Here is a 113,396-nt window from a genome sequence, read left to right as displayed (position 1 = left end):
TCTATGCGCTGCTTCGGCGCTTTCGCCCAGCGCCCGAGAGCATTGCGCTGCCGCACCAGCAACTGCACCAGGGCAAGCGTCAGGGCGTTGGAAACGGAGCAGACGCCGCATCAGGCCATTTGATCATTCCCGCCGTCATGGTGCGGATGCTGTTGCCGGTCATTGCCCTGTTGGCGCTGTATTTCTTCAATCGAGGCCATAACCTGCCTGGTGGCGGCTTCGTCGCCGGCCTTGTCATGTCCGTCGGCCTGATCCTCCAGTACATGGTGGGCGGCACGATGTGGGTCGAGGCCCACCTGAAACTCAACCCTCGCCGATGGATAGGCATGGGTTTGCTGTTCGCTGTCTTGACGGGAGCAGGTTCCTGGTTGTTCGGCTACCCGTTCCTGACGTCTCACTCGGCACATCCTGTGCTGCCATGGATCGGTGAAGTGCCACTGCCGAGTGCATTTCTGTTCGATCTGGGTGTGTTCACACTGGTTGTCGGGGCAACGCTGCTGATCCTGACGGCGCTGGCCCACCAATCCATCCGCAGTCACCGCGCCATCCAGCATTCGGCCGCAACCGAAGGGAGTCGATGATGGAACTGATCATCAGCATCGCCATTGGTGTCCTGACCGCCTCGGGGGTATGGCTGCTTCTGCGGCCTCGAACATTCCAGGTCATCATGGGCCTGTCTCTCATTTCTTACGCTGTCAACCTGTTCATCTTTTCGATGGGCCGGTTGTCCGTCAATCAACTGCCTATCATCGGAGGCGATCGTCCGGTGAGCCTGAGCCATTACGCCGACCCCCTGCCCCAGGCGCTCGTCCTCACGGCCATCGTGATCGGCTTTGCCATGACTGCGCTGTTTCTGGTCGTACTCCTTGCATCACGTGGGCTCACCGGTACCGACCACGTCGACGGCAGAGAGGTCGATTGATGCGCTCCTTGATGGATCACCTTATTGTTTTGCCGATTGTGTTGCCAATGGCGGTCGGTGCATCGATGTTGTTGCTGGGCGAGCGGCGCACGTGGATCAAGGCCGCCATGAACGGCGTCTCCACGCTGTCCCTGCTCGTTATCGCAATCCTGTTGCTGCGCCAGGCAGACGGCGATGTGTTGTCGGTCGCTGTGTACCTGCCGGCTGACTGGCAGGCCCCATTCGGCATCGCGCTTGCCGTGGACCGCCTGTCGGCCCTGATGCTGCTGATCACGGCGGTGCTGGGACTGGCTTCCCTGATGTTCTCCGTCGCAGCCTGGCAGCGCGCGGGCGTGCATTTTCACGCTCTTTTCCAGTTCCAACTGATGGGGCTGAACGGCGCCTTCCTGACCGCCGACCTGTTCAATCTCTTCGTGTTCTTCGAGGTTCTGCTCGCTGCCTCGTATGGTCTGCTCCTGCACGGATCGGGACCTGATCGGGTCAAGGCTGGACTTCACTATGTTGCCGTCAACCTGACCGGGTCGATGCTGTTCCTGATTGGCGTAAGCATCATTTACGGCATTACCGGTTCGTTGAACATGGCGGATGTGGCGCTGCGCATCGGGCAGATCGCAGCAAACGACCGCGCACTGCTGGAAGCCGGGGCTGCGATTCTTGGCGTGGCCTTCCTGATCAAGGGGGGCGCCTGGCCCATGAACTTCTGGCTGCCCCCATCCTATGCGGCGGCAAGCCCTCCGGTAGCGGCGATCTTTTCGATCATGACCAAGGTAGGCATCTACGTCCTGCTTCGATTGTCACTGCTGCTTTTCGGCGATCACGCGGGGGACTCCGCAGGCTTCGGACACGATTGGCTGCTGTATACCGGACTGGTGACGCTGGCGTTTGGCGGGGTCGGCATGCTTGCCGCGCAGAATCTGGCGCGCGTTGCCGGATACAGCGTGATCATCTCGTCAGGAACGTTATTGTCGGCTATCGGTTTTGGCGGCGTGGGCGTCATCGGCAGTGCTTTGTTCTACATGCTCAGTTCGACACTCGCACTGGCCGCTTTCTTCCTGTTGCTCGAACTCGTGGAGCGCAGCCGGACCTTCAGTTCGGATCTGCTGGCGATCACGCGTGAAGCTTTCGGACTGGACCTGCCGACCGATCACGACGACAACGACCACACCAATGTGGGCGTTGCGATCCCGGCCGCGATGGCGTTTCTCGGGCTCAGCTTCATCGCCTGCACCCTGCTGTTGACGGGGATGCCTCCACTGTCGGGCTTCATCGCCAAGTTCTCGCTGCTGACCGATGTATTGAACCCGACCGGCCTGACGCCAGACGCCAGCGTTCAAATCACACCGTCCGCATGGGTGATGCTGGGCTTGCTGATTGGAACGGGCCTGACGGGCGTCATTGCATTGACGCGTACCGGTATCAGGGTGTTCTGGGCGCCATCAGGCCGTGCCGTTCCACGCCTTCGCGTGATCGAGACATTCCCGATCGCTGCGCTGTTGATCCTGTGCGTCGTCATCACCCTGCGAGCTGAACCCGTCATGCGCTACATGGATGCCACCGCGGCAGCGCTGAATGCGCCCGACCATTACATCCGCAGCGTGCTCTCGTCGCGGCTGGTCCAACCTGCCCGCACGGAGGTCACCCCATGAGAGTGCGCTGGCTTCCCTCGCCCTTGATGTCGGCTTTCCTTCTGGCCACCTGGTTGCTGCTGAATCAGACGGTTGCGCTCGGGCATGTCCTGCTCGGCGGGGTGCTGGCGATTGCCCTGCCCGTGGTGACCGCAGGTTTGCGCCCGGAGCGGGCCCGAGTCCGACGTCCGGGCGTGATCATCCGGCTGTGCGTGACGATTCTGATCGACAGCGTCAAGTCAAACATCGCCGTAGGACGAATCATCCTTGCCAGCAAAGCCAGGCGCGGCAATGCGGGCTTCATCAAGGTGCCTCTGGACCTGCATGACGCGCACGGACTGGCGGCCCTGGCGGTCATCCTGACCGCAGTTCCCGGGACGGTATTTTCCGAGCTTTCCGAGGATCGCAAGATCCTCATCGTGCACGTCCTGGACCTGACCGACGAAGCCACGTCGATCAGCACCATCAAGGACCACTACGAAAAACCGCTCATGGAGATCTTTCAATGAACTCGATTCTAGGCGCGGCCACGCTATTCGCGGCGGTGTGTTTCTCGCTTGCCATGGCGTTTGCCACTTTGCGGGTCCTTCGTGGACCAGCGGCGCAGGACCGCGTCCTGGCGCTGGACACGCTGTATATCAACGCGATGTTGCTGCTGCTGGTGCTCGGCATCCGCTTCGCGGACACGCTCTACTTTGAAGCAGCACTGTTCATTGCTTTGCTCGGCTTCGTCAGTTCGGTGGCCATGGCGAAGTTTCTGTTGCGCGGGGAGGTGGTGGAATGACGGCCGGAATGACCCTCCCCTTCTGGGCCGAGTGGACAGTGGCGGCCTTGCTGGTCGTAGCCGGCCTGGTGACTTTGATCGGGACCATAGGTCTTTGGCGTTTTGATAATTTCTACTCGCGCATGCACGGCCCGACCATGGGCAGTTCGCTGGGCCTGGGACTCGTGATGCTGGCCTCTATCCTGGCGTTTTCACTGTCGGAACATCGCCTGGTCTTGCATGCCGTCCTGGCCGCGGTGTTCCTGACGCTGACCATTCCGATCACGACCATGATGCTGGCGCGCGCCGCCCTGTACCGGCATCGCCGCGAAGGCAAGCACGTTCCTGCGCAACACCGTCCGTTTGATGACGATGCCAACGAGATCTGCCCGACTCACGATGAAGCGAGCTGACCCGAAGAGCGCAGAACAAAATGCTTACAACCCTGTTGAGCCACGGATAACCGCAGGTTAAGGACCGCGGCGACAATAGCCACGCCTCAGATGGCTGATAGGTTTGGGTGATAATCGGCCTGTCGCCATCTACAACAACAACAGTCTGGCCACATGATCTCCATCTATCAGCTCAAGCCGCGCTTCCAGGCCCTGCTCCGGCCGCGGGTCGTCCAGTTGCACGCCCGGGGTGTCACCGCCAACCAGGTCACCGTGTTCGCCGCGGTGGTGTCCGTCCTGCTGGGAGTGTTCCTGGCGTTCCAGGCCAGCCACCCCTGGTTGTTCATCCTGGTACCGATATGGATGTTCGCCCGCATGGCGCTCAACGCCATCGACGGCATGCTGGCGCGTGAATTCGGCCAGCAGTCGCGTCTGGGCGCCTACCTGAACGAGCTGTGCGACGTCATCGCCGATGCCGCCCTGTACCTGCCGTTCGCGGCACTGTTTGGCGTCACGCCCGGCTGGGTGATCCTGGTCGTGCTGCTGGCCGGCATCAGCGAATATGCCGGCGTGCTGGGGCTGATGGTCGGCGCGACGCGGCGCTACGACGGCCCCATGGGCAAGAGTGACCGTGCCTTCTGCTTTGGGGTGCTGGGCCTGGCGGCGGCGATCGGCGTGCCGGCCGTTCTGCTCAATCTGCTGTTGATCGTCGTGGCCGTCCTGCTGGTGGTCACGATCTACAACCGTGTGCACCGCGGGCTTGTCGAAGCCGAACACCTTACCCCCTCCGAATAGGAACGTCGCATGCGTGCCGGCCAGTCCCATACCTTCACGACCCACGACCAGCAGACCCTGTTCTATCGCCACTGGCCTGCCCAGGTCGAAACCGCCGGCGTGCCGCGCCGCGCGTTGCTGCTGTTCCATCGCGGCCACGAGCATTCGGGCCGCATTGGCCATATTGCCGACGAGATCGACCTGCCCGGCTTCGACGTGTTTGCGTGGGACGCGCGCGGTCACGGCGAATCGCCCGGCGAGCGCGGTGACAGCCCCAGCGTGGGCACCAGCGTGCGCGACATCAACACGTTCGTGCAGCACCTGTGCCGCACGCATGACATTGCGATCGGCAACATGGCCGTGATCGCCCAAAGCGTGGGCGCCGTGCTGGCCGCCGCCTGGGTGCACGACTACGCCCCCAAGATCCGGGCGCTGGTGCTGGCGTCGCCGGCCTTCAAGGTCAAGTTGTACGTGCCGTTTGCGCTGCCCGGCCTGCGGCTGATGCGCCGCTTTCGCGGCAATTTCTTCGTGAACAGCTACGTCAAGGCCAGGTTCCTGACCCACGATCCGGCCCGCGTTGCGTCGTACGACAGCGACCCGCTGATCACCAAGGCGATCTCGGTCAACGTGCTGCTGGGACTGTATGAAACGGCAGAACGTATCGTGGCCGATGCGCAGGCGATCCAGGTGCCGACCCAGGTGCTGGTGTCGGGGTCGGACTTCGTGGTGCATCGCGGACCGCAGCAACGCTTTTTTGATCGACTGAGCCATCCGCGCAAGGAACTGCATATCCTGCCGGGGTTCTTCCACGACACGCTGGGCGAGAAGGACCGGGCGATTCCGATTGCCCGCGCGAAACGTTTCATTCAGCAGCAGTTCGATCAGCCCCTGCAGCGCCTGAGTCTGCTCAATGCCGACCGCGTGGGTCCGTCGTGCGCAGAGGCCGAGGCGCTGGCTACACCGCTTCCGCCCAATTCCCTGCGCGGCCTGTACTGGCGTTTTACCCGGGCCAGCCTGGGCTTTGGGCGGCATTGGGCCGCCGGCATCAAGCTGGGATTCGATACCGGCTTCGATTCGGGCAGCACACTGGATTATGTCTACCGCAACCAGCCCACCGGCAAGACGCCGATTGGCCGGATGATGGACAAGAACTACCTGGAGTCGATCGGCTGGCGTGGTATCCGCCAGCGCAAGCTGCATGTAGAAGAATTGCTGCGGCTGGCCATGGCGCGGCTGCGTGCGCAGGACCGGCCGGTACGGATCGTGGACATCGCGGCGGGACACGGCCGGTATGTGCTCGACGCGTTGACGAGCCGCGGCCCGCTCCCGGAATCGATCCTGCTGCGCGACTACAGCGACATCAACGTGCGCGATGGCCGTGCGCTGATCGACGAGCGCGACCTGGCCGACATTGCACGCTTTGAACGTGCCGATGCCTTCGACCGGCCGAGTCTGGCCGCCATCGATCCCCGGCCCACGGTCGGCATCGTGTCCGGCCTGTACGAGCTGTTCGGCGACAACCGCATGGTGTCCCGATCGCTGGCGGGCCTGGCCGACGCCATCGAACCCGGAGGCTACCTGGTCTATACGGGGCAGCCGTGGCATCCGCAGCTGGAGCTGATCGCGCGGGCGCTGACCAGCCATCGCGACGGGACGGCGTGGGTCATGCGCCGGCGCAGCCAGGACGAAATGGACCAGCTGGTCGAGGCGGCAGGCTTCCGGAAGGTCGAGCAGCGCATCGACGAATGGGGCATCTTTACCGTTTGCCTGGCGCAGCGCGTCAGCGGATGACGCCGGCCCTGCCTGGGGGCGTCGTGGGGCCCGACGACCTGTCGGTGCGCCCGCCTGGGCTCTGGAAGCGAGCGGTGCTGTGGCTGTTGCTGCTCGCACCGCTTTTTTTTGGCACCTACGGTTTTGCGACGTGGGCGACGGCCCGGCGCGCGGAAGTCGGCAGCGCGGTGTTCGGGTGGGAACATCTGATCCCCTTGTGGCCCTGGACCATCGTGCCCTACTGGTCGATCGACCTGCTGTATGGATTCTCCTTGCTGGTCTGCGCCACGCGGCGCGAGCTGGATACCCATGGCCGACGCCTGTTGACTGCCCAGGCGATCGCGGTGTCGTGCTTTCTGTTGTTCCCGCTGCGCTTCAGTGTGGAACGGCCGGCGCAAGACGGCGTTTTTGGCTGGATGTTCGACGTGCTCATGGGCTTTGACAAGCCCTTCAACCAGGCGCCGTCCCTGCACATCACGTTGCTGGTGGTGCTGTGGGTGTGCTTTGCGGCGCACTCGCGCGGCATCGGGAAGCTGCTGGTGCATGGCTGGTTCGCCCTGATCGGGCTGTCGGTGCTGACGACGTGGCAGCATCACTTTGTTGATCTGCCGACGGGCGTGCTGGCCGGATGGCTGTGCGTGTGGCTGTGGCCGGATCAGGGACCCAACCCGCTTCGGCAGGCGGCGTGGACCCAGGACCCGGCGCGCCGCAGGCTGGCGTGGCGCTACCTGGCGGGCGCCGCCCTGTGTGCGCTGCTGGCCTGCCTGGGCGGCGCCGCATTGTGGCTGGCGTGGCCGGCGCTGTCGCTGGCGGGGGTGGCGCTGAACTACGCGTGGCTGGGGCCGGCGGGATTCCAGAAACGGGCCGATGGAACCCTGAGTCCGGCTGCGCGGTGGTTGTTCGCGCCGTATCTGTTGGCGGCGCGGATCAACGCGGCGTGGTGGACGCGGCGGCATCCACAGGCCGATGCGGTGATCGATGGCGTGTGGCTGGGACCGCTGCGGGCATGGAAGGCGCGGGAGGCGTGGCAGGGGGACCTGGCACGCACCGGACCGGCGGCGGAAGCCGGCCTGGTCGACATGACGGCCGAAATGGGTGCCCATCCGGCGGGCCGGGTCTATGCGACCTTTCCCGTTCTTGACCTGACCGTACCCGATCCCGCCACCTGCCAGCAGGCTGCCCAGGCCATCGAGCAGATGCGCCTGCGCGGACCGGTGCTGGTGGCGTGCGCGCTGGGGTATTCACGCAGCGCGACTGCAGTGGCGGCGTGGCTGCTGTGCACCGGCCGCGCCACGTCGGTGGACGGCGCCATTGCCCAACTGCATCGCGCCCGGCCGCAGGTTGTGCTGACCGCGGCCCATCGCGCGGTGCTTGAAGCGGTGGGTGAATCGGTGCTGCGCGATGCGGAAGTGCGCGACGCGGCGGGGCGCGATGCGGTGGGGCGCGATGCGGTGAGGCGCGATGCGGCGGTTCACGATGGGGTGGGTCACGACGGGGTGCTGGACGATGCGGTGCTGCACGATGCGGTGCTCCGCCATGCCCGGCTGCCGATGTCGACGGGTCATCCGCGCACGACCCCAGCTACGCCAACGACCTCGGCTACGCCAACAACCCCAACGACGACGGACACGACGTCGCCCGACACCTCAACGCTTCTTCCGGAATCCCGCCATGCCCTTTGACCTGGGTCTGCTTACGCTGGCCAGTGTGCTGCGCCGCGGCCGGCACCTGGACCATCTGTCTTCGTCGATCACCCTGATTGCCCTGGCCTGGGGGCTCTTGCAGTGGCCCATGGGCTTTGGCACGCAGATCGGCAGCGCATTGGCGACGCTGCTGGTGCTGGTGGGCGTGCTTCAAAAAATATGGGCGATGCGGGTGGCGCTGGATGCGGACCTGTTCGATGCCCTGGGCCGCGCGGAGGGTGAACATGCCTCGGCCAGGAACGACCCGGCCAGCCACGCTCCGGCCAGCCACGATCCCGCCAGCCACGATCCGGCCAGCCACGATCCGGCCAGTCAGCAACCAGCCAGTCACAACCCGCCAGGCCCGGCCCCGGACATCACCGCGCGCCTGGCCGCCATGGACGCCATGCTGGTTGGCACCGGGCTGATGCCTGCGCGCCTGGCTGGCCGTCCGTTGCCGCCCCGCACCCAGGGCGCCTTGCGTCTGCTGGTGATCCAGGCGGCGCTGGTCGGCTTCCAGGTGGCGCTGACGCTCAGCAGCCTGCTGGCCATGCCCTGGCTGTTTCCTGGCTACTGAACATGACCTTGGGACCCTGCACTTCGGGCCCTGCACTTCCGACCCTGCACTTCGGACCTGATACCTCGGACCACACCCCCCGGACCATGAACCCTGCCCCTGGCCTCCCGAAGGACTCCAGCATGTTTGCGCCCGTTGCCGCTCTTGCCATTACCGCCGGCGCTCGCGCCCTGACCGGTGCGCGCGCCTTGTGGCTGGGCTGCGCGCCGCAGCCCGTGCAGCGCATCTACTTTGCCAATCACAGCAGCCACGCCGACTTCGTATTGCTGTGGTCGTCTCTGCCGCCCGCGTTGCGCGCACGGACGCGGCCAGTCGCAGGAGCGGACTACTGGCACACCAGCGCCACGCGCCGCTACTTGATCCACAAGGTGTTCAACGGGGTGCTGGTGGAACGCGAGCGCCGCGACCCGTCGTCCAACCCGCTGCAACCGATGCTGGATGCGCTGGACGCCGGCGATTCCTTGATCCTGTTTCCGGAAGGCACGCGCAATATGGAAGAAGGCCTGCTGCCCTTCAAAAGCGGCATCTACCGTCTGGGGCTGGAGCGACCTGCCGTGGAACTGATCCCGGTGTGGATCTCGAACCTGAAGCGGGTCATGCCCAAAGGCAGCGTGATTCCGCTGCCCCTGCTGTGCACGCTGAGCTTCGGCGCGCCACTGCACGTGGCCGAGGGCGAGGCGAAAGAAGCATTCCTGGAGCGGGCCCGCAGCGCCCTGTTCGCACTGTCGACGGAGCAGGTGTGATGAGCAGGCTGCATTGCACCACGACCCCGCTCGCTCCCTGCTTTCGCGCGACGACTTCATGAGCGATCTGATGCACGACCATACCTTCCTGCTGTTCGCCGGCATTGGCGCCGTGCTGGCTTTTGCGTCGCTGGTCGGCTTCCTGCTCAAGTGGCGGGCCGGCCCGGGATCGCATTCCGTTATCGACAATCTGAACTCGCGCATCAACGCGTGGTGGGTGATGGTGCTGGTGATCGGCGTGGCCTTCCTGCTTGGACGCTGGGCCGTCATCCTGCTGTTCTATGCGGTGTCGTTCTACGCGCTACGCGAATTCATTACGCTGGCGCCCACGCGGCGGGGGGATTATCCGGCGCTGGTGGCGGCGTTCTACCTTGCCCTGCCCCTGCAGTACATCCTGATCGGCATGAACTGGTATGGCATGTTCGCCATCTTCATCCCGGTCTATACCTTCCTGTTGCTGCCCATCCTGTCGACCCTGCATGGTGACGCCACGCGTTTCCTTGAACGTGCGTCGACGGTGCAATGGGGATTGATGATCGCCGTGTTCTGCATTTCGCACGTGCCCGCGCTGTTGACGCTGGACATCCCGGGCTATGCCGATCGCAATCTGTTGCTGATCGCCTATCTGGTGATCGTGGTGCAGTCGTCGGACGTGCTGCAGTACGTGTGCGGAAAGCTGTTCGGCAAACGCAAGATCGCGCCGCATCTGTCGCCATCCAAAACGCTGGAAGGGTTTCTGGGTGGGCTGGCGCTGGCGTCCTTGCTGGGCGCGGCGCTGTACTGGATCACGCCCTTCAATCCCTGGCAGTCGGGACTGATTGCGCTGATGCTCAACCTGCTCGGGTTCTTTGGCGGGTTGGTGATGTCGGCGATCAAACGCGATCGCGGCGTAAAGGACTGGGGCCACATGATCGAAGGCCACGGCGGCATGCTGGACCGCCTGGACTCGGTGTGCTTTGCGGCCCCCATCTTCTTTAACGTGGTGCGCTACTGGTGGACGTGATGCCGGTCAGGGGTGATCGTGGCCATGATCGTGATCGTGGTCATGCCCCGCATGGTTGCGCTCATGCGCCTCGAACACCAGATGCGCCATGCCGTCTTCGGTCGCGATACCGACCCGTTCTCCCACCGGCAGCGTCGCCTTCGTCTTGACGTGCCCGAAAGGCAGTTCCGTCACGACCGGCACCTTGACTTCACGGCGCAGCCACGCGTGCACGGACGCCATGTCGTAGCCGCCGTCGAGCGGCGACAGTTTGTAGTCGGTAAAGCTGCCCAGCACGACGGCTTTCTGTCTGGCGAGGACGCCGGCCTGATGCAACTGCAGCAGCATGCGTTCGACCCGGTAGGGGTGCTCGTTGACGTCTTCCAGGAACAGGATGCCGCCCTTGATCCTGGGCAGGTAGGGGGTGCCGATCAATGAGACCAACATGGCCAGGTTGCCGCCCCACAGCACACCGCGCGCATCGACCGGATCCGAGTCGGGGCTGTCGAAGCTGAGCACTTCCAGTTCCCCGCGCAGGGTTTCGCCGAACAGCGCCGCGGTCAGGTCGTCGACGCGCTTGCCGCCAAAATCAAAGACGGCCATCGGGCCGGCATAACTGACGGCGCCGGTCTTGGCGAGCAAGGCGAGCTGAAAGGCAGTGAAGTCACTGTGGCCGATAAAGAGCTTGCCGCTGTCGGCCATCGCCTTCCAGTCAATGCGATCGAGCAGCCGCGACATGCCATAGCCCCCGCGTGTCGCCATGACAAATCGGGACTTTTGCGTGGCGGCGCGCTGCAGGGCGGCCAGGCGCTGGGCGTCGGTGCCCGCGAATCGCTCGTTTCGCAAGGACGCCCCCCGATCCATGGACACTTTGAAGCCTTCGGCAGTCAAGTTGGCCTTGGCCCGCACAAGGGTGTCAGCATCCAGCACCGCACCGGATGGCGACACCAGGTAGATGCCGGGCCGGGCGGCTGCGCGGCTGCGCGGGACAGGCGCGGCGGCGGCGTTGGCATCGGGGGCATCGCAAATGGGGCAGGCAGGCATGGGGTCGTGGGTCCAGTGGCGGAAAAAGGCAGCCGCATTGTCGCCCGGAACGGCGGCGCGGCCAAACGCGGGGCCTGGCTTGGACGGGCCCGCCGCGCGCCAAGTCACGCAGGCGGATCGGTCGCCTCACCGTCGGTCAGCGCATCGGGCACGTCCTGCCGGGCGGCGGCCCCGCCAGAAAGCGCCGCGGTGGCGTGCCGTGCCGGAGCGCCCCCCTCCCGCTCCGCCAACCGCCTTGCCTTGACCGCATCGCGCCGCGCGCGAAAAAACGCACGCAGCAAGGCCGCGCATTCCGCCGCCAGCACGCCGCCTTCCACCACCGTCTGATGATTGAGCTGCGCAACTGCCGGCAGGTCGATCGTGCCACCACATACGCCCGTCTTGGGGTCGGGCGCGCCGAACACCACGCGGGCCAGCCGTGTGTGCAGCATCGCGCCCATGCACATCGCGCAGGGTTCCAGCGTTACATACAGGGTCGCGCCGGGAAGCCGGTAATTGCCTGCCGCGGCGCACGCGGCGCGCAAGGCAACGATCTCGGCATGGGCTGTCGGGTCGCTGTTGCCGATCGGCCGGTTGGACCCTTCACCCAGTACCTGGCCGTCCATGCCCACCAGCACGGCGCCCACCGGCACTTCGCCCCGGTCCCACGCCTGCCGGGCGAGCACCAGCGCCCGCGCCATGTGGTGGCGATCCACGGCGGCCACATCAGCAGCCGCATCGACGGGACGGTCTTGCCCCGCCACCCTACTTCTCCACGCGATGCCCGGCGGCGATCCACGCATCGATGCCGCCGGTCAGCGGCCGCACGCGCTGGAAGCCCTGCCGACGCAGTTGCGACGCCAGTTGCGCCGCCGAAATTTCATTCGGGCAGGCGCAGTACACGATCACTTCGTCATCCGGCCGGCCTTCCAGCACGAAGCCTTTCATGCCTTCAATGGGCACCGCGATCGCGCCTGGAATGCGGCCTTGCTGCTGCAGCAGCGGCGTACGCACGTCCAGCACGGTGGGCGTCAGGCCCTGGTCATGCAGTTCTTTCAGTTCCGCGACCGTGACGCGCGCCATGTGCAAGGACCGCAGCAAGGTGTGCCGCTGCCAGAGCTTCTTGGCGATGAACACGGCAAACGCCACCGCCACCAGCAGCAGTCCCCATTTGCCCAGTTCGCCCAGGGCAACCAGCAGCTCGTCGATGCCACTGCTGAAGAGGGAGCCCAACCCGATGGCCGACCCCGCCCACAAGGCGGCGCCCAGGCCGTCGAACAGGATGAACGTGCGCCGCGGGGTGCCGACCATGCCGGCCAGCGCGCTGGCCAGGGAGGCAAAGCCCGGAATGAACTTGGCGACCAGCAAAGACCACGCGCCCCACCGCGCATACACGGAGGCCGTCTGGCGCACACAGGTGTCGGGCGAGATCGAAATGCGGCACAAGGTCGACATGACCCGTCCGCCATACCGCTTGCCGGCTTCATACCAGATGGTGTCCGCCAGCAGTGCCGACCCGATCGCCACCGCCAGCAGCAGCGGCGCGGACAGCTCGCCGCGGCCCAGCATGGCGCCGGTGATGACCAGGGTGGGATAGGCGGGAATCGGCGCGCCGAGCTGTTCGACGAACACGTTCGCGAATACGATCAGCAAGCCATATTGCTCGATGAGATCAAAAAGGAAGGACATGACGCGGGGATTCCTTGCGCGCGTGCTGGCGCGGTCGGAACCGGGCGGCAGCAGCCGAGGGGCATTCTACTCCTGCCCCCCGGCTGCCCGAACCCGCGCGATCAGCTTATGACACTCATGCCGCCAGATCGAAATACAGCACTTCGGCGTTCTGGCCCCCTTCGAACACGACTTCGCGTTCGTCGGACACCTTCAGCGCATCGCCGGCCTTGAGCGCCTGCCCATTCACCGTCAGTGCGCCGCGTGCCACGTGCACATAGCCCTTGCGGCTCGGGTCGATGGCTTGCACGACACGTTCGCTGCCGTCCAGCAGGCCGGCATACAGCGTCGCGTCCTGGTTCACCGTCAGCGATCCGTCCCGGCCATCGGGCGAGACCACCACACGCAGGCGGCCGCGCTTTTCGGTCGCGTCGAACTGGCGCTCCTGGTAGCTGGGACGCACGCCCTTGAACTTGGGCAAGATCCAGATCTGCAGGAAATTGACCGTGTCGGTAGGCGAATGGTTGAACTCGCTGTGCCGCACGCCAGTGCCCGCGCTCATGAGCTGCACATCCCCCGGGCGGATCACCGAACCGGTGCCCATCGAATCCTTGTGCTCCAGCGCGCCGTCCAGGACATACGAAATGATCTCCATGTCGCGGTGGCCGTGTTCGCCAAAGCCCTGGCCCGGGGCCACCGTGTCGTCGTTGATCACCCGCAGGTCGCTCCAGCCCATTTCCTTGGGGTTGTGGTACTCGGCGAACGAGAAGGTGTGATGGCTGTTCAACCAGCCGTGCGAGGCGTGACCGCGATCTTCCGCTTTGCGTACGATGTTCATGGTGTGGCTCCTGTCAGGACCGTGTCGGTCGTTGTTGGCATGGAGTGAACTTTACGCCTCGATTATCCGATCGATAAGCGCAAAGATCTGGCCTTTTTGATCGGATTATCCGATACATTATCGGCTGACCTTTTGTAAGCCGGATCCCGCCATGCGTATGCCCCGAACGACCCTGGAACAGTGGGCGGTCTTGCAAGCCATCGTCGACCAGGGCGGTTTTGCCCAGGCGGCCGAGCATCTGCACCGCAGCCAGTCGTCCGTCAGCTATATGGTGTCGCGCCTGCAGGAACAATTGGGCGTGGAACTGCTGGTGATGGTCGGGCGCAAGGCGCAACTGACCGATCATGGCAAAGCCTTGCTGCGCGGCGCGGCCGAACTGCTGGCGGGCGCCCATCGGCTGGAACACACGGCAGCCAGCCTGCGGCAAGGGTGGGAATCGGAAATCGGACTGGCGGTCGATGTCGCCTTTCCGAAGCCCCTGTTGCTGCGCGCCCTGGCCCGCTTCACCCAGTCGGTCACGCAGACCCGTGTGCAGTTGCGCGAAGTGGTGCTGTCCGGCGCAGACGAGGCCCTGTTGGATCAAGGCACCGATATCGTGATCGGCACGCGCGTGCCGTCGCAATTCCTGGGCAAGCTGTTGATCGACGTCGACTTCATTGCCGTCGCCCATCCGGACCATGCCTTGTTCCAGCTGGGGCGGGCGCTGACGATGGACGACCTGCGCAGGGAACTGCAAATCGTTGCCCGCGATTCGGGCACCAGCAAACCGCGGGATGACGGGTGGCTGGGGGCGGCGCAGCGCTGGACGGTCACCAGCATGGAAACGTCGGCCGACATGGTGGCAAGCGGCCTGGGATTTGCGTGGCTGCCCCGGCATGTGATCCAGCCCATGCTGGACGCCGGCCGCGTTGCGCCGCTGCCGCTTATCGAAGGCGGCGCCCGACGCGTGCCGCTGTACCTGGTGGCAGGCAAGCCGGGCCAGATCGGGCCGGCCGCCAGGGAATTGTCCGAGATCCTGCAGGACTGCGTGTTGGGCGGATAAGGACAGCGGGCCCTACCGCTCACGATCCCGCCGGAGCAGCGGCGTCCTGATCGCCTGCGCCACGACCACGCCCAGCAAGGTCACCACCCCGCCGATCACGTCGTACGCATGCAGTGTTTCACCCAGGAACGCCATGGCGATCGCCACGGTAAAGACCGGCAGCAGATTCATCAGCGCCGTGGTGCGCATGGGCCCCAGGCGGGCAATGCCCAACATCCACAGGAAAGGCGCCAGCACCGATGCCGGAATGCCGGCGTACAGCACCAGCGGCAAGCCGGCCTGGGTAATGGGCGGCGCGCCGTTGGCCAGGTAGTAAACGAACAGCACGGGCACGGCACACCACGTCTGCACGGTCAGGGATTGCCAGTTGCCCAGCGGCAGCTTCCATTTCTTGAGCAGGACGGCGTAGCCTGCATAGGCAAGGCTGGCCAGCAGCATCAGCCCGTCGCCCAGGCGCACGCCGGCAGTCAGCAGCGCCGCCGGCTCGCCATGACTGAGCAGATACGCCAGGCCGGCAATGGACAGCAAGCCGCCCAGCACCGCCCCCACGGTGATCACTTCGCGCAGGATCAGCACGCTCAGCACCACGGCCAGCAAGGGCATGAGCGAGATCACGATGCCCATATTGGTGGCGGTCGTCGTGCTGGCGGCCACGTAGGCCAGGCACTGATACAGCACCATGCCCAGCAGGCTCAGCACGAACAGCTTGGGCAGCAGGCGCAGGACCAGATCACGCGCGCGCCAGACCGACCGGCCGAACACCATCCCCAGCAAGGCCCCGGCCAACACCCAACGGAATAATGAAATGGCGGCCGGATCGATCACGCCTGCCGCCAGTTTGCTGACGATGGTGTTGACCGCCCAGATCATCACGGCCAGCAGCGGCGCGAGCAGATGCGCCGCGGTCATGGCCGGCGGCCCCCGGTGGCGGCCGTGCGGGCGTCAGGCAGGTGGGGCGCCGCCATGGGGGCGGCGCACCGGCAGGCGTGACGGAACAATGTATTGGGCAAAGGGACTAGACCTTGCAAAGTGGGCGGCGGGAGAATGCGCGCGTCGGTTCCAGGCCCGGCGCGGCGGTCGCTAGCCTAGCACTGCGGCGCGCTTGTGGCATCATGCCGGCCCGCCGCGTCGCTCTGCCGGCGATCCGGTCAAAAACTGCCGCGCTCGGGACGAATCCGGATTGACAACTTGAAATACTGTGAAGCGGCCGAATGGCTGAGTTGCGGTTAAGTTATCGACACTTCATCTGTAAGGAAGAGGCCTACATGGTCGATATCATCATCACTGAGAGTCACCCTGTGCTCCAGCGTGGGTTGCAGCAGATTCTCACCGAAGTCGATCCAACGTGGGTGCCTATTCCCCGCTCAACGACCGACCTGCGTCATGCTCAAGCCTACGCAGGCGCCGACATGATCCTGTTCTCGCTGCCGAACGAGCCGGACGCGCTCGCCCGCGATGTCGCCATTGCGGCGTCGATACCGCAGCCCAACATCCTGTTCCTGTCGCCCGACCCCATCCTGGTGACCCCCATGCTGCCCGCAGCGTCCAACGTGCGGGGCTGTGTGGACAGTGGCGCCTCGGTAGAGGTGCTGGTGGCTTCGATCCGGTTGGTGCGCGTCGGCGGCCGCTGCTTCCCGGCCGTCCAGCAGCCCGTGCCGCCGGGGTTGACCTCACGCCTGGTCAAGCCGCTGGATCCGCCTGGTCAGCAGCAGAATGCAGACATGGAATTGCTTGGCATTACCGCCAGACAGTACGAAGTACTGGTCGCCCTGGCCCGAGGGCACTCGATCCAGGCAGTCGGCGAACTTCTCAACATCTCGATTTCCACGGCCAAATCTCACGCTTACGCGCTCTACCGCAGGCTCGGCGTGAACAGCAAATCCGAAGCGGTCTATGAAGCATCGCGCCGCGGCGCCAGCTTCGATTGGGACACGCCGACTGTCGCAGCGACGCCCGACGTGTTTCGGTATGTATCCCCCGGCTCAGGTTCCGACACACCTTGCAACGCTGTCACGCAAGACGAAGACTTCGAATTCGATTCCGCCCCACCCGACCTGGTCCGGTGGTGGCCGACAGGGAAGTAAGCCTTCTCTGCCCCGTCGGGAAACTGATCTTCCCGACCGCTCGCCAGCAAGCGATCCTTGCCTGGCAGCTCAGGAAGCCGCCTCCCGCTCCGCGGCTTCCTTGTCCGACAAAGCCTGCGCCGCCTCGGGATTGAGCGCACGACCCGGCCCCTTGGGCTCGGTCAGTGGCGCAGGCATCGGGAAGCGTCCACGATCCACACTGCGGCCAGCCAAAAGCCCGCCCGCAATCTGCAGTTCAAGACGCTCTTCATCCCGCCGGCGCACCTCGGTCATGAGCGTCACGACATCGTCGTCCGTGACGCCCAGGCCGCGCAGCGCGGCTTCCCCCATCGCCATGGCCGACTCAAAGGTCTCGCGGACCTGATACTCCACACCCTTGCCAATCAGGGCCAAGGCGTGCCGGCGATCATAAGAACGCACATACAGCTGCGAACGCGGAAAGTTGTGCTGCACCAGTTCGACAATGCGATCGGTGGTCTTTTCGTCATCGACACACACCAGGATCGCGCGGGCACTGGCCGCGCCCGACGTGCGCAGGTCTTCGAGCCGCGACCCATCGCCATAGAACACCTGGAAGCCGAAGTTGCCGGCCGACCGGATCATGTCGGGATCATTTTCGATGATGGTGATATTGATGCCGCGCGCCAGCAGCGCCTGGCTGGCCACTTGCGAAAAGCGGCCGAACCCGATGATCAGGACTTCGCCTTCGGCGCTGGACGCCCGCTCGACGCCTTCCATCGACACTTCCTTGCGGTTCGGGAAGAGCGTGCGTGACGCAATCAGCGCAAGGGGCGTCAACGCCATCGACAGGATCACGATGGCTGTGAGGATCGCGCTGGTGTTGACATCGAGAATGCCTGCGGCGCCAGCCGCCGAATACAGCACGAATGCAAATTCGCCGCCCTGGGCCAGCACGGCCGCCCGGCGGATCGCTTCGATATGCGACCCCTTGAAAGCGCGCGCGACCGCGTAGATCCCGACGGCTTTCAAGGACATGTAGCCGGCCACGCCGGCCACGATCACCTGCCATTCACGGGCAAAGATCGACAGGTCCAGGGACATGCCGACACCCATGAAGAACAAGCCGAGCAGAATGCCGCGGAACGGTTCTATGTCGGCTTCGAGCTGATGCCGGAAACTGGATTCGGACAGCAGCACGCCGGCCACGAAGGCGCCGAGCGCCATCGACAGTCCGCCCAGTTCCATGGCAAGCGCCGCGCCCAGGACCACCAGCAGTGCCGCCGCGGTCATGACTTCGCGCGCGCGGGCGCCGGCCAGGATCCGGAACATGGGATTGAGCAACCACCGCCCTGCCGCCAGCAAGGCCGCAAGCGAGCCGATGGCGACACCCACGGTCACCCAGCGCGAGGCGTCGTCACTGTCAGACGTGGCAGGACCGACAAAGGCGACCAGGGCCAGCAAAGGCACGATCGCCAGGTCTTCAAGCAACAGGATGGAAACGATGCGCTGGCCATAGGGCGTTGACGTCTTGCCCTGTTCGTCCAGCACCTGCACCGCGATCGCGGTGGAGGACAGCACGAAACCCATGGCGCCGACAAAGGCGACGGCATGCGGCAGGCCGGCCAGAATGCCAATGCCGGTCAGAATGGCACCGCAGACGACGACCTGGGCGACACCCAGGCCAAAGATTTCCTTGCGCAGGCTCCATAGATGCGACGGCTGCATCTCCAGCCCGATCACAAAGAGGAACATGACGACGCCCAGTTCGGCGATATGCAGCACCGATTCGGGATCGCCGAACAAGTCGAAGCCGAACGGGCCCATCACAAGGCCGGCCGCCAGGTACCCGAGCACCGACCCGAGCCCCAGCCGTTTGAACAAGGGCACCGCCACGACCCCCGCTGCGAGCAGCGCCACGATCGGCACCAGCTCTTTTGCGTATCCTTCCACCGCCATCCGAAATCACCCGTCTTGTAAGTTGGGCATCATTCTGCATGGCGGCGGTCGTGGTGGACAGCTTTTTATGCCACCCCGGGGGTCGTTCGCGCTCCTGTCCGCTTAGCGCGTTGCGGGCACCACGGTGCGGTGCTCGCGGATCACGCCGCCACCTTCGACGCTGCCGCTGGTGGTGCCCTGCTTCATGCGGGCCACGCACTCCGCGCGATCGCTGGCAGGCAGCGATTCGCAGCGTGCCAGCGCGTTCTTCTGGTACTGGTCGCCGGCGCCGTCGGCCAGGCGGTTGCGGCGCGCTTCGTCGCGCGCGGCGCCGGCTTCACGGATGCAGGTCGCACGGTCCTGATGGGACGAACCACTGGTGCAAGCGGCCATTTCCTTCTTGTATTGCGCGTCGATGTCGGCCGACGCGCTGGCGGCCAGGGCTGCCGACGAGAAGGCCAGCGCACCAAGGACGCCAGCGGCCAGATGACGCAGGCGCATTGCCGACACGTGCTTGGGTGAAGAGGACAGGTTCATGGTCAAACTCCCTTTTTATCGTTGTGGGGAACATCGGAAACTGGGTTGAAGGATTGGGGGCTGCCTGGGTCACGGCTGCCTGGGTCGTTGCTGCCGCGGGGCTGGCGCATCGGCATCTGGTCGATGGTGCCGAACAGGGTTCTTGCATCGATCACACCCTCCTCGCGCATCTTGACGCCGCCATCCATGCCGACCAGCAGCACGGTGGCCGGCGCATTGGCGGACACGTCCATCGCGCTGCGGATCGCCCGGGCCTGTTCTGCGGACAGCCAGGCATCGTCGCGGCGGGCGCGATCGCCGACCACCACGTACAGCACCATCTCACGTTCCTTGAAGGCGGCCTGGTTCGCGGGGGTCTGCAGAATGTCCTGCATCCGGACGAGCGTCGGATCGGTCGCCGACGGCGCGACGATGACAAGCGGCCGGGTCTTCCAGCGCTCGGCCAGCAACGGGTTGGCGTCCTGACTCGGGGACCTTGCAGACGTGGACGATGCCGCCGCCGCGTCCGGCACGGCCAACGAGGCCGCGCAGGCAAGGCCGGCGCCCATCAACAGACCCAGCAGTCCACGCCGCGACGCGTTACGGTTCAGAGGCCATCCGGTCATCATCATGTCATCCTTGAGTGCAAGCCAATCGCAAGTGTTCGGCGCCGCATCAGGTCTGCGGCGGTTGCCCGTTCGACGCCGACAGTCCGCCGTCCACCGGCAGGTTTACGCCGGTAACGAAGCGCGCATCGTCGCTGCCCAGGAAGGCGATCACATCGGCAATGTCTTCGGCTTCGGCGGCGCGGCCAAGCGGAATACGCTCCATGAACTTGTCCATCAATTCCTGGTTCTCGAACATGTCGTCGGTCATTTCGCTGCGCGTCAGGCTGGGGCAGACGGCATTGACCCGCACGCCGTCCCGGCCATGGTCCATCGCCAGCGCGCGGGTGAAGTTGGTGACCGCGCCCTTGGCCGCGTTGTACACGCTCATGCCCCAGTCGCCCCCGAGCCCCGACACCGACGACGTATTGACGATGGACCCCTTCGTCTTGATCAATTCCGGCAACGCGGCGCGGCACCCGTAAAAGACGCCGTCCAGGTCGGTCGCCATGACCTTGCGCCAGTCTTCGGCCGACACGTCGGTGATCTTGCCCTCGACGACCGTGCCGGCGTTGTTGACCAGCACATCCAGGCGGCCAAATCGCGCGACCGCGTCGCGCACCAGGCCCTCGACATCGGACAGGTCGGCCACGTCCGTCGGGCGCACCAACACCTTGTCGTCCTTGCCTATCGTCTGGGCAACCTCGTCCAGCTTGTCGCGAGTGCGGCCGGCCAGTACCACGGCGGCGCCCTCTTTCGCAAAACGGCGCGCCGTCGCGGCGCCAATGCCTGATCCTGCACCCGTGACGATCACTACCTTGTTCGTATACCGTTCCATGTCAGCTCCTCGCATGACGCCGTGCCCGACACCGCCGCTACTTGGCTGCGCTCGTAATGGCACCTGCATCGTTTCATTAGTGCTATAGTCGTTCGCCACCCGCGGGGCCTGCCCGGCGGATCGCTGCAACCTCCAGCTAATCAAAGACGGGTGACCCGGGCAATGAGAGATGCGCAACCAAGCATGACGGATGCGGCGCCAATGCCTCGCCCCGCGCATGCGGCAGGACGGCCCACCCGCGATCAAGCCAGTGCGCTCGCCGATCACATCGTCGATGCCGCCACCCGCCTCATCACCAAAAACGGTTACCAAGCCACCAGCATCGACGCCATTGCGCGCGAGGCCGGTGTGGCCAAACGTACCTTGTACAGTCGCTTTGCCGGCAAAGAAGACCTGCTGGTGGCCGTGCTGCGGCGACTGGTGCACGATGTCGTGCCTGCGTTGCGGGTCGACGAACAGCGCGCGCCCCTGAAAGAACGGCTCGAAGCGTTCGGCGCGGACCTGCTTGATTGCTCGTCGGGGCCGACCGCGACGGCGTGGCGACGGCTGATCATGGCCGAATTGGTGCACGTGCCTGACCTGGCAGCGCTGGTCCGGCGCGAGACCGTCGACATCATTGACGGCTTTGTCGGCGCCTTGCTGCAAGACGCCGTCGACCGCGCCGAACTGCCAGCCATCGACATCCCGTTCGCCGCGCGCAGCTATCGCGCCCTGTTGTGCGCGCCCGTGCAGGATCCCACCGTGTGTGCGGGCGATGTGCCATCCGGCCACGTGCAGGACGCCGTCGCGTTCTTTCTGCGGGGATGCGGCTGCGGGCAGGACGACGCATTGCCATGCCGACCCACCGACGCGGCGGTGTGCAGGTCTGCAGAAGGAATGGCCGTCATGTCATCACGAGGACGCACGCCATGAACGCGCAGCCCTTGTCGGTGCCTGCTGCGCACGTCCCGCCAGCCGCCAACCCGACCTTCCTGGCGGTCGACAACGCGGTGTCGCCGCCCCGCGTCCGCCTGTCTGGCGACTGGACGCTCGCCCACTACCAGGACCTGCTGGTACTGGCCCGCAAGCATGCCTTCGCGGGTCAGGCGGCGCCGCAGGTGGACCTGAGCGGCATTGGCTCGCTGGATACCGCCGGCGCGTCGGCCATCGTGGAACTGCTGGGACCGCATCTGCTGGACCTGGTGTCCCAGCCCGACGCACTGGCTTCCCAGGGCCTGGCCCCCAATCGACAGGCCCTGCTCCGCACGGTGGCCGAAGCCATGTGCACCCGTTGCCGCGCGGCGCCGGTGCCGCGCACGTCGGCGCTGATGGACGTGATCGAACACATCGGCCGCGCCATGGTTCGCTGCTGGCAACTGGCGGCCTACCTGCTCGGCTTTATCGGGCTGACGCTGGAAGCCCTGGCGCGCAACCTGTTTCGCCCGCGCCGCTGGCGCGTCACGGCGGTGGTTGCGCAGATCGAACAGACTGGCCTCGATGCCGTGCCCATCGTGGCGCTGCTGACCTTTATGGTCGGCGCGGTGATCGCCTTTCTGGGGGCCACCGTGCTGGAGGCTTTTGGCGCCAGCATCTATACCGTGGACCTGGTGGCCTTTGCGTTCCTGCGTGAATTTGCCGTGTTGCTGACGGCCATCCTGATGGCCGGGCGCACGGCGAGCGCCTTTACCGCCCAGATCGGATCCATGAAGGCGAACGAAGAAATCGATGCGATCCGCGCCTTGGGCCTGAACCCGGTCGACCTGCTGGTCCTGCCGCGCGTGCTGGCCCTGCTGATCTCTCTGCCGGCACTGACGTTCATTGCAATGATCGCGGGCATTACCGGCGGCGCGATCGTATGTGCGCTGAGCCTGGACATTTCGCCCAGCATGTTCCTGTCCATCCTGCACCAGAACCTGGAAGCGCGGCACTTTCTGCTGGGCATGGCCAAGGCGCCGATCTTTGCCTTCTTGATCGCCATCGTGGGCTGCCTGGAAGGCTTCAAGGTGAGCGGCAGTGCGCAGTCGGTGGGCGAGCACACCACGTCGGCCGTCGTGCAATGCATTTTCATCGTGATTCTGGTCGATGCCATCGCGGCGCTGTTCTACATGGAGATGGGATGGTGACGACGGCCGATACCATCATTGCCGTGCGCGGCGTGACCAACCGCTTCGGCACGCAGACCGTGCACCAGGACCTGGATCTGGACGTGCGGCGTGGCGAAGTGCTGGGCGTGGTCGGTGGCTCGGGCACGGGCAAGTCGGTGCTGCTGCGTACGATTATCGGATTGCAGCGGCCAGCATCGGGCAGCGTGCACGTCCTGGGCGGCGACCTGATGACGCTGGACGCCGACGCGCGGTCACGGATCGAACGGCGCTTTGGCGTGCTGTTCCAGCGCGGCGCCTTGTTCTCATCGTTGACGGTGGCCGAGAACGTGGCGCTGCCCTTGATCGAATACGCCGGGCTGTCGCGCGACGATGCCGAGCACCTGGCCGAGGTCAAGCTGGCCCTGGCCGGCCTGCCGCCCGAAGCGGGCGCCAAGATGCCCTCGGAACTTTCCGGCGGCATGGTCAAGCGCGCCGCATTGGCACGGGCCCTGGCGCTGGATCCCGAGATCCTGTTCCTGGACGAACCGACAGCCGGCCTGGATCCGATCGGCGCCGCCGCGTTTGACCGGCTGATCGTCACCCTGCGCGACGCGCTGGGCCTGACGGTATTTCTGGTGACGCACGACCTGGATACCCTGTACGCCATCTGCGATCGGGTGGCCGTGCTGTCGAACAGGAAGGTGCTGGTGAACGACCACATCGACGCCGTCGCCGCCACCGACGACGCCTGGATCCAGGACTACTTTCATGGCCCGCGCGGCCGGGCGGCGCAGACGGCTGCGACCGACCCTTCCCCACCTGCTGACCCCTTGGAGCAACGCTGATGGAAACCCGAGCGCACCACGTGCTGATCGGCCTGTTTACCGTGGCCATCGCCGCAGCGGCACTGGCCTTCGGGCTGTGGCTGAGCAAGTCGCATCGCGACCGCGAAATCCACTACTACAACATTGTCTTCAATGAAGCGGTCAACGGCCTGACGCGCGGCAGTTCGGTGCTGTACAGCGGCATCACCATCGGCGACGTGGTGCGTCTGACCCTGGACCCCAAAGACCCACGCCGCGTGCTGGCCCGCGTGCGGATTGAAGGCGATGTCCCGATCAAGCAGGACACCCGCGCGCGGCTGGCGCTGACCGGCATCACGGGCACGTCGGTGATCCAGTTGAGCAACGGTTCCCCCGAAAGCCCGCGCCTGGAAAGCACAGACGGCGAGGACCCGATCATCATCGCGGTGCCGTCGCCGATCAACCAGTTCCTGACCAGTGGCGAAGACCTGTTGATCAACGTGAACGAGATCCTGGCGAGCGCCAAGACGCTGCTGTCCGAAGAGAACGGCAAGCGCGTCAGCCACATCCTGGAAAACATCGACAAGGCATCGAACACCATGACCGCCCAAGGCGACAGCCTGCGCGAACTGGTGCAGCAGATGACTTTGGCCAGCCGCCAGGCGACGGCATCTCTGGCGCAAGCCGGCACCCTGGTGAACAGCGCCGACACCCTGGTGAGGCAAGACGGCGCGCGCACGCTGGGCAGCGCCGAAAAAGCCATGCAGTCGCTGGAACGCACGGGCACCACGCTTGAACAATTGCTGACGGACAACCGCGACGCCCTGACCGGTGGCGCGCAGGGTCTGGCCGAGCTGGGGCCGGCGATCGCCGAGCTGCGCACGACGCTCGCATCCTTGCGGGGGATTTCCCGCCGGCTTGAGGACAACCCCGCCAACTATCTGCTGGGCCGCGAAAACATTCAGGAATTCCAACCATGATGACTGCGATGAAACCCCTGTCCCTCCAACGCGCCATTCACGCGGGAATCGCTGCCGTGACGATGGCGTCGGTGCTGGGCGCCTGCTCCGTGTTGCCCGATGCCGAGCCGGTCACGATCTATCAATTGCCGACGGCCCGCGCTGCGGCAACTGCGGCGTCAACGGCGGCGGCACGCGTCGGGCCTCCGGCGGCCACCACCGCCGGGCCTGCTTCGGCCACAAACGCCGGACTCCCCACCACCCCCACCACCCCCGTCAGCCGCGCCGACTGGGCCTTGCGCGTCGTCAAGCCATCCAGCAGCGCCGTGACGGACAGCCCGCGGATCCTGGTGCTGCGTGACGCCAACCAGGTCAACGCCTACCAGGCCGTGCGGTGGAGCGATCCCGCCCCGGCCCTGTGGCGTAATCGCCTGACCGCCGCCTTCATGGAAGATGGCCGCATCAGTGCCCTCAGCACCGATGACGCGCCCGCGCACGCCGACCTGGAACTGGCCGGCGACCTGCGATCGTTTCAGGTGGAATACCAGGGTGCGCAGCCCGTGGTGGCGCTGCGCCTGGATGCGCGGCTGGTGCGCACCGGCACGCGGCGCATCGTGGCGTCGCGCAGCTTTGTCGTCATGCAGCCGGTCAACGGCAGCAAGGTGCCGGAAGTGGTGACGGCATTCGGCCAGGCGGCCGATGCCCTGTCGTCGCAAGTGGTGGACTGGACACTGACCCAGTCGCCGGCGCGCTAGACCGGAGTCGGGTCGCGTCGCAGCGGAACCTAGTGGCGGAACGCCGCGGCAGAACGCCGCAGCGTGGCGCCCTGCGACCCGGGCCCGGCTTTCTCCTCGATCACGGTTTGAAAAATGGCGCCTGCGTCATCAGGCGGTTTTCCTGCGAGATCAGATAACCGGCTTCGCCACTTTTTTCCTGATAGGCATGCCAGGCCGGATCGGCCTGCATCGCGGCGCGGCGGGCAGCGCGGTCGGCGGCGTCCTGATAGACCCAGATGTGCAGGAAGCTGTTCACGTTGCCCGTCTCGGTCACCGCGTACAGCAGCGGCTGGCCCAGATGCTTGCTTTGAACAGGAAAGCCCAGGCTTTCGTACAGCGCCAGATGCTTCTTGATGGTGCCGGGTTTGCAGGTGTAGGTGCGAACGTCGTAGAGCATGAAGAGTCCTCGTGGGGGATGAACGGGTCGGGTGAAGGAGCGGGTCGGCCTTTACGGAGTCGGCCATTGCCACTGCGGCCATTGCGCAAGCAGACCACGTAAGCAGACCGCCAGCCGGAATGCTACAGCACGATCAAGAACACCAGCGCGCCCAAACCCAGCATCAGGAAGGGATTGACCTTGGTCAGCATCAGCGCCAGGGTCGATGCGCCCGCCACGGCCCATGCCCAGGCGCCGCCCTCGGCTGCGCGCAACACGGTGCACGACGCGGCCAGCACCATGCCGGCCGCGACCGGCACGAGCCCGGCTTCGATCGCACGGATCCAGGGCCGGCCGGCATGCCGCGTCCAGACATGGGCCAGACCGTAGACCAGGATGGACGACGGCACAAAGATCGCGAATGACGCCACCAGTGCGCCCACCAGCCCCGACACCTGCCACCCCACCAGGGTGACCAGCAGCGAGCCCGGCCCTGGCGCCAGGCGCGACAACGCAAACAGGTCCAGGAACTGCGCATTGCTCATCCAGCCGTACACGTCGACCGATTGGCGGTGAATGTCGGCAACGACGCTTTGCCCGCCGCCCACGGTCAGGAAAGACAGCGGCAGGAACACGCGCAAGAGTTCAACGATCGCGCGGCCCATCAGCCCGCCGCCTTGCCGTGCAGGCGCAGGTACGCCGTTGCGATCGATACCGGCGCCAGGGCGCCCACCACCCACAACAACGGCAGGCGCAGCACAAAGATCGCAACAAAAGTCGCCACCATGAACAGCAGCGGCAACCAGTCGCGGGCCGCCCGCCGCGCCGCACGCAGGCCGGTCTGCAAGGACAGCCCTACCGCCGCGGCCGCGATGCCGGCCAGTCCGACATGCACCGCATGAATGTGCGCGACCTGGGCGAATGCGCCTGCGAGCACCAGCACCACCGCCATCGGCGGCAGCACCAGTCCGAGCGACGCGGCCAGCGCACCCTGCCCGCCCCTCAGACGAAAGCCGAGCCAGATCGCCAGGTTGACGACGTTCACACCTGGAAAAGCCTGCGCCAGCGCCAGGCCGCTAAGAAAGTCCGCCTCGGTCAGCCAGCCGCGGCGCTGCACGATTTCGCGCATCATCCAGCCGCTCAGGCCTCCGCCAAAGCTGGTCAATCCGATCATGGCAAAGACCTTGAACAGGTCGCGCGCGCTGGGCGACGCCCGGGGCGCCGGATCGGGGGGGAAGCAAGAGGTGGGGGTCGCCAGGGAAGCGTCAGGCAGCGGTGGCGCGGAACGGGTCGACATGGCGGTGGGCGGCGCGGGATCGGAAGCCGATCATCTTACGCCGGGCCAGATGTCGGGGACCTTGCCGGTTCGCCACGGCGATCAGGCCTTCTTGCATGAACGCGCTCGCGCCTTCGCACGGCCTGCGTCATGCAGCGACAAGACGCTTTGCCGCGTGCGTGCGCAGCCGTGGCGTCTTCGGTGACTCAGACAGCGGAATCGCTTTCAGTCGCCTTCAATTGCGCTTGCAGATAATTTTCGAGACCCACCATGGTGATCTGACGCAGTTGCTGCTCCAGCCAGTACGCGTGGTCTTCTTCGGTATCGCCCAGCTGCGCCAGCAGGATGTCGCGCGTGACGAAGTCGCGCACGCGTTCGCAGATGACGATGCCTTCGCGCAAGGCCGTCCGCACTTCCTCTTCGACGTCGAGGTCAAAGCGCAGCATTTCCGGCACCGTCTTGCCGACGCGCACCGCGGCCACCCGCATGTCCGGCGTGCCATCCAGCATCAGGATGCGGCGGATCAAGGCATCGGCATGCAACGTCTCGTCGGCCATCTCGTGATTGATACGCTCGTACAGCTTCTTGTACGACCATTCGTCATACATGCGCGAGTGGATGAAATATTGGTCCCGCGCGCCCAGCTCGCCCGCCAGCAGCGTATTGAGATAGTCGACGACTTCAGTATTGCCCAGCATGGCCTGCATCCTTCGAGAGCGCCGCGGATCAGTCCGCGAATCGGCCATTGTACGGGCAGCGGTCAGCTGCCCGTGCCTGTCGGGTCGTCCGGAGTTTCCACGACGCCTGACTGACGAATGGCGGTCAGTTGCTCGAGCAAGCCGGGCACCCAGTTCCGTAGCGTGTCCCACACAACGTTGGGGTCAATATCGAAATAGCCGTGTGCCATTCGGTTGCGCATATTGCGCATACTGCGCCAAGGTACTTCAGAGCGGGTCTGAGCAAATTCAGGATAGCCGTCCATCAACCTTGTGGCAGCCTCACCCATGATGATGAAGCTCATGACGACCGCCTGTTGCGTGCGTTTGTCCGTCAAGAAGCCGGCCTCGTCTATCCCTATGACAAAGCTTTGCGCATCGAGTGCTGCCTGCTCGATGTGGTCGAGGTAATCGCTCAGCCTACGGTGACTCATACCGGCTTGGCTTCAGCAAGCACATTGTCCCGGAACTTGCTGGGGAGGTCGCCAGGGGTGAGCAAATCGACGTCCACGCCGAGCAATACCGAAAGTTCCTCTTCGAGATCGCCAAGGTCCAGTAGCGTCGCGCCCGGCAGCGCATCTACCAGCAGGTCCAGGTCGCTGCCTTCGCGATCCGTGCCGTGCAGCACCGAACCGAACACGCGGGGGTTAGCGGTCCGAAAGCGAGCGACGGCTTCACGCACAGCGCTTCGTTTCATATCGAGCACAACGGACGGTCGCATAGGGATCCCTGGCAGGCTGACGTTGGCGAACGGGGGAGCAGGCGGCATAGGCGCCTCGATTACCCCGCCGGCACCACCACATTATTACCTACCCAAGCGCGCCTGCACCACCGCCGTCATCCACATGCCGGACGAAATCGTCTTAGCGCTTGAAGAACGGCGTGGGCGTCATCAGGCGGTTTTCTTGCGAGATCAGCCAGCCGGCTTCGGCACTCTTGGCCATGTAGACGTGCCAGGCCGGATCGGCTTGCAGCGCGGCGCGGCGGGTGGCGCGGTCGGCGGCGTCTTTGTAGAGCCAGATATGCAGATAGCTGTTCACGTTGCCCGTCTCAGTCTGCGCGTAGACGACCGGGTCGCCCAGATGCTTGCGCTGCGTATCGAAGCCGTGTTCGGCGTACATGGCCAGGTGCTTCTTGATCGTGCCCGGATGGCAGGTGTAGGTGCGGACGTCGTAGAACATGGGCAATCCTTGTCAGTCAAAGGGATACATCAAAAGCGATGAAGGCAAATGCGTGAAGCGGCGCGATCCCTGCGTCGGTCGGGCCTGCGCCAGGGGTCGGACCGCGCGGACCCGGCGGCGATCGCGCGTCGTCAATCCGCCGAGGCGCCGGAACGCTCGACCAGACCGCCCCAGCGCGTGACTTCCTGCGCCACGTACGCCTGGAACGCGTCGTGTTTGTCGCCGATCGGCTCGGCGCCCAGCTCTTTCAGGCGCGCCTGCACCGCAGGGTCACGTACGGCCGCGGCGATCTCGTTCGACAGGGTCGCGACAATGGCGGGCGGCGTGGCGGCCGGGGCGAACAGGCCGAACCAGGACTTGGCGTCCAGCCCCGGATACCCGGCCTGGGCAAAGGTAGGCACATCGGGCAGGCTGGCATGGCGCGTCGCGCCGGTCAGGGCAAGGGGACGCAGCCGGCCGGCCGACACTTGCGGCAGCACTTCGGGCAGGTTCGCGAACATGGCCTGCACCTGGCCGCCGATCAGGTCGTTTTGCGCCTGCGATCCGCCCTTGTAGGGCACGTGGGCCATCTTGACGCCGGCCAGGGTATTGAACTGTTCACCCGCCAGGTGCGCGGCGGTGCCCGTGCCGCCCGACGCAAAATTGACCTGCGCAGCCGGGCGCTGCGCATAGGCCGCCAGTTCCTTGGGCGTCTTGGCCGGCACGGTCGGGTTGACGACCAGCAGCAGCGGCACCGACGCCAGGTTGGACAGCGCGGCGAAATCGGTAATGCGGTAGTCGAGCTTGCGATACAGGGTCTGGTTGATGGCGTGGGCCGATGTCGCCATCAGCAGCGTATAGCCATCGGCTTCCGACCGCGCGACCTGCGCGGCGCCAATGTTGCCATTCGCGCCTGCCTTGTTTTCCACCACCACGGGCTGACCCATGCGCTCGGCCATCTTCTGGGCCACGGTGCGCGCGATGATGTCGGTCGCGCCGCCGGGCGCAAAGGGCACCACGATACGCAGCGGCCGATTCGGGAAATCGCCGCGGCCCTGTGCATGGCTGGCCGCAAACGGCACTGCAAAAAGCGACGACAGCAGCGCCGCGCACACGACCCGGCGAGTCATCGCGCCGCGGGCCGGCACCCGGTCGGTGGAGGAACGCGTGGCGAAAGAAGAAGGGGCGCGGGTGCGCAGGGTCTGGGGCATGTTTCGTCTCCGGTCTTGGAAATCCGTCGCTGCGGCAAGCCGCGCGTCGGTGTGTGTGTCCAGACTGTACGGAATCCCGGCGCGCACGCGTTAGGACGAAAACGAGAATGATCGGTACTTTTCCACGGACCCCGGTCCTAACACCCTGCCCCATCCGGCGGCCGAGCATGCCGCTTGCGAAAGTCCCCCGGCGTCGTCTGTGTGTGCCGTTTGAAGAAGCGGCAGAAGTACGCTAGGTCGTCATAGCCCAGTCGATACGCGACCTCGGCAATCCCCAGGTCTGTCAGCGACAGCAAACGCTTGGCCTCCAGCAGCACGCGCTGCTGGATCACCTGCCCCGCGGTCCGGCCGGTGGCGCGTTTGACGGCGTCATTCAATTGCCGTTCGGTCACGTGCAGTTGACTGGCATATGCCGTAACCGGCAGGCAGTCCAGAAAGTGCTGGTCGACCCGTTGCTGGAATCGCCTGGCCAGGTTGACCCCCTGCGCCGACACGCCCTCCTGGCTTGCAGGCGGTCGGGCCAGGCGGCGCAGCCGCGTCAGCAGGATCAGCAGATAGGATCGGACGATATCCAGGCGGCCATCGCCCTCCCCCAGGTACTCGGCCTCGATCGCCTCTACCAGCGGCAGCAGGTCGTCATGCTGGCTGGCAGACAGGTACAGCGCGGGCTGGCCGCTGGCGACGTCAAAAAAAGGAAACTGCGCGGCCAGGTCGGCACGCGGGAACATCTGCAGGAACAGGTCCGCGCTGATGTTCATCACGAAACCGCGCGGCGGCACGGACGACGTCCACGAATGGATCTGCGCCGGACTGACAAAAAACACCGTGCGCGGCTGTACGGGATGCGGCACGAAGTCGAGCAGATGCACGCCCTGCGCCTGCGTCATCCACAGCAAGTGATAGTAGTCATGCCGATGGGCGAACGTGCGCGGGATATCCGCACGGTCCTGCAGGCGGACCATGTCGAAATAGAACGATGCATCGTCGCCCCCGAATGCCGACGTATTGAAGGTCGGCAGATCCGGGACGGCCGCGGCCACCATGGCGCGCGCCTCGCCCGGGTCAGTCGATGCCGTGGAACGGGGCGTCGTCGACACCCACGTACGCGGGCGGACGCCAGCTGGCGTCGCGCATCGAGTGCTGCAGTTGATTTTCGACACCGAGCAGCACGGCAAAGATCGCCATGCGCACCGGAATGCCATTGTCGGTCTGACGGAAAATCGCCAGGCGAGAGTCCTGGTTCAGGTCGGTGCTCAGGTCGTTGGCGCCTTCACGGCTGTCGCGCGGCAAGGGGTGCATGACCAGGGTATCGGGTCCGCACACCGTTTCGACCAAGGCCTGGTTGATCTGGAAATCGGGCTTGTAGCCTTCGAACGACTCGTTCACGAAGCGCTCTTTCTGAATGCGTGTCGCGTAAACCACGTCTGCGCCCTTCAAGCCTTCGGTCAGCGATTCGGTCTGCTCGATCACATGACCGTTGCGCGAAATCTGCTCGATGATATAGCTGGGCATCTCCAGCGCGGTCGGCGCGATCAGCGTCAGTTTCAGGCCGCGGTACAGGGCCAGCAGCTTGACCAGCGAATGCACCGTACGGCCGTATTTCAGGTCGCCGACCAGTGCGATATGCGCCCCGTCCACGATCTTTCCCAGCCGCGCGAATTCCTTCTGGATGGTGTACAGGTCCAGCAGCGCCTGGCTTGGATGTTCGCCAGGGCCATCGCCGCCGTTGATCACCGGAATGTTGGTGGCGCGCGCGAACTCCGCGACCGAACCCTGCTCGGGATGCCGCACCACCATCGCGTCGACATAGCCTGCCATCACCCGGCTGGTGTCGTAGATCGACTCGCCCTTGGCCATGGACGAAAAGGTGAAGCCGGTGGTGTCGCACACCGATCCGCCCAGACGGCAGAACGCGGCGCCGAAGCTGACCCGGGTGCGCGTGCTGGCTTCAAAGAACAGGTTGCCGAGCACCGCGCCTTCGAGCACCCGCGAGACCTTCTGGCGACGCGCGATCGGCTGCACCACGTCGGCGACCCGGAACAGCCCTTCAACCGATTCGCGGGTGAACTGGTCCACAGACAGCAGCTGCGGCCGCCCTTCGAACAGCATGCGGTCACGCAATGCACCGGTATGTACGCTAGGCGTAGAGTCGGCCGACAGCTCGGCAGTGCTCAGGATTTCGGCCGTGAAGCGCTGCACGATCTCCGGCATCTGCCGGCTTTCCTGCGAGTCTTCCGGCAGCAGCCAGGTGTCGAGCGCCCGGCGGCTGACGCCAATCCGGGTAGCAAACGCATCGCGCGTCATATTGAGGCGACGCATCGCGTCACGCAGGAAAGTCTGCTGTTGGAGATCCATGGGGCACCCGGAAGAATATACGCAGTGCGCAGATTCTATAGGAAGCGTCCGGGCTTTGCACAACGGTTTGTGGCAGGGTCAGGCCAGCTTGCGCCGGTCGGCTTTGGTGTCGGATTGAGTGTCGGCATTCGTGTCATCGTGTGCGTCGTCATCCGTCGACGTCTGGCGCGTGGGCGCGACCGCTTTGCGGACCGCCGCGCGCCACTGATCGCAGCCACAGAACACACAGGCGCCCAGGCCTTTTTCGGTGGGCGCCTCGACATGCCCGCAACGCCAACAGGCGCGCAGATCCGGCAGCTGCAGGTGGTCATCGTTGGCGCCGCCGGTGTCAGGCGACAGCGATAGCCCCGGGCGCGGTTCGCGAAACTTGACCAAAGACAGACCGCCCGACGCTTCGACATAGACCCGCCGCAGTTCGCCCAGGTGTTGCACGTTCAAGGCGCGAAGCTCCGACGCCAGCATCTCGCGCGACAGGCGCAGGTCGTTCAGCTTGTCGAGCAGATAGCGGCCGTCCTGGACGAGCATCGACACATCGCCTTGCGCCAGGGCCTCGAGCTTGCGGTTCTTGAACGAAAGCCACGCCAGCCCACGTTGCAGTCCCGTCGTGATGGCCAGCACGATCACGGCAGGCAGAATGCCCTGCGTCACCACCTGGATCGGCACGCCGATGGCCGCGCCCAACATCAGGACGACTGCCAGTTCGTTGGTGGTCAGCTGCGCCGCAAACCGTTTGCCCATCAGCCGCATGAACACCAGCAACAGGACATACATGACCCCTGCGCGCCACAACACTTCGATCAGGAAGGGCCAGGGGGCATCCCCGATCAACATCTGCTGCCAGTTCAGCATCGGGCTTCCTATGCTTTCAGTTCAAGGACGGCGGGCGTCCAGGTGTGCTGATGGCAGCTGGCGCAATCGGACACCGGCGCAGGGTCCGACTCGACAAGCCGTCCGCAACAGCCGCAAGCCCAGTGCACGTCGACGCGGGCTTCCTGCTGCAGCGTGTCGTCAAATTCGGGCAGGACCGACAGCCCCGGACGGCAGGCTTCCGCGGGCACGACGGACAGGCTGCCCGATGGTTCCAGGAACGCGCGGCTGATCTGGCCCAGATGCTGAAAGCCCTGCAGCCGCAACAACTCGAACAGCTTGTTGCGACCGACAACCGTCCTGGCCATGCCGTCGATCAGCAGTTCGCCTTGGCGTATCAGCGGCGCGACGTCGGTGGAGATGGCGGTTTCGATACGCCGGTGGCGCATCCCGATCCGCATGACCAGCCGCTGCAGCACGATGACCACCACCGCAATGATCAGCGGCGGCAGCAGGCCCCGATCGCCCGACTGCAGGGGCACGCCAATGGCGGCTGCCAGGGTCACCACGATGGAGATTTCGAACAAGGTGAATTGCGCGGCCACCCGACGCCCCAGCAGACGCATGACGACCACCAGCAGCACATAAGTCAGTGACGTGCGGATCGCCGCTTCAATCAAAAAGGTCGGGGGCGCATTACCGAACAGGATTCGGTGTATGTCGGTAAGCTGAAAATCGGGCATGGCAACGCTGCGGCACGCGGACACGAAAACGTGAGCGTGTACGCATGCGGTGTGCCCGACGGCGTCGGGGCAGGTGCCAATGCACGGTGCGGGTGCCGACCCCGCGGGCTCCTACCCCGATGCCGATGGCGGCCGGACAGCTTGGCCCGGACAGCGCGGGCGTTTCCCGCTCATCGGGTGCGAGAGCGCACTCTTCCATGCGCGCAGCCGGGCCATGCGGTGAGGTCCGGCACGGTCAGATGCATCGCCGCCAGATGCATCGTTATGAAATGCGGCGCCGGCCTCGCACGAACAGAAAGAGACCGATTACGAACGCGATGACGCCATAGATCGCCCACTGCATCTGCCCGGTCATGAAACTGCCGGGCAGCACGTTGATGCCCTGCAGGAACCAGATCAACCCCAGCGCCATCAGCACGACACCGGCCACCACCATCACGATACGCATCGTCTCGACTCCAGAACACACAAAGGACCGGCGCAGCCGGTGCATGTCAACGACAAGCTAGGCAGCCGCAGGCATGTCCTGCCGACCGCGACGCCGCCACAACTGCCACGCAAGGAACACCACCACCACGACGTTGATCGCCAGGATCACGAAATTGATCACCGTCGGGTGCGCAATGAAATGCTTGAGTTCGAACGGCACGTAGATGCCGCCCGATACCGCGCCCAGCCATTCCGCCCAGGCCCGATCCCGCCACAGTCCGAAGGCTTCGACAAAGCGGATCAGGATGTACGCCGCAACGATCGCCATGATCGTCCGCAGGTTGGCGTCTTCGAGCACATCGGCATAGTGCAGGAAGATGGCTGGATATCCCGATGTCGGATTCCAGCCGAAGTGGCCCACCAATTCGTTCGCAAGGTGGCGCACGTCGTAATGCACCAGGCTGAGCAGTCCCACGCCGCCAGCAAACGCCGCAGCACCCTTGGCTGCTTCGAACAGCGCAATGGCGCGGCGCGCACGGCGCTCGGCCGAGCGTGGGTCGTCGTGATGGCCACCCTGCAGGCCACCCTGCAGGATGTCGGGCCGCCGCACGCCCGGCTCGCCTGCTACCGAGACCGCATCAGCGCGCGGCGTCGCCGTACCGGTATTCATGGGTGATGTCATCGAGCTGCGCCTTCAGCGCCGGGTCCAGCGTCATGTCGGCAGCAGCCAGCGTCGCGTCCAGCTGCTCGGGCCGGCTCGCGCCGATGATCGCCGAACTGATGGTCGGGTTGGCCAGCACCCAGGCGATCGATGCGGTTGTCAACGACACGCCCGCGCCGGCCACGGCGTCACTCAGCTTGGCCACGGTTCCGAACTGCTTTTGATGCCAGTAGCGTTCCTGGTAGCGCTCGGCCGCGGTGCCCAGGGTAAAACGGCTGCCTTCGGTCGGCCCCGTATCGAAGCGGTGCTTGCCCGTCAGCAATCCGCCTGCCAGCGGGTTGTACGACAGCACCCCCAGCTTTTCCTCGGCGCACAGCGGCAGCAGTTCCCGTTCGATTTCGCGGAACAGCAGGCTGTAGCGCGGCTGCACCGAGACAAAGCGCGTCAGCCATTTCGCATCCGAGCGGCCCAGCGCCAGCGCCAGCCGGTAGGCCAGGAAATTCGACACGCCAATGTAGCGAGCCTTGCCGTGCTTGACGATGATATCGAGCGCTTCCAGCGTCTCGTCCAGCGGCGTGTCGACATCGTCGGAATGCAGTTGATAGAGATCGACGTAATCGGTGTTCAGGCGGCGCAGCGAATCGTTGATGGCGTCAAGCAAATGCTTGCGGGACGCACCTTGTTGCCAGGGCGCGCTGCCCATCTTGCCGACCGCCTTGGTTGCGACGATGAACTGGTCGCGGCGCCCTTCCAGCCACTGGCCCACGATCTCTTCGGTCGTGCCCACGGTGCGCAGGCCGCCGCCCAAGGGGTAAACGTCGGCGGTATCAATGAAGTTGACCCCCGCCCCGGCGGCCTTGTCGAGTATGGAATGGGCAACAGCGGCTTCGGTCTGCAGGCCGAAGGTCATGGTGCCCAGGCACAGGCGCGAGACGGTCAGCCCGGTCGCGCCGAGTCGGGTGGTTTGCATGGTGGAGCGCTCCGAGTGGCATGGAAGGACAAGCCACGTACGTTAATTCAGCGCGCCGCGTGTTGGGAAGAGCGGCCATGCGTGCTTACACCTGACCGCCCGTGGCGGCGATGCCGTTCAGCTCGTTGACAGCATCTGCCGGCAACACCAGCTTTCCTGCCGCCATGTTCTCGTGCAGATGCGCGACCGACGACGTCCCCGGAATCAGCAAAATGTTGGGCGAACGCTGCAGCAGCCATGCCAGCGCCACCTGCAAGGGCGAGGCGCCCAGACGGTCCGCCACCGCGCTCAAGGTGCCCGACTGCAGAGGCGAGAAGCCACCCAGCGGAAAGAACGGCACATAGGCAATGCCACCGGCGGCCAGCGTGTCGATCATGGCGTCGTCATTGCGATGCGCCAGGTTGTAGTGGTTCTGCACGCACGCGATATCGCAAATTGTGCGGCCTTCGGTCAGCTGCGTCGGCGTGATGTTGCTCAGGCCAATGTGCTTGACCAAGCCCTGGCGTTGCAGTTCGGCCAGCGCGGTCAACGGCGCTTCGATCGACCCTTCGGCCGGGCCATGCACATCGAACATGATGCGCAGGTTCACGACTTCCATCGTGTCCCGTCCAAGATTGCGCAGGTTGTCATGCACGGCGGCTGTCAGCGCTTCGGGCGAATACGCCGGCAGCCAGGCGCCCGTCTCGTCACGCCGGGCGCCGATCTTGGTCACGATCACCAGATCATGCGGATACGGGCGCAGCGCCTCGCGGATCAGCTGGTTGGTGATATGCGGGCCGTAGAAATCACTGGTGTCGATGTGGTTGACGCCCTGGTTCAGCGCCTCACGCAGCACGGCAAGGGCGGCGTCGCGGTCGCGGGGCGGGCCGAACACGCCGGGGCCGGCGAGCTGCATGGCGCCATAACCCAGACGGCCGACCTGACGGCCGCCCAAGGAAAACTGCGACGCGTTCGACACGGAAGACGAAGAAGAAAAGGACATGATGCACTCCACCAGAAGGAAGCCGGATCGGTTGAAAGCCAGGCAGGACCTCACGATAGCGGCGCCAGTGCCGTTTGATAATCCAACACAATCCGCACGGGCTGTGCGATATTCCGGACAATGAAAATCGACCTCAATGATCTGGCTGCCCTGGCGGCCGTCGCCCGCGCGGGCGGCTTCCGGGAAGCGGCCCGCACGCTCAACACCAGCGCGTCGGCGCTGAGCGAGGCCGTACGCCGGCTCGAAGACCGGCTGGGAGTGCGCCTGCTGAACCGGACCACACGCAGCGTCGCGCCGACCGAAAGCGGCGCGGCGCTGATCGTGCGGTTGGGACCCGCGCTGTCGGAACTGGAAGCCGCCGTCGACGCCGTCAAGGAACTGGAAGGCCGTCCGGCCGGCACCTTGCGGCTCAATGTGCCGATCAGTGCGGCGCGCCTCGTGCTGCCCGCGATCGTCCCGCGCTTTCTTGCGGCCTACCCGGCGATCAAGCTCGATATCGTCGTTGACGACAGCTTTGTCGACCTGCTGCAGGAAGGCTGCGATGCCGGCATCCGCTACGACGAAAGCCTGGCTCAGGACATGATCGCCGTGCCCATCGGACCGCGCGTGCAACGGCTGGCCACGGCCGCCTCCACCACGTATCTGGAGCGCCGCGGCCGGCCCGCGCATCCGCATGACCTCATGCAGCACGACTGCCTGCTCGGCCGCTTTCCCAGCGGGTCCATGCCGGCCTGGCAATTCGAGAAAGACGGCAAGGTGGTACGCGTCGAACCGACAGGCCCCATGACGGTGCGGATCGGCGCGGCCGTGGACCTTGCGGTCGATGTCGCGATCGCGGGCAGCGGCATCATCTACCTGTTCGAAGACTGGTTGCGACCTTACTTTGCGAGCGGCGCGCTCGAGCCCGTGCTTGAGCCATGGTGGCAACCCTTTTCCGGCCCCTTTCTGTACTACCCTGGACGCCGGCTGGTGCCCGCGCCGCTGCGTGCCTTCATCGATTTCATCAAGGCCGAGTCAGACCTTGGGGCAGCGTTCGGGGCATCTGCCACGTCCGCTACGGCTCTGTCAACATCGCCTCGGCGGCAGCCGCGGCGGCAATGTTCTTAACAAAATAAACCTTTTGAGGTGCACGCGATTTGGGTGCAGGATTTCATAGTCAGTCTGCCTTCCCTATTCCCTTTAAAAGGTCATGGTCATGTGGATACTGCTTCTCCTTCCCTTCATCGGGCTGCTCTGGGTACCGTTTTACAACCACGAGCTGCCGTCACTGTTCGGCTTCCCCTTCTTCTACTGGTATCAACTGGCGTGGGTGCCCGTCACGGCGTTCATTACCTGGCTGCTGTATCGCCGTCATATCCAGAAGGAAGGTGAATGATGGACGCCCAGATCAACTGGACTGCGCTGTGGGTCTTCCTGTTTTTCTTCGTGCTGGTCACGGTGCTGGGCTTTGGCGCATCGCGATGGCAACGGGGCACCAACTCCCACGAGCATCTTGACGAATGGGGCCTGGGTGGTCGGCGCTTTGGCACCTGGATCACCTGGTTCCTGGTCGGTGGCGACTTCTACACGGCCTATACCGTCATCGCCGTGCCGGCCCTGGTGTATGCGGTGGGCGCCTATGGTTTCTTTGCCCTGCCCTATACGATTCTTGTCTATCCCATCGTCTTTCTGATCATGCCGCGGCTCTGGACCGTGGCGCAAAAAGCCGGGCACGTGACGGCTGCCGACGTCGTGTATGGCAAGTTCAAATCGCGGCCCCTGGAACTGGCGATTGCGGTCACGGGTGTCGTGGCGACCATGCCCTACATCGCGCTGCAGCTGGTCGGGATGGAAGTCGTGATCAAGGCGCTCGGCCTGACCGGTGAATTGCCGCTGGCGGCAGCCTTCATCATTCTGGCGCTGTACACCTACTCGGCCGGCCTGCGCGCCCCTGCCCTGATTGCGTTCGTCAAGGACCTGATGATCTACATCGTGGTGCTGGTGGCGATCGTGCTGGTGCCTGCCAGGCTGGGCGGCTATGGCGCGGTGTTCACGTCGGCCAGCGATGCGTTTGCCGCCAAGGGTGGTGCGACCGGGCTCTTCTTGCAGCCGCAACAGTTCCTGCCCTACGCCACCTTGGCGCTTGGTTCGGCCCTGGCCGCGTTCATGTACCCGCACACCCTGACGGGCATCTTTGCCGCCAAGAGTGCGAACACCATCCGCAAGAACGCCGTGTTTTTGCCGGCGTACACCTTGCTGCTGGGCTTGATCGCGTTGCTGGGCTACATGGCGCATGCCGCGAACCTGAAGGTCCAGACCAACAACGACGTGGTGCCGGCGCTGTTCAACGCCCTGTTCCCGCCCTGGTTCGCGGGCTTTGCGTTTGCCGCAATTGCCATCGGCGCCCTGGTGCCCGCCGCCGTCATGTCGATCGGCGCCGCCAACCTGTTCACGCGCAACTTCTGGAAGGCCTACGTCAACCCGCAGGTCACGCCCGCGGGCGAAGCCAAGGTGGCCAAACTGGTGTCGCTGGTCGTCAAGGTCGGTGCGCTGGTGTTCATCCTGTTCCTGCCCACGCAGTTCGCGCTGGACCTGCAGTTGCTGGGTGGCTTGTGGATCCTGCAGACCTTCCCGTCCGTGGTGCTGGGTCTGTTCATGAACCGCTTCCGCAGCACCGCGCTGCTGTGCGGCTGGATCGTCGGCCTGCTCGGCGGAAGCTGGCTGGTGTTCAAGGATGGCATCAAACCCGTTCACACCTTTGTGATCGGGGGCGATCCGTACTCCATGTACACGGGCCTGCTCGCGTTGATCGTCAACCTGATCGTCGCGGTGATCGTGCAGTTCATTCACGATCGGGTGTCGCCGGTGAAAGTGACGGCGCCTGTGGGGGCCTGATGCGATCCGTGGCGGCATAAAAAAACGGGGACAGCCGTCGTGGCTGTCCCCGTTTTCCGCAAGCCTTACGCCTTGGCCAGCTTGATCGCCGATGGCGCTGCCGTCAAATAGCCCACCGCACTGCCGAAGCGGTCCTTGTAGTTGGCGCGGACCAGCGGATCCAGCGTCGGCTTGACCTTGTCGTGCAGGCCCGCTTCCCAATCACCCACGTGCTGGAAGTTGCTCATGATGTACGTGAAACCGTAGATCGAATCCACCGCATGCAGGCCGGTCGACTCGGCGCCCGCCGGGCACGACAGCACCCGCGCCAGCACCTTGGTGTCGACGTTATAGGCCCACAGGAAGTTGTTCACGTGCATGCTGCTGTCTTCACCGATGAACAGCGTGCGCAGCGTTTCCGAGAACTTCAGGTTGTCCGGATTGCCCAGCTTGTCGGGGTTGGCCAGGTTGCCCAGGGCATCTGCCGCGGCCAGGTCTTCGCCGACCAATGCAGCCGGCGCGGCCATGTCGACCGGCACCCAGGCGCTGTCGATCGCGGCGCCTGCCGTGTCCTTCTGGTTTGAGGTCATGTTCAGCGCGTACACCGCACCAGCGCTGATCGCCTTGTCCACCGCCACATCGGTCGACGCGGCATTGCCCTTCACCATGGACTTTTCCACGCGCGACATGGCCGAGTACAGCACCTTGTCCTTGATGTTGACGGTCGTGCCTTCGAGCTTCGTGAAGCCCATGCTGCCACCGACCAGCGCGGCATAACGATGCGTTTCCAGGTAAGCCGCGGCCTTCGTCATGCCAGGCTTGATGCGGATCCAGTTGAACGTACCGTTGAAGTGGATTCTGGTGAACGTGGTGTCTGCCGGATCGGCCGTGCGGATGTCCATGATGTCCGTCGACTTCAGGCTCTTGGCCATCGCTTCGATCTCGGCACTGGTGGCATTGCCCAGCTTGATCCAGGTCAGCTTGGCCGCGCCCGCGCCCGCCGACGACGTCTGCGACCACTTGGCCACGTACAGCGCGCCCGACGACAGGTCGGCCGCCTTGTCGGCGAAGAACATGAACAGGCCGCCGTTGGTTGCGTCGTCGCCCATCAGCACCGTGCGCTGGTCAGGCATGACCTGCACCAGTTCATGCGAGATACGACCCAGGCAATAGTGCTTCTTGATCGTGCCCGTGCCGTCCGGGTTGACCGTCACTTCCGGCAGGTGGCCATAGTTGTACGGGTTGGCGGTGGTCTCATTGCCGTACAGGCTCTTGCTGAACGCCTTGAACTGCGCGTTGGTCGCGATGGTGCTCGCATCGGGCTCGTACTCTTCGCTGGACAGGTGCGTGTTCCACGGCGACAGGCTTGCACCGCAGGTGATCCACAGGCCGTTGGCTTTGGACGTATCCACGTTGTGATACTTGACCAGCGTCAGTGCGCCGGTGGTCTTGTCCTGGTCCAGCGTCAGCACGGCAATCGGCGACGGCAACTGACCATAGGTCGATGCCAGCGACTGGTCGCGCGTCGTGTACTCGAACTGCACGACTGCGAACACCGTGTTGCCCTTCACGCCCGGCACTGCCGGGTTGGGCAGGGTCAGCAGCGAACTGCCATCGGGGCAATCGGAAAAGAACTGACGCTCCTTGCCCGGCACCGACCGGTCGATGATCGGCTGGTTGTTGATGTCCACATATCCACCGCTCAGGATCGTGCCGCCTGCGCCGTTCGGCACCAGGTCACCGGTCATGAAGAACGGCTGATAGGACAGCGCGTAGGTCTGCGTCGTGCCATCGCTGTAGGTGACGTTGAGGCTCGAGCCGACCGTGGTGGTCGCCATCTGCGCGGCATTGGCCAGCGACGGCGCCGCCATGGGCGTGAACGTGGCCGACTGGAAAGTCACGCCCGGGGCAGGCGTAAAGTCATTGTCATCGCCGCCGCCACAGGCAGCCAGCAGCGACGCTGCCGACACGGAGCCGGCGAGCGGCAGGAGCGGTGCACCGGCCAGGGCCTTGAGCAGATTGCGGCGGGAAAGATTCAGGGTATCGACCATCGTTACGTTCCTTGGTGAAAGCGGAAAGGCTTTGAACGGAACGAAGTCTATGGAGGGCGTATGACAGTTTGGGGAATATGAGACGTCGCAGAAAATTCACTTGAAATTTGCTGAAAACCTACATTCAGGTGCGCGTCAGATTATGTTCAGGACGGTGTCAGTGGGGTGGCGCTAGGACACCTCCGCCTCAGACTTCGAGGGCGTTTCGCCAGATCCCGAGCAGTTCGATGAACATAGAGCCGGTGATGGTCACCGGCGGCGCGGACGGTGTCTATTCGGAAAGGCCAATATCCGTGATTGCTCACTATTGCCTCAAGCTCAGATCCTGCAGGATGAGAACATTGCCATTTGTCAGAAATTCGATCATACTTCTGACACAAGGAGTCTTGCCATGATTACGCTTGCCGAACAGGTTCTGTCACACGCTACCCAGCAACCGGAAGGCACACCGGTGTCAGCGAAGGAACTGCTGCACCTGGGAAAGCGCGCCGCCGTCGACCAGGCGCTGTCGCGACTTGCGCGCCGCGGCGCCCTGCTTCGTGCCGGCCGTGGTATTTACGTGCTGCCGGTTGAAGGCCGTTTCGGCATTCGCGCGCCGTCGCCTGCCAAAATCGTCGAAGGTTTGGCAAATCAGCGCGGGGAAACGATCGTGTCTCATGGTGCAGCGGCGGCCAACGCACTGGGTCTCACCACACAAGTGCCGGTGCGATCGGTTTACCTGACATCAGGAAGAAGCCGACGCCTGAAGCTCGGTGCGCAAACGGTCGAATTACGGCATGCGCCGATGTGGCAGCTTCTGTTGCCGGGCACGTTTCCAGGCGATGTGGTACGGGCACTGGCCTGGCTTGGGCCCAAGAAAGCGGCAAACGCTCTGCAGGTCCTACGCGCAAAGCTTTCTGCGTCCGCCATCACGGAAATGGCCAACTCCCGTGCGCGGCTTCCTACATGGTTGGCTCAGCAGGTCAGTACCTTGGTAACTCATGGCTGATTTTTTCTCGCTGACTGCAAGCGATAGGGCAGACGCGCTGGCGCAAGCGGCTGACGCTTCGGGTCGCCCACAACACCTGCTTGAAAAAGACGTTTGGGTTGTCTGGACGTTAAGGCATCTGTTCGCTTCGCCGTATGCCCCGCATCTGATTTTCAAGGGCGGCACATCCCTATCAAAAGCCTACGGCGTCATTCGAAGATTTTCGGAAGATGTCGATCTGACCTACGACATCAGGGCCATCGCCGGCGACCTCCTTCCTGCAGACGGATCTCCAATTCCGGCCACAAAGAGCCAGGAAAAGAAGTGGAGCAAAGCGATACGCGGGCGCTTGGCCGAGTGGGTGACCAAAGAGGTCGTGCCTTCGCTCAGAACGGACCTTGACCAACAGGGGCTGCTCGCCACGGTGCGAGCCGAAGAAGACAAAGTCTTCATCGACTATGTTGCGTCAGCTGCAGGCACAGGATACGTGTCGTCGGCAGTCATGTTGGAGTTTGGAGCCCGCTCGACTGGCGAACCTTTCGAACAACGCAGCATTGTCTGCGACACGGCGCCGTACCTGTCTGGAGTGACGTTTCCAGAAGCACGGCCACAGGTGATGCGTGCCGAACGGACTTTTTGGGAAAAGGCCACTGCCATGCACGTCTTTTGCGCGCAAGGCGCCTTTCGCGGTGGAGATCGGTTCGCACGCCATTGGCATGACGTGACGCGGCTTGACGTTGCTGGCTTTGCAGATGCTGCTATTGGCAACGCCGAACTCGCACGATCCGTCGCCCTTCACAAAAGCAGCTTCTTTCCTGAGAAGGACGCTATGGGTGAGCCGATCGACTATCACATAGCTGTGTCGGGCGGAATGTGCCTGGTTCCAACCGGAGAAGCTTTGAAGACCTTGTCGATCGACTACCAAAACATGGTCGACGATGGCCTGTTCCTCGACGAAGTCGAGTCATTCACCGACTTGCTTGCGCGGTGCCAGGCCATTCAAGACAAGATGAACGCCGGGCCGCACCCGAATGTGAAGTGATCAAGGACGGCTTCACCATCAAGCCGCTCCAACCCGTCACCCCTCAGGCAACGACCACCCTCCCCCCAACGCGCGAATCAGATCCACGGCCGACCGGGCCCGTTCGCCATCCAGCTGGGCCGACGTCCTGCGTTGCAGCAGCACGGTCCGGTCGGCATCGATCACGTCCAGGTAGCTGACCGACCCTTCGCGGTACTGCAGCTGCGCGATGCGCGCGGCCCGGGTGGACCCTTCCACTGCCGCATCTTGCTCACGCGTCTGCTGCGCCAGCAGGCGCAGATTCGCCAGGTTGTCTTCGACTTCGCGAAAAGCGTTGAGGACGGTCTGGCGGTACTTCGCGACATCTTCTTCGTACACCGCGCGGGCGTTGGCCAGGCCGGCTTCGCGGCGGCCGCCGTCGAAGATGGGGATGGACAAGGCGGTGCCGACCAGCGGGCCGAGCAGGAAGGCGCGGCTGGACCACTGGAACAGGTCGCCCAGTTGCGACGACTCGTAGCCCAGGGCGCCGGTCAGGTTCAGGCGCGGAAAGAACGCGGCGCGGGCCGCGCCGATGCGGGCGTTGGCGGCGGCCATGGCGCGCTCGGCGGCGGCGATGTCGGGCCGGCGTTCCAGCAAGGACGACGGCAGGCCGGCGGGCACGCCGACCGAGATGCGCGTGAGCGGTTGCGGCGCCAGCGTGAATTCCGCGGGGGTCTTGCCGAGCAGGATGGCCAGCGCGTGTTCTGACGATGTGCGCAGGCGTTCGATGCCCAGGGCGTCGGCGCGGGCCGATGCCAGTTCGCTGCGGGAGCGAGCCAGGTCCAGTTCGCTGATGTCGCCTTCGTCGTACCGGCGCTGGATCAGTTTCAGGGTCTGTTCACGCAGCGCAACCGTGCCGGCATACAACGCCTGTTCGGCGTCGCGTTCGCGGATCTGGAAGTAGGCCTGGGCCACGTCGGCCTGCAGCACCAGCCGCACCGATTGGAACAGGGCTTCGCTCTGTTGCGCGTCGGCGATGGCTGCGTTCACGTTCGATGCCACGCGGCCGAACAGGTCGGCTTCGTACGCGATGCTTGCCTGCGCGCGCCACAAGGTGGTGGCGCTGGTGTCGGCGTCGGCGCCCAGGCCGCGAGAAGCGGGCGACGGGCGTTGACGGGTCGGGCCGATGCCGGCATCGACCGTTGGCAGGCGGTCTGCCTGGGCGTTGCGTTGCAGCGCCCTTGCCTGTTCGAGCCGCGCGGCGGCGGCCTGCAGGTCCTGGTTGGCGGCCAGCGCGTCGGCTTCAAGGGCGTTCAGGACAGGGTCGTTGAACACCGTCCACCATTCGCCGCGCGCTACGGCTTCCGAAGGCTCGGCGGGCTTCCATTGGTCGCCGATGGGTGGCGCGGCTTCCTTGAAGGCGGCCGGGGTCGAGACCTCGGGTCGTTCGTACACGGGTGCCACACTGCACCCGGCCAGGATCAGCAGCGACGCCAGCAGCGCCGAACCGGTCTTGAGAGTCGAAATCATGATGCTTCTATCCTTGGGTTCAATGGGCGGGGGCGACGACCGGGGCGCTACCGTGCGCGGCACCATGGGCAGCCACGCGAGGCGCTTCGTGCGGGGATGCCGTGGTCAGCGCACGGCCGCTCATCTTGCGCAGCAGCACATAGAACACTGGCGTCAGGAACAGGCCGAACAGGGTCACGCCGAGCATGCCGAAGAACACCGCAATGCCCATGGCATGACGCATTTCGGAACCGGCGCCGCTCGACAGCACCAGCGGCACGACACCCATGATGAACGCGATGGACGTCATCAGGATCGGACGCAGACGCAGACGGCTGGCTTCGATCGCCGCGTCAACGGTCTTGGCGCCCTGCAGTTCCAGTTCGCGGGCAAATTCCACGATCAGGATCGCGTTTTTGCACGCCAGTCCCACCAGCACCATCAGCCCGATCTGCGTGAAGATGTTGTTGTCGCCATCGGTCAGCCACACGCCGGTCAGCGCGGCCAGCAGTCCCATCGGCACGATCAGGATCACGGCCAGTGGCAAGGTCAGGCTTTCATACAGGGCAGCCAGCACCAGGAACACCAGCAGCACGCTGATCGGGAACACCCACATGCCCGCATTGCCTGCCAGGATCTGCTGATAGGTCAGGTCGGTCCATTCGAACTTCACGCCGGCGGGCAAGGTTTCTGCCGCAATCCGTTCGATCGCAGCCTGGGCCTGGTTGGTCGAATACCCAGGCGCCGGGCCGCCGTTGATGTCGGCCGAGGTATAGCCGTTGTAGCGAACCACCATTTCCGGTCCGAAGGTGTCCGTGACCTTGACCAGAGACGACAGCGGCACCATGTCCCCCGACCGGTTGCGGGTCTTGAGCTGCAGGATATCGTCGGCAGTGGCACGGAACGGCGCATCGGCCTGGGCGCGCACCTGGTACACGCGACCAAAGCGGTTGAAGTCGTTGACGTACAGCGATCCCAGATAGATCTGCATGGTGTCGAACACGTCGGTGACCGGCACGCCTTGCTGCTTGGCCTTGACGCGGTCCAGGTCCACGTCCAGTTGCGGAACGTTGATCTGGTAGCTGGAAAACCCGGGCCCCAGTTCAGGCGCCTTGGCGGCCGCCTTCAGGAAGTCCTGCGCGGCGGCGTCGAGCTTGGCATAGCCCACCGCGCCCCGGTCTTCCAGTTGCAGCTTGAAGCCCCCCATCGTGCCCAGGCCCATGACAGGCGGTGGCGGAAACACGGCGATGAAGGAATCACTGATCGCGCCGTACTGCTTGTTCAAGGACGCGGTGATGGAGTCGGCGGTCAGGCCGGCCTTGTGGCGTTCATCAAAGTCCGTCAGGGTCACGAAGACGATGCCTGCGCTGGAACTGTTGGTAAAGCCGTTGATCGACAGGCCCGGGAAGGCGATGGCGTTGGCCACGCCCGGCTCTTTCAGGGCGATGTCGGTCATGCGGCGGATCACTGCATCGGTCCGGTCCAGCGACGCGCCGTTGGGCAACTGCGCAAAGCTGATCAGGTACTGCTTGTCTTGCGCCGGCACGAAGCCGCCGGGCACGATGTAGGAGATGCCCACCGTTGCTGCAAGCAGCACGGCGTACACAACCATCGATGCGCCCTTGCGTGAGATGGCACTCTTTACGCCCGTGGCATAACGATCCGATGCGCGGCCAAAAAAGCGGTTGAACCCTGCAAAGAACCGGCCCAGCACCTTGTTGATGCCACGGGTCAGCCAGTCGGGCTTGTCATGATGACTGCGCAGCAGCAAGGCGGCCAACGCGGGCGACAGGGTCAGCGAGTTGAAGGCCGAGATCACGGTCGAAATCGCGATCGTCATGGCGAACTGCTTGTAGAACTGTCCGGTCAGGCCCGTCATGAAGGCCAGCGGCACGAACACGGCCACCAGCGTCAACGAAATCGCGACGATCGGCCCGCTGACTTCGCGCATGGCCTGATAGGTGGCTTCCCTTGGCGTAAGCCCGTCGGCAATGTTCCGCTCGACGTTCTCGACCACCACGATGGCGTCATCGACCACGATCCCGATCGCCAGCACCATGCCGAACAAGGACAGCGCGTTGATCGAATAGCCGAACGCCAGCATCAGCGCAAACGTGCCGACGATCGATACCGGCACGGCCACCAGCGGAATGATGGACGCGCGCCAGGTCTGCAGGAACAGGATCACGACCAGCACCACGAGCAGGATCGCTTCGATCAGCGTATGGACCACCGCCTTGATACTGGCGCGCACGAATTGCGTCGGGTCATACATGATGCTGTATTCGACCGAGTCGGGAAACTCGGCCGACAGTTCCTTCATCGTCTCGCGCACCTGGTCGGACACGGCCAGCGCGTTGGCGCCGGGCGCCTGCATGATGGCGATGGCCACCGCGCTCTTGTTGTCGAGCAAGGCGCGCAGGCCATATTCGGATGCTGCAAGTTCCACACGCGCCACATCGGCCAGGCGGGTCACGCTGCCATTGTCCGAGGTCTTCAAGACGATGTCGGAAAACTCTTCTTCGGTCGTCAGACGGCCCTGCGTGTTCACGGACAGCTGCAAGGGCTGGCCCGGCAGGCTGGGTGACGAGCCGATCACGCCGGCGGCCACCTGCACGTTCTGCTCGCGGATGGCGGCAATGACTTCAGGGGCCGTCAGGCCGCGCTGGGCGACCTTTTGCGGATCGAGCCACACACGCATGGCGTAGTTGCCTGATCCCCACAGCGCCACCTCGCCCACGCCCTGGATCCGGGCAAGCCGGTCCTTGACGTTGATGACGGCGTAGTTGCGCAGGTAGGTGTTGTCGTAGCGGTCATCGGGCGAGATCAGGTGCACCACCATCGTCAGCGTGGGCGAACTCTTGACAGTCGTGACGCCCAGGCGCTGCACATCTTCGGGCAGACGCGGCAAGGCCTGCGACACGCGGTTTTGCACCAGTTGCTGCGCCTTGTCGGGGTCGATACCCAGCTTGAAGTTGATGGTGATCGTCAGGTTGCCGTCGCTGTTCGCCTGCGACTGCATGTACAGCATGTCTTCGACGCCGTTGATGGATTCCTCCAGCGGCGACGCGACGGTTTCTGCAATGACCTTGGGGTTGGCGCCCGGATACTGCGCGCGCACCACGACGGAAGGCGGCACGACCTCGGGATATTCCGAGATCGGCAACTGGAACACGGACAGCAGGCCTGCCAGCAGGATCAGCACGGACAACACGCCCGCGAAGATCGGCCGGTCGATAAAGAATCGGGAGATGTTCATGATGACTTCTTATTGAGGTTCACACGCGCTTGCGGGCGACGTCGCCAGCGACCGGTGCACTGGGGTTGCCGGCCATGGGCACGACACGCGGGGTGATGGCATCGCCGGGGCGCACACGCTGCAGGCCGTTGACGACGATGCGGTCACCGGCCTTCAGTCCGGATTCAACGATGCGCAGGCCCGACTGATTGGCGCCGACCTTGATCTCGCGATAGGCGGTGTGGTTCTTGTCGTCGACCACCAGCACGAAGCGTTTGTCCTGATCGGTCCCGATGGCTTTTTCGTCGATCAGCAAACCATCACGCGGGGTGCTGCCACCCAGCTGGATCCGGGCATACAGACCAGGGAGCAGGCTGCCGTCGGCGTTGTCGAACACGGCCCGCACGCGGATTGTGCCCGACGAGGTATCCAGGCGGTTGTCCACCGAGGCCACGCGGCCTTCGCGCGAGTAGCCCGATTCGTTGGCCAGGCCCAGGTGGACCGGGATCACGCTCTTGGACGTGCTGCGCGACGGGTTGATGTACTTCAGGAAGCTTTGCTCGTCCACGTCGAACGACGCGTACAGCTTGGACACCGACATGAGCGTGGTGAGCGGCTGCGATGCAGCGCCCGCGGCCACGACGTTGCCCAGCGTGACTTCGGCGCGCGACACGCGGCCGGCCACGGGGGCGGTGATGCGGGTGTATTCCAGGTTCAGGCGAGCGGCTTCCAATGCAGCCTGCGCGCCCTGCAGATTGGCGGCGGCTTCGCGCGATGCGTTCTGCTTTTCTTCGTAGTCGCGGCGGGCCACGGCGTTGTCGGCCAGCAGGCGTTCGGCACGCGCCATGTCATTGCCGGTCCACGATGCGCGCGCCTGCGCGGCGGCGACCTGGGCCTGGGCGCGCGCCACTTCGGCGGCGTACGGTCGGGGGTCGATCGTGAACAGCGGATCGCCCTTCTTGACCAGGCTGCCGTCTTCGAAATGGACCTGCACGATGCGGCCGGACACCAGGGGCCGGATGTCGACCCGGTCGATGGCTTCCAGGCGGCCCGAATAGTTCTGCCAGTCCACGATGCGGCGGGCGACCACTTCGGCGACGTCGACCTGCGGCGCAGCCGGGGCGGTCACGGGCGCTGGACTGTCCTCGGCCACGGCGTAGACACAAAAGGCGGTCAGCCCGCCGGCGGCGATGAGCGCTGCGACGGCACTGGCCGTGGCGCGTTGCTTGAACTTGATCATAAGGATTCCTTGGGTGGGGGTTCGGGAAGGAAAAAGGGAATACGGGGGCCGATCAACCTGCCGGCAGCGGCGCGGTCGAAGGCAGGGGCAGCGCAAGCTGCCGCCGCAGAAAATGAACGATGTCTTCCAGCGCCGGCAGGTGGCTGCGCAGCGCGGCATGGGTCACATCGGCAAAACGGGCGACCTGCGTGCGCACGCCAACGGCAATGAGTTCGGCGGCATAGCGCTCGGCTTCCACATGCAGCACGTCGCATTCGGCCGTGGCGATACAGGCCGGCGGCAGGCCGCGCAGGCGGCGCGATTCCAACGGGGCGGCGTAAGGGTGGATCCGCTGCATCAACTGCGGCAGATATTGGCGATAGCAATCGGCGCAATCGGCGGCGGTCAGGTCGGACTTGAGCCGGGTCGCGTCGCCCAGCCGGGTCATGCTCGGGTCCAGCATGGGGCCGATCAACGCCTGGGCCGACACGGCCACCACGCCGCGGTCCCGTGCAATCAGGGCCAGGCACGCGGCGATGTTGCCGCCCGCGTCGTCACCGGCCACGGCCAGGCGCAGCGGGTCGGCCCCAAAATCCGGCGCATGGGCCACGGCCCACAAGGCCGCGGCATAGGCGTCTTCGGGCGCGGCCGGAAACGGGCGCTTCGGCGCCAGGGCGTAGCCCACCGTCAGCACCGCCGCCGGGCAGGCCTGCGCAATGAAGCGCGCCGGCACGTCGGCATCGTCCAGACCACCGCCCACAAAACCGCCGCCGTGGAAATACAGCACGGTCGGCAGCAGGCCCACGCCTGCCGGCCGGTACAGGCGCATCGGGATGATGCCGGCCGGACCGGGAATGGCGAAGGCGTGGACCGTCACGGTGCCGGTCGGGGTCGAATCGCGGGCGGGAAACGCCGGAAGGCTGTTCATTGCAATTGGCGAAATCGCCGGCAAGTTGGGATGGACGGATTCTGGGTGTTTCGCCTTGCCGGATAAACTCCTATAATTCGGCAACACTATTCGTCCTGAGCAAACAATCTTTTCGATTGTGCGGATGACCCAGCAAAGCGCGCCCACTTTGCTGCCTTATCCGCCGGCCACATGCGCCCGGGACCTCCTCTGCTACGGAGTCCGCCATGGATCGCTTCCAGGCAATGCAGGTATTCACGCGCGTCGTGGATGCCAACAGCTTTACCCAGGCCGCCGAATCGCTCGGCCTGCCCCGCACCACGGTCACCACCACCATCCAGAACCTGGAAAAGCTGCTGCAGGTGCGCCTGCTGAACCGCACGACCCGGCGGCTCAGCCTGACGCCCGATGGCGCCGCCTACTACGAGCGGTGCGCGCGAATTCTGGCCGACGTTGAAGACACCGAAGCGTCGTTCCGCGACGTGGCGCGCGGGCCGAAAGGGCGATTGCGGGTGGATGTCCCGAGTTCCATCGGGCGCAAGATCCTGATCCCGGCACTGTCGGAATTCCGCTCGCGCTATCCCGATCTGGAACTGGTGATCGGCATGACCGACCGGCCGGTGGACCTGGTGCAGGAGGCCGTCGACTGCGCCGTGCGCGGCGGCAATCTGGCCGATTCGACGATGGTGGCGCGGCGCATCGGCAACTTCCATGGCGTGACCTGCGCGTCGCCCGACTATCTGGAACGCTACGGCACGCCAACGACCCTGGAGGACCTGGCCCACCACCAGGCGGTGCACTATTTTTCAAGTCGCACGGGCCGGACAATCGACTGGGACTTCATCGTCGACGGTGAAGTCCGCGAAATGAAGGTGGAAGGCGGCGTGTCGGTCAACGACAGCGATGCGTATGTCGATTGCGCCTTGCAGGGCCTGGGCATGATCCAGTCACCGCGCTTTCTGGTCCTGCCCTATCTGCAGTCGGGCGAACTGCGCGAAGTGCTGTCGCAATGGCAGCCTGCGCCCCTGCCGATCTCGGTCGTGTATCTGCACAACCGGCATCTGTCGCCCAAGGTGCGGGCCTTTGTCGATTGGGTGGCGGACCTGTTTGGGGGATGCCCGTTGCTCAGTGGCGAACCGTTCGACGCGAACCAGGAATGCACGTTCGGGAAGATCGAACCGGCGACGACACTGCGGGCCGTGATCGAGCAGAACAGCGTGGTGGACAGCGTGTTCTGACATCCCTGGACGCGGCAGGCCCTCTGCAAGGCGCCGAACCGCGCAGGGGCTGGCCCTCCTGCTCATCCTTGAGAACGACGGTCAGCGCGGCGGCAGCGTCGTATGCTCGGTGCCGGCGCGGGGCGGCGGGATTTGCGCCACAGGCAACGATGGCCTTGGTTGCAACGCGCCATGCGGTCGGCGATACTCACCCGCGCCGTGTCGCTTACACGTTTTCCCGTAAGCTACAGCGCCTGCGCCGAGCCCCTCCGACTCTCAGAACCCACTCCATGCCTCATTGCGGTGCTCCCATCCCCGAGGGAGACCAGGCGCGCGTCGATGCCCTGCATCGGCTCGACGTGCTGGATACCCTGCCCGAACCCGCCTACGACGACATCGTGGCGCTTGCCAGCCACATCTGCGGCACGCCGATCGCACTGGTGTCGCTGGTCGATACCGAGCGGCAATGGTTCAAGGCCAAGGTCGGCCTGGGGGCGCAAGAGACCCATCGCGACCTCGCGTTTTGCGGGCATGCCCTGCTTGCTCCCACCGACGTCATGGTCGTGGAAGATGCGACCGTGGATCCGCGCTTTCGCGAAAGCCAGCTTGTCCTTGGCCCGCCCTATATCCGCTTCTATGCCGGCGCGCCTATCGTGACCAGCGAAGGCCATGTACTGGGCACGGTGTGTGTCATCGATACGGTGCCGCGATTGTTGAAAGCCGAACAGCTGGCGGCGTTGCGGTCCCTGGCGCGGCAGGCCGCCCTGTTCCTGCAAACCCGCGAAGCAGCCAAGGTCAGCCAGCAGATGGCGATCGATCTGGCGGCAACGGTGCGGGAGCGCGACGCGGCCCTGGATCACGCCGCCATCATGGCGCGCGAGATCGACCACCGGGTGATGAACAGCCTGCAAATGATTTCGTCGCTGCTGGAAATGCAAAGCCAGCAGCAGAAAGCCACCGATGCGGGCGCCGCGCTTCGGCGCGCGGTGGGCAGCGTGCAGGCCATTGCGCGGGTCCACCAGCACATTCATTTGGCGGATTCGGCGGAACCCGCGGACGCAACGGCCTACCTGGCCCGCCTGTGCGAGGAATGTTCGCGGGTGTTCGATCACGGCGCGCCGGTCATTGTCGAGGGCCCTGTCGTGCACGTGGGCACCGACGACCTGGTATCGCTGGGCCTGATCGTGAATGAACTGGTCACCAACTCGTTCAAGCATGGCGCAGGGCATGTCGGGGTGAGCGTGAGCGCGCATGACGGACGCATCGACCGCCTGACCGTCAGCGACGATGGCCCCGGTCCGCCAGACGGCTTTACCTTGCAGAGCGGCCGCGGCCTGGGCATGCGGGTGGTGCGATCACTCGCGCGCAAGCTGGACGCCGACGTGACCCTGTGCTGCGGACCTAGCGGACGCGGCGCGGTGGCGACATTGCAGATGCGTCCTGTGCCGACGTAAGCGCCAGCCTGCGCCGGCGCCGCCACGCGGCCGCTTCGAATCCCAACTCGCTGGCCAGGGCCAATGCCGCCGCAGGCAAGGCTCCCGCCATCAGCAAACCGTGATCGTTCAGGGCAAGCCCCGTCACGATCCGTTCGCCATACCCGCCCGCACCGATAAACGCCGCGATGGTCGCCGTGCCGATCGCGATCGACGTGGCCGTGCGGATGCCGCTCAGAATCGTCGGACGCGCCAGCGGCAGGTCGATCAGCCGCAGGCTTTGCCCGGTTGTCAGTCCCAGGCCCAACGCGGCCGACCGCAGGCCTGGCGGGACCTCGGCGAGTCCCGTGCAGGTATTGCGCAGAATCGGTAGCAAGGCATACAGCGTCAACGCGACCAGCGCCGGCAGCACGCCGATCCGGCCGGTCATGGAAATCAGGACCGCCAGCATCGCCAGCGACGGCACGGTCTGCAGCAGGCTGGCCACACCCAGCACCAGGGTGCGCGCGCGCGGATTGGCGGCCACGGCCACGCCCGTAGGAATCGCCACTGCGCATGCCACCAGCACCGACACCCCCACCAGCAGCAGATGCTGCAGCGTCAAGCGCAACAGGTCCGGTCCGAACAATTTGGCCAGGAAGCCCGAAGCGCCCGACGCCGCGTCCACCGGCTGACCGCCCAGGTGATCGCGAGCGATCCGGTCGAACGGCACGCCATGCAATTCGGCGCGGGCATTCATGCGGATCATCTCGGTTTCATCGATCGAACCGGCCAGCTTGCCAATGGCGGCCCAGGCCCCGGGAAACCGCTGCGGCACATCCAGACGGTGCAGCAACACGGCGTCATAGCGCGGAAAATAGTTGCGATCATCCACCAGGACCAGCAGGTCCAGGGCTTCGATCTTCGCATCAGTCGTGTAGATGTCGATCACATCGGTTCGGCCCTGCGCCAGGGCGTCGTAGGCCAGCCCGTGATCGAGACCGGTCGGAGACTGCGGCAGGCCGTAGCTGGCCGCCAGACCCCGCCAGCCATCGGCCCGTCCGATGAATTCGTTGGACAGCCCGAAGCGCAGTTGCGGGTGCACCGCAAGGTCGCTGAGTTTCCGGATGCCCAGGCGGGCCGCGTCGGCCTTGCGCATGGTCAGGGCGTAGCCATCGTTGAAGCCCAAAGGCACGTCCACGCCCAGCCCCAGGGGCGCCAATCGTTCGCGCATCTGGGGCAGCGTCAGGGTCTGCTGCGACTTCAGGATTTCCTGCGCGATGGTCCCGACGTACTCGGCATAGACGTCGATGCTGCCCGCCCGCAGCGCCTCGAACACGATGGCCGTATTGCCCAGCCCCTGCAGCACGCGCGGCGCCTCGCGCGTCGCCGGCGCGGCCGTCTGCGCAAGGATTTCGGCAAGGATGTAGGACTCGGTGAAACGTTTGGAACCGATGTGCAAGGTGCCGGCGTCGCGCGCGTCCGCGGCGGCCTGCGCCGCACCTGCCGCCATGATCAGGATCGGCATCAGCAATAGCATCAGCAACATCGGCAGCCAGGAGGCGAGCCGCCCTGCGCGCGGTCCACGTCTGCCCTCGGGCGCCGCGTTACGCGCCAGCATGCGCCGGTCCCTGCGGAGACCTATGCGCCGGTCCCTGCGCCGACCCATGCGCCCACCCCTCCGCCACGTGATCCACGCCGCGCTTACGCGTCCGCATCGCTCACCCCGTGCGCCCGGCCACCGCGGCCGGTCTGACCCCGATGCAGGTTCAATGCGGTGTTGATGATGCCAATGTGGCTGAATGCCTGCGGAAAGTTGCCGAGCATGCGGCCGGCCTTGGGTTCCCACTGTTCCGCCAGAAGGCCGACGTCGTTGCACAAACCGACCAAGCGTTCGAACAGCGCCAGCGCGTCATCACGCCGTCCCATCATCACGTAGACATCGGCCAGCCAGAACGAGCAGACCAGAAAGGTGCCTTCGCCCGGCGGCAGGCCGTCGGCGCCGCTGTCAGACGCGTAGCGCTGCACGAAGCCGTCGCACATCAAGGTGGATTCGATCGCGTCCACGGTCCGCACGATGCGCGGGTCGTCGGCAGGCAGAAAGCCGGTCAACACCAGTTGCAGCAAGCTGGCATCCAGTTCGCGCGACCCGTAGGACTGGACGAAGCAACCCAGTTCGATGTTGTAGCCTTCACGGCAAACGTCGGCATGGATCTGGTCGGCCGTGGCGCGGCAGCGCGCGCGCCACAAGGCATCGTCTTTGCCCGAGTCCTTGCCTGCGCCCTTGGCTGCATCTTTGCCTGCGCCCTTGCCTGCGTCCGCGGGCCAGTCGGTCGTGCCGTCGGGCGCCTGCGCCAGGCGGTCAAACGCCACCCACGCCATCACCTTGGAATGCGTGAAGTGGCGCGGCTCGCCCCGGATTTCCCAGATGCCGCGATCCTTGCCTTGCCATGCCTTTTCCAGGAAGGGCACCATCACCTGCGCAATGGCTGCGCTGCGACGATGGCGAGGCAGCCCGCCCCGCAGGGCCTGCATCATCGCGTCGGTGACTTCGCCGTAGATATCCAGCTGGGTCTGCGTGGCCGCTTCGTTGCCGATGCGTACCGGGCGCGAACCTTCATAGCCGTTCAGCCACGCCAATTCCTGTTCGGGCAGCCGCCGCTCGCCTCCGAGGCCATACATGATCTGCATCTGTTCCGGATTGCCCGCCACGGACCGCAGCAGCCATTCACGCCATGCGCCGGCCTCTTCGAAGTATCCGAGGTTCATGAAGGCATACAGCGTCATGGTCGCATCGCGCAGCCAGCAGTACCGGTAATCCCAGTTGCGCTCGCTGCCGATGCATTCCGGCAAGGACGTCGTCGGCGCGGCGACGATGCCACCCGTCGGGCCGTAGGTCAGGGCCTTCAACGTCACCAGCGAGCGTTTGACTGCCGCGCTCCACGGTCCCACCTCGGGACAGCGGCTGGCAAACGCATCCCACCAGGCTTGCGTGCGCGTCAGCTCGGCCACGGCATCGAACGCTGGGTGCAAGGGTTCATTTGACGGCTGGTGCGACAGCACGAACACGACCCGATCGCCCGGGCCAACGTCGAACTGGCTGCCGGTGTGGTGATCCTGCGGCACCAGCGGCGCGTCGGTGCGCAGCACCAGCATGTCGGGCCCGGCGACCGCCGTCAGCGTATGAGCATCGGCCTTCTCGACCCAGGGCACTGCGCTGCCGTAGTCGAAACGCATGACCAGGTCCATCTCGAACGGTACCTTGCCCGAGACGCCATCAACAATGCGCACAATGCTCGATGTGGTATTGCCATGGGGCATGAAGTCGGTGATGCAGGCCTCGCCCTTGTCCGTGACATAACGCGTCTGCAGCACCATCGTGCCGTCGATGTATTGGCGCTCGACACGGTGCACCGGCGCCGCCGGTGCGATCTTCCAGCAGCCGTTTTCGACGTCGCCCAGCAGCGCGGCGAAACACGCGGGCGCATCGAAGCGCGGCACGCAGAACCAGTCGATGGACCCGTCGCGCGACACCAGGGCGGCAGTCAGCGTGTCGCCGAGCAAGGCGTAGTCCTCGATCCGCGCGGTCGTGCTCCGCCCGGTCATTCCCCGCGCGGTCATTCTCCAGGCCGTCCTTCCTCGCGCCGTCCTTCCTCGCGGTGTTCTTCCCCGCGCAGTCTTTCGACCGGCGCCGCGCTTTTATCCAGGTACCAGACAAGTTCGCCATCGGCATGCACCCGGGCCGCCGGCAAGGCCCTGTCCCCGGCGAATACCCGCGTCAGCGTGGACTGCTTGGCGGCACCTTCCACCATGAAGAGCACCGTGCGGGCGCTGGCCAGCGCCGGATAGGTCAAGGTGATGCGCGTCTCGGGCTTTTGATCCCGGACCGCAACCACCCAGGCCGATGCTTCATCCAGTTGCGGCGCGCCTGGAAACAGTGACGCGGTGTGCCCGTCGTCGCCCATGCCGAGCAGGTTCACGTCGAACAGCGGCCGAGCGGGGTCCAGCGTCGCTGCCCCGTAATAGTCCTGCAAAGTACGCTGATACGCCGCAGCCGCGGCTTCCGGCTCGCCGTCAGTGGGCATGGCGTGCACGTTGGCGGCTGGAATGGGCACGTGCGAGAGCAGCGTCTCGCGCGCCATTCGGGCGTTGTTGTCGGGGTGGTCGGCAGGAACGAACCGTTCATCTCCCCAGAACACATGAACGCGGTCCCAGGGAATCTGGCGCGCGATCCCCGGCGTTGCAAGCAGGGCATACAGCGGCTTCGGCGTGGACCCGCCTGACAGCGCGATCGCAAAGCGGCCTTGCGTCTGCGCGATGCGTTCGACGAGCCAGGCCGCGCAGGCGTCGGCCATCTGGCGACGATCATCGAAGATCTTGGTAAGGGGAAGTGCCATGGCTTTCCTGGATGCTGACGATCAAATGTTTTGTGATGGCGCCGGCTGTCACGCCGGCGTGGCGCCGATGGGCTTGTCGGGCACCGTCCCGGTTTGCAGGTCAGGCCTGGACGCGGCGCCCAGCACGTAGCGGTGAATCGCCACAGCCACCCCATCGTCGCTATTGCTTGCCGTGACGACATCCGCCTGCGCTTGTACGCGCGCCTCGCCCTGCCCCATGGCCATCGCCCAGCCCGCCTTGCCGAACATCGGCACGTCGTTGTCGGCATCGCCGATCACGGCCACGTGCGCCATGTCCACGCCGATCAGCTTTGCCAGCGCCACGACGGCGTTGCCCTTGTTGGCCTGGGGCGCCGTCAAGTCCAGATAGTAGGGCTGCGACCGGACGGCGGTGGCGCGCTCTGCCAGTTGCGCCGCCAGCGTCTGCTCCAGTTGCGCCAGCAAGGCGTGATCATCGCTGGCGCCCACCATCTTGTCGACCCGGTCCAGATAGGGCGTGAAGTCGTCGACCCGGGTCGGACCATAGCCCAGGGTCATGGCCTCCTTGTCTACGAGACGCCCGCTGTCCTTGAGCACCAGCCACAGGTCGTCGGCAAATACCCACGTGTCGACGCCGTGCGCCGTCAGGACGTCGACCGCCTCACGCGCCGCGTCGGCCGGGATCCGGTGCGTGACCGCGGCCGTGCCGTCCGCATGCAGCACCACACCGCCATTGAACGCGGCGTAGGGCAAGGACACTTGCAGCGTCTGCAGCACGGACGCCATGCCCCGCGGTGGCCGGCTGCTGACCAGCGTAAATGCCACGCCTGCGTCACGCAGGGCGGCCACGGCGGCGATGTTGGCGTCGCTCAGGGACTTGTCGGGACGCACCAGCGTGCCATCTACGTCAGAGATCAGCAAGGCGATCGCAGGGAGCTGGCGGGCGCCCACCCCTGACGCGGTCATGCGAGCGAATGCCAGCTGCGGCCATCGCGGCCCAGCAGGTCATCGGCCGCCGTCGGGCCATCCTTGCCTGCGGTATAGGGCTCAACCGTGCCGCCCCCTGCCCAGGCATCCAGGAAGGGCTGTACGGCCGCCCAGCCGTTCTCGATGTTGTCGGCACGCTGGAACAGCGTCTGATCGCCGATCAGGCAGTCGTAGATCAACGTTTCATAGCCAGTGGATGGCTGCATTTCGAACACGTCGGCGTACGAAAAGCCAAGCTGCACGGTTTCCATTTCGACGGTCGGCCCAGGGCGCTTGGCCTGGATCGCCAGCCACATGCCTTCGTCAGGCTGGATCTGGATGACCAGGTTGTTCGGCATCATGCGGTCGATGCCCAGGTTGCGAAACTGCGCGTACGGCGCCGGCTTGAAATAGATGACGATCTCGGTGTCGCGCACGCTCATGCGTTTGCCGGTGCGCAGGTAGAACGGCACACCCGCCCAACGCCAGTTGTCGACCATCACTTTCAGGGCGACATAGGTCTCGGTGTTGCTGGAACGCGCCACGCGGGGCTCCGACCGATAGCCGGGCACCTTCTCGCCGTTGACCGTGCCGGCGCGATATTGCCCACGCACGGAATTGGCGCGTGCCTGTGCCGGCGTGGGCGGACGGATCGCGCCGATCACCTTGGCCTTTTCCCCCCGCACGGCGTCGGCGCCAAACGCCGCGGGCGGCTCCATCGCCACCATGGCCAGCAACTGGAACAGATGGTTGGGAACCATGTCGCGCAGGGCGCCCGTGGTCTCGTAGAAACTGCCGCGATCTTCCACACCCACCGTTTCAGCGGCCGTGATCTGCACGTGGTCGATGTAGTGGTTGTTCCAGAACGACTCGAACAGCGCATTTGAAAACCGGCTGACCAGGATGTTCTGAACGGTTTCCTTGCCGAGGTAGTGGTCGATGCGGAAGATCTGCCGTTCGTCCATGACCGCCAGGATCTGCGCGTTCAGTTCGCGTGCCGACGCCAGATCGTGGCCAAACGGCTTTTCGATCACGACCCGACGAAAGTTGCCGTCGGTCTCCTTCAGCAGACCGGACTTGCCCAGGCGTTCGACCACCACGCTGAAAAAGCGGGGCGACGTGGCCAGATAGAACACGGCGTTGCCGGTGCCCGACTCGCGAATCCGCTCGGCCACGGCCTCGTAGGTCGCGTCTTCAAGGAAGTCGCCCTCGATATACGAAATGCGCTTGGCCAGCTTTTGCCACAACGCTTCGTCCAGCGGCTGGCTATCGCTTTTGGCAGCCTTCTTGGCGGCCTGCGCCCGCACGAAGTTGGCCAGCTTGTCGCGAAAGGCCGCGTCCGTCACGCTGTTGTGGTCCACCCCGACGATCCTCAGGTCGGCACCTACCAGTCCATCCCGGGTCAGGTTGTACAGCGCCGGGGTCAACAGGCGCTGCACCAGGTCGCCGTGGGCGCCGAACAGGAACAGAGTGGCGGCAGGCGCCTTGGTGGCAGAGCTTTTGGTCTTGGTCGTCTTCGGCTTCGCCATTACTGGGGCACCTCGACGTGGCCGCCAAAGCCGTAACGCATTGCAGAAAGCATGCGGTCACCGTACGTGTGTTCCTGGCGCGAGCGGAACCGGGCGAACAATGCGCTGGCAAGCACGGGGGTCGGCACGGCCTCTTCAATGGCCGCCTGGATGGTCCAGCGCCCTTCCCCGCTGTCGGACACCGCGCCGGTGTAGCGGGCGAGTTCCTGGTCCTCGGCCAGCGCACTGGCGGTCAGGTCCAGCAGCCACGACGAGATCACGCTGCCGCGCCGCCATACTTCCGCCACGTCGGCCAGGTTCAGGTCGTAGCGCTGTTCTTCGGGCAGGTGGGGCGACGCCTTCATCTTCAGAATATCGAAGCCTTCGGCATACGCCTGCATCATTCCGTACTCGATCCCGTTATGCACCATCTTCACGAAGTGGCCCGAGCCGGCCGGGCCGGTGTACAGGTAGCCCCGTTCGGACCGGTCCTCGGCCACCTTGCGGTTCGGCGTGCGAGGAATGGCGCCATAGCCCGGCGCCAACGCGTCGAACAGAGGTTCCAGCCGGTTGAAGGCTTCAGCCGTGCCGCCGATCATCATGCAATAGCCACGCTCCAGGCCCCACACCCCGCCGGACGTACCGACGTCGATGTAGTCGATGCCCTTCTTGGCGAGCCCCATCGCACGGCGGATGTCGTCCTTGTAGAAGCTGTTGCCGCCATCGATGATGGTGTCGCCGGCTTCCAGCAGGTCGGCCAGCGCGGCCACGGTCGTTTCGGTCGGGTCGCCAGCGGGCAGCATGACCCACACCGCGCGCGGCTTGGTCAACGCCGCCACCACGCCCGCCAGGTCGCTTGCGCCCGTTGCGCCATCCTTGGTCAATTCCTGCACGGTGCCGGGGTTGTGGTCGAACACGACCGTCTCGTGCCCATGACGTTGCAGCCGGCGCGCGATATTGCCGCCCATGCGGCCCAATCCGATGATTCCAAGTTGCATGAAGGTATCCCAGGAAGAAGTGGAAATCAGGCCAATGCGGTGGACACGGCGTCCGCCAACTGGGCCAGTCCGGCATCGACGTCGCCGCCGACGATGTGCACACGCAGGGTACGTCGACCGCGTTCGACCAACACTTGCAGGTCGCCCTGCGCCTGGGCGGCGATCACGACACCAAAGGTGATGCGGCGGCCAGGGATGGGAAGGTCCGTGGCGGGGTCCGCCGTGATCTGCAGGAAGACACCCGAGTTGGGCCCGCCCTTGTAGGCCTGGCCGGTCGAATGCAGGAAACGGGGGCCAAAGCCGCCGACGGTTGCACGGCCGCTGGTTTCCCGGATGGCCTTGCGAATGCGCGTCAGCACGGCTTCATGCTCCGCGTTGCGCTCGACATAGGCGAGGACAGCGGCGTAATCATGGTCCGACAGCCGTCCCAGATGGGCCGCAAGAATGCCCCCTGCAGTGCCATCGGCCTTGAGCGACGCATCGCCATAGAAGGCCAGCGAGCCATCAGTGGCCAGCGGCGTGGCGTCGCCCAGCGATCCGCTTTGTTCGAACGCGTCGGTCAGCGCGCGCGTCTTGATCTTGCTGGCCTCGACGTCGGGCTGATCGAAGGGGTCGATGCCGATCACCGCGCCGGCAATCGCCGTCGCCACTTCCCAGCGGAAGAATTCCTGGCCGATCAGCTCGGGACGCGCCAGCGTGATGCGCACCACCGGATGGCCGGCTGCGGCCAGCGCATCGACCTTGGCATCCAGGTCCGCCGTGTCGTCGCCCGCCACACGCAGATACGCAAACATACGGTCGTTGCCATATTCGTCGGGCGGCGCCAGGGGTTCGCCGTCCACCGGAATGACGCCTTTGCCTTCCTTGCCGGTCGACTCCGCCAGCAACTGCTCCAGCCAGGAGCCGATGCTTTCGATGCCGGGCGATGCAACGATGGTGAGCTTGTCGCGCCCCGCCTTGACCGATTCACCGATCACGACCCCCAGTTGCACACCCGGGTTGGCGGCCGGCGGCGCGCTTGGACCGCAGGCGCGCACCATGGCCTGCGTATCGGCAAAGAACCGTTCTACGTCATGGCCGGCGATCCCGAAAGGAACGATGCCGAACACGGACAGCACCGAATACCGCCCGCCAATCGTGGCATCGCCATGGAAGATGGCCCGGTAGCCATCGGCCTTCGCCAGCGCTTCGAGCTTGGATCCCGGGTCTGTCACGGCCACGAATTGCTTGCCATTGCGGCCTGCCTGCTCGTAGAAATACGCCGCCAGGATTTCCGGTTCCAGGGTCGAACCCGACTTGCTGGAAACGATGAACAGCGTTTTTTCAATGTCGATCTTCGACTGGACGGTGCGAATCTGCGCCGGATCGGTCGAGTCGAGCACGTGCAGCTCGGCGCCGCCCTGGCACCCCAGCGTGCGCGCAAGCACTTCCGGGCCCAGGCTCGATCCGCCCATGCCCAGGAGCACGGCGTGACGCAAGCCGTCGCGCTGGACATCGTCGGCCAACGCGCGCACGGCGGCGGCGTCCACCTGCTTGCCCTTGGCCGCCGCGAACCACCCCTGCCACTGGGCTTCGTCGGTATTGGTCCACAGGGTCGCATCGCCTTGCCACATCCGCCGCGTCCAACCCTCGCGCGCCGCACGCGCCAGGGTGGCTTCGACCGACTTCTGCAGGGATTCGGGAAGTTGCAGCGTCGCCGCGTTCAATGCATCACCCAGGAAGGCGACGCGTTTGCCGGCCACCCCCGCAAGCAGCGCATCGGCGGCGTCCGAAAACTGTTGGGCGCCGTCTTCCACCAGCGCGGCGGTGATGCCTGGCAAGTCAAGCCCAAAACGGTCGACGTCGGCCAGGACCCGACGCGCGGCGTCGATATCGGTGTCGATCGTCCGTGCCACCTTGCCATGATCGCGGAACGCGTCCATGGTCTTTGGCGGCATGGTATTGACCGTGTCCGGACCGACCAGGGTATCGACGTACAGCGTGTCGGGGTAGTCGGGGTTCTTGACGCCCGTCGACGCCCACAACAGCCGCTGCGGCGCCGCGCCCTTGGCTTCTAGGGCTTGCCAGCGCGCGCTTTGCATCAGTTCCAGGTAGTGCTGGTACGCCACTTTCGCGTTGGCGATGGCGACCTTGCCTTTCAGCGCCTTGAGCGCGTCGGCATCCTTGTCGCCCTCGGCCAGGCGCTTGTCGATCTTTTTGTCGATCTGCGCGTCAATCCGGCTCACGAAGAAGCTGGACACGCTGGCAATCCCGCGTACCGGTTTGCCCGCGGCCGCGCGCGCTTCCAGTCCCGCCACATAGGCTTCGGCCACCGCCAGGTAGGAATCGACCGAAAACAGCAGGGTTACGTTGACGTTGATGCCATCTTCGATCAGCGCGCGGATCGCCGGTGCGCCGGCTTCGGTGCCAGGCACCTTGACCATCAGGTTGGGCCGGTCCACCGCCGCCCACAACCGCCGGCCTTCCTCGAGCGTGTCCTGGGTGTTCATCGCCAGGTACGGCGAGACTTCCAGACTGACATAGCCGTCCAGGCCATCCATGCGGTCGTAGACCGGCCGCAGAATGTCGGCTGCCGCGCGAATATCTGCTACCGCCAGATGTTCATAGACGTCGACCACGTCTGCATCCGACTGTTTCAGGAACGCGTGCAGGCTGTCGTCGTACGCCGTGCCCTCCCCCATGGCCTTCTCGAAAATCGACGGGTTGGAAGTCACGCCGGTCAGGCCGTCTTCGCGCACCAGTTTTTCCAGGCCGCCTTCCTTCAGGAAATCGCGGCTGACGAAGTCCAGCCAGACCGCCTGGCCCGCCGTGCCAAGCTCGGTCAAGGGATTGCTCATTCGGAACTCCTTAGTGCGATCTGCTCGTGCGCCAGCTTGACCAGGTTGTCGAGCGTGAAGCCGTACTTGGCCTGCAGCTTGCTGATCGGCGCCGACGCGCCAAAGCTGTTCATGACCAGTTTCGCGCCCTTCATGCCCACATACCGTTCCCAGCCCATCGGTCCGGCCTGTTCAACCGCGACCCGCGCCAGCACGTCCGGAGGCAACACCTCGTCGCGATAGGCCTCGTCCTGCAGCTCGAACAGCTCCCAGCTGGGCATCGATACCACACGGGCACGGACGCCGTCGTTCTGGAGCGCTTCATAGGCCTGCAAACACAGCGACACTTCGCTGCCAGTGCCGATCAGGATCACCTCGGGCGCGCCGCCTTCGGCGTCGGCAAGCACATAGGCGCCCCTGGCCAGGCCGCTGGCTGCCGCGTACCGGGTGCGATCCACCGTCGGCAGGGCCTGGCGCGACAGCACGATGGACGACGGCCGGTCGCTTTGCGACAGGGCCAGCTTCCAGGCTTCTGCCGTCTCGTTCGCGTCGGCCGGACGAAGCGTCGTCATGCCGGGAATGCCGCGCAACTGCGCAAGCTGCTCGATCGGCTGGTGAGTCGGGCCATCTTCGCCCACCCCGATCGAATCGTGGGTGAAGACGAAGATCACGGGCAGTTCCATGATCGCGGCCAGGCGCAGCGGCGGCTTCATGTAGTCGCTGAAGACCATGAAGGTTGCGGTATAGGGCCGCAGATAGCACAGCGCCATGCCGTTGGCGATCGCGCCCATGGCATGCTCGCGAATCCCGAAGTGCACGTTGCGCCCGGCATAGTCCTGCGCCGAGAAGCTGCCCGCGCCTTCAAAATTGAGTTTCGTCTTGGTCGACGGCGCCAGATCGGCTGCACCGCCCAGCAGCCAGGGCACCTTGGCGGCGAACGCATTCAATACCTTGCCACCCGCATCGCGCGACGCCATGCCTTTGGCATCGGCGTCGAACGATGGCACGGCGGCATCCCAGCCATCGGGCATCTTGCCACGACGCATGAGATGCAATTCGGCGATCTTTTCCGGCTCGGCTTCCTGCGCCTTGTCCAGCGCGGTTTCCCAGGCTTGAAAGTCGGGGGCGACGCGGGCGGTCATCACGTCCCGCAGATGGTCGCGGACGTCGTCGGGGACCAGAAAGTTGGCGTCTTCTGGCCAGCCGTAGGCGCGCTTGGTCAGCTTGATTTCTTCGGCGCCCAGGGGTTCCCCATGGGCCGCGGCCGTGTTGTGCTTGTTTGGCGACCCATAGCCGATCACGCTGTCCACCACGATCAGCGTGGGCTTGTCGGTCGTGGCCTTGAAGGTGCGCAAGGCCTCGGCAATCGCCGCCGTATCGTTGGCGTCGGCCACATGCAGCGTGTTCCAGCCATAACCGCGAAACCGTTCGGCCACGTTCTCGCTGAACGCAAGTTCGGTGTGCCCTTCGATGCTGATCGTGTTGTTGTCATACAGCCAGCAGAGGTTGGCCAGCTTCAGGTGGCCCGCCATCGAGGCGGCCTCGCCCGAAATGCCTTCCATCATGTCGCCATCACCGCACAGGACATACACGTCGTAGTCGAACAAGGGCGTGTCGCCCGCGTTGAAGCGGTCGCCCAGCCAGCACGCAGCCATGGCCATGCCGACGCTGTTGGCGCAGCCCTGGCCCAGCGGACCGGTGGTGGTTTCCACACCCGTGGTCATGCGGTATTCGGGGTGTCCGGGCGTGCGCGAATCCATCTGCCGGAACTGCTTGATGTCATCGATGCTGACGGCCGGCTGGCCGGTGCGATTGCCTTCGGCGTCGATCTCGACCACGCCGGACAGATGCAGCAGGCCATACAGCAACATCGAGGCGTGGCCGACCGACAGCACGAAACGATCGCGGTTGGGCCAGTCGGGGTGTTCGGGATGGAAGCGCAGAAAGTCGCGCCAGAGGGTGTAGCCCACCGGGGCCAGCGCCATCGGGGTGCCAGGGTGGCCCGAGTTGGCCTGCTGGACGGCGTCCATGGCAAGGGTGCGGATCGTGTCGATCGCGAGCGTGTCGGCTCCCGAGGGAGCAGCGCCCGACGGAATCGTCGAGGCCAATGCTGGGGAAGTGCCCATAGTTCTCGCTCCTGGTTGTGCAAGGCGGATGTTGCACGGCAGCAAGAACCGCGCCCATAGCGCCCCAGTCAGGACACCGCCAGGATGGACGATGCCCGATGCTCTAGGTGGACTGACCGATCCGGGTGAAGTTCGGCCGCGATTGTCACCAAGCGCGAGCCATTTTCATTTTTCGGACCTGCAGTCTGCCCCATAGAGCCTTGCTGCATCGGCATCTTCTGCCGATGAGCTGCCCGTTTTACTCGCGTGAGGTTTCAGCATGCTGTCAGTCGGGACCGGCATGTCAACTGGCACGGTCATGTTCAAGACGCTGCTGCAGGTCCAGCGCATTGGGCACGGCCTCGCCCTGCGCGGTGTTGTCGAACACGACCCATGCGGTCTGCCCCTGCTGCACCGACTGGCGCACGGCGTCGGCCTCTGCGTCGAGCACCTCGTCAGGATACGCCGACCGGTACAACACGGGGGACCCATGCAGCCGCACATAGGTCATTTCTGTCCCACCCACTGGCGGCGCAATGCCGACCGGATTGGGATCGGCCCGTACGAAGGTCACCCCGTACGACGCCATGATCTTGGCCGCGGCATCGGTGAACCAGGTGGGATGGCGCGGCTCGCAGGCCAGCGCCACGTCGGTGGCCTGCCGCATGCACGCAAAAAAGGCCGAGGTCACGTCTTCGGCAAACGCGAGCGAGGGCGGCAACTGCACCAGCAGGCAGCCAAGCTTGTGCTGAAGCGCGTGCACGCCTTGCAGGTAGTCGTCCAATAAGGTTTCGATGCCCAGCAGCCGCTGGTCATGCGTGATCGTACGCGGCAGCTTGACCGCAAACCGGAAGTCGTCGGGCACGGCGTCACGCCAGCGCGCATAGGTGGCTTCGCGATGCGGGCGATAGAATGAGGTGTCGATTTCCACCGAATTGAAGACCCGTGCGTAACGCTCGAGATGGCTGCCCTCGCCGGGAAAGCGGTCGGCAACCCGTGATGACAGGCTCCAGCCCGCGCACCCGATGCGCACCGCCCCGTCAGGACGCGATCCGGCCGGCGCGGCGCCTTTGCCGGACGACCCGTTGGCATCCCCCTGTACTCCGTCTTGTTTTCGCATATCAGTGCCTACTCACCTGTCAGTCCTGACAGGTCGGCAAGCTGCATGCCCAATCCTGCCACCTACAATCGGCGATGGCCAACATCAAGGTGCCGGACGGCATCGATGCGCCAGTGTTCTTGCCCTGGACAAGCTCGCGCCAGGCGCCGACCGGGCCTTATCTGACCTTTGTGAGTGTCGGCATGCCAGACAGAATTCTCGCGCTTCCCCCAAGCCAACGCGCAGCCCTTTCCGACGCGGACCGGTTCCAGGCCTATTCGACCGCGATCCTGCGTCCGCACGTTGTTGCGATGATGGTCCTGTCCATCATCGGGCTGGGGGTGTTCGCGACCGTGTTTCCGCAGCCGGCCGCGATCGATGCCATGTTGCCCCGCATGACGATCCTTTCGGCGCTTGCCTTGGTCGCCTACGTCTGTGCGCGTACGCCGAGCTATCGTGGATTCGTCGCTTGCAAGGTGGTGTATGTGACCGCCTACAGCCTGGCCCTGCGGGCGTACCTGTCTGGCGAACTGGCCCACGACCTGTGGAATCTTGCCTTGTGCTGCACGATGTTGGTCGTGATTGCGCCGCTGATGCAGACGCGTCGGGAATGCGCGTTCAACATGGCGGCGGTGTGGTTGATTCTGACGCCCATCGACGGCATGCCAGAGACCGCGACGGGCACGGAGGCGGGCATCCTGGTCATATCCGCCAGTGTCATGGTGTGCGGCATCCTGAGCTATCGGGCGTCTGCCGCGCAGCGCGCGCAGACTTTCCAGCGTGCAGAACAACTCGCCAATTTCGCGTTTGCCGACCCGCTGACCCTGCTGCCCAACCGCCGCGCCTTTCTGATGCACGCGCCGGAATTCCTGCGCGGGCTGCCGCGGCCGGGCATGGCGGCGGCCGTCATGATGCTGGATGTCGACGACTTCAAGCAGGTCAACGACACCTTCGGCCACGACGCGGGCGATCAGGCCTTGTGCGCGATCGCCAGCGTGCTGGCCGACCTGGGCAAGGACCAGCTCGTTGCCCGGTGGGGCGGAGAGGAATTTGTGGTGCTTGCGCGCACGGATTCAACAGCCGGCTTGAACTGGTTCGCGGAACAGGTGCGACGGTCCGTCAATACCTTGCGGCTGCCGCATGGTCCCCTGTCGGTCAGCATCGGCATGGCCGATGTGACCCCGGGAGAAAGCCTGAGCGACCTGTTGATACGGGCCGACAAGGCCTTGTACACGGCCAAGCACCAGGGCAAGAACCGGGTGGCGCGGGCCGCGTAAGGCACAGCGGCGATGCAGCGGTGATGCAGCCGACCGTGCAGCCGCGTGTGCAGTGACAGCTGCCGGCGCCCGCAAGGACCGCCGGTTTCAGCACACCTTACTGCAGGAACGACGGCTTGGCGTAGCCCGGGAAGTTCTTGTCGACCACGGCCTTGAAGTCAGGCGACTTGTAGGCGTCGGCAATGTCCTTGGCCCACTGCGTGTCCTTGTCGGCGCGCTTGACGGCGACAACGTTCAGGTAATAGTCGGGCGTCTTTTCCAGGACCACGGCTTCAGTCAGCTTCAGGCCCGACGACACGGCAAAGTTGCCCGTGATGATGGCGTAGTCGACGTCACCCAGCGATCGCGGCAGTTGCGCGGCTTCCAGCGGCACGAATTTGAGCTTGCGCGGGTTGCTGTCGATGTCCTTTTCCGAGGCGCGCAGCGGGTCCACACCGGCCTTCATCGTCACCAGCTTGTTCTGTTGCAGCAGAAGCAGCGCGCGGGCCAGGTTGGCCGGATCGTTGGGGATCGAGAAGCGGTCGCCGTCCTTCACTTCATTCAGCGACTTGCGCTTGCTCGAATACGCGCCCAGCGGGGCGATCGGGCCCTGGACGATCTCGACCAGGTCCAGCTTCTGGTCGGCGGCAAACTTCTGCAGATAGACACGATGCTGGAAGAAGTTGGCGTCGAGCGAGCCCTGGGCCAGCGCCTGGTTCGGCTGCACGTAGTCGTTGAATTCGACCAGCTTGACCTTGTAGCCCTTCTTTTGCAGCAACGGCACGATGCCCAGTTTCCACTGGTCGCTGTTCGACCCGGCAGTCACCCCCACGACCAGGTCCTTCTTGTCGGTCTGCGCGTGCGCGCCGACGGCGACGGTGCCCAACGAGGCGGCCAGGACGGACAACAACAGCTTGCGACGGACGGTAAACATAAAGAGTGTCTCGATAGAAAGAAGAATCAAAAAAACGGTAGTGCGAAGACGCGTGCGGCGGGCGCCAGGCTCAACGCTTGTCCAGTCGCCGTGCAATGCCATTGCCGGCGAATTGGATGATCTGCACCAGCACCAGCAGCAGCGCCACCGTCAGGATCATGACGTCGGACTGGAAACGATAGTAGCCGTAGCGGATCGCGATATCGCCAATCCCGCCCCCGCCCACCACCCCCGCAATCGCCGAGTACGACAGGAAGCTGACGGCCAGCACGGTCAGCGCCAGCACGAGTCCGGACCGCGCTTCGACGATCAGCACCCGCCAGACGATCTGCAGTTCGGAGGCGCCCATGGCGTGGGCCGCCTCGATCACGCCACGCGGCACGTCGCGCAGGCATTGCTCCACCAGCCGCGCAAAGTAGGCGATGGCCGCGATCGACAGCGGCACGGCCGCCGCGACCGGCCCGATCGATGTGCCCGCAATGATGCGCGTGAACGGCACCAGCGCCACCAGCAGAATGATGAACGGAAAGGACCGGACGGTATTGATGATCCAGTTCAAGACCACGAACACGAAACGGTTGGCCAGCGACTGGCCGGGGCTGAGCAGGAACAGCAGGATGCCCAGCGGGCCGCCGATCAGAATGGCGGCGCTCAGCCCGATGCCCAGCATGAGGAAGGTCTGCCCGATGGCGACCCACAGCTCGGGCAGGATGGCGGCGATGTTTTCAGACACGGGGCGGCTCCAGTTCGGTATCGACCGCAAGGTCGTTGGCGTCGAGGCGGCCGTGCGCATGTGCGGCGGCGCCATCCCCCTCATCCGGGTCGATCGCCCGCGCCTTGCGCAAGGCCCCCAGTTCGCGGCCGAGCTGGGTGCGACGCGGCGTATCGGGCGGATCGCTCAAGGCGAATTGCTCGACGACCTTGCCTTCTTCCACCACGGCTACCTGGGTGCACAGGGCGCGCACCACCGACAGTTCATGGGTCACGATCACGATCGTCACGCCCAGCTTGGCGTTGATGTCGCGCAGCGTGGCCAGCACGGCGCGCGTCGTTTCGGGGTCCAGCGCCGAGGTGGGCTCGTCACACAGCAGGACGGCCGGGCGCGGCGCCAGCGCGCGGGCGATTGCGACGCGCTGCTTCTGTCCGCCGGACAACTGTGCCGGGTAGCTGTCGGCCTTTTCGGACAACCCCACGATATCCAGGCACTCGCGCACGCGCCTGGCCACGGCGTCCTTGTCTCGCACGCCATGAATCTTGAGCGGAAAGGCGACGTTGTCGAACACCGTGGCGTTCTGCAGCAGGTTGAACTGCTGGAAGATCATGCCGATGGTCTGGCGCATGTCGCGCAGCGCGCGCTTGGACAGCCGGGTCAGGTCGTCCTCGCCCACGTACACGGCGCCGCTGTCGGGACGCTCCAGCAGGTTGATCAGGCGCATCAGCGTCGATTTGCCCGCACCGCTCTTGCCGACCAGGCCGAAGACCTCGCCGCGCGCGATGGACAGGGACACGTCATCGACGGCCTGGAACACCTGCTTGCCTGGAAGGACGAAGGATTTGCTGACCGATTGCAGTCGGATGAGCGGCGCGCCTGGCGCAGCCGCCCGCACGTCATCACCCATGGCGGCGGGCCACCGTGGCGAAACGACGAGTCGAAGGTACGACGAAAAGGGCCGCAGTCAACTGCTGCGGCCCTGGAAACGTGGAACGATCCAAATGGAATAAAGACATGCTGCCAGTATCAATAAAAATGCTAAATCCGGGAAATAATAAGAAGTGGTTTTCATATTCCCCCTGCAATATAAGCGCGCAGCGGTGTCCCGGGCAAGGTCAGGCGGCCGGTTGGATCAACGTCGACGGCTTGAAAGGCTTGCTGACATAAGGGGATCCGCGCTCTCCGAAACGCCACGGCAGGTCCATCGCTTTCGAAATCCCGATGCGCGGGCCGGTGACGACATCCACCGGGTCGACTGGCGCAAGCAGCGAGAACGGCGGCGCAAAAACGGATAGCCCGTAGTGGTCCTGGGTGATGCCCAGTGCCTGCGTGAGCCGCCCGGGGCCGGCACAAAGCAGCCGATCGTTGGTCATGCCACGGCGCTCGCGCATGATCTCGACGCCGACCGTGGGCTCCAGCGCGCGGATCAGGACCCCGGCGCCGTGGCCGTCTTCGCGGCACACGATGTTGAAGCACCAGTGCAGGCCGTAGGACCGGTAGATATAGGCGTGCCCGGGCGGCCCGAACATGGCGGCGTTGCGGCCGCTTGGCCCGCCAAAGGTATGGGACGCCGGGTCATCACGATCGTAGGCTTCGGTCTCGACAATGCGCCCGCCCACACCGTCCACCAGCACGGTGCAGCCGATCAGCGCGCGGGCGACCGTGGGCGCATCGGCTGACAGGTCGATCCAAAAGCCGGCGGAGGGAGCCGACGCGGCAGGGGCGGCGGTTGAAACGGAGCGGGACATGGCAACAACACCTTTCGGAACAGTTCCTGGTGGGGCAGCCTGCCATTCTGCCTTCCCGCAGCCGGCCACTCGCCCTAGCAGCCGCATAGTTAAACAGAATGTTTAACATTGGCTGCCCCGCTTCGCGCTACAACGGGTCAGCTCATCGGCAGGCCCCCGCCCTGCCCCATCCCTCCCGCATTTGCCCAATCCGAGGATTCATCATGCTGACCTTCCGCCATGCCGCTCTTTTCGTTGCCTGCCTGACCGCCGCCGGCTCCGCCCTGGCCCAGGCGCCCGCCATGACCCGCGTGCCGGGCGAAGTCGTTGCCGCCACGGCGACCACGCTGACCGTCAAGCACACAAGCGGCGAGACCGTCGAGATCATGGCGCCCGCCAACACGCCTGTCGTGGCCATGAAGCCGCTGACCCGTGCCGACATCAAGACCGGTTCCTTTGTGGGAGTGGGCGCCAGGAAAGATGCCGACGGCAAGCAGACCGCCATGCAAGTCGTCGTGTTTCCGGAATCGGCCCGCGGCACCGGCGAAGGCCATCGTGAATGGAACCGCGGCGCGGACAGCACCATGACCAACGCCAATGTCGATGCCGTGGTCGACAGCAAGAATGGCAACGACGTGAAGCTGTCCTACAAGGGGGGATCGCAGACGATCACCGTGCCGGCCGATGCCAAGGTATTGACCTGGGTGCCGGGCACGCGCGCCGATGTCACGGCGGGCAAGAAAGTGGTGGTGAACGCCACCATGACGGACGGCAAGCCGACGGCCAGCCGCATCATGGTCGAGAAGGACGGCGCCCTGCCTCCAATGTAAGGAAGGAGCGGCGCGGCGGCTGCCTGCGCCCCGCCGGGTCCCTAGATCTCTTCGGGCGGCGGGATCAGCGCGTACATGGCGCCGTCGCACGGCCGGCCGTTGAACCAGAGCCGGTTGCGGGCCACGCATTCGAAGCTCGCGCCGGACTTCTCGGCCACGCGCCGGCTGGCCACGTTGTCGACCTGGGCAAGAATTTCCAGCCGTGTCAGGCCCAATTCCTTGAACCCATAGGCGGTGATCACCCGCACCGCTTCGCTCGCCAGTCCCTGGCGCTGCCGGCTGGCGCGTATCCAGTAGCCGATGTTGCCGAAGTTGTGTTCGCGATTGATCTGGTTGATCGAGATGCCGCCCAGCAAGGTCTTGCCATCCGACGTGAAGATGCCGAATTCATAGCTGGTTTCCGACTGCAGATTGTCGGCGCACAGCGTAAACCATTCGCGCGCTTCGTCGGTCGTGTAGTCGGCATGGCACCAGGGCATCCAGGCCATGAGCGACGACACGGATTCGAAAACCGCCTGGGCAAACGCGTCGGCGTCGGCCTGGCGAAAGGGGCGGATGCAGAGTCTGGCGGAGTCTAATGGCAACATCGGAAAGGCGGTCCTTGGGCGAACATAGCCTGAAGCCTACCCTAAAGCGCCACCACATTCACCGCCTTGCCCAGCACCTCTTGGATGACAGGCACCAGGTGGTCATGGTGGGTCAGGAACACGACCTGGGTGTGCCGTGACAGATCGCCCAGCGCGCGCAGGCCGGCACGTGACCGGGCATCGTCATAGTTGATGAACAGGTCATCCGCGACGAAGGGCAAGGCCAGCGCGTGCTGCAGATGCTGGTGGAGCGCGGCCAGTCGCAGCGCAAGGTAAAGCTGGTCGCGTGTGCCTTCGCTCATGCCCTCCACCGGTACCAGGGATCCGCCGGGGCGCTTGCCCATCAGGGTCAGCGGTTCGCTGTCGAAATCCACGGCCAGCAACTCGAACGATCCCAACGTCAACCCGCAAAAAATGTCACTGGCGCGTTTGAGCATCGGCCCTTGCCGCGTTTCGCGATAGCGGTCCACGGACCATTTGAGCAGACGCGCGGCGGTGGCCACTTTCAGGTAGCGTTCCACGGCGCCAGTCATGCGGGACACCGATTCCTGCTTGCGGCCCTCGGCACGCGCGGCGTCGTCGGATCCGGCCATGGCGTTCAGCGCGGCCTGCGCGGATGCCAGCTGCGCCGACAGCAGGTTCTGGCTGTCCATCAGCGCATCGGCTTCGACGGTCAGTGCCGACAACTGTGCCGACAATCCCGCCGGATCCGACGCGTCGACCTCGGCGAAGAGCGCATCCAGGCCCAGGCCGTCCCCGCTTTCGGCCAGCCGCTGTTCCGCCGCGGCCAGGGCCTCGCGCAGCTGCCGCTGGCGGTCCGACCGTGCAATCGCCGCGGCCAGTTCGTCGTCCGTGGTGGCGCCGGCCTGGGTCATCCAGGGGCGCAGCGTGGCGGACAGCGCATCCTGCCGCGCGATCGCGTCGGCAACGCCCTTGGCAGCGGCGCTGCGGGCCGTGGTCAGGCGTTTCACCTCGGCCTGCTGTTCCATGGCTGCGGTCGCTTGCTGCTGCAGCGCGATGGCAATGTCGGCCGCGCCCTGATCCGCAAGCGGCAGGCCGGCCAGGGCGCCCAGTCGCTGCGCCTCTGCGTCGAACTTGGCCAGGTCGGCGCGCATGGTTTCGATGCGTCCAATGCGCAGCTTGCTCATCTCCGTCAGCGCGGCGTCGATGTCGGCCACCAATTCCAAGGAGGCCTGCGCATGCGCCAGGTCTGCGTCGGCGGCAATGCCGACACCGGACGCGGCCTGCCGCCATGCCGCTTCCCATTCATTGAGCGCGATTTGGGCCGCATCCAGCGCGCGCGCCAGATCATCGACCGCCACCGTGGCGTCCGTCCACTGCGTGTCGAGCGCCCGGCGCTGGCCGTGCGCGTCGCTGACCTGCTGGATGCGGGCGCTGGCTTCGAGCAGCAACCGGGGCAATGGCGCCATGGCCGGTGCGGTGTGCTGCGGGACCGTCTCACGGCTGGGCGAACGTTCGTCCCGCGCAGGGCGTTCAGGTTCGTCCTGCAGCGCGGCGTGCAGGTCCTGCGTTGCCGCCGCCACCGCCGCGTCCCACGACGCCGCCTCGCGGCGGGCGTCGGCAAGCAGGTCGGCAGCCGCTATCGCCGCCGCGCGCGCGGCCATCCAGTCGGCCACGGCCTCGGGCGCCATGCCCGGCAGGCCATGCGCGGCGATCGTAGCCGACCAATCGGCCCGGCGCGCCGCGTCGGCCGCATGCAGCCGTTCCTGCTGCGCCACCATCTGCTCGCGTTCGGCGGTCAGCCGCGCCAGCTCGTCTTGCCTGCGACGCAGCTCGCTCGCTTCCTGAATGGTCGCTTCCCGGCGATCGGCGACGCTGTCGGCGTCGCGCACCAAGGCGTCGTAATCGGGCGCGGACAGCGGCAGCACGGCCTCGCCGGACGCGATCCTTGCCCACGCGTCGTCGCGCCGGTTGCGGGCCGCCAGCACCTCGTCCCGGCTGACCGGCTGCCAGGTGTCGCGGTAGCGGTCCACATCGTCCGATTGCTTGCGCAGTTCATCGTCCAGCCGCGCCAGCCGGGTATCCAGCGCACGCCGTTCGGCGGCGTCGGCGGCCTGGTGCTGGCGCAAGGCGTCGACCGCGTCAAGCCGCGGCAAGGACATGGCCCGCAGCGTATCGGCAGGCGCGCGCCACGCGCCCAGCGCGGCCGCCGTGGCGTCCGCGCGGGCTTCCAGGCGCTGCACGTCCAGCCGGTGCTTGCGCTGCCTAGCGTCGGTATCGCCCAGTTGCTGGGCGGCCTGCACGGCCGCGCGCAGGGCCAGAGGCACCTCGCCTTGCGGCAAGGCGTCAAGCTGCCTGCGCACCCGGTCGCGTTCCCGCTGACGCACTTCCAGGGCCTGGGCGGCCGCCTGCACGGCCTGCACCCGGGCGCCGCGCTTGCGCATCAGATCGTCCAGCGAACGGCGCAGCGGCAAGGGTGGCATGCGTTCACGCAATTGCGCCTCGGAGGCGGCGCCCCATCCCAGCTGCCGCGCGGCGTTCGACGCCATCAGCCATTGCGCATCGACTTCCGCCTGCCGGCGCACAATATCGCCGGCGTGCGCCCGGTACTGCAGGCGCCATTCGTTCAGGGCCACGATGTCCTCGTGCAGCGCAATCAGCCGGGCATCGGGCGACAGGCCCTGCAATGCCGCGTCACACTCGGCCACGATCTGCAGTTGGGTCCTGCGGTGGGATTCGGCAAGCGCCAGTTCCCGTTCGGCCTCGGCCAGGCGCCGCGCCGCGTCGTCGGGAAGTTCGGGCGTCTCACCCAGGGCCGCCATGTCCTCGCGCCGCTTGCGCAGGTCCGCCACATACGGTGCGACCCGGCGGATACGTTCCAGCGCCGTGCGGCGGGCAGTCAGCGCGGCGTGCGAGGCCCTGGCTGCGCGCAGGTCGGCCTCCAGCCGGACGACCTGCGCTTGGGCATCGGCCCAATCCTTGGTGCGTACGGTCAGCTTCTTCAGTTCGGCCACGGCCGCTTCGTAATCGTCCAGGGCCGCATAGTAGGCGCGGTCCTTGGCCTTGCGCGGCGACCACAGCTTGTCGGCCTCGGCCTGCAGCGCATCACGCACGGTGCCCAGGCTCGCCACGCCGGCGGCCGACTCGAACAGCATCTGGCCGATGTCGCTGCCCGCGGTCAGGATGTGGTGCCCGCCATCGATCAGCCGCTGGTGGTTCAGCCCGAACATCTGCTCGAAGAAGCCGCGATCCGATGCGCCCAGATAGGGCGTCAGCGTGCCATCGGGCAAGGGCTGGTCATCGGGACCGCGCACGGTCTGCTTCAGCCCCTTGGTCCGATGAAGATGCAAAGTGTCATCACCCTGGTGCAGCACGGCGCCCAGCCGCAGTTCGCTCATGGGATGCAGAAAGGCGTGCGGCGGGCTTTTCGGGAACCCGTACAGCAGGTCGGACAGCGCGGCGCGCAGCGTGGACTTGCCCGCCTCGTTCGCGCCCACCACCACATGAAAGTCCTGCTCGCCCCGCGGCAAGGCGACCTTGCGGTCGGTGAATTTGCCGTAACGGATCAGTTCCAGCTGGTCGATGCGCATCAGCGGGACTCCCCGGCGGAGGCCAGGTGGGCCAGCAGGCCCGGGGTGACGTCATCGAGCAGGGCCGACAGGTCTCCGCTGCGGATGCGTTCCAGTTCAGGCATGCTTTTCAGCACATCCAGCGGCAGTTTGTTGACCATGGCCTGCAGGTCAGGCAGCAGGCTGTCCAGGAATTCCTGGCTTTGCGGCGCTTCGGCCAGCAAAGCCTGCAGGTCGGACAGCGCGTCGGACCGTTCCGCCAGCAGGCTGGCCGTGTGCGCAGGCGTGGTGCGGATCTTGAGCTTTTCGATCCATACGCGGTCCGATCCAAGCGCCGTGGCCAAGGCCAGCACCTCGGCACGCAACTGCGCTTCCAGGCCGAACAGCGCCCCATGCGCGCGGGACGCGCCGTGCAACGTGACCCGCAACGCCAGCGGGCGCCCGTCCGCGCCGTCGGCCACCACCTGATCCAGCGCGCGGCCGACCGCCGCAATGGCGTCGACAAAGCTGTCTGCCTCGGTCACGTCGACTTCCAGCGCGTGCCAGCGCAGCACGTCGACCAGCATGCGGTCGACGGACTGGATCTCGTTGCCTTCAGCCGTCACAAGCACCGCGCCGCGGGGCCCGGTTTCGCGAATATGGCGGCCTTGCAGATTGCCCGGAAAGACAATGGTCGACTTGCCGCGGTGGATCACATGCTCATGCACATGGCCCAGCGCCCAGTATTCGTAGCCCTTGGCTTCCAGTTCGGCGATCGACGTCGGCGCATAGTTGGCGTGCGCCGCGTTGCCTTCCAGCGCCGTGTGCAGCATGCCGATGTTCAGGTAACCCTCGGCATAGGCCGGATAGGTCGCGGCCAGGTTGTCGGTCGTGGCGGCGTCCTTGAAGCTGCGGCCATGCAGGGCCACCTTGTGCGGCTCCAGGAACAGGGTGTGCGCCTTGCGCGTCTCGAACACATGCACGTTGTCGGGCAGCTGCAGCTTGCGGGTCATTTCGCTTTCGGCGTCGTGATTGCCCAGAAGCAGGTAGACCGGGATGCCGGCTCGCCGCAGGCGGCCCATCTCGCGCACGAAGAACAGACCCGTGTTGAAGTCTTTCCAGTTGCCGTCATACAGGTCGCCCGAGATGACCATGAAATCCACGGCTTCTGTCAGGGCGTCGTCGATCAGGCGGGTAAATGCATCGCGGGTCGCGGTGCGCAGCAGGTCGGCCGGGGCATCCTGATAGGCGGACAGGCCCACCAGCGGACTGTCGAGATGGATGTCGGCCGTGTGTATGAACTTCATGCAGCGATATTCCTGGTGTTACATCTGGCGGTAAATCTTGGCGCGGCGGCGGGCTTTGCACACACCTTGTATGCACGCCATCGAATAAGGTGAAGTCTGCCAGAAACTTGCGCAAGGAGTTCCGCATGGCCGTGATTACCACCGACATCCCCGCCCGGCTCGACCGGCTTCCCTGGTCGACCTGGCATTGGCGGGTGGTGATCGCGCTGGGCATTGCGTGGGTGCTGGATGGCCTGGAGGTGACCCTGGTCGGCTCGCTGGGCGGCATCCTGGAACGGCCGGACACCTTGGGCTTGAGCGCGGCGCAGATCGGTGCGTCGGGGTCGATCTACATTGCGGGGGCCGTGATCGGCGCGCTGGTGTTCGGGCGGCTGGCCGACCGGCTGGGCCGCAAGCGCCTGTTCCTGATCACGCTGGCGATCTACATGGCCGGCTCGCTGGCCACGGGCTTCTCGCAGGAATTCATCTTCTTCACCCTGTGCCGCTTCGTGACGGGCCTGGGGATAGGCGGCGAATACGCCGCGATCAACTCGGCGATCGACGAACTGATTCCGGCACGCGTGCGCGGGCGGGTGAACCTGGCCATCAACGGCAGCTTCTGGCTCGGCGCGGCATTGGGCGCGGGACTGAGCCTGGTCCTGCTGGACCCGGCCGTGCTGGGCCCGGTGTTGGGCTGGCGTGCCGGCTTCATCCTGGGCGGCATGCTGGCCTTTGCGATCCTGCTCGTGCGGCGCGACGTGCCCGAAAGCCCGCGCTGGCTGCTGTCGCACGGGCGGGCCGACGAAGCGCTTCGCATCATCGAAGACATCGAGGCCAAGGTCGAACGCCAGCATGGCCCCCTGCCCCCGGTCACGACGACGATGACCTTTGCCCGCCAGGCCTCCCCCACCATCGGCCAGGTGGCGCGGCTGCTGTTTCACCGTTACCGGCAGCGCAGCGTCGTGGCCTTGGGGCTGATGATCTCGCAGGCCTTTTTCTATAACGCCATCTTCTTTACCTACGCGCTGGTGCTGACCCGCTTCTATGGCGTCGCCGATGACAAGGTGGCGTGGTACCTGTTTCCGTTCGCGCTGGGCAACGTGCTGGGACCGCTGATCCTGGGCCCGTTGTTCGACAAGATCGGACGGCGAAAGATGATCGCGTTCACGTACGGGATGTCGGGTGCCGCGCTGGCGCTGACCGGTTGGTGGTTCCTGGAAGGCTGGCTGACGGCGCTGACGCAGGCCTTGTGCTGGTCGGTCGTGTTCTTCCTGGCGTCGGCGGCGGCCAGTTCGGCCTACCTGACGGTGAGTGAAGTCTTTCCGCTCGAAATTCGGGCGCTGGCGATTTCGGTGTTCTATGCCATCGGAACGGGCGCGGGCGGGTTTGTCGCGCCCGTGCTGTTCGGCGCGCTGATCGAATCAGGCAGCCGGCCCGCCGTAACGACCGGCTACGCGATCGCCGCTGTGCTGGTGATCACGGCGGGGCTGGTGGCGTTGAAATGGGGCGTGAATGCCGAACGGCGGTCGCTGGAAGACGTGGCGGCGCCGCTGGGGGCCGAGAGCGAAGCGCAGCCCGCGGCGCGATAAGCACTGCGCTGACCGCGGCGGTGCTGGGCAGCGGCACCGCCGCCTTCGCGCGTCAGCTGTAGCGCTCTTCCGTCCACGGGTTGCCGCGATTGTGATAGCCGCGTTGCTCCCAGAAACCCGGCGCGTCGTTCTCGCGAAACTCGATCCGGCGGATCCACTTGGCGCTTTTCCAGAAGTACAGGTGCGGCACGATCAGCCGCACCGAGCCGCCATGGTCTGAGGTCAGCGGCTTGCCTTGCCAGGAATGGGCCAGCAGCACGCCCTCGGCCGCGAAATCCTCGATGGTCAGGTTGGTGGTGTAGCCGTCGTGCGAATGCAGCAGCACGTGGCGCACGGCGTCGTGCGGGGACACCGCCGCCAGCAGGTCCTGGGTGGACACGCCCGACCATCGATTGTCATAACGCGACCAGCTCGTCACACAATGAATGTCGGACACGTCATCGATCTGCGTCTGGCCGGTAAAGGCCGCCCAATCCCAGATCACGGGCTTGTCCACGGCGCCGAACAGTTCCAGACGCCATGCCGCGGTCGACACCACCGGCTGTTCCCCCAGGTCCAGCACGGGCCAGTCGTCGGTACGGTGCTGACCCGGCGGCAGCCGTGCGGACTCCGGACGGTCAGCGCGGCGTGCGGGCAGGCGATGGTCCTGCGCCCACCGGGTCTTCGTCTGCGTCAGTTTCGACGGAGGGGGCGTAGCGGGGTCGAAGGCGCTGTCATCGGACATGAGGGGGATCTCCACAAGCGAAATGGCGGGAAAGCGGAAAGGCATCAACCAGAAGCATAGCCTTCCTCGCGCCAGACATCCGGCAGGCTCCCCACCCGCCGTCGACAGTCCGCTTTCTGCCCCCGCCGGCCCTCAGTCCAGCTTCACCCGCGCGTCGCGCACCACCTTCCCCCACATCGCCCGGTCGTCGGCAATGAAGCGCGCGAACGCCTCGGGCGTTGTCGCGCGCAACTCGCCGCCGTACTGCCGCCACTTTTCGGCCAGCTCAGGATTCTTTGCCGCCTGCTGCATGGCCTCGCTGAGCCGGTTCAGGACAGAAGCCGGCGTGCCGGCCGGGGCCAGCAGCCCTTGCCAGGCCAGGGGCCGGTAATCGGGCAGTCCCGCCTCTTCAAAGGTGGGCACGTCGGGGAATGCCGGATGGCGCGCCTTGCCGGTCATGGCCAGCAGTTTGAGCTTGCCCGCCCGGATGCTGCCCGCCGCCGCCGGCAATCCATCGAACATCAGCTGCACCTGCCCCGCCATCAGGTCGCCATAGGGGCTGCTGCTGTTGTAGGGCACAAAGGTCATCTTGGTACCCGATGCCGACCCGAACCATTCACCCGCAAGATGCGAATAGCTCCCGACCCCCTGGCTGGCGGTGTTCAGGCTGTCGGGCCTGGCGCGCAGCAGGGCGATCAATTGCCGGGCGTCTGCCGCCGCCACTTTCGGATGGGCGATCAGCCCCGTGTTGAGCACGCCCAGCAGGCTGACCGGCGCAAAGTCCTTTTCGGCGTCGAACGGCAGCTTGCTGTACAGGTGCGGCAGCACCGACAGCGAACTGGTGGTGCCGATGTACAGCGTGTAGCCGTCGGGCGCGGCCTTGGCCGCAGCCTCGGTGCCGATGATGCTGGACGCCCCCGGCCGGTTGTCCACGAACACGGTGTGTCCCAGCAACTTTGTCAGTTCGCCGGCGATTTCGCGGGCATTGGTGTCCGGCCCGGTGCCGGCCGCGAACGGCGCAATGATGCGGATCGCCTTGGTCGGGTACGTGTCGGCATGCGCAACCGAGGCCGCGAGCACGGCGGACAGCACCAGGGTCGGCAACGGAACGAAAGCGGGCAGCAAGGTCATCGTGGTCTCCACCAGATCAGTCTCGGCGCGTCGGGGCGCCGGCAGGTTTGTCGCACGGCGTTTTTAGATGGCCGCGTCGTTTGTTATTTTCAATATACGATAATTTCTATATCATTAACCACAAATAACGCGACCTGCATCGCGAACTTCTCTTCTGAAGGATCCGGAGACATGACACACGCACCCTCTTCCGGCGGGCTGTCGCTCGCGTTCAGCCACTTTGGCATCTATGTGCAGAACCTGGACACCATGGCGCGCTTCTACACCGAAGCCTTGCGGTTCACCCAGACGGACAAAGGCGACCTGGGCCACGTCAAGCTGGTGTTCCTGAGCCGCGACCCGAACGAGCACCACCAGATCGTCCTGGCGACGGGCCGTCCGGCCGACCTGCCCTTCAATCTGATCAATCAGATTTCGTTCAGGGTGCCCGACATCGCCACCTTGCGGCGGTTTCATGACCGGCTCAACGCGTCGGGCGCGAGCGACATGCAGCCCGTCACGCATGGCAACGCCATCTCCCTGTACTGCCGCGATCCGGAAGGCAACCGGCTCGAACTATTCGTCGATACCCCCTGGTATTGCGCGCAACCTTTGCGGGTGGCGATCGATTTTGCGGACAGCGACGACGTCATCCTTGCAAAGGCCGAAGCCATCGCCACCCGCACGCCGGACTTCATGTCGCGCGCCGACTGGCAGGCCAAGGTGGCGGCAAAGATGCGGGCCGACCAGGATGTCTGAGATGGCGTCCACGTTCGACGTGGCCATCGTCGGCCTGGGCCCGACCGGCGCCATGCTGGCCAATCTGCTGGGCGCGGCCGGCGTGTCGGTGGTCGTGCTGGAACGCCTGCCGGACGTCGTTCCGACGCCGCGTGCCATTCATTTCGATGGTGAAGTCATGCGCGCCTTCCAGTCCATCGGGCTGGGGGATGCCGTCACTGCCATTGCCCGGCCCGGCACCGAAGGCATGCATTTCGTCAACGCCACCGGCCGCACGCTGCTGGTGCGCCGTGGCTCGGCCCTGGCAGGACCGCATGGCTGCGCCAACAACTACTACTTTCACCAGCCGGAACTGGAACGGGTCCTGCGCGACGGCTTGCGCCGCTATCCCGATGTGGACGTCAGGCTGGGCTTCGATCTGCAGTCCATCGACGTCACTGACGACGGCGTGACGCTGCGCGGCAGCGCGCTGGCCGCAGGCGCTGCCGCAACGGTCAGTCAGGTCCGTGCCCGCTATGTGGTGGGCGCCGACGGCGCGCGATCCCTGGTCCGCAAGACCATGGGCTCGACCCGCGAAGATCTCGGCCTGCATCAGCCCTGGCTGGTGTTCGATGTGATCCTCAATCCCGACCTGGACCTGGACCTGCCCCGGCATACGGTGCAGCACTGCGACCCGGCACGGCCGATGACCTACTGCAACGTGACCGGCCGGCGTCGCCGTTGGGAAATCATGCTGATGCCGGGGGACGACCCGGCTGAACTGGTCCGGCCCGACACCTTATGGCAACTGGTGTCGCGCTGGGTGCGGCCCGATCAGGCGACGCTGGAGCGCGCCGCCATCTACACCTTCCATTCGGTCATCACGCAAGGCTGGCGCAAGGGTCCCTTGCTGCTGGCCGGCGATTCGGCCCACCAGACGCCGCCCTTCCTGGGCCAGGGCATGTGCGCCGGCATACGCGACGCGGTGAACCTGGCCTGGAAGCTTGCCGCCGTGCTGCGCGGCGATGCGGCCGATGCGCTGCTCGATACCTATGAAGCCGAGCGGGCGCCGCATGTCCGCGCCTTCATCGATCTGGCCGTCCAACTGGGCGACCTGATTCAGACGACGGACCCGGACGCGGCCCGCGCAAGGGATGCCCGCTTTGCCGACGGCCCGCCGGCGCTGTTCGACAGCCCGACCCCCCGCCTGCCACCCGGCGCGCTTACGCAGGATCACCCTGCCGCCGGCCGTCCGGTCATCCAGCCCAGGCTGGATGATGGCCGCGGCTTCGACACACTGATGGGCGACGATTACGCACTGCTGGTTGATGCCGACGCCTGGCCCGCCGGCTGGCCGGAGGCGTCGCCCGCAGCACAGCTCGCCGCCGCGCACGTCCCCGGCCTGCAATGGCCCTCGACCCCGCCCGCCCCGACCCGGGGCCTGCGCGTCCTGACTGACTTGCCCCCGGCCCTGCGCACCTGGCTGCACGACCACCGCGCGGCCGCTGTGCTGGTGCGCCCCGACCGCTACATCGCCGCAGTCGCCGGCCACCCCGGCGACCTGCCAGCCCTGCTTGCCCACCTTCCCTTTTCCACCCACAGGCCATCATGAAACTCATCAGCTTTGACTACCGCGGCAAGTCCTCCTATGGCGCGATCAAAGGTGATCGCATCATCGATCTTGGCGCGCATTTTGGCGCCGCCCTCCCGGACCTCAAGGCCCTGATCGCGGCCAACCGCCTGGCGGAAGCGGCAGGCATTGCCGACGCCGAAACCGCGCCCGCCATTGCGCTGGCCGCGGTCACGCTGCTGCCGGTGATCCCGAACCCGGGCAAGATCGTCTGCGTCGGCCTGAACTATGCCGACCACGTGCAGGAAACCGGCCGCACCGTGACCGAAAGCCCCACCCTTTTCCTGCGCGTGGCCGAATCCCAGGTCGCGCACGGAGACGACATCGTGCTGCCGGCCGAATCAAGCCGCCTGGACTATGAGGGGGAAATCGCGATCGTGATCGGCCAGGGCGGCCGCCGCATCAGCGAAGACGACGCCTGGTCGCATATTGCCGGCTACGCCTGCTATAACGACGGCAGCCTGCGCGACTGGCAGAGCGCCACGCCGCAATGGACGGCGGGCAAGAACTTCTGGCGCACGGGTGGGTTCGGACCGTGGATGGTCACGGCCGACGAGATCGCCGCCGGCCAGGTCATGACCCTGGTGACGCGCCTGAACGGCGTGGAAATGCAGCGCACCACCACCGACCGCCTGATTCACAGCATTCCGCGGCAGATCGCGTTCATTTCGACCTTCACCCCCCTGTCTCCGGGGGATGTGATCGTGACCGGCACGCCAGGCGGCGTAGGGGCCAAACGTCAGCCCCCGGTGTGGATGAAACCCGGCGACGTGGTCGAAGTGGACGTTGATGCCATCGGCGTGCTGCGCAACGGCGTCCGGACCGAATAAGGCCCCCGGCCGACACCCCGCATGGCTCAGCCCAGTGCCGTATCCACGATGACCTGCGCTTCGGCCAGCAACTGCTTCAGGTGCGCCTCGCCCTGGAAGCTTTCGGCGTAGATCTTGTAGATGTCTTCGGTGCCGGATGGCCGGGCGGCAAACCAGCCGCTCGGCACGATCACCTTGATGCCGCCAATGGCTTCGTTGTCGCCGGGCGCGCGGTCCAGCACGGCTTCGATCCGTTCGCCCGCCAACTGGTCGCTCGACACCTGTGCCGCCGACAGCTTCGACAGCTTCTTCTTCTGATCCGGCGTGGCGGGCGCATCGACCCGGCTCGACACCGGGTTGCCCAGGTCCTTGGTCAGGTCCTGGTATAGCTCGCCGGGGTCCTTGCCCATCCGCGCCGTCATCTCGCCCGACAACAGGGCCAGCGAGATGCCGTCCTTGTCGGTCGTCCAGCAACCGCCGTCAAAACGGGCAAAGGACGCCCCCGCGCTTTCTTCGCCGCCGAACGCCAGCGACCCGGTGTACAGGCCATCCACGAAATATTTGAAACCCACCGGCACTTCATGCAGGCGCCGGCCCAGGCGCGCCGCCACACGATCGATCATGGAACTGCTTACCAGCGTCTTGCCCACGGCGGCGTCGGCGCGCCAGTCCGGCCGGTTGCGATACAGGTAGTCGATCGCCACCGCCAGATAATGATTGGACGGCAGCAGGCCCACGCTGGGCGCCACGATGCCATGGCGGTCATGGTCGGTATCGCACGCAAAGGCCACGTCGTAACGATCCTTCATGGCAATCAGACGCTGCATGGCAAAGCTGGATGACGGATCCATGCGGATTTTTTCGTCCCAGTCCAGCGTCATGAAGCTGAACGTGGGATCCACCACCGTGCTCACCACATCCAGGTCGATGCGGTACTGCTCCTGGATCCGCGACCAGTAATGCACGCCCGCGCCGCCCAGCGGATCGACACCCATCTTCACGCCGGCCCCACGGATCACGTCGAAGTCGATCACCGACGCCAGGTCATTCACATAGGTCGACAGGTAGTCGAAGGACTGCGTGGTCGACGCCGTGCGGGCCTGCGCGATCGGCATGCGCCGCACACCCACCAAACCACCTTCGATCAGGCGGTTTGCTTCGGTCTCGATCCATTTGGTGATGCCGGAATCGGCCGGGCCGCCATTGGCCGCGTTGTACTTGAAGCCGCCGCTGTCGGGCGGATTATGCGACGGCGTGACCACGATGCCGTCCGCCAGCCCGGTGGTGCGGCCGCGGTTGTGGTTAAGGATCGCGAGCGACACGGCCGGGGTCGGCGTGAACTCGTCCCCCGTGGCGATCTGCGTCGTGACGCCGTTGGCAGCCAGCACTTCCAGCGCCGTCTCAAAGGCCGGCAAGGACAACGCATGGCTGTCGAAACCGATGAACAGCGGGCCATCGATGCCCTGCTGCGTCCGGTAGGCCACGATGGCCTGGGTGATTGCGGCCACGTGCTGTTCGTTGAAGCTCCGGTCGAAGGACACGCCTCGATGCCCGGACGTCCCGAAAGCCACCCGTTGCGCGGCCTGGGTCATATCGGGCGCCAGGTCGGCATAGGCCGCGAGCAGACGGGAGACATCAACGTGCTGCGCGGACGTGGCGGGCGTGCCAGCTAGGGGATAACGCTTCATTGGACGAAAACTCACTGAGGTCGGTGAAGGGACGGGGGCAACGCGCCGCTTGCGGCGGACCCGCGCCCGGGTGGCGCACAACTCTACACCGGAAACCCTAAGGGCCGACACCCGCACGGCCGGAAATGCCGCACGAAATTGCTGCGATCTATAACGGCATTTCGGGAGAGGCTTCGGTCGTCATGGCGCGCAGGGTCGCGGCGTGGGCGGCCGCCGCAGCGGCTTCGGCGAGCCGTTCGCGCGCGGCGTCGTGGCGCCCGTTGGCGGCCGCCGTCTCGGCCATCCGCCGCAACAGCATTTCCTTTTCATGCAGCGCCCGCACGGCGGCCCAGACCGCCTCTTCGGCCGCCACGGCCTGACCATGGGCCAGCGTGGCCGCCGTATAGCCATGGCCGGTGTGGCACCGGAAACGCACCGGGCCCGCCTGTTCGACCTCCCACAACGTGCCGTGGCACTCCGGGCAGGTGTAGGTCGTGGGTTTGGCGATATCGGCAAGGGCTGTCACGTCAGGGTCTCCCAGCAGGAAACGGTTTTCGATGTCGATCAGGCGCCGCCGCCTGTCGATCTCGGTCACGGCGGACGACGGCTGATGCATGAGCGTGAAGAGCGCCTGGGCGATGCCTGCCGGCGCAACGCACGCATCCACCTGCACGGCGGCAAGCGCGTGGCGCGGCATGCTGCTCGCCTCGGCGGTGGCGGGGTCCTGCACGATCACGGCGCCGCCGCAATCCTTGATGGCCTGCAAGCCGACGCAGCCGTCGTCCAGGTCACCTGACAACAATATCCCGACAACCGCCGGCCCCTTGGACAAGGCGGCGGAGCGGAACAAGGGGTCGATGGCGGGCCGCGCAAAGTTTTCCTTCGCGCCGTGCGACAACAACATGCCGGCCGACGTTAACAGCAGATGGCAGTCGGGCGGCGCAACCACCACTTCGCCGTACCGAAGCGGCTCGCCATGCCCGGCATGGGCAACGGGCAAGGGGCTGACCTGCGCCAGTATGCTGGGCAGAATGCTGTGGTGCGCCCCAATGTGGGCGACGACCAGCACCGCCCCGGGAAAGTCCGGCGGCAGCTCGGCCAGCACGGTGCGCAGCGCCTCCAGGCCGCCGCGCGACATGCCGATCACCACCACATCCCGACTGACGGCTGCGCCGTCCTCCCGCGCGTTCACAGGGCTACTTTGTCGCGGACGACCGCGATTTGGTGACGGTGCGCTCTGCCCACGCTTCCAGATCGGCGGCAGTCACGAGGACCCTGCCGTCCGAGGTCGGCTGCCCCTTCTGCTGCGCCGCAGCGTGGATCGCGCGAAAGTTCTTGCGATAGCTCTTGACGAGGCTGTCGGGTGCCATATCGGCGCCAAAATATTCGACGAGTGCCTTGGCACTGATCGCCGCGTCAGTGTCGCCGTCGGGGTAAGCCATGTTGAACCGCACACACGCCGTGTCGGCTTTGGCTTGCGGATCGAAGTTCATGCTGCGACTCCTGAAGTTGGGTCTAAAAAAAAGCGCCCCCCGACTGAGCCAGGGGGCACAAGCATGTGCTGCACTCTCGCAACACAAACCAAGGTGCCCACACCACGCAGACACCCCGGAGAGCTGCGTCCCGCCCTACCCAGAATCAACCAGCCGGGACGCAGTGCCAACCCCGCAAGTTGGATGCCCGACCGTAGCTGAAGCGCACCGCCGCCAGAGCAACGCAATCGATTCCCGTTCCTACAAATTCGCTGGAAGCCTACTCATGAATACTCACTGGTACATGACCAGCGGATCTAGCCGCCAAAGAAAAGGCCCGCAAGGCGCCCGACTAGGATCGGACGGCGTGCGGGCCTCTGGACGACTCCGTCATACAAGGCTGACGCGAGGCACATCAGGACGTGGCCGTTTCCTCCTGATTGACGGCTTCGACCTCGCTGTCCTGCTGGGTGGCGCGGGCGCCGCCTGCACTCTGCTGGGCGGCGCGCCGGCTGGCGTGGCTGATGGCGCCAGCAGCACGTGCTTGCTGCGTCGTGAATTGGTGCGCACGTCCACTGCGGTGAGCGGCTTTGCCGCCTTGCGAAGCGATCTCGCGCTGCCGCTGGCGGTCCATTGCGGCAAAGCCGCGAGGGGCGCGTGCGGGGGGGGATTCTTGGTCGGCCATGGGGTCTCTCCTGACTGCATGTGTGATGGGTCGCGGCGGCAAACTGACGTCGTTTTCTGCACGTCTTCCAGTGCAAACCGCGTTCCCGAGACGCTCCAGCCGATCTATCGGGTGAGCTTTAGTGAAATGCGTTGCGCTGCTTTGCAACATTTTCACTTCGTCACCCTTTCCTTACTCTTCCATGAATGCCGCCATCAGGCGGTCACGGCCGTCACTACTGGCTCTACGGCAGTTTCGCCCCGGCCGACGCCAAAATATCGCAGGCCGCATTCCTGGACATACGCAGCGTCGTAGATGTTTCGGCCGTCAAAGATCGCCGGTTGCCGCAGCGTCTTGGCCAGCCAGCGAAAGTCCGGTGACTTGAACTCGCGCCACTCGGTCACGACCACCAGAACGTCCGCACCTTGGCAGGCCTCTTTTGCCGACCCGGTCAGCACAAGATCGGGGTCGTTGATCACGGCGGCCACACCGGGCGCGGCCACCGGATCGTAGGCCTTGACCCGCGCGCCCGCCGCCAGCAATTCCCGGATCAGCACCAGGCTCGGGGCATCGCGAATGTCGTCGGTGTTCGGCTTGAACGCCAGTCCCCAGATAGCGATCGTGCGGCCCGACAGGTCGCCCAGCAGCCGGCCGACCTTCTCGAACAGCAGGTGCTTCTGCCGCTCGTTCACGCGCTGTACGCCCGCCAGAAGATCCAGAGGCTCGTCGTTGTCCGCCGCCAGGCGGCTCAGGGCGCTCACGTCCTTGGGCAGGCACGACCCGCCATAGCCCACCCCGGCATACAGGAAGTGATGCCCGATGCGCGGATCCGCACCCGCACCGCGCCTCACTTCCTCGATATCGGCGCCCACCTTCTCGGCCAGCCGGGCCAGTTCGTTCATGAGCGAGATGCGTGTGGCCAGCATGGCGTTGGCCGCGTACTTGGTGAACTCCGAAGACCGCACATCCATCGCGATCAACCGGTCATGATTGCGGTTGTAGGGGCTATACAGGGCGCGCAGCAGGGTCAGCGACGCCGTGTCGTAGGTGCCCACGACGATACGGTCGGGCCGCTGGAAGTCCTCGATCGCGCTGCCCTCCTTCAGGAATTCGGGGTTGGACGCCACGGTCACCTTCCAGGGCGAACGCATCGTCCGCAGCAGGGCCTGCACGGCGTCGCGCACCCGATCGCAGGTCCCCACGGGCACCGTCGACTTCACCACCAGCACAACGTCGCGATCGATGTAGCGCACCGCTTCCATGGCGGCTTCCAGCACCCGTCCCACATCCGCCGACCCATCCTCGGCGGGTGGCGTGCCGACCGCAATGAAGATGATGTCTGCGTCGCACACGGCGCGCGCCATGTCGGTGGTGAACGCCAGGCGGCCCCCCGCGGCATTGCGGCGCACGACTTCATCCAGCCCGGGCTCGAAGATCGGAATCTCGCCCCGCTCGAGCCGGGCGATCTTTCCGGCATCCCGGTCCATGCAGCTGACGTGGTTGCCCACATCCGCCAGGCACGCCCCGGTCACCAGACCCACATACCCCACACCAATGACAGCTAGATTCATGATCGTTTTCCCAAAACGGAGGCGGTCGCCTCGGGTTGCTCAGGCAATTCGGACGACGCGGTTGGCATCGGTAGCCGCCGTGGCGGCCGTCGCGGCCGATGGTGCGCCGCCGCGCGCGGTGCTGACGCCTGCGTCGCGCGACGCCGCGGTCCGGTCACGGAAGTACGCGATCGTGCGGGTCAGGCCTTCGGTCACCTGCGTGCGCGGCTCCCAGCCCAGCACCTCGCGCGCGAGCGAGATGTCCGGGCAGCGGCGCACCGGGTCGTCTTCGGGCAGCGGAAACAACCGCACTTCGGACCGGCTGCCCGTCAGTTCGACGATCTCGCGCGCCAGTTCGAGCATGTTCATTTCTGCAGGATTGCCAATATTGACCGGACCCCAGAAATCGTCGGGGCTGCGCATCAGCCGCATCAGCCCGTCGACCAGGTCGTCCACGTAGCAGAACGCACGCGTCTGCGTGCCATCGCCGTAGATCGTGATGGGCTCGTTGTTCAGGGCCTGCATGATGAAGTTCGACACCACGCGCCCGTCATCGGGGTGCATGTTCGGACCGTAGGTGTTGAAGATGCGCGCCACTTTCACCCGCAGGCCGTACTGCCGCCGGTAGTCCGCGAACAGCGTCTCGGCGCAGCGCTTGCCCTCGTCATAGCAGGCACGGATGCCGTTCGGGTTCACATGGCCCCAGTACGACTCGCGCTGCGGATGCTCGGCCGGATCGCCATACACCTCGCTGGTCGACGCCTGCAGGATGCGCGCGCCGACCCGTTTGGCCAGGCCCAGCATATTGATTGACCCGTGCACGCAGGTCTTGGTGGTCTGCACCGGATCATGCTGGTAATGCACAGGCGATGCGGGGCACGCCAGGTTGTAGATCTCATCGACTTCCACATACAGCGGAAAGGTGATGTCGTGGCGCATCAGCTCGAAGCGCGGGTGCCCCAGCAAGGGCGCGATGTTCGCCTTGGTGCCGGTGTAGAAGTTGTCGACGCACAGCACGTCGTGCCCTTCGTCCACCAGCCGGGTGCACAGATGCGATCCCAGGAAGCCGGCACCGCCGGTCACCAGGACCCGCAGGCTGTCTTTTTCTTTCATGATGCAAGCTCCAGGGGAACGGCCGACGCACGGACCGTCGACGCGGATGAGGACGGCTGCGTGACTTCGGCAAACAGCGCCATCCAGTCCCGCACGAAACGCTGGATGCCGAAGCGCCGCAGGGCTTCGATGCGGCCCGCCTCGCCCCATTCGCGCGCCAGTTCGCGGTTGTGCAGCAAGGCCTGCATGACGTCCACCAGGCGATCGATACGGGTGTCGACATAGCCCGTCACTTCATTCTTGATCAGCGTGGTCATTTCGGTCGTGGCCAGGCCGACCACCGGCACGCCGGCCATCATGGCCTCGATCACGGCCAGGCCCAGGCTCGTGTAACGGATGGGATTAAAGAAGAACCGGTACTGCGCCACGAAGGGCTGCACCTGCATGTTGGCCACTTCGCCAATGCCACCGGCGCGTTCGGCCTCCATGCCGATCAGGTCCAGCGGCACCCGCTGGCGCACCTGCTCGAACACGTCGGCGCCCAGCCGCCGCCCGCGCTGCACCAGGTGGTTGACCACCACGATGCCGCGCTCCGTATCGCCGCCATAGAGCACGCCTTCGGCAGGCAGCACGCCATGCTCGATCACCCGCGTTGGCGTCTCGCCGCTGTCCCACATCAACGCATTGAAGGCCGTCACGTGCACCAGCATGCCCTTGGGTTCCTGGAACCAGTGGCGCGTGTCGGTCGGATGGCCCTGCGGAGGATCGTGTTCGATATAGACACGCGGCAGCTCGCGCTGCGCAGGTGACAGCATCGCGGTCACGTCCTGTTCATACGGCCCGCGCGACTGGAACAGCACGCAGTCGAAGTCGCGATCCTTGACCTCGTCATAGGAAATCGCGTGCACATTCGGTCCCCAAGGAAAGCCCGTGCCCGGATGCGCATACCCCGGCGGGTTGCCGGGTTTGGTCACGATCCAGAAGTGATGCGGCACCTGCGTCAGGTAGTACAAGTAGTTGCCGTGGACGTGCCAGGTCAGGATGTTCAGCGGCGCGGGTCCCGAGGAAGGCGGAAAGCCCGTCAATGGCATGTCAGGCATGCGATATCTCTTGTCGTTCAAGTTGGCGCCGGACCTGGGCGAGCACGTCGTCGACAACGACGCCGCGCGCGCACTCATGGTCGGTCGGGCAGGCATGGAAAGCGCATGGACGGCACGGCATGTCGTGCCACAGCACCGGGTGCAGGTCGCGGTCCAGCGGCGCCCACCGGGCCACATCGCTGCCCGAGGCAATCACGACGCTGGGCGCGCCCACCGCTGCGGCCACGTGCGAAACCCCCGTGTCGTTGCAGACCAGCAGCCGGCATTGCGCCAGCAAGGCGGCCAGGCCACCCAGACTGGTCAGGCCGGTCAGGTCGATCAACGGCGCATCCACCAGATCCAGCAGACGCTGCGTCAGGGCCCGTTCGTCCCGGCTGCCGGTCACGGCCACCGTGTGACCTTGGGCAGCCAGGTACGACGCGACTTCGGCAAAGCGTTCCACCGGCCAGCGGCGCGACAGCAGCCGCGCGCCCGGGTGGACCAGGATCGTCTCGGCCGGCTGCAGATTCAGCTGCCGCGCCATGGCATCGCACTCGCGCTGGTCTTCCAGCGTCAGCGGAAAGTCCAGCTCGGTCGAGCGCACCGGTATGCCCAGATGGGCCATCAATGCCGTATAGCGCAGCGGCTCAGGCAGATCGTCCGGCCAGGCCAGGAAGGTGGGACCGCGCGAAGTCCACTCGGGCGGTTCGAACCCCGCCACCACCTTGGCGCCCAGCAGATCGACGATGTCATTGACCTGGTAGCCCGTGCCGTGCAACTGGATCGCCAGATCGAACCGGCGCGCCTGCGCCGCCGCATAAAAGCCGGGCAATTCGTGCGGCCGGGGCGTCTGCTCGGGCATGCCGTCCATGCCCGGAAAGATCAGCAGATCGTCCAGGTAATCGCTGTAGCGCTCGACGAAGCCGCGCGCCTCGGGCAGGCCGACCAGGGTGATTTCGGCCGTTGGAGCCGCCTGGCGCAAGGCGCGCAGCGCCGGGACCGTGCACAGCAGGTCTCCCAATTGCAGCGCGCGAAAGACCGCGATGCGGCGCGGCGGGGCCGACCAGGAAAGCGATGCTGTCGTCATACCAGCGCCGTCCTGAAACGCAGGGCGCCCACGATGCCCCAGAAGATCGACAGTGGCGGAATCAGGATCGACGTCACCAGCATCTCGATCACGTGCGCCGGGTCACGTGACGTATGCCGGATCCGCAGGGCAAAGAACCGCAGCGTCAACGCGGCCCACACCGTCAGAGCGACCCAGCCCAGGGCGGCGTTATCGATCGCCAGCGCAACGACCAGCGCAAGAATGCTCAGGACAATGACGATGTAGCTCCACGGCGGCCCGCGCCGGATGCGTTCGCGAAAGAGCGTCGGGTGTTTCTTGTGAAGCAAGGCATCGAAGCACACCTTCTTCTGCTGGCTGACACTGACCCCGCGCGGCGCGGAGCGCACCGGGTGCACCACCAACGCAGCCGGCGCATTGACGATAGTGTGGCCGCGTGACAGCAACATGAACTGCAGGTCCGAGTCTTCCCGCCAGGCCATCGTGAACCGTTCATCGAATCCGCCGATTTCCCTCAGGGCAGACTTGCGGACGAAACAATTCGCGGTGGCGAATTCCGCGCGGGTCAGCCCGCTCGAGTCCAGCTCGAAGTCGGTCGGGTTGGGCGGCAGCGGCATCTCGATGCGGCCCATGGCCGCGGCCGGGCCGCCGGCCATGACCTTCTCGCCTTCGGTCAGCCACATCGGCGCAGGCACGGTGTCGTCGTCCGTAAAGGCGATCACCTCGGCGCGCGCCCGCTCCCACCCGCGATTGCGGGCGGCCGCCGGGCCTTGGGTACCGACCACCGGCACATACACCAGCGCCGGACCGTTCGGACGTTGCGCGGCAAAGCGCGCCACCAGGTCCCGCGTCGCCTCGCTCGGGCCATCGTCGGCCACGATGATTTCGTAGCGGTCCGCCGGGTAGTCCTGCGCCAGCAACGCAACCAGGCAGCGCTCGAGCAAGTCCTGCCGCTGATAGGTCGGCACGACCACCGACATGGAAGGAGCCATCACCGTCATGCCGATTTTTCCAGCAGGAAGGAACCGATCGAGAGCGCATCCAGCGGCGACGTCCAGAACGACTCGATGGCATCACGCGGCGAGCACACGACCGGCTCGCCGCGGGTATTGAACGAGGTGTTGACCAGCACGGGCACCCCGGTGTGGCGCTCGAAGGCCGCCAGCAGATCGTGATAGAGCGGATGCTGGTCGCGGCGCACCGTCTGCACCCGCGCCGTGCCGTCGGTGTGGCGCACGGCCGGAATCCGGTCGGCCTTCTCGGGCAGCACGTCGAAAATGAAGAGCATGAACGGCGCCACGATCGGTCCGGGCCGGTCGGTAGCAAACCAGTCACGCGCACGGTCTTCGATCACGGCAGGGGCAACCGGGCGAAAGTCCTCCCGATCCTTGATCTCGTTCAGGATGGACTGCATCTCGGGGTCGATCGGCGAGGCCAGAATGGACCGCGCGCCCAGGGCTCGCGGTCCAAACTCCAGGCGGCCCTGGAACCACCCGATGATCTTGTTTTGCGCCAGCAGTTCGGCCACGTCTTCGGCCACGTTGTCCAGCTTGCGATACTTCAGCTTCGAACGCTTCAGGAATTGCTCGATCTCGGCATCGCTGTATTCGGGGCCCAGGAAGGCGTGGTGCATCACCCAGCGTTTGGCGGCCGGCCCGCGCTGCTCGCGGTCCACCCACAGTGCCGCGCCCAGCGACGTGCCCGAATCGCCTGCCGCCGGCTGCACCCAGATCTCGCTGAACGGCCCGTGCTCGCGCAGCCGGGCATTCATTACGCAGTTCAACGCGACGCCGCCCGCCATGCACAGCTTGTCGGCGCCCGTCTCGCGATGCAGCCACGCGGCCATCTTCTTGACGGTTTCTTCCAGCACATGCTGCAGGGAATGGGCGATGTCATAGTGAATGGCTTCCAGCGGACCGCCCCGCTCGCGCGCCGGCCCGAACTTCTGCACGAAATCGACCGGGGCCACCGTGTAGTTGCCCTCGTTGTCCACCTGCACGATCTCTTCGAATTCCCGCACGAAACGCGGCTCGCCGTACGAGGCCAGCGCCATCACCTTGTATTCGTCCGACGAATGCAGGAAGCCCAGGTAGCGGGTCAGGTCTTCGTACAGCAGACCCAGCGAATGCGGCAGGTTCACCTGCTTGATCCGGCGGTAATGCCCGTTCACGAAGTGGCCATAACTGGTGGTGGCGCGCTCGCCGCGGCCGTCCATCGTCAGCACCGCCGTGTTCTCGAACGGCGACGCCAGGTAGGCGCTGGCCTCGTGCGCCAGATGGTGTTCGACGTAGTGCCACTTGGCTGCAATGCTTTCGGGCGTGACGCCGCGAAAGCGTTTTTCCAGGTGATGCGGCGCGCCATTGGCGAGCTGTCCGGGCGCATTCACGATGTAGCACAAGAACAGCGGGTCCCACGGCGACCCGTTGGTGTCGGCGGCGCGCGCGGCCGACGGATTCAGGGGCAGCGTGATGCTTGCGTCGTCCTTTTTTGCGCCCAGCAGCAGCGCAGGGTCGTACGAATAGGCAAAGTGGTCGACGTCGGCCAGCGAAATACCGGCGACGCTCAGGCAATAGTCGATGGCATGAAATGGCAGCTGCCAGGTCGTGAACGGCACCGGCCGCTTGCCATGCTTGACGTGCGTAAAGCGTTCCTCTTCTGCCGCGGCGACCACCACCCCGTCGTGGACCAGGGTGGCCGAGCAGTCGTGATACACCGCATTGATGCCCAATGTGTACATGCTGATGACTCCTTGTGCGGCCGGCTCAGGCCGCGGGTTCCAAAGGATGAGCTTCCGTATGCAGTTCTTTGGCCGCGGCAATCACTGTCTCGGGCGTCACGCCGCGCAAGCACTGGTGATGCCCCTGCGGGCACTCGCTGCGATAGCAGAACTTGCAGGGCACGTCGTGGAACAGCACCCGGCTGGGTACCTGCCACGGGGTGTGCTGCGGATTGGTGAGCGCGTACAGGTCCACCACCGGGGTGCCAAGCGCAGCCGCCAGGTGCACGGGACCGCTGTTGTTCGACACCAGCAGCGCCGCGTCTGCGATCAGGGCGGCAAACTCGCCCAGGGTCAGCGTGCCGGCGATGCTGATGACGCCCCGGCCTGCCTGCGCCGCGACCGCACCCGCCAGTTCCGCCTCGTCCGTCCCGCCGGTCACCAGCACCGGGCCGCGGCCATCGTCGCTCAGCGTGCGCGCCACCGTCGCAAAACGGTCGGCCGGATACCGGCGCGACGGCGCGGTGGCGCCCGGGTGGACCAGCGTCCAGCCCCGGCCCGCCGCCACGCCACGCGCCGCGAGCTTGGTGCGCAGATTGGTGCGGTCGGCAGGCGCTACACGAAACACCAGCCGTTCGTCGGCTACCGTCGCGCCCACGGTCCGCACCAGGTCCAGCTGGCGCTGGGTCTCGTGGCGACCGTTGTCTTCCACCGCCGTATCGCGGACCCAGTCGGTCAGCAGCCGGTAGGGGTTCTCACGGCAATGCGCCAGCACGCGCGGAATGCCCGCAAAGCGGCACAGCATGGCTGCCGGCAGCGCGCTCTGGCTGTAAACGGTGAAGATGACTGCGGCGTCGAACGCCATGCCGCGCAGCCGCTCGGCCATCGCCAGATCGGCGCTGCCCTCTGCGGTGCCATTGGACTTGACCCAGGGCGCGTCATAAACGATCACATCGTCAATGCACGGCAGGAATGGCGTGATGGCGGCGCCTGATGGCGACGCCATCAGGGTCAGTTGCGCTCCGGGAAACGATGCCTTCAGTGCACTGAGCGCCGGGGTCGACATCAGCACGTCGCCCAGGTTGTCCAGGCGCACCGCCAGGATGCGGCGCACGCCGTCCCAGGGCGCGGTCATGTGCCGCTCCCTTGCGGCAAGGCCAGCTGCTCGCATACCAGCTTGGCGGCGGCCAAAAAGTCCGGGCAACGAAAGTGCGGCGTGCGCTCGGGCGTCATCTGCCACTCGGTCTCGTTGCCGTTGTCGATCAGGATGGTCTGACACCCCACGCGCCGGCCCGCCTCGATATCGTGGAGGATGTCACCGATCATCCAGGACCGCTCCAGCGCCACGCGGCGTTCGCGCGCAGCCTGCTCGAACATCCCCGACGCCGGCTTGCGGCACGCGCAGGCCACGGCATATTTCCGCACCGGGCCATCCGGGTGATGCGGGCAGTAATAGAAGTCGGCCAGATCCGCACCGGCTTCATCGAACATTTCGGCCAGCCGCAGATGCACTGCGTCCAGGGCGACTTCATCGAACCGGCCCAGCGCGATGCCCGACTGGTTGCTGACCACGATCAAGGGCAAGCCGCAGCGCGCGAGCTCGCGCAGGCCCTCGCGCGCGCCGGGCGCGAACCGCATCTGCGCGGGGTCGACGTTATAAGGCACGTCTTCAAGCACGGTGCCGTCCTTGTCCAGAAAGATCGCACCAGCGCGCGACGAGCGGGCGGCCTGGGCGCGGCCCGGCGTGAAGGGGGACATCGGATCCTCCGCGCCCGTCCGGGGCGCTTCGTTGCCTTGCATGAAAATCTGGTGTTGGCTGGACATCGCAGGATTCACTCCATGATCACGACACGGGCGCGCGATGCCGCGGCCGATGTCTGGGCCGGGGCGCGCGCGCCGACCGGCGCATCGGCCGGAGTCGCCGCCTGCGCATACACCGCCAGCAGGTCCTGCGCGACGCGTGTCCAGGAATAGAACTGGCGCGCCCGCGCATGGCCCGCCTCGCCAAAGCGTGCGCACAGCGCCGGATCCTTTGCCAGGATCGCCAGCCGCTCGGCCATGGCGATCGGGTCGCGCGCCGGCACCAGGAAACCGGTTTCGCCATCGCGCACGGTGGCCTTGATGCCGCCCACGGCCGACCCGATGACCGCCTTGCCGCAGGCCATCGCTTCGACCGGCGTGATGCCGAACGGCTCGTACCAGGGCGTGGTCGCGAACACATCCGTCGCGCAATAGAAGGTGCGCAGGGCGTCGCGATCGCGGCGCCCCACGAAGCGCACCAGATCCAGGGCGCCGCACGCATCGGCAATGCCGCGCAGCCGGCCCAGTTCAGGCGTGGCGATCTCGTTGGGTTCGGCCGAATTGCCCCCCACGACATACAGATGGGCATCGATGCCATGGTGGCGGCGCAACTCGCCCACCGCACGGATCACGTTGTCCACGCCCTTGCGTGGCACCATGCGGCCCAGCTGCAGCATGGTAAACGCGTCCGGATCCCATCCCAGCGCGGCACGCGCCTGCGCCATCGGCATCGGCGAAAACTCCTGCGCATCGAACCCGCAGGGCACGACAGAAATACGTTCGGGTGTCGCGCCATACAGCTGGGTCAGGTCAGCGTAATCCTGCGGACATTCCGCCACGATGCGATCGGCTTCGCGCACCAGGCGCTCCTCGATGCCGAACCGCGCCGCCGGAAACTGGTCCGCTTCCCCCTGATGCTGGCGGCGCACCTTGCCCAGCGCATGGAAGGTCATGACCAGCGGCACCTTCAACTGCTCCCGCACCGGCAGGGCCGCCAGGCCCGACATGAAGAAGTTGGCGTGCACCACGTCATACGGGCGGCGTTCTTTTCGGCAGAAGTCCAGCATCCAACGTCCGAACTCGGTCATGTAGGGCAGCAACTGTTCCTTGGGCAACTGGCGCGCCGGCCCCGCCGGCACGTTGATGATGCGCACGCCCGGCATCCAGTTGATCACCTCGGGCAGGACGGCGCTGTCCTTGCGCGTGAAGACGTCGACTGCGTGCCCGCGCGCGGCAAGCTGCCGGGCAACGTTGGCCACATAGACGTTCTGTCCGCCGCTGTCCACGCTGCCCGCATGTCCCAGCGGCGACGCATGCTCGCTGACCATCGCAATTTTCTGCATGACCGTTTTCCTATTAGATGGAAACCATCGCGCCACGTCGCCGTGCCGTGTGTGGGGGTGCTGTCAGGCCGGGTCGCGGTCGCAACCTGCCGTCGGAAGTCATCGGGGGCCGATGTGGCATGGACCGGGTGCGCGTCATCAGGCCATCGTCGGGATCAGGCAAGGCGTTCTCCTTTCATTTCGCTGGCGCCGTCGCGTGCGCGCTCGGCCCGGGCCAGGCGGCGATACATGACGCGGACCGGTACCGGGATGACACGCCGACGCGACAGCGCCCAAGGCATCCCCCGCAGCGTGTCGGCCAGCGTCGTCAGGGGGTGCCTCTCGGCCACCGCCTGGCGCCAGGCACGCCAGGTCTCGTCCAGCGCGTCACGCACCGGCAGCCGCATCCAGGCGATCCAGATCGCATTGCGCACCAGCAGCGACCGGCGCCGCACGGCGTCGCGCAGCAAGGACGGGTCATGCCGGGTCACCACACCGGCGCAATACACCATGGCCCAATCCCGCGCGGCCAGGTCGTAGGCCAGCAGCATTTCTTCGCCGCCGATGAACAGCTTCCGGCTGTATCCGCCACAGTCCCGGTAGGCGTCCGCCCGCATCACGCTGGCGCCCGCCATGAAGCCCAGCAGGCGATGACCGGGCAGGCCGCCGGCCGACAGCGGACTGCGCGACATGAGCGTGCACGTCGGGTCTTCTTCATTCGCCGGGCCGACCAGGATGCGCGCGTTGACCACGGCCACCTCCGGATGCCGGTCCAGAATGTGGGCCGCATGCGCCAATGCGCCCGGCTGCCAGCAGGTGTCGTCGTCGCAGAACGCCACGTAAGGCGTCTTGACCACGTCCACACCAGCATTGCGCCCGGCCGCGCCCAGGTTGCAGTCGCAGCGCACCAGCATCACATCGGGATGCTCTGCCGCCAGGGCATCGGCCGTGCCGTCGGTCGATCCGTTGTCGACCACAACAATGGGCCACGACTCATTCAAGGCCTTCAATGACGCCACGGTCTGCCGCACCACCTCGCGGCGGTTGTAGGTCAGCACGACGATGCTGACGGTGGGCGGCGGCGGGCCTTCCAGGCGGGTCACGGGCAAGGGCGGGGTCGGGACCTGCATCGTGTCAGGCTGCCGCATGGAGCAACCCTGCCCGGTCCAGCGACCAATATCCTTCCGGATCGGCGGTGTCGTCATAACCGCCCGGCCCGAATGCCTTCAACTGACTGGCGTAGCACGCGACCGCCGCAGCCTTGGCGGCACGGTCGCCCTGCCACGTCACTGGATAGACGCTGGCCCGCACCCCGCTTTCGTTCATTCCCGCCAGACGCTGCTCGCGCAAGCCGTCCATGCGGCGGTACAGGGCATCTTCATACGCCAGCCATCGCGGCGACGGCTGGCCCGGCAAGACCTGGCTCGACCGTGCCTGCCAGGCGGCCAGGCAGGCGCGATGCGCCAGGTCATGATCGGAATGGAACAGCCCCAGCGGAAACAGCACGGCATCGGGTTGCTCGCGGGTGACAAGCAACGCAATCGACTCTGCAATGTCGTCGGCCTGCGGTGCGGTAGCACCGGCCGAACCGTCGCAGTACTGACTGTCCAGGAAGTTCAGCCACACGGGCCGCGCGCCCAGCGTAAGCAAGGCACTGGCGTCTTCGTTGCGCCGCGCGACCATCGCCTCGCAGGCGGACCGGAAACCGCAGGCACGATCCCAGTCGGTTGTCGTGTGGCCCGCGGGCGGCGTCCCCGCAAAGATCGTCGCGACCGTGGCGTGGGGATGGGCGCTCAACAGTTCGCCGCATGAAAACACCGCATCATCGAGATGAGGCGAAATCACCATCACCCGCCCCAACGGCCCCGTCCCCTCGCTGCGCATCGCATCATCCTCGTCAACATGATCGCAACACAGCATTAGCAAGAGCCGTACCGAACGGTTCTCCCCATGCTGCCCGACCGTTGACGTCGGTCCTGGACCGTCTCACAGAACGAGCCCTGCGCAGGGTGCCCCGCCCATGCATGTAAAACATCGGCGCCCTTAAGCAGCTTCTGCTCAACAATGAGCCTGCTCAAAACAAGCTATTGACGAGCAACTTTCTGCTCGTCAATGTGCGAAGTGCCAGCGGGTGGGGTGTTCGCCGCCGCGGCGGCCCGTCCTCAGCTCGACTGCCCCGCGTACATGCTGCGGCAGGCTTCCGCACATGCCCGGCAGGCTGCGGCGCAGCGCTGACAATGGTCGGCCTCATGCTTTTCACACACAGCGGCGCAGGCATCGCAGACCTTGGCGCACACGCCGCACACTTCGGACGAAAACGCGCCCTCGCGCGCCATGGTGCTGGCCGCCAGCGTGCAGATCTCTGCGCACTCGATGTCAAGGCGGATGCACTGGGTCATGGCATCGGCGTGAGGTTCGGCCAGGCAAGCCGACGCGCAGTAGTTGCACGCCGCCGCGCAGGCGTAGCACTGGTCGATGCATTGCTGAAAGGGATTCGGGGTCATCGGTCTGCCTCCTGATCAGGGTTGCGCCATGTCGGCGCGTGCCAGGCCCGGCGCAAAACCCGTTCCGGGAACGCCCGCCACAGGAGCGCATCGCAGGGAACGCGCATTGCGCCGCGACTGCCATCGCAACCACGCCATGACAGGAGCCTTTCATGAATAAGACAGCGGCGGACATTCTGGTCGACACCCTCGTCGACTGGGAAGTGAACACGATCTTCGGCCTGCCCGGGGACGGCATCAACGGCATCATGGAAGCACTGAGAACGCGCCAGGAGCAGATCCGTTTCATCCAGGTCCGCCACGAAGAGGCCGCCGCCTTCATGGCCTGCGCCTATGCCAAGTTCACGGGCAAGCTGGGCGTCTGCCTGTCCACGTCAGGACCTGGCGGCGTGCATCTGCTGAACGGGCTATACGACGCCAAGCTGGACGGCGCGCCTGTCCTTGCCATCACCGGGCTGCAGTACCACGACTTGATCGGCACGTACACCCAGCAGGATGTCGAACTGGATCGGCTGTTCATGGACGTGGCGGTGTACAACGCCCGCGTGATGGGACCGGCCCATGTCGAGAACGTCATGAATCTGGCGTGCCGCACCGCCCTGGCCCGCAACGGCGTTGCGCACGTGACCATACCGGTGGACATGCAGTCGCAGCCCGTCAAAGACGACAAGCGGTCATCGCGCAACGTCGCGCATCACGTCACGGACCTGCAGGCCAGCAACATTGCCCTGCCCACCGACGACCAGTTCGAACGCGCGGCAGCCATCCTGAACGAGGGCAAGAAGATCTGCATCCTGGCGGGCCGCGGGGCAGCCAGCGCCGGACCCCTGCTCGAAACCCTGGCGGACCGCCTGGGCGCCCCGGTGGCCAAGGCCCTGCTCGGCAAGGCCGTGCTGGCCGATGACAACCCCTATAACGTCGGCGGCGTCGGACTGCTCGGCACACGGCCAGCCCAGGACGCCCTCGAATCTTGCGACACACTGCTCATCGTCGGCAGCTCGTTTCCTTATATCGAGTACTACCCGGAGCCCGGCAAGGCGCGCGCCGTGCAGATCGACGCCGACCCGGCGCGGATCGGCCTGCGCTATCCCGTGGACGCGGCCCTGGTCGGCGACACCGGCCGCGTCCTGGCCACCCTGCTGCCGCGTCTGACCCCGCACGATGACCGCGGCTTCCTGACCACGGCGCAGGATGGCATGGCCGAATGGCGGGACCTGCTGACCGAACGCGCCACGCGCACCGACATGCCCATGAAACCCCAGGTCGTCGTGCACCACCTGGACGGCCTGCTGCGTGACAACGCCATCGTCGCGGTGGACTCGGGCACCATCACCGCCTGGGTGGCGCGCCACGTCAACCTGCGGGACGGCATGAAGTTTTCGTGCTCGGGGACGCTTGCCTCAATGGCCTGCAGCGTGCCTTATGCAATCGCCGCCGCGATTGCGTACCCGCAGCGTCAGGTCGTCGCGGTGGTGGGCGATGGCGGATTCACCATGCTCATGGGCGAGCTCGCCACCTGCGTGAAATATGGCCTGGACATCAAGATCGTGATCATGAAGAACGATGCGCTGGGCATGATCAAGTGGGAACAGATGGGGATGCTGGGCAATCCGGAATACGGATGTGAACTGCAAACGATCGATTTTGCCGCGGCCGCGCGCGCCTTTGGCGCCCACGCCGTCACGATCAGCGATCCCGCGCATTGTCAGGAACAGCTGACGAAGGCGTTTGCCATGACGGGTCCGGTCGTTATCGAAGCCGTGATCGATCCGCATGAACCGCCGATGCCGCCCAAGGCGTCGGTCGGCCAGGCGGCACGGATGGCCAAAGCCATTGCGCGCGGCACGCCGGATGGCGGCCGCATCATGCGCACGCTGGGGGCCGACGTGGTGCGCGAGCTGACCTGATCAGCCGTTGACGTTTCGCGCGGGCAGCACGTTCGACACCTTGTCGATCAACTGGTCCATGGGCACGGGCTTGCACAGATAGTCGGAAAAGCCCGCCGTCCGCACACTGTTGATGATCGCCGTCCCCCCATAGCCAGTCAGCGCCACGGCCGGCACGTCAGCCAGGGGCGGCATCTCGCGCAACTTCTTGATCAGCTGCATGCCGTCCATTTCGGGCATGGCGATATCCGAGATGATCAGATCAAAAACTTGGCCGGCGGCGACTGTCAGCGCCGCGGCGCCGCTGGACGCGCTGGTAATTGTCGCGCCTTCAAGTTCAAGCAGCATGCCCATGGTTTCCAGCACGTCGGGCGAATCGTCCACCAGCAGGATGCGCGCACCGCGCAGCTGACCGTGCTGCACCGGCGCATCCACCGGCTGTTCGGCGGTGCTTGCGCCGTCGGCCAGCGGCAGCAGGAAGGTGAAGGTGGCGCCCTTCCCTTCGCCTTCCGAATACGCCGTGACCTGGCCGCCGTGTGCTTCCGCCAGTTGCCTTGCCAACGCCAGGCCGATGCCCAGTCCGCTCTTGTTGCGGTTCGAATGCTGGCGGTCGATCTGGTTGAACATGTCGAACACGGCCTCGACCGCGTCGGGCGCCATGCCAATGCCGGTATCGGTCACGTCCAGCCGGGCGTTACCGCCCTCCGTCTTCAGCGTGACGGTCACGGCACCGCCTTCCGGCGTGAACTTGACCGCATTGCTCAACAGGTTCCACACCACCTGTTCCGAGCGCGTGGCATCTGCATCCACGATCACCGGGTCTTCAGACAAGTTGACCCTGATCTGCACGCTGCCGGCCGATGCCTGCGCCGCCACCGTCTCGATGCAGCCCTGCACCACCTGGACCAGGTTCAGCCGGCCACGGTTGAGCTTGAGCTTGCCGGTCGACACGCGCGACATGTCGAGCAGGTCGTCAATGATCTTGGACTGGTTGCGCACCGACCGCCTCACGGTTTCCACCGCCTTGCGGCCCACCGCCGACGTCACCATGCCCGGCGTGCGCGACAGGATATCGACGTTCAGCTGGATCAGGTTCAACGGGTGGCGCAGCTCGTGCGACATCACCGCAAAGAACAGGTCCTTCAATTCGTTGGTGGCGCTGGTGCGTTCCAGCGCGGCGTCTTGCGCGTTTTCCTGGATCTTGCGATCCGTCAGGTCGCGGGCGATCTTGGCATAGCCCAGCAAATTGCCGTCCACCATGGGGTGGACCACACCGCTGCAATAGAAGCGCGAGCCATCCTTGCGGATATGCCAGCGATCATCCGAAGCATGGCCGAACTTGCGCGCACGTTCCAGTTCGGCGGCCGGCACGCCCTGCTCGCGGTCTTCCGGGGTAAAGATGATGGCGCCGGACTGCCCTTCCACCTCGACCGCGCGATAGCCGAAAATCAGTTCGGCGCCGCGGTTCCAGCCCGTGATCAGGCCCTGCTCGTCCATGGTGATGATGGCGTAGTCGGTCGTCGAATCGGCCACCAGGCGCATCCGTTCCTGGCCCGCGCGCAGCCGTTCTTCGGCGCGCTTGCGCTGAGTGATGTCGATAAAGGTCAGCACGGCGCCTTCGATCCGGTCTTCCGCGGTGCGGTACGGCACCAGCCGCGCCAGGAACCAGGCGCCGTCGGTGCTCGGCACTTCGTTCTCGATCATGCGCAGCGACGTGAAGGTCTCGGCGGCATCATCGGCCAGCGTCGGGTAGTCGAGCCTATGGGTAATGTCCATCAGCGAGCGGCCCGCGTCGGACGCGATCAGGTTGAACAGGTCAGCCGCGCGCGGCGTGTACCACTTGACGCGCATCGCGCGATCGACGAACACGGTGGCGATCTCGCTGGACGAGATCAGGTTCTGCAGGTCGTCGTTGATCTTGGCGGTCTCTTCGACTTTTGTCTTGAGCTCAAAATTGACCGTGATCAGTTCTTCGTTGATCGACTGCAGCTCTTCCTTGCTGGTTTCCAGCTCTTCCGTAGCCGAACGCAGCTCTTCGTTGATGGCCTGCAGTTCTTCGTTCGACGCCTTCAGTTCTTCGGTCGAGGTCTCGGAATGCTCAATGGTGTCCTGCAGCTGATCTTTCAGCCGCTGCAATTCGTTTTCCAGCTGCGTCAGCACGCTGTCCTTGCCTTCGACCGACGTGCCGCTTTCCTGGCTCATCGACTCCTCGACTTCATCGAACAGCACCAGCACGAAGTCGGCGTCGGCCTGATGGTCGCGGAAAGGCTTGGCCACCATGTTCACGAAATAGGTGCGATCGTTGCGCTGCAGCCGCACGCGGCGGGCTTCCACGCTCTTGTTCGACTGGACGGCCTGGAACAGCGCAGTCCGCAGTTCAAGGCGGAGTTCCGGATGCACCAGCGACAGCAGATTGTGCGAGGGCTCGCCGCCGACGTAGCGCAGGAAACGCCCCGCCTGGTCCGACATGTGCACGATGTCGCTGTTGTGGTTCACGATCACACTGGGCGGCGCATATTGCTCGAGCACCCTGCGGTGGACTTCGGCGTACATGACTTTCCTTGAACTGGTCAGGCTGACCTCGGAAGCCACTTGCGGAAGCCGGGCGTACGCACTTGGAGCCGCGTCCGAAATCGGCGCCCGGACGCTCGACGCAACCGGTTTGGCGCGATAGATCCGATGCTTCTTGTCGACCGTCACGAACAGCTCGTCGACGGCCTCGGCCGACTCGGACCCGCCCAGGAAAAGATATCCGCCCGGCATGAGCGCAAAGTGGAAGGTCTGCAGGATGTCGCGCTGCGCGTCCCGGTCCAGATAGATCAGCAGGTTCCGGCAGGAAATGAGGTGCAAGCGCGAAAACGGCGGGTCCCTCAGGATATTGTGAACCGCGAACAGCACCTTGTCCCGCAATTCTTTTTTTACGCGGAAATGGTTCTGGTGCTTCGTGAAGTACCGGTTCAGCCGGTCGTTGCTCACGTCCACCAGGATGGATTCCGGGTATATCCCGCTGCGCGCCGTTGAAATGGCCCGCTCATCGATGTCGGTGGCAAACACCTGCACCGTGCCCATGCCCTGCGTCGCATCCATGGCGTCCGACAGCAGCATGGCCAGGGAATAGGCTTCCTCTCCGCTCGAACATCCGGCGCTCCAGACGCGCAGCGTGCCGTCGCCGCCCTCGGCGCTTGCACCCGTCAGGCGCCACACCACTTCATTGTCGAGCGCCGCGAACGATTCGAAGTCGCGAAAGAAGTTCGTGACGCCGATCAGCATGTCCTTGAGGAGCGCGGCCGCTTCGTCGGCGCTGGACTGCAGGAAGTCGCGGTAAGCCGGCATGTCGGTCAGGCCATTGACCTGCATGCGCCGTTCGATCCGGCGAAGGATCGTGCCGCGCTTGTAATGCTTGAAGTCGTTGCCCGTCCGATGGCGCAGCAGCAGGATCTCGCGCAGCGCAATCTCGGCCGCCTCGGCCCGTTCGAAGGATCGCGCCGGGTTGACATTGGTTGGGCCGTCTTCGGTCCGGGGCATCTCTATCGTGGCGGCCGTACTCCAGATGCTGGCAATCTTGCCGGGAATCTCGGCAATGGGCAGTACGAAGTCCACCGCCCCCGTGTCGACTGCCGCGCGCGGCATGCCGTCGAACAGCGCTTCCTCCGGATCCTGCGCGATCGCGATGCCGCCCTGTTCCTTGATCCGCTGCAACCCCAGCGCGCCGTCCGATCCCGTGCCCGACAGGATCACGCCAAACGCGCGTTCCCGGTGCACATCGGCCATGTCACGAAAGAACAGGTCCACCGCCACCTGGCGCTCGCGCGGCCGGTCGGCGGGCTCGACGTTCAGGTGACCGTCGTTCATGGTCAGGTGTAAGGACGGCGAGATCACATACACGTGGTCCACTTCGATGGGGGTGCGCTCCTTGACCTGAAGCACCGGCATCGTCGTGTTGCGTTGCAGGATCTGATCGGCCGTGCTTTCGTGTTCGGGCGACAGGTGCAACACGACCACGTATGCCATGCCGCTCGTCGGCGATGTCGCGCTGAAGAATTGCATCAACGCCTCCAGCCCGCCTGCAGAGGCTCCCAGTCCGACAATTGGGAACGATAGATGGCTGCGTTCCAGTTCGGGCTGGTTGCGGGGGGTGGTGGCTGACGCGTCTTGGTTCATCTGTTTCCTGCGAACCCCGGAATGCCGGGGGCTCGGGCGGCTCGCCGTAGCGAAAGTGAATCTTCACATTTTTGCACAAGGCCTGCCGATTGGCGGCATCACGCGGTTTCTGTGACAATCCGAGGCTCGCGATTATCTCGCAATACGCACTGGAACTGGAGCATTCTTTGACACGCATCGACGACCCGACGCATGACCGCGAAGTCGGCCTGGCCGACTCCACGCTGGATACCACCCGGATCGATGACGTGCGTATCAGCGCCGTCCGCCCGCTCATTTCACCCGCCCTGCTTTTGGATGAGCTACCGGTGTCGCCTGCTGTGCAGACGCTGGTCGAAACCAGTCGCGCCCGCATCGCGGACATTCTGCACGGCCGCGATGACAGATTGGTGGTGGTCGTCGGCCCCTGTTCCATTCATGACCACGGCCAGGCGATGGAGTACGCCCGCCGCCTCAAGTCCGTGGCGGACTCGCTGGAAGGCGAATTGCTCATCGTCATGCGGGTGTACTTCGAAAAACCGCGTACCACGGTGGGCTGGAAAGGGTATATCAACGACCCCCGCCTGGACGGCAGCTTCCGTATCAACGAAGGGCTGCGGCGTGCCCGCGAACTGCTGCTCGAGATCAGCGAACTCGGCCTGCCCACCGGCACTGAATTCCTGGACCTGCTTAGCCCGCAGTTCCTGGCCGACCTGATCGCCTGGGGCGCCATCGGTGCGCGCACGACCGAAAGCCAGAGCCACCGCCAGCTTGCGTCCGGACTGAGCTGCCCGATCGGCTTCAAGAATGGCACCGATGGCGGCGTGCAGGTCGCCTCCGACGCCATCGTCTCGGCGCGCTCGCGCCACGCCTTCATGGGCATGACCAAGATGGGCATGGCCGCCATTTTCGAGACGCGCGGCAATGATGACGCGCACGTGATCCTGCGCGGTGGCAAAAGCGGACCCAACTTCGACGGCGCCGCGATCGATGCCTGCTGCGCCGCGCTTGAAAAGGCCGGCCTGCGCGGTCAGGCCATGGTCGACTGCTCGCATGCCAATTCATCGAAAGACCACGAACGCCAGGTCATCGTTGCACACGACGTGGCCGGCCGGGTCGCCGCGGGCGAGCGCCGCATTCTGGGGCTGATGATCGAAAGCCACCTTGAAGGCGGCCGGCAGGATCTTAAGGAAGGCGTCGCTCTGAAGCCGGGCGTATCGATTACCGATGCGTGCCTGGCCTGGTCCGACACCGAACCCGTGCTGCATGCCCTGGCCGACGCGGTGCGCAAGCGTCGCGCGTTGCCCGACGCAGGCTGAGATGGCAGAGGCATCGCACGGCGTCGTGGCACAGACGGGCGCTGAGGCGGCGCCCGCCGCCTCGGTCCAGGCCGATGGCCAGATCAAGACGCTGCACCTGTCCACGCCCGTGATCCAGAGCAGCATGTGGGTGCTCAAGCCCGACGCGCTGGATCTGGAATACACCCGCCTGATGATGGGCTTTCTGCTTTTCCATCCTGCTCCGGCCCGAATCGCCATGATCGGCCTGGGCGGCGGATCGCTCGCCAAGTTCTGCTATCGCCACCTGCCGAAAAGCGTGATCGAAGTGGCCGAGATCAGCGCCGAAGTCATTGCGCTTCGCAACGAATTTCATATCCCGCCCGACAACGCGCGCCTGACGATCCGCGAGATCGATGGCGCGGACTTCGTGCGCGATGTCGCGGCGCGGCCCGATGTGTTGCTGGTCGACGGCTTCGATGCCGACGGCGTGCCGCCGCAGCTCAGCTCCCAGGATTTCTACGACGACTGCCGCGCCATGCTTGCCGCCGACGGCATCCTGGTCGTGAACCTGCATCAGCAGGACCCGGAACTGCCGGTATTGCTGCGCCGGATCCGCCGCGCTTTCGATGACGCCGTGTTCGATGTCGCGGACGACGATGGCGCGAACTGCATCGTGTTCGCGCGCAACGGGCCGCCCTTCAGGGCGCCGGACTCGGTCGTGCCCCGCCGCCCCGGCCAGCTGGACCGGGACGGCTGGAGGCAACTGATGCCGGCCTTTGCGCAGATCGCAGCGGCGATGATGGCGCTGTAGCAAGCAGCGGCCGGCTGCATGTGCCGGCTTGCGGCAGGCCCCGGCGTCTTCCAGACACCGGCGGCGCTTTTCTCAAGCGTCGCCGATGTTCACCGTCACGACCCCGCTGCCGCCGCACGCCTCGCAGGGCTCACCCGCTTGCATGCCGCTGCCGCCGCAGGCCGGGCAGGTGTTCTCGCCTGTGCCCGGTGTGCCGTCGGGCACCTCGTCCCCGGGATTGGACGCCCCGTCGCCCGGCACGGTCGCCGCCATCATCCGAAACGGCCCGCTCATGGTTTCAACACCACTTTCACGCAGCCATCCTTCTTGTCGCGGAAGGTCTCGTACATGCCCGGACCATCTTTCAAGGACATGGTGTGCGTGATCACGAATGACGGGTCGATCCTGCCTTCTTCGATCAGGCGCAGCAGATCGTCCGTCCATTTGGCCACATGGGTCTGCCCCATCTTCCAGGTGAGCCCCTTGTTCATCGAAGCGCCAAAGGGAATCTTGTCGACCAATCCGCCGTACACGCCAGGGATCGACAGCGTGCCCCCCGGCCGGCACACGTAGATCATTTCGCGCAACACATGCGGCCGGTCGCTTTCGGCCATCACCGCCTGCTTGGCGCGGTCGACCATGCTGTCCAGGGACCGCGTCACGTGCGCCTCGAGGCCGACGGCGTCAATGCATTTCTCGGGACCCTTCCCCTGCGTCAGCTCGCCCAGCCGATCGAGCACGCTTTCCTCATCGAAATTGATGGTGATCGCGCCGCCCGCTGCGGCCATCTGGAGGCGTTCCGGCACGCGGTCGATGCAGATGACCTGCTTGGCGCCCAGCAGCACCGCGCTGCGGATGGTCATCTGCCCGACCGGGCCGGCGCCCCAGATGGCGACCGTATCGGTCGGTTCGATGTCGCATTGCACCGCGGCCTGCCAGCCGGTGGGAAAGATGTCCCCAAGGAACAGCACCTGTTCGTCGCTCAAGGTGCTCGGCACCTTCACGTGCGTCGTGTCCGCATAGGGAATGCGGACGTACTCGGCCTGCCCGCCGGGATAGCCGCCGGTCAGGTGGGTATAGCCGAACAGGCCAGCCGTGGTGTGGCCGAACATCTTGTCCGCCAGATTCTTGTTGCGGTTGGTTCGCTCGCAAACCGAAAAGTTGCCACGGCGGCACTGCTCGCACTGGCCGCAGGTAATCGTGAACGGCACCACGACGCGATCGCCGACCTTGAGCTTGCGGGTCTCCTTGCCTACCTCGACGATCTCGCCCATGAACTCGTGGCCCATGATGTCGCCATGCTTCATGCCGGGCATGAAGCCATCGAAAAGATGAAGGTCCGAGCCGCATATCGCGCAAGACGACACTTTCAATACCGCGTCGCCCGGTTCCTCGATTTCAGGGTCTGGCGCATCGTCGTACCGGATATCTTTCTTTCCGTGCCACCGTAATGCTTTCATCATGAGCTCCTTTAGCGTTACCGGCGCCGCGACGGAAGGCGAACCAAACCGGCAGGGGGCATTGCGCAATGCCCATGCCGCGGTATGCCGTCGCGCACGCTTGCCATGGAGCCAGCACGCCAGGGCAAGCCTTGCTCATCGTCGGAAAATCTCGCTCATCGAGAGGCCCGGTTCGGGCCATGGAAAGCGCGCGCAGTCGACGCCTACCGCCGCCGCATGTACTGGGCACCCGCCGACACCGCCGATACCGCCAGTACCGCCGCGGCGCCCCACAACAGGGGCCGCCCCGTTGTCGTCAGGGTCGTGTAGTAACTGCGGCTGCGGACCATACGCGGCTCGTTCAGGCGGCCACCTGCATCCTGTCGGGGCGCGTACAGCGCGCCTTCATGCTGCCCCGCCGCCGTATCGCTGCGCTGCTGATTGCGCATCACCGGACCCAGCAGCAGGTCCGTCAACTTGGGCATGCGGCGGGCAAAGGCGGACGTCATCTTCGACGCGCTGCCCACGTAGATGTCGCGTTGCGGGTGCGCCGCCGCGTACACGATGGCGCGCGCCACGGTTTCCGGCGCATAGAGCGGCGGCGGCAGGCGCGGCTCGACGTCCATGTAGTTCTTGGCGTTCTCGACAAACGACGTATCGATCGACGCCGGCTTGATCAACGTCACCGATACCGGCAGGCCCTCGCCTTCGATCTCCATCCGCAAGGCATCGGTGTAGCCCTTGACGGCATGCTTGGACGCCGCATAGGCGCCCTGCAGCGGCAGCGCCACGTCCGACACTTCGCTGCCCAGATTGATGAGGGCGCCACCGTGCTCGCGCAGTACCGACAAGGCCTTGAGCGAGCCGTACACCACGCCCCAGAAGTTGGTCTCGAACAGTTGCCGCTGATCTTCGACCGACACCTGATCCAGCTTGCCAAAGATGGACACGCCCGCATTGTTGACCCAGGTATCGATGCGGCCAAAGCGCTCCATGGCCGCGGTCAGGATCTGGTCATGGCTTTCCTGTTTGCCCACATCCACCGCGCACGAGATGGCCTCGGCGCCTTCCGCCGTCAGGGTGGCGACCAGGCTTTCCAGCGCGCTGGCATCGCGCGCGACAAGGACGAGCTTGGCGCCCTGCTTCGCGGCCAGCTCGGCGGTAGCGCGGCCAATGCCGCTGCTTGCGCCGGTAATGACCATGACTTGTTGGGATACGGGTTTGAGTTTGATCGCCATGACGTGCTCCGAATGTGGGACGACCTGCCCGGATGGCAGGCGTTCACCGCACCTGAGCAAGGAGCGGGCCGCTCAGGCCGGGGGGATGCCGCAGCTCATGCGAAACGTGAAGCGCGTTTCATCGACGTTGGAAACGACGTCGAGGCTGCCATTGTGTGCGCGCGCGATCTCGGACACGATGTACAGGCCCAGCCCCAGGCCTTCGACCCGTGTGACGGTCGACCGCACGAAGGGCTGGAACAGTTGCGCCAGGATCTGCGGCGACATGGGCGTGCCATGGTTGATCACCGACAGTTCAAGCCTGCCGCCCGTGGTCGACGCCGCGACATGCACCGGCCGCGCCTGGTCACCATGTGTCAGGGCGTTGGCAAGCAGGTTGGACAGCAACTGGCCGATCCGGCCGGCATCGCAGGCCACCGGTTCCGTGAAGGACATGCTGGACGTGATCAGCCGCTCGGGCCACGCCACCCGCAATTCCGACACGACCTGTTCAATGGCCGGCTGCAACGGGGCGTTGTCCTGCCGCACCAGTCCCAGGCCGCCCCCCAGGCGCCCCCGGGCAAAGTCCATCACATCGTCGATCAGGCGGGCCATCCGCTGCACGCTTTTGCTGATCATGCCGACCATGGTCGACGCGCGGCTGTCGAGCGGCGCATGCGCCAGCACCTGGGCCCCCGCGGCGATGGACGCCAGGGGATTGCGCAGGTCGTGGCCCAGCACGGCAATGAACTGTTCGCGCAGCTCTGCCCGTTCGCGCTCGTCCAGCAGGGCCGCTTCGCTCGTCGCCAGGCGTTGCTGAGCATCCAGCTCGGACCCGATCAGGTCGGCAAACAGCCGGAACATCCCGATCACGTCGTCGTTTTTCAGATTGGCCGGGCGGGGGTCGATCGCGCACAGCGTGCCGAAGAATTCACCCGACCGGCGGTAGATGGGCATCGAGATATAGCTCTGGAAGCCATACCGGGCAGGCGTGTGGTGGGTGCGGAAGTGCGGATCGGTGGCAACTTCGTCGATGACGACCGGCTCGCCGTTCGTGTAGATCTCGCTGCAGATGGTGGAATCG

General features: G+C 65.4%; 104 protein-coding genes (2 of these 104 running past the window's edge). 35 read left to right on the top strand and 69 right to left on the bottom strand.

Features of this window, described 5'->3' with window-relative positions:
- The 12 genes from IE116_RS03970 to IE116_RS03915 all read left to right on the top strand — a co-directional run.
- A protein-coding gene (locus tag IE116_RS03970; RefSeq protein ID WP_189609962.1) for a monovalent cation/H+ antiporter subunit A crosses the window boundary here: on the top strand, positions 1–581 show its 3' portion. 2,317 nt of this gene lie to the left of the window's left edge; 581 of the gene's 2,898 nt are visible here — the last part of the coding sequence; its start codon lies off the left edge, out of view; its stop codon occupies positions 579–581.
- A complete protein-coding gene (locus tag IE116_RS03965; RefSeq protein WP_189609960.1) occupies positions 581–922 on the top strand; it encodes a Na+/H+ antiporter subunit C in 342 nt (113 codons plus the stop codon). The genes IE116_RS03970 and IE116_RS03965 overlap by 1 nt, the downstream gene beginning before the upstream one ends.
- Positions 922–2,568, top strand: coding sequence for a monovalent cation/H+ antiporter subunit D (locus IE116_RS03960; RefSeq protein WP_229827992.1), 1,647 nt, complete (start codon positions 922–924; stop codon positions 2,566–2,568). The genes IE116_RS03965 and IE116_RS03960 overlap by 1 nt, the downstream gene beginning before the upstream one ends.
- Entirely contained in the window at positions 2,565–3,056 is a 492-nt protein-coding gene (locus IE116_RS03955; protein WP_189609956.1) for a Na+/H+ antiporter subunit E, read from the top strand. The genes IE116_RS03960 and IE116_RS03955 overlap by 4 nt, the downstream gene beginning before the upstream one ends.
- Positions 3,053–3,331 carry a K+/H+ antiporter subunit F gene (locus IE116_RS03950; protein WP_189609954.1) on the top strand — a complete coding sequence of 93 codons (279 nt, stop codon included), beginning with the start codon at positions 3,053–3,055 and terminating at the stop codon, positions 3,329–3,331. The genes IE116_RS03955 and IE116_RS03950 overlap by 4 nt, the downstream gene beginning before the upstream one ends.
- Positions 3,332–3,339: 8 nt before the next feature.
- Positions 3,340–3,723 carry a monovalent cation/H(+) antiporter subunit G gene (mnhG, locus tag IE116_RS03945; protein ID WP_229827991.1) on the top strand — a complete coding sequence of 128 codons (384 nt, stop codon included), beginning with the start codon at positions 3,340–3,342 and terminating at the stop codon, positions 3,721–3,723.
- Positions 3,724–3,879: 156 nt separating this feature from the next.
- On the top strand, positions 3,880–4,497 hold the full coding sequence (locus IE116_RS03940; RefSeq protein ID WP_229828366.1) for a CDP-alcohol phosphatidyltransferase family protein: 618 nt from the start codon (positions 3,880–3,882) through the stop codon (positions 4,495–4,497).
- A gap of 9 nt (positions 4,498–4,506) precedes the next feature.
- A complete protein-coding gene (locus IE116_RS03935) occupies positions 4,507–6,267 on the top strand; it encodes a bifunctional alpha/beta hydrolase/class I SAM-dependent methyltransferase (protein ID WP_189609947.1) in 1,761 nt (586 codons plus the stop codon).
- The gene (locus IE116_RS03930) at positions 6,264–7,928 is read left to right on the top strand and encodes a phosphatase PAP2/dual specificity phosphatase family protein (protein WP_229827990.1); all 1,665 of its coding nucleotides are present in this window, start codon (positions 6,264–6,266) and stop codon (positions 7,926–7,928) included. The genes IE116_RS03935 and IE116_RS03930 overlap by 4 nt, the downstream gene beginning before the upstream one ends.
- Positions 7,918–8,505 carry a hypothetical protein gene (locus IE116_RS03925; protein WP_189609945.1) on the top strand — a complete coding sequence of 196 codons (588 nt, stop codon included), beginning with the start codon at positions 7,918–7,920 and terminating at the stop codon, positions 8,503–8,505. The genes IE116_RS03930 and IE116_RS03925 overlap by 11 nt, the downstream gene beginning before the upstream one ends.
- A gap of 122 nt (positions 8,506–8,627) precedes the next feature.
- Positions 8,628–9,248, top strand: coding sequence for a lysophospholipid acyltransferase family protein (locus tag IE116_RS03920; RefSeq protein ID WP_189609943.1), 621 nt, complete (start codon positions 8,628–8,630; stop codon positions 9,246–9,248).
- Between the two features lie 58 nt (positions 9,249–9,306).
- A complete protein-coding gene (locus IE116_RS03915) occupies positions 9,307–10,251 on the top strand; it encodes a phosphatidate cytidylyltransferase (RefSeq protein WP_229827989.1) in 945 nt (314 codons plus the stop codon).
- A 6-nt stretch (positions 10,252–10,257) separates the two neighbouring features.
- On the opposite strand, the gene IE116_RS03910 is transcribed toward IE116_RS03915, so the two are convergent.
- The 4 genes from IE116_RS03910 to IE116_RS03895 all read right to left on the bottom strand — a co-directional run bounded on the left by IE116_RS03910 (position 10,258) and on the right by IE116_RS03895 (position 13,759).
- Positions 10,258–11,274, bottom strand: a complete 1,017-nt coding sequence (locus tag IE116_RS03910; protein ID WP_189609941.1) for an LD-carboxypeptidase — start codon at positions 11,272–11,274, stop codon at positions 10,258–10,260.
- Between the two features lie 104 nt (positions 11,275–11,378).
- Positions 11,379–12,056, bottom strand: a complete 678-nt coding sequence (tadA, locus tag IE116_RS03905) for a tRNA adenosine(34) deaminase TadA (protein WP_189609939.1) — start codon at positions 12,054–12,056, stop codon at positions 11,379–11,381.
- Positions 12,019–12,942 (bottom strand): rhodanese-like domain-containing protein, encoded by a 924-nt coding sequence (locus tag IE116_RS03900; protein WP_189609938.1) that lies wholly within the window; start codon positions 12,940–12,942, stop codon positions 12,019–12,021. The genes tadA and IE116_RS03900 overlap by 38 nt, the downstream gene beginning before the upstream one ends.
- Before the next feature lie 115 nt (positions 12,943–13,057).
- Positions 13,058–13,759, bottom strand: a complete 702-nt coding sequence (locus tag IE116_RS03895; RefSeq protein WP_189609936.1) for a pirin family protein — start codon at positions 13,757–13,759, stop codon at positions 13,058–13,060.
- A gap of 151 nt (positions 13,760–13,910) precedes the next feature.
- On the opposite strand from IE116_RS03895, the gene IE116_RS03890 reads away from it, so the two are divergent.
- Positions 13,911–14,801 (top strand): LysR family transcriptional regulator, encoded by an 891-nt coding sequence (locus IE116_RS03890; RefSeq protein ID WP_189609934.1) that lies wholly within the window; start codon positions 13,911–13,913, stop codon positions 14,799–14,801.
- Between the two features lie 12 nt (positions 14,802–14,813).
- On the opposite strand, the gene IE116_RS03885 is transcribed toward IE116_RS03890, so the two are convergent.
- Positions 14,814–15,710, bottom strand: coding sequence for a DMT family transporter (locus IE116_RS03885; protein ID WP_189609932.1), 897 nt, complete (start codon positions 15,708–15,710; stop codon positions 14,814–14,816).
- Positions 15,711–16,012: 302 nt separating this feature from the next.
- Between IE116_RS03885 and IE116_RS03880 the strand changes: the two genes are divergently transcribed.
- On the top strand, positions 16,013–16,885 hold the full coding sequence (locus IE116_RS03880; RefSeq protein ID WP_189609931.1) for a response regulator transcription factor: 873 nt from the start codon (positions 16,013–16,015) through the stop codon (positions 16,883–16,885).
- Between the two features lie 69 nt (positions 16,886–16,954).
- On the opposite strand, the gene IE116_RS03875 is transcribed toward IE116_RS03880, so the two are convergent.
- The 4 genes from IE116_RS03875 to budC form a co-directional block, all read right to left on the bottom strand.
- Entirely contained in the window at positions 16,955–18,802 is a 1,848-nt protein-coding gene (locus IE116_RS03875) for a monovalent cation:proton antiporter-2 (CPA2) family protein (protein ID WP_189609929.1), read from the bottom strand.
- Between the two features lie 102 nt (positions 18,803–18,904).
- Complete coding sequence (locus tag IE116_RS03870) at positions 18,905–19,318, bottom strand: hypothetical protein (protein WP_189609928.1); 414 nt, start codon at positions 19,316–19,318, stop codon at positions 18,905–18,907.
- A gap of 2 nt (positions 19,319–19,320) precedes the next feature.
- Positions 19,321–19,866, bottom strand: coding sequence for a DUF4174 domain-containing protein (locus IE116_RS03865; RefSeq protein ID WP_189609926.1), 546 nt, complete (start codon positions 19,864–19,866; stop codon positions 19,321–19,323).
- 106 nt (positions 19,867–19,972) lie between these two features.
- The gene (gene budC, locus IE116_RS03860; protein WP_189609924.1) at positions 19,973–20,740 is read right to left on the bottom strand and encodes a meso-2,3-butanediol dehydrogenase; all 768 of its coding nucleotides are present in this window, start codon (positions 20,738–20,740) and stop codon (positions 19,973–19,975) included.
- 201 nt (positions 20,741–20,941) lie between these two features.
- On the opposite strand from budC, the gene IE116_RS03855 reads away from it, so the two are divergent.
- Genes IE116_RS03855 through IE116_RS03835 form a run of 5 tightly spaced genes read left to right on the top strand, consistent with a single transcriptional unit; the run spans position 20,942 to position 25,320 of the window.
- Entirely contained in the window at positions 20,942–21,652 is a 711-nt protein-coding gene (locus IE116_RS03855) for a TetR/AcrR family transcriptional regulator (protein WP_189609922.1), read from the top strand.
- Complete coding sequence (locus IE116_RS03850; RefSeq protein WP_189609920.1) at positions 21,649–22,842, top strand: ABC transporter permease; 1,194 nt, start codon at positions 21,649–21,651, stop codon at positions 22,840–22,842. Before IE116_RS03855 ends, IE116_RS03850 begins: the two co-directional genes overlap by 4 nt.
- Positions 22,836–23,648 (top strand): ABC transporter ATP-binding protein, encoded by an 813-nt coding sequence (locus IE116_RS03845; protein WP_229827988.1) that lies wholly within the window; start codon positions 22,836–22,838, stop codon positions 23,646–23,648. The genes IE116_RS03850 and IE116_RS03845 overlap by 7 nt, the downstream gene beginning before the upstream one ends.
- Positions 23,648–24,586 (top strand): MlaD family protein, encoded by a 939-nt coding sequence (locus IE116_RS03840; protein WP_189609918.1) that lies wholly within the window; start codon positions 23,648–23,650, stop codon positions 24,584–24,586. The genes IE116_RS03845 and IE116_RS03840 overlap by 1 nt, the downstream gene beginning before the upstream one ends.
- A complete protein-coding gene (locus IE116_RS03835; RefSeq protein WP_189609916.1) occupies positions 24,583–25,320 on the top strand; it encodes an ABC-type transport auxiliary lipoprotein family protein in 738 nt (245 codons plus the stop codon). Before IE116_RS03840 ends, IE116_RS03835 begins: the two co-directional genes overlap by 4 nt.
- A 100-nt stretch (positions 25,321–25,420) precedes the next feature.
- On the opposite strand, the gene IE116_RS03830 is transcribed toward IE116_RS03835, so the two are convergent.
- The 16 genes from IE116_RS03830 to IE116_RS03755 all read right to left on the bottom strand — a co-directional run bounded on the left by IE116_RS03830 (position 25,421) and on the right by IE116_RS03755 (position 37,027).
- The gene (locus tag IE116_RS03830) at positions 25,421–25,738 is read right to left on the bottom strand and encodes an NIPSNAP family protein (protein ID WP_179587706.1); all 318 of its coding nucleotides are present in this window, start codon (positions 25,736–25,738) and stop codon (positions 25,421–25,423) included.
- A 122-nt stretch (positions 25,739–25,860) separates the two neighbouring features.
- Positions 25,861–26,382: a chromate transporter gene (locus IE116_RS03825; RefSeq protein ID WP_189609913.1), complete on the bottom strand. Its 522-nt coding sequence runs from the start codon at positions 26,380–26,382 to the stop codon at positions 25,861–25,863.
- A complete protein-coding gene (locus IE116_RS03820) occupies positions 26,382–27,014 on the bottom strand; it encodes a chromate transporter (RefSeq protein WP_189609911.1) in 633 nt (210 codons plus the stop codon). Before IE116_RS03820 ends, IE116_RS03825 begins: the two co-directional genes overlap by 1 nt.
- Before the next feature lie 185 nt (positions 27,015–27,199).
- Positions 27,200–27,691: a bacterioferritin gene (bfr, locus tag IE116_RS03815; RefSeq protein WP_189609909.1), complete on the bottom strand. Its 492-nt coding sequence runs from the start codon at positions 27,689–27,691 to the stop codon at positions 27,200–27,202.
- A 62-nt stretch (positions 27,692–27,753) separates the two neighbouring features.
- Positions 27,754–28,143, bottom strand: coding sequence for a HepT-like ribonuclease domain-containing protein (locus IE116_RS03810; protein WP_189609907.1), 390 nt, complete (start codon positions 28,141–28,143; stop codon positions 27,754–27,756).
- Positions 28,140–28,430, bottom strand: a complete 291-nt coding sequence (locus IE116_RS03805; RefSeq protein WP_189609905.1) for a nucleotidyltransferase family protein — start codon at positions 28,428–28,430, stop codon at positions 28,140–28,142. Before IE116_RS03805 ends, IE116_RS03810 begins: the two co-directional genes overlap by 4 nt.
- 142 nt (positions 28,431–28,572) lie before the next feature.
- The gene (locus tag IE116_RS03800) at positions 28,573–28,890 is read right to left on the bottom strand and encodes an NIPSNAP family protein (protein WP_189609902.1); all 318 of its coding nucleotides are present in this window, start codon (positions 28,888–28,890) and stop codon (positions 28,573–28,575) included.
- A gap of 131 nt (positions 28,891–29,021) precedes the next feature.
- Positions 29,022–30,080, bottom strand: coding sequence for a Bug family tripartite tricarboxylate transporter substrate binding protein (locus IE116_RS03795; RefSeq protein ID WP_229827987.1), 1,059 nt, complete (start codon positions 30,078–30,080; stop codon positions 29,022–29,024).
- Between the two features lie 137 nt (positions 30,081–30,217).
- Complete coding sequence (locus IE116_RS03790) at positions 30,218–31,177, bottom strand: helix-turn-helix domain-containing protein (protein WP_229827986.1); 960 nt, start codon at positions 31,175–31,177, stop codon at positions 30,218–30,220.
- Complete coding sequence (locus tag IE116_RS03785; RefSeq protein WP_189609900.1) at positions 31,143–32,435, bottom strand: aspartate carbamoyltransferase; 1,293 nt, start codon at positions 32,433–32,435, stop codon at positions 31,143–31,145. The genes IE116_RS03790 and IE116_RS03785 overlap by 35 nt, the downstream gene beginning before the upstream one ends.
- A gap of 78 nt (positions 32,436–32,513) precedes the next feature.
- Entirely contained in the window at positions 32,514–33,284 is a 771-nt protein-coding gene (locus IE116_RS03780; RefSeq protein ID WP_189609898.1) for a DUF421 domain-containing protein, read from the bottom strand.
- An 8-nt stretch (positions 33,285–33,292) separates the two neighbouring features.
- Positions 33,293–33,985, bottom strand: coding sequence for a DUF421 domain-containing protein (locus IE116_RS03775; RefSeq protein ID WP_189609896.1), 693 nt, complete (start codon positions 33,983–33,985; stop codon positions 33,293–33,295).
- Positions 33,986–34,247: 262 nt separating this feature from the next.
- On the bottom strand, positions 34,248–34,433 hold the full coding sequence (locus IE116_RS03770) for a hypothetical protein (RefSeq protein WP_189609894.1): 186 nt from the start codon (positions 34,431–34,433) through the stop codon (positions 34,248–34,250).
- A gap of 57 nt (positions 34,434–34,490) precedes the next feature.
- Positions 34,491–35,084 (bottom strand): DUF2127 domain-containing protein, encoded by a 594-nt coding sequence (locus IE116_RS03765; protein ID WP_189609893.1) that lies wholly within the window; start codon positions 35,082–35,084, stop codon positions 34,491–34,493.
- Positions 35,053–36,045, bottom strand: coding sequence for an aldo/keto reductase (locus IE116_RS03760; RefSeq protein ID WP_189609891.1), 993 nt, complete (start codon positions 36,043–36,045; stop codon positions 35,053–35,055). The genes IE116_RS03765 and IE116_RS03760 overlap by 32 nt, the downstream gene beginning before the upstream one ends.
- An 85-nt stretch (positions 36,046–36,130) precedes the next feature.
- Complete coding sequence (locus tag IE116_RS03755) at positions 36,131–37,027, bottom strand: aldo/keto reductase family oxidoreductase (protein WP_189609889.1); 897 nt, start codon at positions 37,025–37,027, stop codon at positions 36,131–36,133.
- Positions 37,028–37,147: 120 nt separating this feature from the next.
- On the opposite strand from IE116_RS03755, the gene IE116_RS03750 reads away from it, so the two are divergent.
- From IE116_RS03750 to mctP, 3 genes are all read left to right on the top strand, one after another.
- Positions 37,148–38,134: a LysR family transcriptional regulator gene (locus IE116_RS03750; protein ID WP_189609887.1), complete on the top strand. Its 987-nt coding sequence runs from the start codon at positions 37,148–37,150 to the stop codon at positions 38,132–38,134.
- An 88-nt stretch (positions 38,135–38,222) separates the two neighbouring features.
- Positions 38,223–38,402, top strand: a complete 180-nt coding sequence (locus tag IE116_RS03745) for a DUF3311 domain-containing protein (RefSeq protein WP_189609885.1) — start codon at positions 38,223–38,225, stop codon at positions 38,400–38,402.
- Positions 38,402–39,901, top strand: coding sequence for a monocarboxylate uptake permease MctP (gene mctP, locus IE116_RS03740; RefSeq protein ID WP_189614423.1), 1,500 nt, complete (start codon positions 38,402–38,404; stop codon positions 39,899–39,901). The genes IE116_RS03745 and mctP overlap by 1 nt, the downstream gene beginning before the upstream one ends.
- A gap of 65 nt (positions 39,902–39,966) precedes the next feature.
- Here mctP and IE116_RS03735 read toward each other — a convergent pair whose 3' ends face one another.
- Positions 39,967–41,931 (bottom strand): PhoX family protein, encoded by a 1,965-nt coding sequence (locus IE116_RS03735; RefSeq protein WP_189609883.1) that lies wholly within the window; start codon positions 41,929–41,931, stop codon positions 39,967–39,969.
- 391 nt (positions 41,932–42,322) lie between these two features.
- Between IE116_RS03735 and IE116_RS03730 the strand changes: the two genes are divergently transcribed.
- Together IE116_RS03730 and IE116_RS03725 are read left to right on the top strand one after the other, a co-directional pair.
- Positions 42,323–42,919: a DUF6088 family protein gene (locus IE116_RS03730; RefSeq protein ID WP_189609882.1), complete on the top strand. Its 597-nt coding sequence runs from the start codon at positions 42,323–42,325 to the stop codon at positions 42,917–42,919.
- Entirely contained in the window at positions 42,912–43,940 is a 1,029-nt protein-coding gene (locus IE116_RS03725) for a nucleotidyl transferase AbiEii/AbiGii toxin family protein (protein ID WP_189609880.1), read from the top strand. The genes IE116_RS03730 and IE116_RS03725 overlap by 8 nt, the downstream gene beginning before the upstream one ends.
- Before the next feature lie 36 nt (positions 43,941–43,976).
- Here IE116_RS03725 and IE116_RS03720 read toward each other — a convergent pair whose 3' ends face one another.
- From IE116_RS03720 to IE116_RS03705, 4 genes are read right to left on the bottom strand one after another with little or no spacing between them, the layout of a single operon-like run.
- Positions 43,977–45,428 carry an efflux transporter outer membrane subunit gene (locus IE116_RS03720; protein ID WP_189609878.1) on the bottom strand — a complete coding sequence of 484 codons (1,452 nt, stop codon included), beginning with the start codon at positions 45,426–45,428 and terminating at the stop codon, positions 43,977–43,979.
- Positions 45,429–45,447: 19 nt separating this feature from the next.
- Positions 45,448–48,666: an efflux RND transporter permease subunit gene (locus IE116_RS03715; protein WP_189609876.1), complete on the bottom strand. Its 3,219-nt coding sequence runs from the start codon at positions 48,664–48,666 to the stop codon at positions 45,448–45,450.
- A gap of 19 nt (positions 48,667–48,685) precedes the next feature.
- The gene (locus IE116_RS03710) at positions 48,686–49,885 is read right to left on the bottom strand and encodes an efflux RND transporter periplasmic adaptor subunit (RefSeq protein WP_189609874.1); all 1,200 of its coding nucleotides are present in this window, start codon (positions 49,883–49,885) and stop codon (positions 48,686–48,688) included.
- 52 nt (positions 49,886–49,937) lie between these two features.
- Entirely contained in the window at positions 49,938–50,792 is an 855-nt protein-coding gene (locus IE116_RS03705) for an alpha/beta hydrolase fold domain-containing protein (protein ID WP_189609872.1), read from the bottom strand.
- A gap of 206 nt (positions 50,793–50,998) precedes the next feature.
- On the opposite strand from IE116_RS03705, the gene IE116_RS03700 reads away from it, so the two are divergent.
- Together IE116_RS03700 and IE116_RS03695 are read left to right on the top strand one after the other, a co-directional pair.
- Positions 50,999–52,009: a LysR family transcriptional regulator gene (locus tag IE116_RS03700; protein WP_189609870.1), complete on the top strand. Its 1,011-nt coding sequence runs from the start codon at positions 50,999–51,001 to the stop codon at positions 52,007–52,009.
- Between the two features lie 269 nt (positions 52,010–52,278).
- A complete protein-coding gene (locus IE116_RS03695) occupies positions 52,279–53,442 on the top strand; it encodes a histidine kinase dimerization/phosphoacceptor domain -containing protein (protein ID WP_189609867.1) in 1,164 nt (387 codons plus the stop codon).
- Here the strand turns inward: IE116_RS03695 and IE116_RS03690 are convergent.
- From IE116_RS03690 to IE116_RS03650, 9 genes are all read right to left on the bottom strand, one after another.
- Entirely contained in the window at positions 53,390–54,949 is a 1,560-nt protein-coding gene (locus tag IE116_RS03690; RefSeq protein WP_373302939.1) for a glycine betaine ABC transporter substrate-binding protein, read from the bottom strand. The two genes, IE116_RS03695 and IE116_RS03690, sit on opposite strands and share 53 nt — an antisense overlap.
- A gap of 155 nt (positions 54,950–55,104) precedes the next feature.
- Entirely contained in the window at positions 55,105–57,006 is a 1,902-nt protein-coding gene (locus tag IE116_RS03685; protein WP_189609865.1) for a glycoside hydrolase family 15 protein, read from the bottom strand.
- A gap of 11 nt (positions 57,007–57,017) precedes the next feature.
- Entirely contained in the window at positions 57,018–57,797 is a 780-nt protein-coding gene (gene pgl / locus IE116_RS03680) for a 6-phosphogluconolactonase (protein ID WP_189609864.1), read from the bottom strand.
- A gap of 48 nt (positions 57,798–57,845) precedes the next feature.
- Positions 57,846–58,742: an HAD family hydrolase gene (locus tag IE116_RS03675; RefSeq protein ID WP_189609863.1), complete on the bottom strand. Its 897-nt coding sequence runs from the start codon at positions 58,740–58,742 to the stop codon at positions 57,846–57,848.
- Positions 58,739–60,271 carry a glucose-6-phosphate dehydrogenase gene (gene zwf, locus IE116_RS03670; protein ID WP_189609860.1) on the bottom strand — a complete coding sequence of 511 codons (1,533 nt, stop codon included), beginning with the start codon at positions 60,269–60,271 and terminating at the stop codon, positions 58,739–58,741. The genes IE116_RS03675 and zwf overlap by 4 nt, the downstream gene beginning before the upstream one ends.
- Positions 60,271–61,248 carry a phosphogluconate dehydrogenase (NAD(+)-dependent, decarboxylating) gene (gene gnd, locus IE116_RS03665; RefSeq protein ID WP_189609859.1) on the bottom strand — a complete coding sequence of 326 codons (978 nt, stop codon included), beginning with the start codon at positions 61,246–61,248 and terminating at the stop codon, positions 60,271–60,273. Before gnd ends, zwf begins: the two co-directional genes overlap by 1 nt.
- A 26-nt stretch (positions 61,249–61,274) precedes the next feature.
- Entirely contained in the window at positions 61,275–64,085 is a 2,811-nt protein-coding gene (locus IE116_RS03660; protein WP_189609857.1) for a bifunctional transaldolase/phosoglucose isomerase, read from the bottom strand.
- Positions 64,082–66,190, bottom strand: a complete 2,109-nt coding sequence (gene tkt / locus IE116_RS03655) for a transketolase (protein WP_189609855.1) — start codon at positions 66,188–66,190, stop codon at positions 64,082–64,084. Before tkt ends, IE116_RS03660 begins: the two co-directional genes overlap by 4 nt.
- Positions 66,191–66,473: 283 nt before the next feature.
- The gene (locus tag IE116_RS03650; RefSeq protein WP_189609853.1) at positions 66,474–67,289 is read right to left on the bottom strand and encodes a DUF72 domain-containing protein; all 816 of its coding nucleotides are present in this window, start codon (positions 67,287–67,289) and stop codon (positions 66,474–66,476) included.
- 74 nt (positions 67,290–67,363) lie between these two features.
- Here IE116_RS03650 and IE116_RS03645 point away from each other — a divergent pair, with 74 nt between their 5' ends.
- On the top strand, positions 67,364–68,545 hold the full coding sequence (locus IE116_RS03645) for a GGDEF domain-containing protein (RefSeq protein WP_189609851.1): 1,182 nt from the start codon (positions 67,364–67,366) through the stop codon (positions 68,543–68,545).
- Between the two features lie 97 nt (positions 68,546–68,642).
- On the opposite strand, the gene IE116_RS03640 is transcribed toward IE116_RS03645, so the two are convergent.
- The 4 genes from IE116_RS03640 to IE116_RS03625 form a co-directional block, all read right to left on the bottom strand.
- Positions 68,643–69,458, bottom strand: a complete 816-nt coding sequence (locus IE116_RS03640) for a MetQ/NlpA family ABC transporter substrate-binding protein (RefSeq protein ID WP_189609850.1) — start codon at positions 69,456–69,458, stop codon at positions 68,643–68,645.
- 70 nt (positions 69,459–69,528) lie between these two features.
- The gene (locus IE116_RS03635; RefSeq protein ID WP_189609848.1) at positions 69,529–70,191 is read right to left on the bottom strand and encodes a methionine ABC transporter permease; all 663 of its coding nucleotides are present in this window, start codon (positions 70,189–70,191) and stop codon (positions 69,529–69,531) included.
- Entirely contained in the window at positions 70,184–71,077 is an 894-nt protein-coding gene (locus IE116_RS03630; RefSeq protein ID WP_189609846.1) for a methionine ABC transporter ATP-binding protein, read from the bottom strand. Before IE116_RS03630 ends, IE116_RS03635 begins: the two co-directional genes overlap by 8 nt.
- Positions 71,078–71,285: 208 nt before the next feature.
- Positions 71,286–71,918: a DNA-3-methyladenine glycosylase gene (locus IE116_RS03625; RefSeq protein WP_189609844.1), complete on the bottom strand. Its 633-nt coding sequence runs from the start codon at positions 71,916–71,918 to the stop codon at positions 71,286–71,288.
- 203 nt (positions 71,919–72,121) lie between these two features.
- Between IE116_RS03625 and IE116_RS03620 the strand changes: the two genes are divergently transcribed.
- A complete protein-coding gene (locus IE116_RS03620) occupies positions 72,122–72,727 on the top strand; it encodes a hypothetical protein (RefSeq protein ID WP_189609842.1) in 606 nt (201 codons plus the stop codon).
- Positions 72,728–72,768: 41 nt separating this feature from the next.
- Here the strand turns inward: IE116_RS03620 and IE116_RS03615 are convergent, their stop codons facing one another.
- From IE116_RS03615 to IE116_RS03605, 3 genes are read right to left on the bottom strand one after another with little or no spacing between them, the layout of a single operon-like run.
- On the bottom strand, positions 72,769–73,314 hold the full coding sequence (locus IE116_RS03615; protein ID WP_189609841.1) for a GNAT family N-acetyltransferase: 546 nt from the start codon (positions 73,312–73,314) through the stop codon (positions 72,769–72,771).
- Between the two features lie 41 nt (positions 73,315–73,355).
- Positions 73,356–76,865, bottom strand: a complete 3,510-nt coding sequence (locus IE116_RS03610; protein ID WP_189609839.1) for a YhaN family protein — start codon at positions 76,863–76,865, stop codon at positions 73,356–73,358.
- On the bottom strand, positions 76,865–78,130 hold the full coding sequence (locus tag IE116_RS03605; protein WP_189609837.1) for a metallophosphoesterase family protein: 1,266 nt from the start codon (positions 78,128–78,130) through the stop codon (positions 76,865–76,867). Before IE116_RS03605 ends, IE116_RS03610 begins: the two co-directional genes overlap by 1 nt.
- Before the next feature lie 125 nt (positions 78,131–78,255).
- On the opposite strand from IE116_RS03605, the gene IE116_RS03600 reads away from it, so the two are divergent.
- Positions 78,256–79,698, top strand: coding sequence for an MFS transporter (locus tag IE116_RS03600; protein ID WP_189609834.1), 1,443 nt, complete (start codon positions 78,256–78,258; stop codon positions 79,696–79,698).
- 52 nt (positions 79,699–79,750) lie between these two features.
- Here the strand turns inward: IE116_RS03600 and IE116_RS03595 are convergent, their stop codons facing one another.
- Together IE116_RS03595 and IE116_RS03590 are read right to left on the bottom strand one after the other, a co-directional pair.
- Complete coding sequence (locus IE116_RS03595; protein WP_189609832.1) at positions 79,751–80,422, bottom strand: sulfite oxidase-like oxidoreductase; 672 nt, start codon at positions 80,420–80,422, stop codon at positions 79,751–79,753.
- Positions 80,423–80,554: 132 nt separating this feature from the next.
- Entirely contained in the window at positions 80,555–81,532 is a 978-nt protein-coding gene (locus IE116_RS03590; RefSeq protein ID WP_189609830.1) for a Bug family tripartite tricarboxylate transporter substrate binding protein, read from the bottom strand.
- Between the two features lie 171 nt (positions 81,533–81,703).
- Between IE116_RS03590 and IE116_RS03585 the strand changes: the two genes are divergently transcribed.
- From IE116_RS03585 to IE116_RS03575, 3 genes are read left to right on the top strand one after another with little or no spacing between them, the layout of a single operon-like run.
- The gene (locus IE116_RS03585; protein ID WP_189609828.1) at positions 81,704–82,270 is read left to right on the top strand and encodes a VOC family protein; all 567 of its coding nucleotides are present in this window, start codon (positions 81,704–81,706) and stop codon (positions 82,268–82,270) included.
- 1 nt (position 82,271) lies between these two features.
- Complete coding sequence (gene mhpA, locus IE116_RS03580; protein WP_229827985.1) at positions 82,272–83,840, top strand: bifunctional 3-(3-hydroxy-phenyl)propionate/3-hydroxycinnamic acid hydroxylase MhpA; 1,569 nt, start codon at positions 82,272–82,274, stop codon at positions 83,838–83,840.
- A complete protein-coding gene (locus IE116_RS03575) occupies positions 83,837–84,688 on the top strand; it encodes a fumarylacetoacetate hydrolase family protein (protein WP_189609826.1) in 852 nt (283 codons plus the stop codon). Before mhpA ends, IE116_RS03575 begins: the two co-directional genes overlap by 4 nt.
- 26 nt (positions 84,689–84,714) lie before the next feature.
- Here IE116_RS03575 and pgm read toward each other — a convergent pair whose 3' ends face one another.
- From pgm to IE116_RS03495, 16 genes are all read right to left on the bottom strand, one after another.
- Positions 84,715–86,355 carry a phosphoglucomutase (alpha-D-glucose-1,6-bisphosphate-dependent) gene (gene pgm, locus IE116_RS03570; protein WP_189609825.1) on the bottom strand — a complete coding sequence of 547 codons (1,641 nt, stop codon included), beginning with the start codon at positions 86,353–86,355 and terminating at the stop codon, positions 84,715–84,717.
- 148 nt (positions 86,356–86,503) lie between these two features.
- On the bottom strand, positions 86,504–87,526 hold the full coding sequence (locus tag IE116_RS03565) for a chemotaxis protein CheB (RefSeq protein ID WP_189609824.1): 1,023 nt from the start codon (positions 87,524–87,526) through the stop codon (positions 86,504–86,506).
- Between the two features lie 4 nt (positions 87,527–87,530).
- Positions 87,531–87,827 carry a hypothetical protein gene (locus tag IE116_RS03560; RefSeq protein ID WP_189609822.1) on the bottom strand — a complete coding sequence of 99 codons (297 nt, stop codon included), beginning with the start codon at positions 87,825–87,827 and terminating at the stop codon, positions 87,531–87,533.
- A 394-nt stretch (positions 87,828–88,221) separates the two neighbouring features.
- The gene (locus IE116_RS03555) at positions 88,222–88,491 is read right to left on the bottom strand and encodes a KGG domain-containing protein (RefSeq protein WP_189609820.1); all 270 of its coding nucleotides are present in this window, start codon (positions 88,489–88,491) and stop codon (positions 88,222–88,224) included.
- A gap of 194 nt (positions 88,492–88,685) precedes the next feature.
- Positions 88,686–90,041, bottom strand: coding sequence for a UDP-glucose dehydrogenase family protein (locus tag IE116_RS03550; protein ID WP_189609818.1), 1,356 nt, complete (start codon positions 90,039–90,041; stop codon positions 88,686–88,688).
- 39 nt (positions 90,042–90,080) lie between these two features.
- Positions 90,081–91,133 (bottom strand): UDP-glucuronic acid decarboxylase family protein, encoded by a 1,053-nt coding sequence (locus IE116_RS03545; protein WP_189609816.1) that lies wholly within the window; start codon positions 91,131–91,133, stop codon positions 90,081–90,083.
- Positions 91,130–92,173, bottom strand: coding sequence for a glycosyltransferase family 4 protein (locus tag IE116_RS03540; RefSeq protein ID WP_229827984.1), 1,044 nt, complete (start codon positions 92,171–92,173; stop codon positions 91,130–91,132). Before IE116_RS03540 ends, IE116_RS03545 begins: the two co-directional genes overlap by 4 nt.
- Positions 92,166–93,239 (bottom strand): glycosyltransferase family 9 protein, encoded by a 1,074-nt coding sequence (locus IE116_RS03535; RefSeq protein ID WP_189609814.1) that lies wholly within the window; start codon positions 93,237–93,239, stop codon positions 92,166–92,168. The genes IE116_RS03540 and IE116_RS03535 overlap by 8 nt, the downstream gene beginning before the upstream one ends.
- Positions 93,236–94,219 (bottom strand): glycosyltransferase family 2 protein, encoded by a 984-nt coding sequence (locus tag IE116_RS03530; RefSeq protein ID WP_189609812.1) that lies wholly within the window; start codon positions 94,217–94,219, stop codon positions 93,236–93,238. Before IE116_RS03530 ends, IE116_RS03535 begins: the two co-directional genes overlap by 4 nt.
- The gene (locus IE116_RS03525; RefSeq protein ID WP_189609810.1) at positions 94,216–95,955 is read right to left on the bottom strand and encodes a carbamoyltransferase family protein; all 1,740 of its coding nucleotides are present in this window, start codon (positions 95,953–95,955) and stop codon (positions 94,216–94,218) included. The genes IE116_RS03530 and IE116_RS03525 overlap by 4 nt, the downstream gene beginning before the upstream one ends.
- Before the next feature lie 25 nt (positions 95,956–95,980).
- Positions 95,981–97,069: a glycosyltransferase family 9 protein gene (locus IE116_RS03520; protein ID WP_229827983.1), complete on the bottom strand. Its 1,089-nt coding sequence runs from the start codon at positions 97,067–97,069 to the stop codon at positions 95,981–95,983.
- Positions 97,066–97,692 (bottom strand): D-glycero-alpha-D-manno-heptose-1,7-bisphosphate 7-phosphatase, encoded by a 627-nt coding sequence (locus tag IE116_RS03515; RefSeq protein ID WP_189609807.1) that lies wholly within the window; start codon positions 97,690–97,692, stop codon positions 97,066–97,068. The genes IE116_RS03520 and IE116_RS03515 overlap by 4 nt, the downstream gene beginning before the upstream one ends.
- A gap of 74 nt (positions 97,693–97,766) precedes the next feature.
- A complete protein-coding gene (locus IE116_RS03510; protein ID WP_189609805.1) occupies positions 97,767–99,077 on the bottom strand; it encodes a glycosyltransferase family 4 protein in 1,311 nt (436 codons plus the stop codon).
- Positions 99,078–99,232: 155 nt separating this feature from the next.
- On the bottom strand, positions 99,233–100,204 hold the full coding sequence (locus IE116_RS03505; RefSeq protein ID WP_229827982.1) for a glycosyltransferase family 2 protein: 972 nt from the start codon (positions 100,202–100,204) through the stop codon (positions 99,233–99,235).
- Positions 100,191–100,904 carry a PIG-L deacetylase family protein gene (locus IE116_RS03500; protein ID WP_189609803.1) on the bottom strand — a complete coding sequence of 238 codons (714 nt, stop codon included), beginning with the start codon at positions 100,902–100,904 and terminating at the stop codon, positions 100,191–100,193. Before IE116_RS03500 ends, IE116_RS03505 begins: the two co-directional genes overlap by 14 nt.
- Before the next feature lie 314 nt (positions 100,905–101,218).
- Positions 101,219–101,560 (bottom strand): four-helix bundle copper-binding protein, encoded by a 342-nt coding sequence (locus IE116_RS03495; protein ID WP_189609801.1) that lies wholly within the window; start codon positions 101,558–101,560, stop codon positions 101,219–101,221.
- 152 nt (positions 101,561–101,712) lie between these two features.
- Between IE116_RS03495 and IE116_RS03490 the strand changes: the two genes are divergently transcribed.
- Positions 101,713–103,467 carry a thiamine pyrophosphate-dependent enzyme gene (locus IE116_RS03490; RefSeq protein WP_189609799.1) on the top strand — a complete coding sequence of 585 codons (1,755 nt, stop codon included), beginning with the start codon at positions 101,713–101,715 and terminating at the stop codon, positions 103,465–103,467.
- Here IE116_RS03490 and IE116_RS03485 read toward each other — a convergent pair whose 3' ends face one another.
- On the bottom strand, positions 103,468–107,607 hold the full coding sequence (locus IE116_RS03485) for a CheR family methyltransferase (RefSeq protein WP_189609797.1): 4,140 nt from the start codon (positions 107,605–107,607) through the stop codon (positions 103,468–103,470).
- A gap of 167 nt (positions 107,608–107,774) precedes the next feature.
- On the opposite strand from IE116_RS03485, the gene IE116_RS03480 reads away from it, so the two are divergent.
- Together IE116_RS03480 and IE116_RS03475 are read left to right on the top strand one after the other, a co-directional pair.
- Positions 107,775–108,905, top strand: a complete 1,131-nt coding sequence (locus tag IE116_RS03480; protein WP_189609795.1) for a 3-deoxy-7-phosphoheptulonate synthase — start codon at positions 107,775–107,777, stop codon at positions 108,903–108,905.
- 1 nt (position 108,906) lies between these two features.
- Entirely contained in the window at positions 108,907–109,677 is a 771-nt protein-coding gene (locus tag IE116_RS03475) for a spermine/spermidine synthase domain-containing protein (protein WP_189609794.1), read from the top strand.
- Positions 109,678–109,749: 72 nt separating this feature from the next.
- Here the strand turns inward: IE116_RS03475 and IE116_RS03470 are convergent, their stop codons facing one another.
- From IE116_RS03470 to IE116_RS03455, 4 genes are all read right to left on the bottom strand, one after another.
- The gene (locus tag IE116_RS03470; protein ID WP_229827981.1) at positions 109,750–109,950 is read right to left on the bottom strand and encodes a hypothetical protein; all 201 of its coding nucleotides are present in this window, start codon (positions 109,948–109,950) and stop codon (positions 109,750–109,752) included.
- Complete coding sequence (locus tag IE116_RS03465; protein ID WP_189614418.1) at positions 109,947–111,116, bottom strand: zinc-dependent alcohol dehydrogenase; 1,170 nt, start codon at positions 111,114–111,116, stop codon at positions 109,947–109,949. The genes IE116_RS03470 and IE116_RS03465 overlap by 4 nt, the downstream gene beginning before the upstream one ends.
- 203 nt (positions 111,117–111,319) lie before the next feature.
- A complete protein-coding gene (locus IE116_RS03460; protein ID WP_189609792.1) occupies positions 111,320–112,333 on the bottom strand; it encodes an SDR family oxidoreductase in 1,014 nt (337 codons plus the stop codon).
- 72 nt (positions 112,334–112,405) lie between these two features.
- A protein-coding gene (locus tag IE116_RS03455) for a GAF domain-containing sensor histidine kinase (protein WP_189609790.1) crosses the window boundary here: on the bottom strand, positions 112,406–113,396 show its 3' portion. It continues 209 nt past the right edge of the window; 991 of the gene's 1,200 nt are visible here — the last part of the coding sequence; its start codon lies off the right edge, out of view; its stop codon occupies positions 112,406–112,408.

Origin of the sequence: Pigmentiphaga litoralis, from assembly GCF_014651835.1 — a bacterium.
Taxonomy (GTDB): Bacteria; Pseudomonadota; Gammaproteobacteria; order Burkholderiales; family Burkholderiaceae_B; genus Pigmentiphaga; species Pigmentiphaga litoralis.
Note: the sequence above shows the minus strand (reverse complement) of the source record. Positions and strands in the feature narration are given on the sequence as shown.

What these genes read in the sequence shown, in the direction of transcription:
- IE116_RS03485 (WP_189609797.1), bottom strand. Translation starts at nt 107,607, where the DNA reads ATGAACCAAGACGCGTCAGCCACCACCCCCCGCAACCAGCCCGAACTG.
- IE116_RS03460 (WP_189609792.1), bottom strand. Translation starts at nt 112,333, where the DNA reads ATGGCGATCAAACTCAAACCCGTATCCCAACAAGTCATGGTCATTACC.
- IE116_RS03710 (WP_189609874.1), bottom strand. Translation starts at nt 49,885, where the DNA reads ATGATCAAGTTCAAGCAACGCGCCACGGCCAGTGCCGTCGCAGCGCTC.
- IE116_RS03725 (WP_189609880.1), top strand. Translation starts at nt 42,912, where the DNA reads ATGGCTGATTTTTTCTCGCTGACTGCAAGCGATAGGGCAGACGCGCTG.
- IE116_RS03810 (WP_189609907.1), bottom strand. Translation starts at nt 28,143, where the DNA reads ATGAGTCACCGTAGGCTGAGCGATTACCTCGACCACATCGAGCAGGCA.
- IE116_RS03920 (WP_189609943.1), top strand. Translation starts at nt 8,628, where the DNA reads ATGTTTGCGCCCGTTGCCGCTCTTGCCATTACCGCCGGCGCTCGCGCC.
- IE116_RS03770 (WP_189609894.1), bottom strand. Translation starts at nt 34,433, where the DNA reads ATGCGTATCGTGATGGTGGTGGCCGGTGTCGTGCTGATGGCGCTGGGG.
- IE116_RS03535 (WP_189609814.1), bottom strand. Translation starts at nt 93,239, where the DNA reads ATGACGACAGCATCGCTTTCCTGGTCGGCCCCGCCGCGCCGCATCGCG.
- IE116_RS03955 (WP_189609956.1), top strand. Translation starts at nt 2,565, where the DNA reads ATGAGAGTGCGCTGGCTTCCCTCGCCCTTGATGTCGGCTTTCCTTCTG.
- IE116_RS03560 (WP_189609822.1), bottom strand. Translation starts at nt 87,827, where the DNA reads ATGAACTTCGATCCGCAAGCCAAAGCCGACACGGCGTGTGTGCGGTTC.
- IE116_RS03625 (WP_189609844.1), bottom strand. Translation starts at nt 71,918, where the DNA reads ATGTCCCGCTCCGTTTCAACCGCCGCCCCTGCCGCGTCGGCTCCCTCC.
- IE116_RS03915 (WP_229827989.1), top strand. Translation starts at nt 9,307, where the DNA reads ATGAGCGATCTGATGCACGACCATACCTTCCTGCTGTTCGCCGGCATT.
- IE116_RS03585 (WP_189609828.1), top strand. Translation starts at nt 81,704, where the DNA reads ATGACACACGCACCCTCTTCCGGCGGGCTGTCGCTCGCGTTCAGCCAC.
- IE116_RS03960 (WP_229827992.1), top strand. Translation starts at nt 922, where the DNA reads ATGCGCTCCTTGATGGATCACCTTATTGTTTTGCCGATTGTGTTGCCA.
- IE116_RS03825 (WP_189609913.1), bottom strand. Translation starts at nt 26,382, where the DNA reads ATGGGCCGCGCGATCGTTGAACTCTTGCGCGTGTTCCTGCCGCTGTCT.
- IE116_RS03935 (WP_189609947.1), top strand. Translation starts at nt 4,507, where the DNA reads ATGCGTGCCGGCCAGTCCCATACCTTCACGACCCACGACCAGCAGACC.
- IE116_RS03785 (WP_189609900.1), bottom strand. Translation starts at nt 32,435, where the DNA reads ATGGATCTCCAACAGCAGACTTTCCTGCGTGACGCGATGCGTCGCCTC.
- tkt (WP_189609855.1), bottom strand. Translation starts at nt 66,190, where the DNA reads ATGGGCACTTCCCCAGCATTGGCCTCGACGATTCCGTCGGGCGCTGCT.
- IE116_RS03600 (WP_189609834.1), top strand. Translation starts at nt 78,256, where the DNA reads ATGGCCGTGATTACCACCGACATCCCCGCCCGGCTCGACCGGCTTCCC.
- budC (WP_189609924.1), bottom strand. Translation starts at nt 20,740, where the DNA reads ATGGAACGGTATACGAACAAGGTAGTGATCGTCACGGGTGCAGGATCA.
- IE116_RS03630 (WP_189609846.1), bottom strand. Translation starts at nt 71,077, where the DNA reads ATGGGTGATGACGTGCGGGCGGCTGCGCCAGGCGCGCCGCTCATCCGA.
- IE116_RS03545 (WP_189609816.1), bottom strand. Translation starts at nt 91,133, where the DNA reads ATGAAAGAAAAAGACAGCCTGCGGGTCCTGGTGACCGGCGGTGCCGGC.
- IE116_RS03765 (WP_189609893.1), bottom strand. Translation starts at nt 35,084, where the DNA reads ATGAATACCGGTACGGCGACGCCGCGCGCTGATGCGGTCTCGGTAGCA.
- IE116_RS03590 (WP_189609830.1), bottom strand. Translation starts at nt 81,532, where the DNA reads ATGACCTTGCTGCCCGCTTTCGTTCCGTTGCCGACCCTGGTGCTGTCC.
- IE116_RS03575 (WP_189609826.1), top strand. Translation starts at nt 83,837, where the DNA reads ATGAAACTCATCAGCTTTGACTACCGCGGCAAGTCCTCCTATGGCGCG.
- IE116_RS03490 (WP_189609799.1), top strand. Translation starts at nt 101,713, where the DNA reads ATGAATAAGACAGCGGCGGACATTCTGGTCGACACCCTCGTCGACTGG.
- IE116_RS03855 (WP_189609922.1), top strand. Translation starts at nt 20,942, where the DNA reads ATGCCTCGCCCCGCGCATGCGGCAGGACGGCCCACCCGCGATCAAGCC.
- IE116_RS03675 (WP_189609863.1), bottom strand. Translation starts at nt 58,742, where the DNA reads ATGACCGCGTCAGGGGTGGGCGCCCGCCAGCTCCCTGCGATCGCCTTG.
- IE116_RS03735 (WP_189609883.1), bottom strand. Translation starts at nt 41,931, where the DNA reads ATGGTCGATACCCTGAATCTTTCCCGCCGCAATCTGCTCAAGGCCCTG.
- IE116_RS03795 (WP_229827987.1), bottom strand. Translation starts at nt 30,080, where the DNA reads ATGCCCCAGACCCTGCGCACCCGCGCCCCTTCTTCTTTCGCCACGCGT.
- IE116_RS03690 (WP_373302939.1), bottom strand. Translation starts at nt 54,949, where the DNA reads ATGTTGCTGATGCTATTGCTGATGCCGATCCTGATCATGGCGGCAGGT.
- IE116_RS03820 (WP_189609911.1), bottom strand. Translation starts at nt 27,014, where the DNA reads ATGTCGACCCGTTCCGCGCCACCGCTGCCTGACGCTTCCCTGGCGACC.
- IE116_RS03705 (WP_189609872.1), bottom strand. Translation starts at nt 50,792, where the DNA reads ATGAACAGCCTTCCGGCGTTTCCCGCCCGCGATTCGACCCCGACCGGC.
- IE116_RS03720 (WP_189609878.1), bottom strand. Translation starts at nt 45,428, where the DNA reads ATGATTTCGACTCTCAAGACCGGTTCGGCGCTGCTGGCGTCGCTGCTG.
- IE116_RS03865 (WP_189609926.1), bottom strand. Translation starts at nt 19,866, where the DNA reads ATGGGCGCCGGCCTTGCCTGCGCGGCCTCGTTGGCCGTGCCGGACGCG.
- IE116_RS03645 (WP_189609851.1), top strand. Translation starts at nt 67,364, where the DNA reads ATGGCCAACATCAAGGTGCCGGACGGCATCGATGCGCCAGTGTTCTTG.
- IE116_RS03540 (WP_229827984.1), bottom strand. Translation starts at nt 92,173, where the DNA reads ATGCCTGACATGCCATTGACGGGCTTTCCGCCTTCCTCGGGACCCGCG.
- IE116_RS03950 (WP_189609954.1), top strand. Translation starts at nt 3,053, where the DNA reads ATGAACTCGATTCTAGGCGCGGCCACGCTATTCGCGGCGGTGTGTTTC.
- IE116_RS03885 (WP_189609932.1), bottom strand. Translation starts at nt 15,710, where the DNA reads ATGACCGCGGCGCATCTGCTCGCGCCGCTGCTGGCCGTGATGATCTGG.
- mctP (WP_189614423.1), top strand. Translation starts at nt 38,402, where the DNA reads ATGGACGCCCAGATCAACTGGACTGCGCTGTGGGTCTTCCTGTTTTTC.
- IE116_RS03465 (WP_189614418.1), bottom strand. Translation starts at nt 111,116, where the DNA reads ATGAAAGCATTACGGTGGCACGGAAAGAAAGATATCCGGTACGACGAT.
- IE116_RS03730 (WP_189609882.1), top strand. Translation starts at nt 42,323, where the DNA reads ATGATTACGCTTGCCGAACAGGTTCTGTCACACGCTACCCAGCAACCG.
- mnhG (WP_229827991.1), top strand. Translation starts at nt 3,340, where the DNA reads ATGACCCTCCCCTTCTGGGCCGAGTGGACAGTGGCGGCCTTGCTGGTC.
- IE116_RS03505 (WP_229827982.1), bottom strand. Translation starts at nt 100,204, where the DNA reads ATGCGGCAGCCTGACACGATGCAGGTCCCGACCCCGCCCTTGCCCGTG.
- IE116_RS03510 (WP_189609805.1), bottom strand. Translation starts at nt 99,077, where the DNA reads ATGCAGAAAATTGCGATGGTCAGCGAGCATGCGTCGCCGCTGGGACAT.
- IE116_RS03910 (WP_189609941.1), bottom strand. Translation starts at nt 11,274, where the DNA reads ATGCCTGCCTGCCCCATTTGCGATGCCCCCGATGCCAACGCCGCCGCC.
- IE116_RS03500 (WP_189609803.1), bottom strand. Translation starts at nt 100,904, where the DNA reads ATGGTGATTTCGCCTCATCTCGATGATGCGGTGTTTTCATGCGGCGAA.
- IE116_RS03660 (WP_189609857.1), bottom strand. Translation starts at nt 64,085, where the DNA reads ATGAGCAATCCCTTGACCGAGCTTGGCACGGCGGGCCAGGCGGTCTGG.
- IE116_RS03755 (WP_189609889.1), bottom strand. Translation starts at nt 37,027, where the DNA reads ATGTCCTTTTCTTCTTCGTCTTCCGTGTCGAACGCGTCGCAGTTTTCC.
- IE116_RS03840 (WP_189609918.1), top strand. Translation starts at nt 23,648, where the DNA reads ATGGAAACCCGAGCGCACCACGTGCTGATCGGCCTGTTTACCGTGGCC.
- bfr (WP_189609909.1), bottom strand. Translation starts at nt 27,691, where the DNA reads ATGCTGGGCAATACTGAAGTCGTCGACTATCTCAATACGCTGCTGGCG.
- IE116_RS03605 (WP_189609837.1), bottom strand. Translation starts at nt 78,130, where the DNA reads ATGAAGTTCATACACACGGCCGACATCCATCTCGACAGTCCGCTGGTG.
- IE116_RS03880 (WP_189609931.1), top strand. Translation starts at nt 16,013, where the DNA reads ATGGCTGAGTTGCGGTTAAGTTATCGACACTTCATCTGTAAGGAAGAG.
- gnd (WP_189609859.1), bottom strand. Translation starts at nt 61,248, where the DNA reads ATGCAACTTGGAATCATCGGATTGGGCCGCATGGGCGGCAATATCGCG.
- tadA (WP_189609939.1), bottom strand. Translation starts at nt 12,056, where the DNA reads ATGCGTGGATCGCCGCCGGGCATCGCGTGGAGAAGTAGGGTGGCGGGG.
- IE116_RS03495 (WP_189609801.1), bottom strand. Translation starts at nt 101,560, where the DNA reads ATGACCCCGAATCCCTTTCAGCAATGCATCGACCAGTGCTACGCCTGC.
- zwf (WP_189609860.1), bottom strand. Translation starts at nt 60,271, where the DNA reads ATGGCGAAGCCGAAGACGACCAAGACCAAAAGCTCTGCCACCAAGGCG.
- IE116_RS03760 (WP_189609891.1), bottom strand. Translation starts at nt 36,045, where the DNA reads ATGCAAACCACCCGACTCGGCGCGACCGGGCTGACCGTCTCGCGCCTG.
- IE116_RS03780 (WP_189609898.1), bottom strand. Translation starts at nt 33,284, where the DNA reads ATGCTGAACTGGCAGCAGATGTTGATCGGGGATGCCCCCTGGCCCTTC.
- IE116_RS03965 (WP_189609960.1), top strand. Translation starts at nt 581, where the DNA reads ATGGAACTGATCATCAGCATCGCCATTGGTGTCCTGACCGCCTCGGGG.
- IE116_RS03850 (WP_189609920.1), top strand. Translation starts at nt 21,649, where the DNA reads ATGAACGCGCAGCCCTTGTCGGTGCCTGCTGCGCACGTCCCGCCAGCC.
- mhpA (WP_229827985.1), top strand. Translation starts at nt 82,272, where the DNA reads ATGGCGTCCACGTTCGACGTGGCCATCGTCGGCCTGGGCCCGACCGGC.
- IE116_RS03745 (WP_189609885.1), top strand. Translation starts at nt 38,223, where the DNA reads ATGTGGATACTGCTTCTCCTTCCCTTCATCGGGCTGCTCTGGGTACCG.
- IE116_RS03615 (WP_189609841.1), bottom strand. Translation starts at nt 73,314, where the DNA reads ATGTTGCCATTAGACTCCGCCAGACTCTGCATCCGCCCCTTTCGCCAG.
- IE116_RS03695 (WP_189609867.1), top strand. Translation starts at nt 52,279, where the DNA reads ATGCCTCATTGCGGTGCTCCCATCCCCGAGGGAGACCAGGCGCGCGTC.
- IE116_RS03595 (WP_189609832.1), bottom strand. Translation starts at nt 80,422, where the DNA reads ATGTCCGATGACAGCGCCTTCGACCCCGCTACGCCCCCTCCGTCGAAA.
- IE116_RS03775 (WP_189609896.1), bottom strand. Translation starts at nt 33,985, where the DNA reads ATGCCCGATTTTCAGCTTACCGACATACACCGAATCCTGTTCGGTAAT.
- IE116_RS03700 (WP_189609870.1), top strand. Translation starts at nt 50,999, where the DNA reads ATGGATCGCTTCCAGGCAATGCAGGTATTCACGCGCGTCGTGGATGCC.
- IE116_RS03800 (WP_189609902.1), bottom strand. Translation starts at nt 28,890, where the DNA reads ATGTTCTACGACGTCCGCACCTACACCTGCCATCCGGGCACGATCAAG.
- IE116_RS03835 (WP_189609916.1), top strand. Translation starts at nt 24,583, where the DNA reads ATGATGACTGCGATGAAACCCCTGTCCCTCCAACGCGCCATTCACGCG.
- IE116_RS03830 (WP_179587706.1), bottom strand. Translation starts at nt 25,738, where the DNA reads ATGCTCTACGACGTTCGCACCTACACCTGCAAACCCGGCACCATCAAG.
- IE116_RS03525 (WP_189609810.1), bottom strand. Translation starts at nt 95,955, where the DNA reads ATGTACACATTGGGCATCAATGCGGTGTATCACGACTGCTCGGCCACC.
- IE116_RS03845 (WP_229827988.1), top strand. Translation starts at nt 22,836, where the DNA reads ATGGTGACGACGGCCGATACCATCATTGCCGTGCGCGGCGTGACCAAC.
- IE116_RS03890 (WP_189609934.1), top strand. Translation starts at nt 13,911, where the DNA reads ATGCGTATGCCCCGAACGACCCTGGAACAGTGGGCGGTCTTGCAAGCC.
- IE116_RS03930 (WP_229827990.1), top strand. Translation starts at nt 6,264, where the DNA reads ATGACGCCGGCCCTGCCTGGGGGCGTCGTGGGGCCCGACGACCTGTCG.
- IE116_RS03685 (WP_189609865.1), bottom strand. Translation starts at nt 57,006, where the DNA reads ATGACCGGGCGGAGCACGACCGCGCGGATCGAGGACTACGCCTTGCTC.
- IE116_RS03520 (WP_229827983.1), bottom strand. Translation starts at nt 97,069, where the DNA reads ATGACCGCGCCCTGGGACGGCGTGCGCCGCATCCTGGCGGTGCGCCTG.
- IE116_RS03640 (WP_189609850.1), bottom strand. Translation starts at nt 69,458, where the DNA reads ATGTTTACCGTCCGTCGCAAGCTGTTGTTGTCCGTCCTGGCCGCCTCG.
- IE116_RS03650 (WP_189609853.1), bottom strand. Translation starts at nt 67,289, where the DNA reads ATGCGAAAACAAGACGGAGTACAGGGGGATGCCAACGGGTCGTCCGGC.
- IE116_RS03555 (WP_189609820.1), bottom strand. Translation starts at nt 88,491, where the DNA reads ATGGCCGACCAAGAATCCCCCCCCGCACGCGCCCCTCGCGGCTTTGCC.
- IE116_RS03750 (WP_189609887.1), top strand. Translation starts at nt 37,148, where the DNA reads ATGAAAATCGACCTCAATGATCTGGCTGCCCTGGCGGCCGTCGCCCGC.
- IE116_RS03610 (WP_189609839.1), bottom strand. Translation starts at nt 76,865, where the DNA reads ATGCGCATCGACCAGCTGGAACTGATCCGTTACGGCAAATTCACCGAC.
- pgl (WP_189609864.1), bottom strand. Translation starts at nt 57,797, where the DNA reads ATGGCACTTCCCCTTACCAAGATCTTCGATGATCGTCGCCAGATGGCC.
- pgm (WP_189609825.1), bottom strand. Translation starts at nt 86,355, where the DNA reads ATGAAGCGTTATCCCCTAGCTGGCACGCCCGCCACGTCCGCGCAGCAC.
- IE116_RS03875 (WP_189609929.1), bottom strand. Translation starts at nt 18,802, where the DNA reads ATGGCGGTGGAAGGATACGCAAAAGAGCTGGTGCCGATCGTGGCGCTG.
- IE116_RS03805 (WP_189609905.1), bottom strand. Translation starts at nt 28,430, where the DNA reads ATGCGACCGTCCGTTGTGCTCGATATGAAACGAAGCGCTGTGCGTGAA.
- IE116_RS03900 (WP_189609938.1), bottom strand. Translation starts at nt 12,942, where the DNA reads ATGTCCTTCCTTTTTGATCTCATCGAGCAATATGGCTTGCTGATCGTA.
- IE116_RS03870 (WP_189609928.1), bottom strand. Translation starts at nt 19,318, where the DNA reads ATGAACCTGTCCTCTTCACCCAAGCACGTGTCGGCAATGCGCCTGCGT.
- IE116_RS03620 (WP_189609842.1), top strand. Translation starts at nt 72,122, where the DNA reads ATGCTGACCTTCCGCCATGCCGCTCTTTTCGTTGCCTGCCTGACCGCC.
- IE116_RS03895 (WP_189609936.1), bottom strand. Translation starts at nt 13,759, where the DNA reads ATGAACATCGTACGCAAAGCGGAAGATCGCGGTCACGCCTCGCACGGC.
- IE116_RS03475 (WP_189609794.1), top strand. Translation starts at nt 108,907, where the DNA reads ATGGCAGAGGCATCGCACGGCGTCGTGGCACAGACGGGCGCTGAGGCG.
- IE116_RS03925 (WP_189609945.1), top strand. Translation starts at nt 7,918, where the DNA reads ATGCCCTTTGACCTGGGTCTGCTTACGCTGGCCAGTGTGCTGCGCCGC.
- IE116_RS03515 (WP_189609807.1), bottom strand. Translation starts at nt 97,692, where the DNA reads ATGTCCCCCTTCACGCCGGGCCGCGCCCAGGCCGCCCGCTCGTCGCGC.
- IE116_RS03470 (WP_229827981.1), bottom strand. Translation starts at nt 109,950, where the DNA reads ATGAGCGGGCCGTTTCGGATGATGGCGGCGACCGTGCCGGGCGACGGG.
- IE116_RS03550 (WP_189609818.1), bottom strand. Translation starts at nt 90,041, where the DNA reads ATGAATCTAGCTGTCATTGGTGTGGGGTATGTGGGTCTGGTGACCGGG.
- IE116_RS03530 (WP_189609812.1), bottom strand. Translation starts at nt 94,219, where the DNA reads ATGACGGTGATGGCTCCTTCCATGTCGGTGGTCGTGCCGACCTATCAG.
- IE116_RS03715 (WP_189609876.1), bottom strand. Translation starts at nt 48,666, where the DNA reads ATGAACATCTCCCGATTCTTTATCGACCGGCCGATCTTCGCGGGCGTG.